The organism is Mesoflavibacter sp. SCSIO 43206, from assembly GCF_019904215.1.
Taxonomy (GTDB): domain Bacteria; phylum Bacteroidota; class Bacteroidia; order Flavobacteriales; family Flavobacteriaceae; genus Mesoflavibacter; species Mesoflavibacter zeaxanthinifaciens.
The window spans coordinates 2,317,672-2,433,014 of sequence record NZ_CP063201.1 but is presented as its reverse complement, the minus strand read 5'-3'; the positions used below and the strand labels follow the sequence as shown (position 1 = coordinate 2,433,014).

112 protein-coding genes (2 of these 112 only partly in view) are annotated in these 115,343 nt (G+C 31.6%); 34 read left to right on the top strand and 78 right to left on the bottom strand.

Going from position 1 to position 115,343, the window contains the following annotated elements; genetic code table 11:
- Positions 1 to 958 carry the 5' portion of a sodium:alanine symporter family protein gene (locus INR78_RS11200; protein WP_223076576.1) on the bottom strand. Its footprint begins 413 nt before the window's first position, so only the first 958 of its 1,371 coding nucleotides appear in the window; it begins with the start codon at positions 956 to 958; the stop codon falls past the left edge of the window.
- Between the two features lie 52 nt (positions 959 to 1,010).
- Here INR78_RS11200 and INR78_RS11195 point away from each other — a divergent pair, with 52 nt between their 5' ends.
- Positions 1,011 to 2,129, top strand: coding sequence for a heparan-alpha-glucosaminide N-acetyltransferase domain-containing protein (locus INR78_RS11195; RefSeq protein ID WP_255593068.1), 1,119 nt, complete (start codon positions 1,011 to 1,013; stop codon positions 2,127 to 2,129).
- A 128-nt stretch (positions 2,130 to 2,257) separates the two neighbouring features.
- Positions 2,258 to 2,674, top strand: a complete 417-nt coding sequence (locus INR78_RS11190) for an META domain-containing protein (protein WP_223076575.1) — start codon at positions 2,258 to 2,260, stop codon at positions 2,672 to 2,674.
- Positions 2,675 to 2,893: 219 nt separating this feature from the next.
- Here INR78_RS11190 and INR78_RS11185 read toward each other — a convergent pair whose 3' ends face one another.
- Both INR78_RS11185 and INR78_RS11180 read right to left on the bottom strand, forming a co-directional pair.
- Entirely contained in the window at positions 2,894 to 3,844 is a 951-nt protein-coding gene (locus tag INR78_RS11185) for a phosphoribosylaminoimidazolesuccinocarboxamide synthase (RefSeq protein ID WP_223076574.1), read from the bottom strand.
- A 205-nt stretch (positions 3,845 to 4,049) separates the two neighbouring features.
- A complete protein-coding gene (locus INR78_RS11180) occupies positions 4,050 to 5,003 on the bottom strand; it encodes a PhoH family protein (protein WP_223076573.1) in 954 nt (317 codons plus the stop codon).
- A 118-nt stretch (positions 5,004 to 5,121) separates the two neighbouring features.
- Between INR78_RS11180 and INR78_RS11175 the strand changes: the two genes are divergently transcribed.
- From INR78_RS11175 to INR78_RS11145, 7 genes are all read left to right on the top strand, one after another.
- A complete protein-coding gene (locus tag INR78_RS11175) occupies positions 5,122 to 5,955 on the top strand; it encodes an S-adenosyl-l-methionine hydroxide adenosyltransferase family protein (protein ID WP_223076572.1) in 834 nt (277 codons plus the stop codon).
- Between the two features lie 10 nt (positions 5,956 to 5,965).
- Positions 5,966 to 6,262 carry a putative quinol monooxygenase gene (locus tag INR78_RS11170; RefSeq protein WP_223076571.1) on the top strand — a complete coding sequence of 99 codons (297 nt, stop codon included), beginning with the start codon at positions 5,966 to 5,968 and terminating at the stop codon, positions 6,260 to 6,262.
- Positions 6,263 to 6,363: 101 nt separating this feature from the next.
- A complete protein-coding gene (gene gldF, locus INR78_RS11165; RefSeq protein ID WP_223076570.1) occupies positions 6,364 to 7,083 on the top strand; it encodes a gliding motility-associated ABC transporter permease subunit GldF in 720 nt (239 codons plus the stop codon).
- Entirely contained in the window at positions 7,080 to 7,565 is a 486-nt protein-coding gene (locus tag INR78_RS11160) for a hypothetical protein (protein ID WP_223076569.1), read from the top strand. Before gldF ends, INR78_RS11160 begins: the two co-directional genes overlap by 4 nt.
- Positions 7,558 to 9,234, top strand: coding sequence for a gliding motility-associated ABC transporter substrate-binding protein GldG (gldG, locus tag INR78_RS11155; RefSeq protein ID WP_223076568.1), 1,677 nt, complete (start codon positions 7,558 to 7,560; stop codon positions 9,232 to 9,234). The genes INR78_RS11160 and gldG overlap by 8 nt, the downstream gene beginning before the upstream one ends.
- Before the next feature lie 87 nt (positions 9,235 to 9,321).
- Positions 9,322 to 10,440, top strand: coding sequence for a DNA polymerase III subunit beta (dnaN, locus tag INR78_RS11150; RefSeq protein ID WP_027879870.1), 1,119 nt, complete (start codon positions 9,322 to 9,324; stop codon positions 10,438 to 10,440).
- Between the two features lie 147 nt (positions 10,441 to 10,587).
- Positions 10,588 to 10,950 (top strand): hypothetical protein, encoded by a 363-nt coding sequence (locus INR78_RS11145; protein ID WP_223076567.1) that lies wholly within the window; start codon positions 10,588 to 10,590, stop codon positions 10,948 to 10,950.
- Between the two features lie 67 nt (positions 10,951 to 11,017).
- Here INR78_RS11145 and INR78_RS11140 read toward each other — a convergent pair whose 3' ends face one another.
- The 13 genes from INR78_RS11140 to INR78_RS11080 form a co-directional block, all read right to left on the bottom strand.
- On the bottom strand, positions 11,018 to 11,563 hold the full coding sequence (locus tag INR78_RS11140) for a hypothetical protein (RefSeq protein ID WP_223076566.1): 546 nt from the start codon (positions 11,561 to 11,563) through the stop codon (positions 11,018 to 11,020).
- A gap of 8 nt (positions 11,564 to 11,571) precedes the next feature.
- Positions 11,572 to 14,343, bottom strand: a complete 2,772-nt coding sequence (locus INR78_RS11135) for a T9SS type A sorting domain-containing protein (protein WP_223076565.1) — start codon at positions 14,341 to 14,343, stop codon at positions 11,572 to 11,574.
- A gap of 185 nt (positions 14,344 to 14,528) precedes the next feature.
- Positions 14,529 to 15,746 (bottom strand): hypothetical protein, encoded by a 1,218-nt coding sequence (locus tag INR78_RS11130; RefSeq protein ID WP_223076564.1) that lies wholly within the window; start codon positions 15,744 to 15,746, stop codon positions 14,529 to 14,531.
- Positions 15,747 to 15,859: 113 nt separating this feature from the next.
- A complete protein-coding gene (locus INR78_RS11125; RefSeq protein WP_191072777.1) occupies positions 15,860 to 16,612 on the bottom strand; it encodes a LytTR family DNA-binding domain-containing protein in 753 nt (250 codons plus the stop codon).
- Positions 16,613 to 16,615: 3 nt separating this feature from the next.
- Positions 16,616 to 19,528: a histidine kinase gene (locus tag INR78_RS11120; protein ID WP_255593067.1), complete on the bottom strand. Its 2,913-nt coding sequence runs from the start codon at positions 19,526 to 19,528 to the stop codon at positions 16,616 to 16,618.
- A 135-nt stretch (positions 19,529 to 19,663) separates the two neighbouring features.
- A complete protein-coding gene (locus INR78_RS11115; RefSeq protein WP_027879863.1) occupies positions 19,664 to 20,002 on the bottom strand; it encodes a DUF4870 domain-containing protein in 339 nt (112 codons plus the stop codon).
- A gap of 86 nt (positions 20,003 to 20,088) precedes the next feature.
- Positions 20,089 to 20,505 (bottom strand): DUF6691 family protein, encoded by a 417-nt coding sequence (locus tag INR78_RS11110; protein WP_223076563.1) that lies wholly within the window; start codon positions 20,503 to 20,505, stop codon positions 20,089 to 20,091.
- Between the two features lie 4 nt (positions 20,506 to 20,509).
- The gene (locus INR78_RS11105) at positions 20,510 to 21,064 is read right to left on the bottom strand and encodes a YeeE/YedE family protein (protein WP_106678481.1); all 555 of its coding nucleotides are present in this window, start codon (positions 21,062 to 21,064) and stop codon (positions 20,510 to 20,512) included.
- A gap of 78 nt (positions 21,065 to 21,142) precedes the next feature.
- Positions 21,143 to 21,331, bottom strand: a complete 189-nt coding sequence (locus INR78_RS11100) for a DUF2892 domain-containing protein (RefSeq protein WP_027879860.1) — start codon at positions 21,329 to 21,331, stop codon at positions 21,143 to 21,145.
- Positions 21,332 to 21,350: 19 nt separating this feature from the next.
- Positions 21,351 to 21,656 carry a hypothetical protein gene (locus INR78_RS11095; protein ID WP_027879859.1) on the bottom strand — a complete coding sequence of 102 codons (306 nt, stop codon included), beginning with the start codon at positions 21,654 to 21,656 and terminating at the stop codon, positions 21,351 to 21,353.
- Between the two features lie 83 nt (positions 21,657 to 21,739).
- Positions 21,740 to 24,934 (bottom strand): efflux RND transporter permease subunit, encoded by a 3,195-nt coding sequence (locus INR78_RS11090; protein ID WP_223076562.1) that lies wholly within the window; start codon positions 24,932 to 24,934, stop codon positions 21,740 to 21,742.
- A gap of 225 nt (positions 24,935 to 25,159) precedes the next feature.
- Entirely contained in the window at positions 25,160 to 26,236 is a 1,077-nt protein-coding gene (locus INR78_RS11085) for an efflux RND transporter periplasmic adaptor subunit (RefSeq protein WP_223076561.1), read from the bottom strand.
- Positions 26,237 to 26,313: 77 nt separating this feature from the next.
- Positions 26,314 to 27,624, bottom strand: coding sequence for a TolC family protein (locus INR78_RS11080; RefSeq protein WP_223076560.1), 1,311 nt, complete (start codon positions 27,622 to 27,624; stop codon positions 26,314 to 26,316).
- Between the two features lie 188 nt (positions 27,625 to 27,812).
- Here INR78_RS11080 and INR78_RS11075 point away from each other — a divergent pair, with 188 nt between their 5' ends.
- A complete protein-coding gene (locus INR78_RS11075; RefSeq protein ID WP_223076559.1) occupies positions 27,813 to 28,130 on the top strand; it encodes a hypothetical protein in 318 nt (105 codons plus the stop codon).
- A gap of 85 nt (positions 28,131 to 28,215) precedes the next feature.
- The gene (locus tag INR78_RS11070) at positions 28,216 to 30,306 is read left to right on the top strand and encodes a TonB-dependent receptor domain-containing protein (RefSeq protein WP_223076558.1); all 2,091 of its coding nucleotides are present in this window, start codon (positions 28,216 to 28,218) and stop codon (positions 30,304 to 30,306) included.
- A gap of 191 nt (positions 30,307 to 30,497) precedes the next feature.
- Here the strand turns inward: INR78_RS11070 and INR78_RS11065 are convergent, their stop codons facing one another.
- The 24 genes from INR78_RS11065 to INR78_RS10950 form a co-directional block, all read right to left on the bottom strand.
- Positions 30,498 to 30,635 carry a hypothetical protein gene (locus tag INR78_RS11065; RefSeq protein ID WP_223076557.1) on the bottom strand — a complete coding sequence of 46 codons (138 nt, stop codon included), beginning with the start codon at positions 30,633 to 30,635 and terminating at the stop codon, positions 30,498 to 30,500.
- Positions 30,636 to 30,711: 76 nt separating this feature from the next.
- Entirely contained in the window at positions 30,712 to 32,169 is a 1,458-nt protein-coding gene (locus tag INR78_RS11060; RefSeq protein WP_223076556.1) for an NAD(P)/FAD-dependent oxidoreductase, read from the bottom strand.
- Between the two features lie 117 nt (positions 32,170 to 32,286).
- Positions 32,287 to 33,408 carry an ABC transporter permease gene (locus INR78_RS11055; RefSeq protein ID WP_223076555.1) on the bottom strand — a complete coding sequence of 374 codons (1,122 nt, stop codon included), beginning with the start codon at positions 33,406 to 33,408 and terminating at the stop codon, positions 32,287 to 32,289.
- Positions 33,408 to 34,514 carry an ABC transporter permease gene (locus INR78_RS11050; protein WP_027879851.1) on the bottom strand — a complete coding sequence of 369 codons (1,107 nt, stop codon included), beginning with the start codon at positions 34,512 to 34,514 and terminating at the stop codon, positions 33,408 to 33,410. The genes INR78_RS11055 and INR78_RS11050 overlap by 1 nt, the downstream gene beginning before the upstream one ends.
- A 47-nt stretch (positions 34,515 to 34,561) precedes the next feature.
- Positions 34,562 to 34,948: a GxxExxY protein gene (locus INR78_RS11045; protein ID WP_036227234.1), complete on the bottom strand. Its 387-nt coding sequence runs from the start codon at positions 34,946 to 34,948 to the stop codon at positions 34,562 to 34,564.
- 97 nt (positions 34,949 to 35,045) lie between these two features.
- Positions 35,046 to 35,774, bottom strand: a complete 729-nt coding sequence (locus INR78_RS11040; RefSeq protein WP_106678499.1) for an ABC transporter ATP-binding protein — start codon at positions 35,772 to 35,774, stop codon at positions 35,046 to 35,048.
- Between the two features lie 46 nt (positions 35,775 to 35,820).
- Positions 35,821 to 36,723, bottom strand: a complete 903-nt coding sequence (locus INR78_RS11035) for an ABC transporter ATP-binding protein (protein ID WP_223076554.1) — start codon at positions 36,721 to 36,723, stop codon at positions 35,821 to 35,823.
- On the bottom strand, positions 36,724 to 37,617 hold the full coding sequence (locus INR78_RS11030; protein WP_223076553.1) for an HlyD family secretion protein: 894 nt from the start codon (positions 37,615 to 37,617) through the stop codon (positions 36,724 to 36,726).
- A gap of 10 nt (positions 37,618 to 37,627) precedes the next feature.
- Positions 37,628 to 38,878, bottom strand: a complete 1,251-nt coding sequence (locus tag INR78_RS11025) for a TolC family protein (RefSeq protein WP_223076552.1) — start codon at positions 38,876 to 38,878, stop codon at positions 37,628 to 37,630.
- Between the two features lies 1 nt (position 38,879).
- Entirely contained in the window at positions 38,880 to 39,491 is a 612-nt protein-coding gene (locus INR78_RS11020) for a TetR/AcrR family transcriptional regulator (RefSeq protein WP_027879845.1), read from the bottom strand.
- Between the two features lie 87 nt (positions 39,492 to 39,578).
- Positions 39,579 to 40,616: a cytochrome d ubiquinol oxidase subunit II gene (gene cydB / locus INR78_RS11015; RefSeq protein ID WP_223076551.1), complete on the bottom strand. Its 1,038-nt coding sequence runs from the start codon at positions 40,614 to 40,616 to the stop codon at positions 39,579 to 39,581.
- 9 nt (positions 40,617 to 40,625) lie between these two features.
- On the bottom strand, positions 40,626 to 41,981 hold the full coding sequence (locus INR78_RS11010; RefSeq protein WP_223076550.1) for a cytochrome ubiquinol oxidase subunit I: 1,356 nt from the start codon (positions 41,979 to 41,981) through the stop codon (positions 40,626 to 40,628).
- A gap of 148 nt (positions 41,982 to 42,129) precedes the next feature.
- Entirely contained in the window at positions 42,130 to 43,467 is a 1,338-nt protein-coding gene (locus INR78_RS11005; RefSeq protein WP_223076549.1) for a rhodanese-like domain-containing protein, read from the bottom strand.
- A gap of 83 nt (positions 43,468 to 43,550) precedes the next feature.
- The gene (locus INR78_RS11000) at positions 43,551 to 44,213 is read right to left on the bottom strand and encodes a peroxiredoxin (protein WP_106678511.1); all 663 of its coding nucleotides are present in this window, start codon (positions 44,211 to 44,213) and stop codon (positions 43,551 to 43,553) included.
- A 160-nt stretch (positions 44,214 to 44,373) separates the two neighbouring features.
- Positions 44,374 to 44,517 carry a hypothetical protein gene (locus INR78_RS10995; protein WP_169558270.1) on the bottom strand — a complete coding sequence of 48 codons (144 nt, stop codon included), beginning with the start codon at positions 44,515 to 44,517 and terminating at the stop codon, positions 44,374 to 44,376.
- 139 nt (positions 44,518 to 44,656) lie between these two features.
- On the bottom strand, positions 44,657 to 45,919 hold the full coding sequence (locus INR78_RS10990; RefSeq protein WP_223076548.1) for an FAD/NAD(P)-binding oxidoreductase: 1,263 nt from the start codon (positions 45,917 to 45,919) through the stop codon (positions 44,657 to 44,659).
- A gap of 141 nt (positions 45,920 to 46,060) precedes the next feature.
- Entirely contained in the window at positions 46,061 to 46,663 is a 603-nt protein-coding gene (locus INR78_RS10985) for a methyltransferase domain-containing protein (protein ID WP_027879839.1), read from the bottom strand.
- Complete coding sequence (gene trxA, locus INR78_RS10980) at positions 46,663 to 46,959, bottom strand: thioredoxin (protein WP_106678517.1); 297 nt, start codon at positions 46,957 to 46,959, stop codon at positions 46,663 to 46,665. Before trxA ends, INR78_RS10985 begins: the two co-directional genes overlap by 1 nt.
- A gap of 11 nt (positions 46,960 to 46,970) precedes the next feature.
- Positions 46,971 to 47,987, bottom strand: a complete 1,017-nt coding sequence (locus INR78_RS10975; RefSeq protein ID WP_223076547.1) for a DUF3365 domain-containing protein — start codon at positions 47,985 to 47,987, stop codon at positions 46,971 to 46,973.
- A gap of 2 nt (positions 47,988 to 47,989) precedes the next feature.
- On the bottom strand, positions 47,990 to 48,259 hold the full coding sequence (locus tag INR78_RS10970; RefSeq protein ID WP_223076546.1) for a heavy-metal-associated domain-containing protein: 270 nt from the start codon (positions 48,257 to 48,259) through the stop codon (positions 47,990 to 47,992).
- 8 nt (positions 48,260 to 48,267) lie between these two features.
- The gene (locus INR78_RS10965; protein WP_255593066.1) at positions 48,268 to 48,627 is read right to left on the bottom strand and encodes a rhodanese-like domain-containing protein; all 360 of its coding nucleotides are present in this window, start codon (positions 48,625 to 48,627) and stop codon (positions 48,268 to 48,270) included.
- Positions 48,628 to 48,747: 120 nt separating this feature from the next.
- Complete coding sequence (locus INR78_RS10960; protein ID WP_106678529.1) at positions 48,748 to 50,163, bottom strand: rhodanese-like domain-containing protein; 1,416 nt, start codon at positions 50,161 to 50,163, stop codon at positions 48,748 to 48,750.
- Between the two features lie 98 nt (positions 50,164 to 50,261).
- Positions 50,262 to 51,056, bottom strand: coding sequence for a sulfite exporter TauE/SafE family protein (locus INR78_RS10955; RefSeq protein WP_106678531.1), 795 nt, complete (start codon positions 51,054 to 51,056; stop codon positions 50,262 to 50,264).
- Between the two features lie 65 nt (positions 51,057 to 51,121).
- Positions 51,122 to 51,754, bottom strand: a complete 633-nt coding sequence (locus tag INR78_RS10950) for a Crp/Fnr family transcriptional regulator (protein ID WP_223076545.1) — start codon at positions 51,752 to 51,754, stop codon at positions 51,122 to 51,124.
- 78 nt (positions 51,755 to 51,832) lie between these two features.
- Between INR78_RS10950 and INR78_RS10945 the strand changes: the two genes are divergently transcribed.
- The 6 genes from INR78_RS10945 to INR78_RS10920 all read left to right on the top strand — a co-directional run bounded on the left by INR78_RS10945 (position 51,833) and on the right by INR78_RS10920 (position 57,070).
- Positions 51,833 to 52,489, top strand: coding sequence for an HAD family phosphatase (locus INR78_RS10945; protein WP_027879831.1), 657 nt, complete (start codon positions 51,833 to 51,835; stop codon positions 52,487 to 52,489).
- Positions 52,490 to 52,562: 73 nt separating this feature from the next.
- Positions 52,563 to 53,927: an oxygen-independent coproporphyrinogen III oxidase gene (gene hemN / locus INR78_RS10940; RefSeq protein WP_223076544.1), complete on the top strand. Its 1,365-nt coding sequence runs from the start codon at positions 52,563 to 52,565 to the stop codon at positions 53,925 to 53,927.
- Between the two features lie 88 nt (positions 53,928 to 54,015).
- On the top strand, positions 54,016 to 54,852 hold the full coding sequence (locus tag INR78_RS10935; RefSeq protein ID WP_223076543.1) for a universal stress protein: 837 nt from the start codon (positions 54,016 to 54,018) through the stop codon (positions 54,850 to 54,852).
- Positions 54,853 to 54,971: 119 nt separating this feature from the next.
- Positions 54,972 to 55,814 (top strand): universal stress protein, encoded by an 843-nt coding sequence (locus tag INR78_RS10930; protein ID WP_223076542.1) that lies wholly within the window; start codon positions 54,972 to 54,974, stop codon positions 55,812 to 55,814.
- Between the two features lie 83 nt (positions 55,815 to 55,897).
- A complete protein-coding gene (locus INR78_RS10925) occupies positions 55,898 to 56,335 on the top strand; it encodes a hypothetical protein (protein WP_223076541.1) in 438 nt (145 codons plus the stop codon).
- A gap of 3 nt (positions 56,336 to 56,338) precedes the next feature.
- Positions 56,339 to 57,070 (top strand): sulfite exporter TauE/SafE family protein, encoded by a 732-nt coding sequence (locus tag INR78_RS10920; RefSeq protein ID WP_223076540.1) that lies wholly within the window; start codon positions 56,339 to 56,341, stop codon positions 57,068 to 57,070.
- Here the strand turns inward: INR78_RS10920 and INR78_RS10915 are convergent.
- The 9 genes from INR78_RS10915 to INR78_RS10875 form a co-directional block, all read right to left on the bottom strand.
- Positions 57,067 to 57,897 carry a universal stress protein gene (locus INR78_RS10915; RefSeq protein ID WP_223076539.1) on the bottom strand — a complete coding sequence of 277 codons (831 nt, stop codon included), beginning with the start codon at positions 57,895 to 57,897 and terminating at the stop codon, positions 57,067 to 57,069. The genes INR78_RS10920 and INR78_RS10915 overlap by 4 nt on opposite strands.
- A 65-nt stretch (positions 57,898 to 57,962) precedes the next feature.
- Positions 57,963 to 58,664: a sulfite exporter TauE/SafE family protein gene (locus INR78_RS10910; protein ID WP_223076538.1), complete on the bottom strand. Its 702-nt coding sequence runs from the start codon at positions 58,662 to 58,664 to the stop codon at positions 57,963 to 57,965.
- 1 nt (position 58,665) lies between these two features.
- Entirely contained in the window at positions 58,666 to 59,112 is a 447-nt protein-coding gene (locus INR78_RS10905; protein ID WP_223076537.1) for a FixH family protein, read from the bottom strand.
- Positions 59,113 to 59,259: 147 nt separating this feature from the next.
- A complete protein-coding gene (ccoG, locus tag INR78_RS10900; protein ID WP_223076536.1) occupies positions 59,260 to 60,681 on the bottom strand; it encodes a cytochrome c oxidase accessory protein CcoG in 1,422 nt (473 codons plus the stop codon).
- 12 nt (positions 60,682 to 60,693) lie between these two features.
- Entirely contained in the window at positions 60,694 to 61,662 is a 969-nt protein-coding gene (locus INR78_RS10895) for a cbb3-type cytochrome c oxidase N-terminal domain-containing protein (protein WP_223076535.1), read from the bottom strand.
- Positions 61,659 to 61,850, bottom strand: a complete 192-nt coding sequence (locus tag INR78_RS10890; protein WP_027879818.1) for a cytochrome c oxidase subunit IV — start codon at positions 61,848 to 61,850, stop codon at positions 61,659 to 61,661. The genes INR78_RS10895 and INR78_RS10890 overlap by 4 nt, the downstream gene beginning before the upstream one ends.
- A gap of 6 nt (positions 61,851 to 61,856) precedes the next feature.
- Complete coding sequence (gene ccoN, locus INR78_RS10885; protein ID WP_223076534.1) at positions 61,857 to 64,046, bottom strand: cytochrome-c oxidase, cbb3-type subunit I; 2,190 nt, start codon at positions 64,044 to 64,046, stop codon at positions 61,857 to 61,859.
- A gap of 11 nt (positions 64,047 to 64,057) precedes the next feature.
- Complete coding sequence (gene ccoS, locus INR78_RS10880; RefSeq protein WP_223076533.1) at positions 64,058 to 64,240, bottom strand: cbb3-type cytochrome oxidase assembly protein CcoS; 183 nt, start codon at positions 64,238 to 64,240, stop codon at positions 64,058 to 64,060.
- Between the two features lie 73 nt (positions 64,241 to 64,313).
- Positions 64,314 to 66,686 (bottom strand): heavy metal translocating P-type ATPase metal-binding domain-containing protein, encoded by a 2,373-nt coding sequence (locus INR78_RS10875; RefSeq protein WP_223076532.1) that lies wholly within the window; start codon positions 66,684 to 66,686, stop codon positions 64,314 to 64,316.
- A 171-nt stretch (positions 66,687 to 66,857) separates the two neighbouring features.
- On the opposite strand from INR78_RS10875, the gene INR78_RS10870 reads away from it, so the two are divergent.
- A complete protein-coding gene (locus INR78_RS10870; protein WP_370632455.1) occupies positions 66,858 to 67,466 on the top strand; it encodes a Crp/Fnr family transcriptional regulator in 609 nt (202 codons plus the stop codon).
- A gap of 87 nt (positions 67,467 to 67,553) precedes the next feature.
- On the opposite strand, the gene INR78_RS10865 is transcribed toward INR78_RS10870, so the two are convergent.
- From INR78_RS10865 to mnmE, 10 genes are all read right to left on the bottom strand, one after another.
- A complete protein-coding gene (locus tag INR78_RS10865; protein ID WP_255593150.1) occupies positions 67,554 to 68,048 on the bottom strand; it encodes a family 16 glycosylhydrolase in 495 nt (164 codons plus the stop codon).
- A 200-nt stretch (positions 68,049 to 68,248) separates the two neighbouring features.
- Positions 68,249 to 69,079 carry a hypothetical protein gene (locus INR78_RS10860; RefSeq protein WP_223076531.1) on the bottom strand — a complete coding sequence of 277 codons (831 nt, stop codon included), beginning with the start codon at positions 69,077 to 69,079 and terminating at the stop codon, positions 68,249 to 68,251.
- A 183-nt stretch (positions 69,080 to 69,262) separates the two neighbouring features.
- Positions 69,263 to 69,628 (bottom strand): hypothetical protein, encoded by a 366-nt coding sequence (locus INR78_RS10855; protein ID WP_223076530.1) that lies wholly within the window; start codon positions 69,626 to 69,628, stop codon positions 69,263 to 69,265.
- Positions 69,629 to 69,690: 62 nt separating this feature from the next.
- Positions 69,691 to 70,086, bottom strand: coding sequence for a hypothetical protein (locus INR78_RS10850; protein WP_106678569.1), 396 nt, complete (start codon positions 70,084 to 70,086; stop codon positions 69,691 to 69,693).
- Between the two features lie 12 nt (positions 70,087 to 70,098).
- Positions 70,099 to 70,518 (bottom strand): GreA/GreB family elongation factor, encoded by a 420-nt coding sequence (locus tag INR78_RS10845; RefSeq protein WP_223076529.1) that lies wholly within the window; start codon positions 70,516 to 70,518, stop codon positions 70,099 to 70,101.
- Positions 70,519 to 70,541: 23 nt separating this feature from the next.
- The gene (locus tag INR78_RS10840; protein ID WP_106678573.1) at positions 70,542 to 71,846 is read right to left on the bottom strand and encodes a Glu/Leu/Phe/Val dehydrogenase; all 1,305 of its coding nucleotides are present in this window, start codon (positions 71,844 to 71,846) and stop codon (positions 70,542 to 70,544) included.
- A gap of 724 nt (positions 71,847 to 72,570) precedes the next feature.
- Positions 72,571 to 73,902: a sigma-54 dependent transcriptional regulator gene (locus INR78_RS10835; RefSeq protein ID WP_106678575.1), complete on the bottom strand. Its 1,332-nt coding sequence runs from the start codon at positions 73,900 to 73,902 to the stop codon at positions 72,571 to 72,573.
- Between the two features lie 8 nt (positions 73,903 to 73,910).
- Complete coding sequence (locus tag INR78_RS10830; RefSeq protein WP_223076528.1) at positions 73,911 to 75,002, bottom strand: sensor histidine kinase; 1,092 nt, start codon at positions 75,000 to 75,002, stop codon at positions 73,911 to 73,913.
- A 227-nt stretch (positions 75,003 to 75,229) separates the two neighbouring features.
- Positions 75,230 to 75,589 (bottom strand): helix-turn-helix domain-containing protein, encoded by a 360-nt coding sequence (locus INR78_RS10825; protein ID WP_106678578.1) that lies wholly within the window; start codon positions 75,587 to 75,589, stop codon positions 75,230 to 75,232.
- Positions 75,590 to 75,818: 229 nt separating this feature from the next.
- Positions 75,819 to 77,225: a tRNA uridine-5-carboxymethylaminomethyl(34) synthesis GTPase MnmE gene (gene mnmE, locus INR78_RS10820; RefSeq protein WP_106678580.1), complete on the bottom strand. Its 1,407-nt coding sequence runs from the start codon at positions 77,223 to 77,225 to the stop codon at positions 75,819 to 75,821.
- Between the two features lie 64 nt (positions 77,226 to 77,289).
- Between mnmE and INR78_RS10815 the strand changes: the two genes are divergently transcribed.
- Entirely contained in the window at positions 77,290 to 77,802 is a 513-nt protein-coding gene (locus tag INR78_RS10815; protein WP_106678582.1) for a peroxiredoxin, read from the top strand.
- A gap of 61 nt (positions 77,803 to 77,863) precedes the next feature.
- Here INR78_RS10815 and INR78_RS10810 read toward each other — a convergent pair whose 3' ends face one another.
- Positions 77,864 to 78,514, bottom strand: a complete 651-nt coding sequence (locus INR78_RS10810) for a rhomboid family intramembrane serine protease (protein WP_027879777.1) — start codon at positions 78,512 to 78,514, stop codon at positions 77,864 to 77,866.
- A gap of 62 nt (positions 78,515 to 78,576) precedes the next feature.
- On the opposite strand from INR78_RS10810, the gene INR78_RS10805 reads away from it, so the two are divergent.
- On the top strand, positions 78,577 to 79,467 hold the full coding sequence (locus tag INR78_RS10805; RefSeq protein WP_223076527.1) for a lysophospholipid acyltransferase family protein: 891 nt from the start codon (positions 78,577 to 78,579) through the stop codon (positions 79,465 to 79,467).
- Between the two features lie 69 nt (positions 79,468 to 79,536).
- Here the strand turns inward: INR78_RS10805 and INR78_RS10800 are convergent, their stop codons facing one another.
- The 3 genes from INR78_RS10800 to uvrA form a co-directional block, all read right to left on the bottom strand.
- Positions 79,537 to 80,226, bottom strand: coding sequence for a TIGR00730 family Rossman fold protein (locus INR78_RS10800; RefSeq protein ID WP_027879775.1), 690 nt, complete (start codon positions 80,224 to 80,226; stop codon positions 79,537 to 79,539).
- Between the two features lie 142 nt (positions 80,227 to 80,368).
- Positions 80,369 to 80,536, bottom strand: a complete 168-nt coding sequence (locus INR78_RS10795; RefSeq protein WP_223076526.1) for a lmo0937 family membrane protein — start codon at positions 80,534 to 80,536, stop codon at positions 80,369 to 80,371.
- An 88-nt stretch (positions 80,537 to 80,624) separates the two neighbouring features.
- A complete protein-coding gene (gene uvrA / locus INR78_RS10790; RefSeq protein WP_223076525.1) occupies positions 80,625 to 83,459 on the bottom strand; it encodes an excinuclease ABC subunit UvrA in 2,835 nt (944 codons plus the stop codon).
- A gap of 153 nt (positions 83,460 to 83,612) precedes the next feature.
- On the opposite strand from uvrA, the gene INR78_RS10785 reads away from it, so the two are divergent.
- Positions 83,613 to 84,137, top strand: coding sequence for a hypothetical protein (locus INR78_RS10785; RefSeq protein ID WP_223076524.1), 525 nt, complete (start codon positions 83,613 to 83,615; stop codon positions 84,135 to 84,137).
- A 97-nt stretch (positions 84,138 to 84,234) separates the two neighbouring features.
- Here INR78_RS10785 and INR78_RS10780 read toward each other — a convergent pair whose 3' ends face one another.
- The 3 genes from INR78_RS10780 to INR78_RS10770 form a co-directional block, all read right to left on the bottom strand.
- Positions 84,235 to 84,963, bottom strand: coding sequence for a hypothetical protein (locus tag INR78_RS10780; protein WP_223076523.1), 729 nt, complete (start codon positions 84,961 to 84,963; stop codon positions 84,235 to 84,237).
- 170 nt (positions 84,964 to 85,133) lie between these two features.
- The gene (gene ggt, locus INR78_RS10775) at positions 85,134 to 86,822 is read right to left on the bottom strand and encodes a gamma-glutamyltransferase (protein WP_223076522.1); all 1,689 of its coding nucleotides are present in this window, start codon (positions 86,820 to 86,822) and stop codon (positions 85,134 to 85,136) included.
- Positions 86,819 to 87,418, bottom strand: coding sequence for an ACP phosphodiesterase (locus INR78_RS10770; protein WP_223076521.1), 600 nt, complete (start codon positions 87,416 to 87,418; stop codon positions 86,819 to 86,821). The genes ggt and INR78_RS10770 overlap by 4 nt, the downstream gene beginning before the upstream one ends.
- Positions 87,419 to 87,458: 40 nt before the next feature.
- On the opposite strand from INR78_RS10770, the gene INR78_RS10765 reads away from it, so the two are divergent.
- The 6 genes from INR78_RS10765 to INR78_RS10740 all read left to right on the top strand — a co-directional run bounded on the left by INR78_RS10765 (position 87,459) and on the right by INR78_RS10740 (position 97,884).
- Positions 87,459 to 88,529: an acyltransferase gene (locus INR78_RS10765; protein ID WP_223076520.1), complete on the top strand. Its 1,071-nt coding sequence runs from the start codon at positions 87,459 to 87,461 to the stop codon at positions 88,527 to 88,529.
- Entirely contained in the window at positions 88,526 to 89,914 is a 1,389-nt protein-coding gene (gene glmM, locus INR78_RS10760) for a phosphoglucosamine mutase (protein WP_223076519.1), read from the top strand. Before INR78_RS10765 ends, glmM begins: the two co-directional genes overlap by 4 nt.
- A 27-nt stretch (positions 89,915 to 89,941) precedes the next feature.
- A complete protein-coding gene (locus tag INR78_RS10755; protein ID WP_223076518.1) occupies positions 89,942 to 91,441 on the top strand; it encodes an aminotransferase class V-fold PLP-dependent enzyme in 1,500 nt (499 codons plus the stop codon).
- Between the two features lie 10 nt (positions 91,442 to 91,451).
- Positions 91,452 to 92,288 (top strand): hypothetical protein, encoded by an 837-nt coding sequence (locus INR78_RS10750; RefSeq protein WP_223076517.1) that lies wholly within the window; start codon positions 91,452 to 91,454, stop codon positions 92,286 to 92,288.
- A gap of 231 nt (positions 92,289 to 92,519) precedes the next feature.
- On the top strand, positions 92,520 to 95,285 hold the full coding sequence (locus INR78_RS10745; RefSeq protein ID WP_255593065.1) for a metalloprotease: 2,766 nt from the start codon (positions 92,520 to 92,522) through the stop codon (positions 95,283 to 95,285).
- Between the two features lie 187 nt (positions 95,286 to 95,472).
- Entirely contained in the window at positions 95,473 to 97,884 is a 2,412-nt protein-coding gene (locus tag INR78_RS10740; protein ID WP_223076515.1) for a thiamine pyrophosphate-dependent enzyme, read from the top strand.
- Positions 97,885 to 97,955: 71 nt separating this feature from the next.
- Here INR78_RS10740 and INR78_RS10735 read toward each other — a convergent pair whose 3' ends face one another.
- Positions 97,956 to 98,786 carry an alpha/beta fold hydrolase gene (locus tag INR78_RS10735; RefSeq protein ID WP_223076514.1) on the bottom strand — a complete coding sequence of 277 codons (831 nt, stop codon included), beginning with the start codon at positions 98,784 to 98,786 and terminating at the stop codon, positions 97,956 to 97,958.
- Positions 98,787 to 98,933: 147 nt separating this feature from the next.
- On the opposite strand from INR78_RS10735, the gene INR78_RS10730 reads away from it, so the two are divergent.
- Positions 98,934 to 99,200, top strand: a complete 267-nt coding sequence (locus INR78_RS10730; RefSeq protein ID WP_223076513.1) for a DUF202 domain-containing protein — start codon at positions 98,934 to 98,936, stop codon at positions 99,198 to 99,200.
- Entirely contained in the window at positions 99,201 to 99,674 is a 474-nt protein-coding gene (locus tag INR78_RS10725) for a hypothetical protein (RefSeq protein ID WP_223076512.1), read from the top strand.
- Between the two features lies 1 nt (position 99,675).
- Here the strand turns inward: INR78_RS10725 and INR78_RS10720 are convergent, their stop codons facing one another.
- From INR78_RS10720 to INR78_RS10705, 4 genes are all read right to left on the bottom strand, one after another.
- Positions 99,676 to 100,131 carry a DUF305 domain-containing protein gene (locus tag INR78_RS10720; protein WP_223076511.1) on the bottom strand — a complete coding sequence of 152 codons (456 nt, stop codon included), beginning with the start codon at positions 100,129 to 100,131 and terminating at the stop codon, positions 99,676 to 99,678.
- An 84-nt stretch (positions 100,132 to 100,215) separates the two neighbouring features.
- A complete protein-coding gene (locus INR78_RS10715; protein WP_223076510.1) occupies positions 100,216 to 101,649 on the bottom strand; it encodes an amidohydrolase family protein in 1,434 nt (477 codons plus the stop codon).
- A 151-nt stretch (positions 101,650 to 101,800) separates the two neighbouring features.
- Positions 101,801 to 102,688, bottom strand: coding sequence for a 4,5-DOPA dioxygenase extradiol (gene ygiD, locus INR78_RS10710; protein ID WP_223076509.1), 888 nt, complete (start codon positions 102,686 to 102,688; stop codon positions 101,801 to 101,803).
- Positions 102,689 to 102,690: 2 nt separating this feature from the next.
- Positions 102,691 to 103,557, bottom strand: a complete 867-nt coding sequence (locus tag INR78_RS10705) for an SDR family oxidoreductase (protein WP_223076508.1) — start codon at positions 103,555 to 103,557, stop codon at positions 102,691 to 102,693.
- A 118-nt stretch (positions 103,558 to 103,675) separates the two neighbouring features.
- Between INR78_RS10705 and INR78_RS10700 the strand changes: the two genes are divergently transcribed.
- Positions 103,676 to 104,038, top strand: a complete 363-nt coding sequence (locus INR78_RS10700; RefSeq protein WP_223076507.1) for a helix-turn-helix domain-containing protein — start codon at positions 103,676 to 103,678, stop codon at positions 104,036 to 104,038.
- 48 nt (positions 104,039 to 104,086) lie between these two features.
- Here the strand turns inward: INR78_RS10700 and INR78_RS10695 are convergent, their stop codons facing one another.
- The 3 genes from INR78_RS10695 to holA form a co-directional block, all read right to left on the bottom strand.
- A complete protein-coding gene (locus INR78_RS10695) occupies positions 104,087 to 104,647 on the bottom strand; it encodes a type 1 glutamine amidotransferase domain-containing protein (RefSeq protein WP_223076506.1) in 561 nt (186 codons plus the stop codon).
- Between the two features lie 163 nt (positions 104,648 to 104,810).
- Positions 104,811 to 105,173, bottom strand: a complete 363-nt coding sequence (locus INR78_RS10690; protein ID WP_223076505.1) for a cupin domain-containing protein — start codon at positions 105,171 to 105,173, stop codon at positions 104,811 to 104,813.
- Positions 105,173 to 106,177, bottom strand: coding sequence for a DNA polymerase III subunit delta (gene holA / locus INR78_RS10685; protein ID WP_223076504.1), 1,005 nt, complete (start codon positions 106,175 to 106,177; stop codon positions 105,173 to 105,175). Before holA ends, INR78_RS10690 begins: the two co-directional genes overlap by 1 nt.
- A gap of 96 nt (positions 106,178 to 106,273) precedes the next feature.
- Here holA and INR78_RS10680 point away from each other — a divergent pair, with 96 nt between their 5' ends.
- The 3 genes from INR78_RS10680 to INR78_RS10670 all read left to right on the top strand — a co-directional run bounded on the left by INR78_RS10680 (position 106,274) and on the right by INR78_RS10670 (position 108,719).
- The gene (locus INR78_RS10680; RefSeq protein WP_223076503.1) at positions 106,274 to 106,723 is read left to right on the top strand and encodes a type I restriction enzyme HsdR N-terminal domain-containing protein; all 450 of its coding nucleotides are present in this window, start codon (positions 106,274 to 106,276) and stop codon (positions 106,721 to 106,723) included.
- Positions 106,724 to 106,770: 47 nt separating this feature from the next.
- Entirely contained in the window at positions 106,771 to 107,760 is a 990-nt protein-coding gene (locus tag INR78_RS10675) for a glycosyltransferase family 2 protein (RefSeq protein ID WP_223078063.1), read from the top strand.
- A gap of 95 nt (positions 107,761 to 107,855) precedes the next feature.
- Complete coding sequence (locus tag INR78_RS10670) at positions 107,856 to 108,719, top strand: OmpA family protein (protein ID WP_223076502.1); 864 nt, start codon at positions 107,856 to 107,858, stop codon at positions 108,717 to 108,719.
- A 61-nt stretch (positions 108,720 to 108,780) separates the two neighbouring features.
- Here the strand turns inward: INR78_RS10670 and INR78_RS10665 are convergent, their stop codons facing one another.
- From INR78_RS10665 to INR78_RS10650, 4 genes are all read right to left on the bottom strand, one after another.
- On the bottom strand, positions 108,781 to 109,125 hold the full coding sequence (locus INR78_RS10665) for a VOC family protein (RefSeq protein WP_223076501.1): 345 nt from the start codon (positions 109,123 to 109,125) through the stop codon (positions 108,781 to 108,783).
- Position 109,126: 1 nt separating this feature from the next.
- Complete coding sequence (locus INR78_RS10660; RefSeq protein ID WP_106678629.1) at positions 109,127 to 109,747, bottom strand: L-threonylcarbamoyladenylate synthase; 621 nt, start codon at positions 109,745 to 109,747, stop codon at positions 109,127 to 109,129.
- A 102-nt stretch (positions 109,748 to 109,849) separates the two neighbouring features.
- Entirely contained in the window at positions 109,850 to 112,189 is a 2,340-nt protein-coding gene (locus INR78_RS10655; RefSeq protein WP_223076500.1) for an ATP-dependent helicase, read from the bottom strand.
- A gap of 75 nt (positions 112,190 to 112,264) precedes the next feature.
- Positions 112,265 to 113,815, bottom strand: a complete 1,551-nt coding sequence (locus INR78_RS10650; protein WP_223076499.1) for a hypothetical protein — start codon at positions 113,813 to 113,815, stop codon at positions 112,265 to 112,267.
- 113 nt (positions 113,816 to 113,928) lie between these two features.
- Here INR78_RS10650 and INR78_RS10645 point away from each other — a divergent pair, with 113 nt between their 5' ends.
- Positions 113,929 to 115,343, top strand: the 5' portion of a protein-coding gene (locus tag INR78_RS10645) for an FMN-binding glutamate synthase family protein (RefSeq protein ID WP_223076498.1). 139 nt of this gene lie beyond the right edge of the window; only the first 1,415 of its 1,554 coding nucleotides appear in the window; its start codon is at positions 113,929 to 113,931; the stop codon falls past the right edge of the window.

Here is a 115,343-nt window from a genome sequence, read left to right as displayed (position 1 = left end):
TATCAATTGCAGGTCCCATCATGGCAACTAAACCTTCACGAACAGGTTGATTGGTTTTAGCAGCACCATGAGCTAATGGCGCTGTACCAATACCAGCTTCGTTACTAAATGCGCCTCGTCTTATTCCTAAAATAATTAATGTACCAACAACACCTCCAAATAACGCATCTTCTTTAATAAAACTTGCTGTAAAAGCATCTGTAAATATAAGCTTGAGGTAATAAGGAACACTTTCTATATTAACAATTAATATAAAGAATACTAACACAAAATATAGTATGACCATACTAGGTACTAATTTTGAAGTGACTTTACTAATTCTATTTAGACCACCTAAAATAACCACAGATGTAATTGCTACTAAAACTAAACCGATGATTAAATTTGAAGTAAAATTAACTTCAAATCCGTTAGGTATCAGTACAATATCGTTAATAGCTTGGGTTAATTGATTGACGTTAAAAACGGGTAACGCACCAATTAATCCGCAAAGACTAAAAAAAACAGCTAAAGGTTTCCAAGATTTACCCAAACCTTCAACAATAAAATACATTGGTCCGCCTTGTGTTTTTCCTTCACTATCTTTTCCTCTAAACATGATAGCCAAACTTGAAGTAAAAAACTTTGTAGACATACCAATAATGGCACTAATCCACATCCAAAACACAGCTCCTGGTCCACCAACCGCAATAGCAACAGCTACACCTGCAATATTACCCATACCAATGGTAGAAGACAACGCGGTAGTTAAGGCTTGAAAATGAGTAATATCACCTTCATCTAACTCGTTATCATACTTTCCTTTTAGTACATCTATTGCGTGTTTAAAATATCTAAAAGGTAAAAACCTGGATAGAATTAAAAGGTATAATCCGCCACCTGTTAATAGAATCAATAAAGGAAATCCCCATACTGCAGAAGAAAACGCTTCTACCCAAGTATTAATCTGTTTATACATACTAACTGTTTTGAAAAAGTAAATATAGTATATATTTGTAACCTAATAACTAATGACCATTTTGAAACCAACCCGTCTTTTTTTCTTAGATGCTGTACGTGCATTTGCTATTTTGATGATGCTACAAGGTCATTTTATTGATACGCTTTTAAACCCAGTTTACAGAGATAAAACCAATATAGCATATACTATTTGGGAATATTTTAGAGGCATTACAGCACCAACTTTTTTTACCATAACGGGTTTAGTATTTGTTTTTTTGCTGTTGCGTGCAAAAGCTAAAAATGAAGATAAATACCGTATAAAAAAAGGCTTTAACAGAGGTTTATTATTGATTGGTATTGGATATGCGTTACGGTTTTCGTTTTTAAGCTTATTTAAAGGCGAAATTAATATGTACTTTATTGTTATTGATGTCTTACAATGTATTGGTCTGTCTTTAATTTTAATTATTGGTCTTTACCTGATTACCTTAAAAAACGAAACTGTTTTTGCACTTTTAATGTTAATTATTGGTAATATCATTTTTGTAACCGAACCATTGTACCGTACGCTACACATTGAAGGTGTTCCTAAATTTTTAGCTAACTATTTAACCAAAGAAAACGGTTCTGTATTTACTATGATACCGTGGTTTGGTTATGTTTGTTTTGGCGCTTTTATAGCTGTTTTGTTTCATAAATTTGGTCACAAATACCGCTATAAACAATTTAAAATTACTGGGTTTTTAGTCGTTGGCTTTATATTACTTTTTTGGTCATCGCCTTTTTTAACCTTTATAACTCAAATTACAGGTATACAGTTGTTTGACGATAGCGCTAACTACAATTACTTATATACTAGATTAGGTAATGTATTGATTATTTTTGGGCTATTTTACACCTTTGAGCGGTATTTAAAACAAGCCATCATCACTAAAATCGGACAAAAAACCTTGTCTATTTACGTTATTCATTTTATTATCATTTATGGTAGTTTTACCGGTATAGGTTTAAAGCATTTTTTTTATAAATCACTAACACCAACACAAGCTATTATTGGTGCTATTTTATTTATGGTTGTGGTGTGTTTTATTTCTTTTCATTATGCCAAAACCAACAAGTTTATTTATAATTGGATGCGTAAAGGGTATAAGCGTTTAACAAAACAATTTAATCAAACAAACTTATAGACATTATTAATGTTAAATAAAATTAAACATCAATAAGGTTTAGTATTGCTTAAGGTAACTTTGCACAACAAAATAGCTTAAATTTTTAGTCAACATAAAAGTGCACTTAGCATTTTAAAAGCATAATCATGAAAACCACATATTATCTATTAACTACTATTATCCTACTCGCTATTACATCATGCGCGACCACAAAAAACTCAAAATTGTACGGTCACAGTTGGCAATTAGAGTATATCTCTGGTACTAAAATAGCTTTTGAAGGTTTATACCCAAATAAAAAACCACAGATATCATTTAATAAAGAAAAACACAAAGTACAAGGCAATAACAGTTGTAATGGTTACTCTGCCAACTACACCATTAAAGACAGCTCTATTTACTTTAGCGAACCAGGACCAAGCACTATGATGTATTGCGGCGAAGGTGAACAAGCTTTTTTAAAAATGATGGAAAAAGTAAACCGCTTTAGTTTTGATGACAATGGAAAACTTAATTTAATGCTAGACAATGTAACTATGCTACGTTTTAAAAAAGTTAAGTAACAATACACCACTACTCTATTAAAGCCTGTTTTTCAGGCTTTTTTTATTGTTAAAAATTAAAATGAAGCGTCATTTGACTTTGTCAAAATTTTCTGCTAACTTCGTTTAACAGTCGATAACGCGAATTGGAAACTCGCTTTATCTTTTCATTAAACGAAACTCCACAAAAAAGCTCACAAAACGTGAGCTTTTTTTTATTGATATATTTTATTTAAAAATCTAGGCGTTTAAATAATCTAACACATTAGCTTCTATCCTACTTTCTATGTTAGAGACGTCTGCTTTTACAAAAGTTTCGCCCATAATGTTCTCGTATAACTCTATGTAACGGTCAGATACGGTTTGGATGTAATCGTCACTCATTTCTGGTACGGTTTGTCCTTCTAACCCTTGAAAATTATTAGCAATTAACCATTGGCGTACAAACTCTTTAGACAGTTGTTTTTGGGCTTCGTTATTATCTTGACGCTCTTGGTAACCATCGGCATAAAAATAACGTGAAGAGTCTGGCGTGTGTATCTCATCTATCAAGACTATCTTACCGTCTTTGGTTTTTCCAAATTCGTATTTAGTATCTACTAAAATTAATCCGCGTTTTGAAGCAATTTCAGTTCCTCTAGCAAATAATTTGCGTGTGTAATCTTCTAAAACATTGTAATCTGCTTCGCTAACAATACCACGTTTTAAAATATCTTCGCGCGAGATGTCTTCGTCATGATCACCCATTTCTGCTTTGGTTGCTGGTGTAATGATAGGTACTGGAAATTTATCATTCTCCTTCATGCCTTCTGGCATAGCTACGCCGCAAAGTATGCGTTTACCAGCTTTATATTCGCGTGCAGCGTGACCCGATAGATAACCACGTATTACCATTTCTACTTTAAAAGGCTCGCATAAATGACCAACAGCAACATTTGGATCTGGTGTTGCTGTTAACCAATTTGGGACTAAATCTTCGGTTGCTTTCATCATACTTGTTGCAATTTGATTTAGTATTTGACCTTTGTAAGGAATACCTTTTGGCATAACAACGTCAAAAGCACTTAGCCTGTCTGTTGCAATCATGACTAATTTGTCGTCGTTAATATTGTAAACTTCTCTTACTTTTCCTTTGTATACACTTTTTTGACCAGGAAAATTAAAGTTAGATTTTATAATGGTGTTACTCATTTTGATTTACGAATTACGATTCTGGGTTTATGGATTGTATTATTTTGACACGAATTTCACTAATTGTCACAAACTATAAATGTCTATTTATAACTGACAAACACTGAAATTTCAATAGAAAAGCGCAAAGTTATTTTATTTTTTTGATTTCTTTTTAATAATTATCACAAACTGCCAACAGATAACTGCTAACGCTAACAAATGCCTACTCTCTATTTTCAATATTCTTGTAAGCTTCTATAATCTTTTTCACTAATCGGTGTCTAATAACGTCTTTATCATCTAAAAAGACCATACCAACGCCTTCTACATTTTTAAGAATTAATAATGCTTCTTTTAATCCAGAAATAGTACGACGTGGTAAATCTATTTGTCCAGGATCACCTGTTAATAAAAACTTAGCGTTTTTACCCATACGGGTTAAAAACATTTTCATTTGTGCGTGTGTTGTATTTTGACCTTCGTCTAAAATAACAAATGCATGATCCAATGTACGACCACGCATAAAGGCTAATGGTGCTATTTGGATTATGCCTGTTTCTATGTAATTAGCTAATTTTTCAGCAGGAATCATATCGCGTAGCGCATCATATAATGGTTGCATATACGGATCTAATTTCTCTTTTAAATCGCCTGGTAAAAAACCTAGATTTTCTCCTGCTTCTACCGCTGGTCTTGTTAAAATGATACGCTTAACTTCTTTATTTTTTAAAGCTTGCACCGCTAAAGCAACACCAGTATATGTTTTACCTGTTCCTGCAGGACCAATAGCAAAAACCATATCATTTTTACGCATTAACTCTACCATACGACGTTGGTTAGCTGTTTGCGCTTTGATAATTTTACCATTTGCGCCGTGTACTATGGTTTCTCCGCTATGTTCTGATGTTGTATAGTCTTCTTTACTTTGGCTAGTCAATACACGTTCTATAATATTTTCATCTAACTTATTGTACTTACCAAAATGTTCAAATAACATATTTAAACGCCTATCAAACTCTTCTAGTAGATCTTCATCACCGTAAGCTTTAATTTTATTTCCTCTTGCTACAATTTTAAGTTTTGGGAAATATTTTTTTAATGTAGTAATGTGTTCGTTTCCAGTTCCAAAAAAATCTTTTGGAGAAATCTCTTCAAGTTCAATAATTATTTCGTTCAAAAGCGTTTAAATTTTAAATTAATCTGTACAATTTTATTAGTTTTGTTGGCATAAATGCTACTAAACAAACTTACGCAATTTTTGCGTGTTGTATATTAAAAAAATATCAACAAAATTAATGGCTATCATCACTTTAACAACCGATTTTGGAGAGAAAGATCACTTTGCTGGCGCAATTAAAGGCGCTATTTATACTGAGTTACCAGATGTTAGAATTGTTGATATCTCTCATTCTGTATCTCCTTTTAATATCTCTGAAGCTGCTTACATTATTCAAAACGCGTACAGTAGTTTTCCTAAAGGGACCATTCATGTTATAGGAATTGACTCTGAATTAAACCCAGAAAACAAACATATTGCTGTAGAGCTTGACGATCATTTTTTTATTTGTGCCAATAACGGAATTATGAGCATGATTGCCAATGTTATTTCTCCTAAAAAAATTGTTGAAATAAATATACACGATAAAATAGAAACTAGTTTTCCGGTTTTAGATGTGTTTGTAAAAGTAGCGTGCCATATTGCACGAGGAGGAACTCTAGAAGTTATAGGTAAAGCTATTAATAACATTAAACCAATAAAAAATTTAGTGCCTTATGTTAATGACGAAAAAACACAGATAATAGGCAGCATAATCTATATAGACAATTACGGTAATGTCGTTACTAATATTAGAAAATCGTTTTTTGAACAATTACAAAAAGGTAGAACTTTTGAAATTTCTGCAAGAAGCCATAAATTTAAAACTATACATAACAAATATAGTGATATAGTAAATTTTGAAATCCCTGAAGCTCAGCGTCACGATGAAGGACGAGGTCTTGTTGTCTTTAATAGCTCAAACTTTTTAGAAATTGCAATTTACAAAAGCAACACAAATACTGTTGGTGGCGCAAGCACGTTAATGGGACTAGGATTAAGAGACACTGTAACTATTAACTTTAAAAAATAATTGCAAAAAAATGTTTGTTAGAATTGTAAAATTGAGTTTTGCTGAAGAAAATATAAACGTTTTTAAAGCTAATTTTGAAACAGTAAAACATAAAATCAGAGCTTTTGAAGGTTGCCAGTTGCTAGAATTATATCAAGATAAACACAATAGTAATATCTTTTTTACGTATAGTTATTGGAATACAGAAGAAGATTTAGAACAATATCGAAATTCTGAATTATTTAAAGGTGTTTGGGCAAAAACAAAACCTTTGTTTAACGCAAAACCTGAAGCTTGGAGTGTAGATAAGATTGCTTTATTACACTAACTGTTTTCTTTGGTTGATAAATAGAGTTTTAATAATAAAACTTTTAACTTTACACCTTAAAGTATTGTATAATTAAATCTTTAAACACTTAACATTAATAAATGCTAGCCATTCTAAAAAAAGAAATTAACTCGTTTTTTGCCTCACCAATAGGCTATTTAGTTATAGCTATTTTCCTATTACTTAACGGACTATTTTTATGGTTATTTAAAGGCGAATTTAACATCTTAGATAATGGTTTTGCAGATCTATCTTCGTTCTTTTTACTTTCTCCTTGGATATTAATTTTCTTGATTCCTGCGGTTACCATGCGTAGCTTTAGTGACGAGAAAAAACAAGGTACTTTAGAGTTGTTATTAACCAAACCTATTAGCACATTACAGCTTGTTTTAGGTAAATATTTTGGTGCCTTTTTATTAATTATCATAGCACTAATACCAACTCTACTTTACGTATATACAGTTTATCAATTAGGTAACCCAGAAGGTAATTTAGATGTTGGTAGCACTTTAGGCTCTTATTTTGGATTGTTATTTTTAGTTGCTGCATATACTGCTATTGGTGTATTTGCATCTACCCTTTCAGACAATCAAATTGTAGCTTTTATAATTGCTGTATTTTCATGTTTTTTCTTTTATATAGGTTTTGAAGGTATTGCAGATTTTACATCAAGTAATTTTATTGATAATTTAGGCATGTCTGCACATTTTAAAAGCATGAGTCGTGGTGTTTTAGATACTAGAGATATTATATACTTTTTAAGTATTACTGCATTGTTTGTCTTTTTTACAACACAAATAATAAATCGCCAAAAAGCATGATAATTACCGTTCCTTTAGTTATATCGTTTATTGTAACTTTTGTTTTGGTTTGGCTATTTGTAAAAACCATCGGAAATAAAAAGTGGCTAAGTTTTTTAATAGCTATAGTTATTACACCTTTTGCCTATTTTTACTTGCTATATCCAATGGTTAATATATTTAGTAGTTATCATCACGAAAAATATTTTAATGCTGAGGATTGGGAAGAATATCCTGCTCAACGCTTTGAGATGATGAGCGATATTTTAAACGATACTACTTTTATAGGAGAAACCAAAGCCGAAATTAAATCTAAATTAGGAAAAGCAGAATGGTACGGTTGGGACGATTCTATTAAAGCAAACTCTAAAGATAAATGGAACTATAATTTAGGTTTTAAACCTGGTGCGTTTACTAAAGATCAAGAATGCTTAGAATTTGTATTTAAAAACGATACTTTACAATCTATAAGAAACTATCAACTTGAGAAAAAATTTGAATAAGTCACTTAAACATATCATCATAGTTATTGTAGCTATTATTGCTGTAAACTTTATTAGTACTAAGGTTTACAAGCGTTTCGATTTAACTACAGATCAGCGTTATACACTAAATGAAGCAACTTTAGATATTATAAAAAAAGCTGAAACTCCTATTGTAATTGATGTCTTTTTAGAAGGTGAAGATTTTCCGTCAGAATTTAGACGTTTACAAAGTGAAACCAAGCAATTGCTAGAAGAGTTTAGAGCTTACAACGACAATATTTCATTTAAGTTTATAAATCCTACCGAAGACGAAGACACTCGTGATCAAGCCATCAAACAACTTAATGCTCGTGGTTTAACACCAATGCAGTTAAATGTTCAAGAAAACGGTAAACAAAGTCAAGAGGTTATTTTTCCTTGGGCATTAGCTAGTTATGATGAGGTAACAGTAAAAATTCCGTTAGTAAAAAATAAAATTGGCGAAACGCAACAGCAATTAGTTACCAATTCCGTACAGCATTTAGAATACGCATTTGCAGATGGTATTAGTAAATTGGTCAATCCTAAACGTCGTAAAATAGCAGTTTTAAAAGGTAATAACGAAATGGATAATCTAAACATTGCAGATTATGTTAAAACACTTCGTGATTACTATTTTATAGCGCCTTTTACTTTAGATAGCGTTAGCAATAATCCAGAAAAAACATTAAAGAGTTTACAAGATTTCGATTTAATTATTGCTGCAAAACCAACCGAAGCCTTTACAGAAGAAGAAAAATTTGTATTGGATCAATATACTATGAATGGTGGAAAAAGTCTTTGGCTAATAGACCAAGTTGCTATGGATAAAGATAGTTTATATAACGATTTTGGTAAAAATGTAGCTTTAGCTAGAGACTTAAATTTAACCGATTTTTTCTTTAAGTACGGCGTTAGGATTAATCCTGTATTAGTTAGCTCTATGTACTCTGCGCCTATCGTATTATTATCTGGTGAAGGTAGCAATACTAGAGCAGAACGTTTCCCTTGGACGTATTCGCCATTAGCACAAGGTATTAGTACGCATCCTGTGGTAAACAACTTAAACTACATAAAGTTTGATTTTGCTAGTCCAATAGACACCTTAAAAAACAACTTAAAGACCGTTAAAAAGACAGTTTTGCTACAAAGCGCACCACTTTCAAAATTAGAAGGTACACCGCGTGAGATTAGTCTAGATGAAGTTAATAATCAACAAGATCCTGCATCATTTAATAAAGGCTCTCAAAATCTAGCCGTATTATTAGAAGGTAAATTTACTTCGGTATATAATAATCGTGTAAAACCTTTCGATTTAAAAGATGTAAAAAACGAAAGTGTGCCAACTAAAATGATTGTAATTTCTGATGGTGATGTAATTAAAAATGAAATTGACAGAAATGGACCTAAAGAATTAGGATACGATTCTAAATTAAATCAGTTTTTTGGTAATAAAGAATTTTTAGTAAACGCTGCTAATTATCTGCTTGACGATAACGGACTTATAAACATTCGATCAAAAGAAATAGCAGTTGCGTTTTTAAATTCAGAAAAAATCACAGAAGAAAAAACCAAATGGCAACTCTTAAACATCTTATTACCATTGGTGTTGTTAGGGATTTTTGGTTTTAGTTTTAACTACTTCCGCAAGAAAAAATACGCCAAATAAGTGTTAATAAGTTTGTTTCCTAATTAAACACATTAACAATATATTTGTAATACAACAATTAACCGAATTTAACGAATATATAAATAGATGAAATTTATTGTATCAAGTACCTATTTACTAAAGCAATTACAGGTTTTAGGTGGTGTAATAAACAACTCCAATACACTTCCAATTTTAGATAATTTCTTATTTGAATTACAGCAATCAAAACTAACCGTTTCTGCAAGTGATTTAGAAACAACCATGTCTGCTGTATTAGACGTAGAAAGTGATAACGAAGGAAGCGTTGCTATCCCTGCGCGTTTATTATTAGATACTTTAAAAACTTTCCCTGAGCAACCTTTAACGTTTGTTGTAGAAGAAAACAACACTGTTGAAATTAGCTCTAACCATGGTAAATATGCATTAGCTTACGCAGACGGAAACGAATTCCCTAAAGCAGTTAGCCTAGAAGATCCTAGCTCTACTGCAATGCCGGCTCATGTATTAGCTACTGCAATAAACAAAACTATTTTTGCTGCTGGTAATGACGATTTACGTCCAGTAATGAGTGGTGTATTTTTTCAATTCTCTACAGAAGGATTAACCTTTGTAGCTACAGATGCTCATAAACTTGTAAAATATTCAAGAGAAGATGTTAAAGCGTCTCAAGTAGCCGAGTTTATTATGCCTAAAAAACCTTTAAACTTATTAAAAGGAATTTTAGGAGCTAATGAAGATGAAGTAACTATTGAGTACAATGACTCTAATGCTAAATTCACTTTTGAAAATACCGTATTAATCTGTCGTTTAATTGATGGTAAATATCCAAACTACGAAGCAGTTATACCAAAAGAAAATCCTAACAAATTAACTATAGACCGCACACAGTTTTTAAACTCTGTACGTCGTGTTAGTATTTTCTCTAACAAAACAACACACCAAATAAGACTTAAAATTGCTGGTGCCGAACTTAATATTTCTGCAGAAGATATAGATTATTCTAACAAAGCAGAAGAACGTTTAACTTGTGATTACCAAGGAGATGATATGCAAATTGGGTTTAACTCACGTTTCTTAACAGAAATGCTAAACAATTTAAGTTCTGCAGACGTTCAATTAGAATTAAGTATGCCTAACAGAGCTGGTATTTTAACACCAGTAGACGATCTTGAAGAAGGCGAATTTGTAACCATGTTAGTAATGCCGGTAATGCTAAATAGCTAAACCCAACTACATAAATTTAAAAAAAAGCCGCAACTTAAATGTTGTGGCTTTTTTTATTTAAAATCGTTTGATATTTTTTACTTTTGAAATAGTGAAAGGCTTCCCTAATTACCAAAGTGTTTTACTAAGCAATTAATCCAAGAACAAATGATGTATTTTAATAGACTATTATTAGTTTTATTATGTTTTACTTTATGGTCATGCAGTAATGATGATGATAATACAACTACCGACAATAATATTTTGATTGGCAAATGGTTAAGAAGTGATTACGATAGCACTTATGAGCATAGTATACATTTTGAAGACAACGATTTTGGCTACACAGCAGATAAACATACAACAGCAGAAGGTATTGTATCTACAGCAATTAGTTTTGATTGGTCTGTTTCTAACAACAAAATTACTTTAATTTTTGATAGCCATACAATTATTTCTAATTACTCCTTTACAGAAAATGGTAACCTAATAATTAATGATTTATCAACATTAGAGTTTATTAAACAATAAAATTTTATAAAATAAAAAAACGCAACCTATAAAGGTTGCGTTTTATATTTAACTTGAAGGTTAAATATTAATCATAGTAAAGATAATCTCCCTTATAAGTTCCGTTAACTATTACACCATCATTTCTTGTAAACTGAAAACTAATTTCAATTTGATCTGTAGTGTATACTTCTAATGTTAAACTGCCTGCAGATGCGTTTAAATTAGTATTAGAATTATTACTATCTAATAATGTATCACCATCTTCTAGTTCTCCATTAATAATCTGAGCGTTTTCTTCAAATTGAAAGTTTGACATATCAGAAAAACTATATGTTTGTTCTGCTAATGGACTTTGATTAATGCGTATACCAAATATATTAACATTATCAAGTTGAGTCCCATTATTTATGGCATCTAAAAGTTCAGTTTCTGTCTTATTAATAAAACTTACATATGTATTATCGCCTACCGAAGGCTCTACGAAAACGCTATTAACAACATAAGTTTCATTATTTAAAGTAATAACATTTGTATTTTGAGGTTGTTCTGTGTTGTTATCGTCGTCTGAAGAACAATTTAATACAGTTAAAGCAAGACAAAATAAAATTACAAGTTTGTTTAATTTTTTCATTTTAAAAATTATTGTTTTAAGATTTTTATTGTTTGATTTGATTGGTTAGTGTTTATGTTTAAAAAGTACATTCCTGTTGGTAAATTAGAAATATTAATTTGAGATTGATTAGCAATATCAAGTACTTTTTGACCATTTACATTAAAAACTCTTACGTTTTTAATAGTTTGATTTGTTTTAATATTTACAACGTCTGTTGCTGGATTTGGATATAACTTTACTGTGTTTTCATCTAAAGAAATATCATCAACACTTAATGTAGAATTGTACTCGTAAGCTCCTAAATCTATCGTAGTGTTAAATATTCTATCATTACCTGATAAATCTAAATCGCCAAATAAAGCTATATCGTAGTAAGTGTTATCTCCTTGATCAACAATATAATTTGAAGCTGATGTTGGTTTGTATTCGGCATCTAAATTTAAGTTATCAGTCGTTGGATCTAAAAGTGTGATATTTGAATTATCAAAAGTTCCAGAAGTTACACCGCTACCGACCATAGCAATAGTATTATATACCCTAACTGTTTGGATATCTCCTTCAGCAGTTTTACTGTTTTCAATATCTACTGTACTTAATTGACCTCCATTATATTTGTTTTGCCAAAAAAGACTGTTTCTAAATTCAAAAACTCCCCAACCACTTCCACTACTAACATTAATAACTTGTTGAGTAGATGCATGGTTATTAACATTATCTATAATAGACACATTAGTTAATGAGCTTTTAAATAGTCTGCCATCATTATTTAAAGTTCCTCTTCTAAACCAAATTGCTCCCCAATCTGCGTTATAAGTATTATTAGCAACTAACACATTAGACCAATTGGATTCTAAAGTACTTGAGTTAGTATCGTTATGTTGTAGTAGTATAAGACCATTATTAGTTTGGTTATCTGTAATGGCAACATTATTGATTGATACAGTACCTGAAAAAGTTCTCCAATCAAATAAAATACTGTTACTATAATTATTATTAATTAATGTGTTAGATAATTCAAAATTTGAAACATTAGTGGTTACTTTTACAATTGGGCTACCTGATGTTGTATAAAAGTTACTTAAAACAAAACCATCAATAATTACATTATTAGCTGCTAAATTGAACAAACTTGATGAATTATCTGATTTATTTTGCGTAAAATCACCAGAAATATCATCATCTAATATATCACCAGAAATTATAGTTGCATTACTTGTATTTACAATAGATAAATCTCTATCTGTTTCAGAAGTTTCTGTTCCGTTAAAACCACCATAAATCTCTATTTCTGAATTAATACTAATTTCGCCAGATGTTAATTTATAAGTCCCTGATTTTACAAATATTTTAGATCCACTACCTAAACTAGGTATATTAGCGTCATCTAAAGAAGTATAAGCATTAGTCCAACTTGTACCATCATTAGCTCCAGTAGCATTTGCATCAACGTATATAACTGTTGGTGGTTCTGGTAATGATAATGGCGCTATATTACCTGGTCCTGTTAGCATAGCTGTATCTGTATATTGAATGGCTCCTAACCCTATCGATGAATCTGCATTTCTTCTAGGGTTCATATAACAATCGGTCGTAGGATTAAAACTGCTATAATAACCATAGTTATGAGTTGCTTCTCCATTATCTCTATAAGCGGAAACAGGTATAAAATCTCCAGAAAAAATATCAACAAAAGGACTCTCTGATAACGTGTAATTAGTTAGTAAATTAGCCGAACCTATTACAGGTGTAAACTCTGATGCATTAGCATAACCAGTTGAAATAGTTGAGGAACTTGTATCTTGAGTTCCTATGTAGTCAGATGTTCCATAATTACTGAAATATAAATTATTACCCCAAAACCCTATTGTTTCTGCTGAACCTACTGTCTCAAAACGTATTGGACTAGCTACATCAGATGTTACATTGCTACCTTCTTCATTTAAAGTTAAGGTGTTATTTTGAAAATACACATTTAATCTTGTTGAACCACCTGTTGCACTTATAAAACGTGCCACACTACCTGAAGCATTAGCAGTTTCTACTTTGTTACCTATAAACATATTATTAGCAATAAAAATATCATGCTCAAGATTTATATAATTTGTGATACGATATTCAAATGCATATCCTGAATTAGATACATTTTCATCTAGTATACTATTAAATAACTCAAAAGGATAATCATTTACAGTTTCATTAGACCAAATATCCATTGCTGGTCTTGTTGAAGCATAATTTCTTGAAAACCTACAATTTTGCACTGTAATTTTTCTTTGCACTTCATTTGAAGATGATGGATGGCTATACAATGCACTACCACCATAAGCATTAACAAAATGCAATCGGTCTAGAGTAATTTCTTGAGTTTTACTTGCTGAATTAGGCTCTACTTTAAGAATAATTGGTGCATTATCTGTTTTATTTGCAGATGTTGCACTAGGTAATTCATTAGTATCATCTAGCGCTAAATCTCCTGTTAAATATACAGGATGTGCCCAAGGATCCGTGCTACGTTGCGAAAGAGACGTTTCAGTACCCACAAAACCGCCATAAATACTAACTCCGTACTGGTTTAGCATTGGTGTGTTTTTATTAACAGGCATGTAAGTTCCTTCTGCTATCCAAATTTGAGCACCTGTTATGGTTTGGATTCCTAAAGCACTATGAAGACTTGTGTAAGCATTTGCCCAACTGCTTCCGTTATTTGCACCTGTTGCATCAACATCGACATAAATTATGGTTTGTGCTTGCGTAAAACCAAACACTAAAAAGGTTAATAAGAGTAATTGTTTTTTCATTGTAGTTGAGATTAATATTCAACAACAAAATAACTTCACTTTTAAAGGTTTTCAATGTGCTTTTTTCTGAATAGCTCTAATTTCTTTCTGAATGATTTATGAAGATTATTCTTACACTAAATATTATAAAAAAAGCCTGCTTAAATAAGCAGACTTTAAAAATTTTGGTTAATAGCGTATATTAATTATTCGCAATTCATTTTTTGTCCGTATGGCATTTGTCCGTGAATAACACCACCAAATTGTGAACTGCCATAACCACTACCATTGTGCTGTTGCTTGATTAAAAAACCTTGTAAATAGCAGTCGTTATTTTTATTTTTTTCTGTGAATGCGCCTTTAATCCAACGGTATAAAATACGACCTGTGTATTTGTTTTTTACAATACTCCAATCGTTAGATTCTATGTTTAATTTTAGAAGTTTTGCACCATCTTTTGCAATAGTTTTAGACACATTTTCTTTAGCAAAACTCACTAATGATGTATTACCATTCATGCTACCTGCTTTTGGCATTTTTATAGCATCCATGGTTGATTTTGCAGCTGCATCATAATTAGCTTTTAACGTGGCTTCAAACTCTTTTACAATTGGCTTCGCTTTTTCTAACCACTCTAAATGAAATTGTTGTTCGCCTTTACCAATCACATTTAGAATGGTAATATCATCTTGAATCATGTACGATGGTACGTTAAATGCGTGTCCACCTTGGTGCGATGCTGCATAAATAACAAAAACATCGTCTGCAATTAGCATACCTCTTACTAAAATTGGCATACCTGTACCAAGCTCTAAAGTTTGCGATCGGTCTGCACCTACTTTGGTTGTAAACATTCCTGAAACCAACTCGTAACCAATATATCCTTCTGGTGACATAGCTACTAGTTCTGGTGTGGTTAAAAAGCGTAACCATGCATAATCTGGATCTTGTGCAGGTAATAAATCTACATTATCACCCATGTCTGTCATTTGACGTCTTATTTTTACACGATCTACACCAACTGCGCTCATGCCCTTTGTCATTGCAAATGGATATGACATGTATAAAAACTCATCACTTACTGAATTTGTAGATTTAGGCTTATTAGCTTCTGCTTCTTGTTGCTTTTTCTCAAGATATTTTTGATAATATAAATCTTGCTTTGCTTGGTCGTTAGGATATTTTTTGGCTAATTCTGCTTTAAATTCTTCGTCGGTATATTCGGTTTTTGATGAAGTTTCAGTTGAAGAACTGCCAACCATTCCTGAAGCGTTTTCAGATTTTGAAGACGAATTGCTACTTTCTTTTTTATCTAACTTCTTCTCTACTGCTGCTTTGGCTTTCTTTTTAAGCATTTTACCAAATTGCGCATGAGAGACGTTGTAGCATAATGCCAAAACGAATAATAGAACTATTTTTTTCATAAGAATTGTGTTTAGTGGACTTCAAAATAAAGCACTTAAGCACTATTCTTAATTTGGTTTTTTCTGAAAATGATGATTTTTTTTCTGAAGGAATTCTAAAAAATCTAAAGTAATCACATAAACGTTTCCTTGATTACTTCAAGAAACTGATCACGTTTAGATTTTGAAATCGGGATGCGTTTTTGATTGTTCATTAGCAAATAATCGCCATCATCTTTAACCAATTCATCAACATATTTTAAGTTGATTAAATACGACCTATGACATTTAAAAAACATCGCATTGCGTTCAAGTTGCTCAACAAAATGCTTTAACGGCTTGCAAATGGTTTTTTGTTTGCCATCAATAAGTTGAACGTTTGTGTACATGCCATCGGCTTCAAAATACACGATATCATTATGCGATGCGAACATGATTCCTTTAGGAATTTCTAAAGCAATTTTATCCATTGAGAGTTGCTTTAACGAGTCTCGTAACTTGTTAAGCTGGTCGTTTAAATTGTTGGCTTTTATCGCTTCTTCGGCTTTTGCAACTGCTTCTTTTAACTCGGTTGTATCAACTGGTTTTAACAAATAATCTACTGCTGATAATTTGAAAGCTTCAATCGCATATTGATTGTACGCCGTCACAAAAATGATTTTAAAATCAATCTGATTTGGAAAGTATTCTAAAATGTCTAATCCAGACTGATTAGGCATTTCGATATCTAAAAAAACAACATCTGGTTTACTGGTTTTAATCAAATCTACACCAGATGCTAAATCTTGCGCTTCTTCAATGCTAGTAATACTTGCGCAATGTTCAGTTAGCAAGTTTGATAGTAAATGTCTGGCGCGTTTTTCGTCGTCTATAATTATCGCTTTCATATCTTAATGTATTGGCATCGTGATGACCACTTTTGTACCTGCAGCAACATCGTTTTCATCATACAAATCGTTGGTAGTTATAGCTATATCACGTTTTAATTTGTTTTTATAAAGATGCACACGTTCTTCGTTAGCTTTTGTGGCAAAGGGTTTGTGCTGTTGGTTTGGTCGTTTTAATTTTTCGGATTGTGCTCGACCAATTCCGTTATCTTCAACCGTAATTTCTAATTTATTTTGCTGAATAATTTTAGCTTCAATTTGTAGTTTTCGATCGTTTAATTTGTGTAGTAATCCGTGTTTTAAAGCATTTTCAACGTACGGTTGAATGAATAATGACGGTACTTTTATCTGTTTTGTCTTCAATTGATTATCGACAGAAATAGTATATTCCAATTCATCTTCAAAACGCACTTTTTCTAATTCTAAATACAATTTTAACGCGTTTAATTCTTCCTCTAAAGTAATTTCGTTTTGCTGACTGTAGTCTAAATACATACGGATTAATCGGCTAAACTTCACTAAATACGAGCTTGCCAATTCCTTTTCATTAGAAATAATATAATCTTGAATTGAATTTAAAGCATTAAAAATGAAATGCGGATTCATTTGCGAGCGCAGATTTTCTAACCTTAAATTCGTGATTTTTTTATCGATTAAAATTTTGTCAACTTCAGCAATACGTTGTGCTTCTTTTTGTTGTAATCGCCATCTAAAATACAGCCAAATTAATCCAAAAACGGATGCCAAAATCAAACCATAAAACCAATAGGTTTCCCAGAATGGTTTAGCAATTACAAAGGTTATTGGTGTAGCAAAAACAGCTTGTTTTGCACTTAAATTTTGGGCTTTTAATTCAAAAGTATACGTGCCGCTAGACAAACTATTAAAAGTAACAAATTGTGTGTTTAGCGGTATGTTTTGCCAACTTGTATCTATTTGTTTAACGCGGTATTGGTAGCTTACGTGTTGGTTAGATTGAAATCCGTTTGAGTTAAACGACATATCAATTTTATTTAAATTATATGGTAGTTTGTAGTTAGTTGCAACTAATGTGTCGCGGTCGTTAATTTTTACAGCTTCTACCCTAACCTTGGCTGTTTTAAAAGCTTTGAACAATGCGTCTGATTTTGGTAGCGCATAAAATGCTTTAGGCAAGCTTACAATAATTTGATTTTGAAGTATTAAAAAATCGTTAACCGCTGTATTTAAACCATCTTGCGCACTTAACGATTTAAGCTGATGTGTTTTTGTATGATATTGAAATAATCCAGCATCGGTTGAAATCCATAACACTAAACCATCAGCATGAATAGCGTTAATTTGAAGGTTTTCTGGAAGCTTAATTTCTGAAGGTTTTAGCGTATTGTTTTCGTATTTCAATAATCCATTGTGCTGAGTTGCAACCCAAACTGTTCCGTTGGTTTTAGTTAATGTATTAACCAGTAAACTTTTAGAATTGAATAAGATTTCTTCTGCATTAAATGTTTTCGTATTGTATTTATAAAGTCCGTCGATGTACGATACAAACAAGTGATTATTAGAAACTACCGAAGATTTTACACGACTTTCTTTTAAAATTTGCTGTTCTGGATTATTAAACGGGTTTTTATATACAATACCTTGGCGGTAATTACCATAAAACAAGGTATTATCATCAATTTTTGAAAAGGTTTTAGCAACTGAAAATCGGTTATTTACATCTAAAATTTTGTCATTTTTAAGATTAACTACAAACGATTCTGAAGCATTAATACTAACTATTAGTTGTTCGCTTTGCGCATCAAAAAAAAGTTTCCCGATAATTTTTTTGCCTGGTAATTGCAGTGTTTTTGTGAGCTGATTTTGATTGTAAAACAGTAATTTACCGTCATTGGTTCCTAAAACAAATTGATTGTTTTGTAACGCTACAGACGCTGTGATTTTATATTTAATATTGGATAAATCAACACGACGAATATTTAAGTTAGGTGATACAAACACACCATTATCTAAAGTTGTAAACCAGTAGTTTTTATTAAAATCTAATTGAACATCGCTAATAGATTCTGTTTTAAAAAGTTGTTCTTTAAGCGTGAAAATTTCATTTTCAAAACCATAAATAAACACTCCAGAACTAGTTAAAAACCAATAGTTGTTTTCAATATTTAAAACATTGTAAATGGTTTCATTTTTTAATCTAGCAGGCGTTACTACTTTTGTTGATGTGTTTTTTATTTTATCTATTTTATAAATGATGTTTCCATTAGAACTTTTGTGTGTGAAAAAAACAGTGTTTTTAAAGGCAAAAATTCTTGGTGATTGTATACGATTACTACTTGTAATTTCAAGTATTTTTGTTTTTGTATTGTTATCGAATTTGTATAATCGATGACGCTCTAAATCGCTTTCAAGATTAATTATGAATGTGTAGTTATTGTTACCATCCTTAGCATTGGTAATACACATACCTTTAAACACTTCGGTAACTTGTTTGGTACTTTTATCAATGTCAAAAATGCCAATAACGGTAAATAAACGTATGCTGTTTTCTAATATTTCAAAATTTGCTAATTGTCCATTTACTAATTTACTAGCGTCATAAAATAGTTTTAAACTGTCGCTTTCAACATAAAATAATTGCCCGTAAATATTGTTGCACCAAAGTTGATTTTTAGCATCAAATTTTAATTGAAAAAGAGAATTTCCTCTTTGTTGAGGATGACTAAAGCGTTTGTAGTTTTTTCCGTTGTAACGGTATAATCCTTTGTTTGCAGCAAGCCAAATGTAGTTTTGGTTGTCTTCTGCAATATCATAAAACTCAACATCTGGAAGATTTGAGACTTTAGACATATGTTGTATTACTGGATTTTGAGCATTAGCAACGCTTCCCAAACCAATAATAAAAACAAATAGTATGTATCTAAATATTAATTGCATAGCTTATAATTAGCAAACTTAATATTTAATTAGCTAATCAAGCTTTGTTTTTTCTGTAAGCAGTCGTTTTTTTTCTAAACAAAAAACGCAACCTTGGTTATGGTTGCGTTTTTAACTTTATCTAAAACTAACTAACTAACTAATAAAATTAAAAGATAAAGGATATTTTGGAGTTTCTCCGTGACTAGCTTTGATCGCATTTATCACAGGAAAAATAATAGATATTAAACCTAAAACTATAAAACCTAAGATACCTAGACCTAATAGTAAAATTAAGGGAATACATATTATAAAATACACTAATAAACTTAGTTGAAAATTAACTATATTTTTACCATGTTGGTCTAACTCATAAACTCTATCTCTTTGAGTTAACCAAATAATTAAAGGTAGTAACAAACTACCAAATCCTATTACTAAAGTAATTAACTGACTTAAATGTGTTAATACTATTAATTGTTTATTCTCTTGCATGATAATACTTTTTTGATTGATACTTATATGACGCACATTTATCAAAAAAGTTACAAAATTTTAAGAACTTATTAATTAAATTATTGTTAATGAGGAAGTTTACCTTTTAAAACTCCATAAATAAACGTTCCTATAATTGCAGATCCAATAACTATTAATATTGGTAAAAAACCAGCTCCTACTAATGTAAACATTGGTCCAGGACATGCTCCTACTAAAGCCCAACCTAATCCAAATATAATACCGCCAAACAGATAACGATATATTGATTTTTCTTTATCAGGAATCACTATTGGATTACCATCAATAGACTTGATTTTTTTTCTTTTTATAAGTTGGATAAAGATAATTCCAAAAAATAATGCTGTACCAATTATACCATACATATGAAAAGATTCAAATCGAAACATTTCATATATTCTAAACCATGATGCTGCTTCAGATTTGTACATAATTATTCCAAAAAAGAAACCGACTACTAAATAGATGAATACTTTTTTCATTGTACTAAAAAATTAAAGGAAATAATAAATGTACCATAATTAATCCTCCAATAAAGAATCCTATTACAGCTAATAATGAAGGTCTTTGAAGGTTACTTAAGCCTGTTATAGCATGACCTGAAGTACATCCGCCTGCATAACGTGTACCAAAACCTATAAGCAATCCGCCAACAATTAAAATAATAATTGTTTTTGGCTCTTGTAAGGCTTCTGCAGAAAACAATTCTTTGGGTAAATAACCATTATCTTCAGAAAAACCTATTTGTTGTAAACCTTCTTTTGTAGCGTTACTAATTTGTGGCATCGTCCCATCAGTCATAAAATTCTTAGCTACAAATCCTCCTAAAATTGCTCCTAAAACAACTAATAGGTTCCAGCTTTGTTCTCTCCAATTAAAATTGAATAATTGACTAAACTTACCGCCACCACATATAGCGCAAAAGGTTCGTAAATTAGAAGACATACCAAAAGTTTTTCCCATTATTAAAAGAAAAAACATAATTAGTGCTATTAAAAAACCTGAGAGCAACCAAGACCATGGTTGTAAAAAAAATTCCATAAATCAATTTTGTGCAAAAGTACACGCTATAATTAATTTATGGAAATTAATGCCTATTTTTAATAAATAGAACTATTGTTAGTTTTTAATTTTGAATACTTTAGTTAAAATATCTTCCATCAAACACCATTTAGTGATTGCAGACTGAAATAAATTAGCGCCTACAAACACTGTAAACCACAACCAATTTTGATTAACGTACATACCTAATAATACGCTTATTATAACAAAAATTCCTGCTATTGCTCTTATATACCTGTTTAACATAACTATTATTTATTTGAATTTAAATTGCTCTTTCTATGGGTACAACAATCGCTTTAATAGGATTGTTGGTTTCTAAATTGCTATTGAACTCCTTTATTAAATCAAAAAGGATATCAATAAACATGTCTTCAGTAAATGAGAAAAACATTGTAGACTCATTACTTGCATTTTCTGCTCCAAACCAATTGGTAGACATAATTAAAGCATGATTGTTTTTATAGCCATCTATATCAGATTCGCTAAAATTTTCAATACCTGCTTTTTTAAAGAGTTTAATTACATCCTTATGAAACTCTTCTACTGCGGTTACTAATACTAATTTCATATCTTTCAACTTTACTGGCCAAATGAGCACAACTAAGATTTTTTTTGAACTCTCATGACACTCAATCGTGCTCGGCCAGCTTTTTATTTATGGTTTTTACGTTCTATCATATAATACACTAAAGGCACAACTAATAAGGTTAATACAGTCGAAACGATAGTTCCGCCCATTAACGAAATAGCTAATCCTTGAAAGATCGGGTCAAATAGGATAACAAATGCACCTATGACAACTGTTCCTGCTGTTAATAAAATTGGTGTTGTACGCACTGCTCCTGCTTCTATTGCAGCTTGTTTTAATGGCACGCCTTCTTCTAATCTTAAATTGATAAAGTCGATGAGTAATACCGAATTACGCACCATAATTCCCGCTAACGCAATCATACCTATAAATGATGTTGCGGTGAAAAATGCGCCCATTAACCAGTGACCTAAAATAATTCCAATCATCGATAATGGTATGGCAACCATCATTACTATTGGTGCTTTAAAGTTTTGGAACCAACCTACAATTAAGATGTAGATTAAAGCAATTGCACCTAAAAAAGCTATTCCTAAATCTCTAAATACTTCCAAGGTAATTTGCCATTCTCCATCCCATTTTACGGTGTAATCATCTTCAAATTCTGGCTGTCCTAAATACATTTCATTGATCTCATAGCCTTGTGGTAACGGAATTGCTTTTAATTTCTCTTCCATTCCTAAAATTGCATATGCAGGACTTTCCAATTCGCCAGCCATATCTGCTAACACATACACCACGCGTTTTTGATTTTTACGGTAAATGCTTTTTGCACTTGTAGTTTCAGAAATATCAACCAAATCAACTATCGGAACTAAGTTACCTTGTTGCGATTTCACTTTTAATTGCGAAATATCTTGAATGGTTGATTTTTCCTTTTCATCTAAAGCTAATACCAAACCGATTTGATTTACTGCATCTTCATCATATAACACCGTTAAAGGTCTGTTCGATAATGCCATATTCATCGTATAAGCAATCTGTTTTGGTGCTACACCGTAAAGCATTGCTTTTTCTTTGTCTATAGTGAATTGAAATTCTTTTTGATCAGCTTCTACCATCCAATCGACGTCAACAACATCTTCAGTATTATTCAAAATATTTTGAACTTCGTTAGCAATCTCCATTTGTTTATCATAATCAGGACCGTAAATTTCAGCCACTAAAGTTGATAATACTGGTGGACCTGGTGGAACTTCAACAACCTTAACATTCGCATTATATTTTGAAGCTATCTTTTGAATGTCAGGACGCAATAATTTTGCAATATCGTGAGATTGCGCACTACGTTCTCCTTTATCAATTAAATTCACTTGAATATCTGCCATATTACTTCCACCACGTAAATCGTAGTGACGTACTAAACCGTTAAAAGTAATTGGCGCAGAAGTCCCAATATAATTTTGGTAGTTAACCACTTCTGGTCGCGTTGATAAATATTGCGAAATTTCTTGAGCCACAACTGCTGTACGCTCTAAGGTTGTTCCTTCTGGCATATCGATAACTACCTGAAATTCATTTTTGTTATCAAACGGTAACATTTTAACAACTACCGAATTAGTGAAGAACATCACCATTGTTCCCATTAACAAGATGAAAGTCAACCCTAAAAACAACCAACGTTTAGAAGAACTTTCAATTAACGGACGTTCAAATTTTTCGTAGAACTTGTAAATTAATGTATCTTCTAAAGGTTTTTTAGGCTTCTCCTCTGCTCCCTTTTTATCTTTTTCACGCAAGAAAATATATCCTAAATATGGTGTAATGGTTAAGGCTACAAATAATGATAAAATCATCGCAATAGACGCTCCAATCGGCATTGGTGCCATATATGGTCCCATTAATCCAGACACAAATGCCATAGGCAATACCGATGCAATTACAGTGAATGTTGCCAAAATAGTTGGGTTACCTACTTCGTTAATGGCATATAAAGCTGCTTGTTTAAACGGTAAGCGTTTCATTTTAAAATGCCTATGCATATTTTCGGCAATGATAATGGAATCGTCTACCACAATACCTGTTACAAATACTAGTGCGAATAAGGTAATTCGGTTAAGTGTATAATCCAGCATATAGTAGCTTAACAGCGTTAATGCGAATGTAATTGGCACCGATAAAAACACGACCAATCCACCACGCCAACCCATAGCCAACATCACTACAAATGTTACCGCAATGATAGAACCTATAAGGTGTAATAGTAATTCTGATACTTTGTGAGACGCCGTTTCACCATAGTTTCTAGTGATTTCTACGTGTACATCATCAGGAATTAACGTCTTACGTAAATGCTCTACTTTATCAATGATGACATCTGCAATTTTCATCGCGTCTGCTCCTTTTCGCTTTGCTACAGAAATAGTTACTGCTGGATATTCTGATTTGTAATCGCTTGCTTTTTCGCTCGCTTGACCAAAACCAAGACTAACATAATTTTGTGGCACTTCTGGACCATCAACAATTTTTGCAACTTGTTTTAAATATATGGGCTGATTTTGTTGCACGCCAACAACTAAATTTTCTACATCAGTTACCGACTCTAAAAATTTGCCTGTGTTTACCACAAATTCAGTATCATTTTTATCAAACGTTCCGCTATTTAATTGTGCGTTGTTGGCTTTAATCATTTCAGAAACCGATAAAAAGTCTAAGCCAGCACTAGCTAATTTGTCCTTATCTAAAACGACACGTATTTGACGTTCTCTTCCGCCTATTTTATGTGTGATAGCAACGTCATTTACTTTTTTAATTTCGGCTTCTAATTCTTGAGCCATTTGCCCTAATTGGAAGTCGTCATAGTTTTCACTCCACAACGTTAACCCTAACATGGGCACATCATCAATAGCACGTGTTTTTACTAACGGAAACGTTACGCCTTCCGGCATTTCATCCATATGTTTATTGATTTCGTTGTATAATTTCACAAAAGAACGCTCGATATCTTCACCAACATAAAACTGAACGATGACCATTCCTTGTTCTTTCATAGACGTAGAATACACATATTCTACACCTTTTATATTCGAAATTAATTGCTCTAAAGGCTTGATCACTCTAGATTCAACCTCGGTTGGACTTGCACCGGGATAACCTACAAAAATATCTGCCATAGGCACATCAATTTGTGGCTCTTCTTCACGAGGAATTAAAAACGAGCTGTACACACCAATGACCATAAAAACAATCATTAAAAGCACTGTAAGCTTCGATGTCATAAAGACTTTGGCAATTTTTCCTGCTAAACCTTCTTTCATTTTGATTTCTTATTTTTTGGGCGTTTTAACGGGCTATTCGCTATATCTTTTTACTTGTTCTCGATACAAATTTGCTTCATTTCGACTGCGCTCAATGTGACACAAATTCACTCGAACTGACGTAAAAAGGATGCCGCTTCTATCCCTAACGCGACTTTGAACTGTTAATTCAATCTTGTTATTAATTTAAAATTCAGTACTATTTACTGCCTACTGCAAACTGAATTACTGCTTACTTATTTTCGCTCCGTTATACAACTTTCCTTCAGCCGAAACGATATAACTTTCATTGGCGTTTAAACCAGATAAAACTTCTACTTCATTTCCAAATGTTCTACCTAAACGTAACCAACGCAAAATAGCCGTATTACTTTGGCTTACCGTATAAACGCCGCTTAATTGACCGTTGTTTACAATAGCTTCTTTTGGTATTAAAACCATTGAAGTTTCAGCTTTTCTTTCTACAGGAAATTGCACCGTTGTGAACATTCCTGATAGAATTTTTGCATCGGTTTTATCTAATGTTATTTTCACTAAATATTGTCCGCCAGTTTGTGCTGCAGATGTACTTACTTCGGTTACTTTTCCAGAAATAGTTTGGTTAATAGATTTTACATTTACACTTACTTTTGTATCTTTTTTTATGTCTGAAATTTCGGTTTCTGGTACCATTGCAACCACTTCAAAATCGCCTGGAGCTTCTATTGAAATTAAAGGCTGACCTGGATTTGCCATATCTCCTTTCTTCACATTTTTGTTTGTAATAACACCGCTAAAAGGTGCAGTAATGTTGGTATAAGCAAATTGTGCGTTAATTTCATTTTTCATTTGCTTTGCAGCTTCAAGACCTGCTTTTGCCATCTCGTAATTGGCTGTCATATCATCCATTTCTTTTTGAGAGGCACTGTTTTTTGCAAAAAGTGCTTGAAAACGCTCGTAGTCTTTTTTAGCATTGTTAAATGCTGCTGTAGCTTTTGTAATATTTGCATTTACTTGCGCTTTTTGCGCTTGTAAATCGGCATTATTAATGGCTACCAACAATTGTCCTTTGCTTACTTTATCGCCAACATTTACAGGTACGGTATTGACGTAACCCATCATTCTTGTGCTTAAATTGGCACTATTTTCGGCTTGGATTTTTCCGCTTACCGCTAAAAATGGACTGTCATTATTGTCGTTAACCTGTGCTACTTTTACAGGAATAGCTGGCGAGTTATCTTCAACTGTTTTTTTGTCTTCGTTACCGCAACTTGCTAGTAATATTGCGGTTGAAAGTGATAAGATGGTATATAGTTTTTTCATTTTTATTTAAGTTTTATATTTAGGTCTCGACTGCGCTCGACCTGACAAACTTTGTCTCCTCGAGCGCAGTCGAGAGGTTATTCTTTAGTTAAAAAATTAACGTACGCTAAAGCGTAATTGTATTCAAAAATGGTTTGGTAATATTCTAATTGTTTTTGTGCGTATTGAGTTTCTGCCATCAATAAATCTGATGTTTTTTCTAAACCTTCTTTAAAACGATTGGTACGAATACGAAGTGATTCTTCCGATTGATCTAAAGCTAATTTTGAAAGGTTTAATTTATTTTCGGCATCAATAAGCATTCGTTTGGCTTTATTTAATTCTAACTTACTTTTTGATACATATTGATTGTATTCAAGCTTAGATTTTTCAAACTCAGCTCTACTTTTTTGAGCTTTTCCAAAACGCTTTGACCCTTGAAAAATATCCCAACTTAATTGCGCACCAACTATGTATCCGTTGGCATCTGCTTGAAAGATTTTATCATCATACATTTCGTAACTTCCAAAAGCGTTTAAACGTGGTAAAAACGCCATTTTATCTGCTTTACTCATTGCTTCATAAGCTTTACTTGCTAACTGCATTGCTTTGATATCGCTACGATTTTCAGTAAACGTTTTTAACTCAATTGTACGCACATAAGGTGTTAATGTATCGCTTGGTTTGTAGGTTATAAATGTGTCGTCATTCATTAAAAATGATAAATAATTAGACGCATTTTGCACGTTGCTTTTAGCTTGTTGTAATTGGTTTTTTACTTCGGTAACACGCACTTCTACATTAAGTACATCGGCACGTTGTAAATACCCTTGCTCGTAACTATTATCTGCTAATTTTTTATTTGCATTTGCGGCTTCTAATGCTTTTTCTAAAACATCAACAGCTTTATATGCTAATTGTAATTGCATGTAGGCTTTATCAACTTCAAAAGCAATATAATCTTCTGTACGCTTTGTCTTTAGTGACATCGCTTCCATTTTAGATTTGGCTGCTTTACGCTGAAATATACCATCTACATTAATTAGTGGTTGTTGTACTTCTAGCTTGGTTGCGAAGTTTTGCGTCGTTTCTGGATCGTTTAACAATGCTGGATTAAAATCATTACTTGTTAAAATTTCTTGATTTAATTTAGAACCAAAAGCCATTAAAGGATTTGTAGTAGAAATACCCGTGTAACTAGCTGTAATGTTTGGCAAGAAAATAGCATTGGTCTGTCTATAATCTGCTTTAGCTTGGTTAAATTCTTCTTCAGAAATTTTTATGGATGCATTGTTTTCTGAAACTTGAGTCAAAACTTCACTTTTACTTATTGGTTTTACCTCTTGCGCTTGAGTTAAGGAAGACCAGATAAATACTGATAGGATTGATAAGTTAATTATGTGTTTCATTTTTCAATTTTTACTGATACAAATGTACGTTTAGAAAACACCTATGTCAGTAACATATGTTACCTAGAAAAAAATGAAATTTGTGACAAAAGTCACTTTTAAATCCTTCTTTTTACACTAAATTTGCATCTGTGAAAAAATGGATTTTCTTTTTTGCGGTTAGTTTAAGCGCTCTTATTATATTTAATATGCTAAGAGTCTCTTTTACTTTTATATACTACGAATTAGATCCTATTGGCTTTATTGAAGAACTTTGCGAGAATAAAGACAAACCAGAATTACAATGTAACGGAAAGTGTCATTTAAAAAAAGTAGCTCAAACGACTGGTGACGAAAATGAGCCTGTTAAAATTGTAAATTTTGAAGAGTTACTTCTATTTAAACAAGACATTACAGATTATAAATTACAAGCAAACTTTTATAGTTTAAAAAAGGGAAACTTTACTTACCTTAACCTTTATAACTTTAGTTATAAATCTTCCTGTTTTCATCCTCCACAAGTTTAAGTCTACATACCATTATTTTAATTTTAATGCTGCCTTTCAGTATTAAAATCACTGACTTATTACAAATTTTCAAATAAAATAAAAGATGAAAACATTTTGTAGTGCATTACTTTGTACGCTAATTACAACCGTATCTATTGCTCAAACAAACCCTAAAGTACAAGATACAACTACACAAAAAGTAACAACTTTAGACGAAGTTATTGTAACCGGAAATTTAAAAACAGACCCGATACATACTATTGTTACTAATAATTATGATGAAACTATTGTTCAACCTAAAAACGTAGCCGATTTATTTAATGATATTAACGGTTTTTCGGTCATTAAAAGAGGAAATTATGCTATAGACCCTAGTTTTAGAGCTAGCCAATACGAACAGTTAAACGTGCAATATGATGGCGGAACTAAAGCAATGCACGCTTGCCCAAACCGTATGGATCCTATAACAACACATGTTATTCCTGAAGAAATTTCTAAAATTGAAATTATTAAAGGCCCATACACCGTACGTTACGGTGCAACATTTGGCGGTATTGTAAACTTAGTCACTCAAAAACCAAATTATTTAGATAAAGGCTTTCATGGTAAAGCTTCTGCGGGATATGAAACCAACGGAAACTCGATGGTAAACATGCTTCAATTACAATATATTGAAGACAAATATGACATTGTAGGTAATGTTGGTTATAGAGATTTTGGAAGCTATGAAGACGGAAATGGTGTCGAAATTCCATCGTCTTTTAGAAGCACAGATTATGGTGTAAAGTTAGGCTATAATTTTACAGATAATCAACGTTTACAAGCACATTGGCGTCAATCTTTTGGTCGTGATGTACAACACGCTGCTTTGATGATGGATACCGAATATGATGATAGTAGTATCCTGTCTCTAGATTATAAAATTTCTGATTTAGGTGAAACTGTTAAAAGCTTTTCCGCGAAAGCGTATTACAGCTACGTAGATCATTTAATGACAAATTTTGACAGACCTTCATTTGTACGTATGACGGCAGAATCTTCTGTTGAATCTACAACCATTGGCGGAAAATTAGAATTAAACTGGCAACCAGCAAAAAACCTGACTGTTTTTAGTGGTTTGGACGCTATGACCATTGCTAGAGATGGCGGAAGAACCAGAACAATGAAGCTAAACATGATGGGCATGCCACTTGCTATGCCAATGGTGTTTAATGACAAGGTTTGGCAAGATTCTTACATTAATGATTATGGTGTATTTACAGAAGCAAAATGGGCAATTAACCCAACTACAGTATTAACTGCTGGTATGCGTTATGACCTAGTAAAAAGTGATATACAAGATCCAGAAGACGACTTTGCTGCGCGTTACGATTTAGAAGAAAAAACAGATAATAATGTAAGCGGAACAGTCTCTATCAAGCGATTAGTTACAAATAATTTTACGTTAGAAGCTGCTTATGGTCGTGGAGTACGAAGTGCTAATATGATAGAGCGTTATATTAATCATTTTACTGTTGGTCAAGATCCTTATGAATATTTAGGAAACCCAAATTTAAAACCAGAAGTTAACAATCAATTTGAAGTTGGTTTTAAAGGAAAAAACAGTAAAAACAACTTTAATTACGCAGCTAGTTTTTACTATTCTAAATTCGAGAATTATATCGTAGCGGTTGTTGATCCAACAATTACACGCAAATATATGCCAACTACAATGCCACAAGAAGTAAAAGTATTTAGAAATTTAGATAACGCTTATAAAACTGGTTTTGAAGCTATGGCACAAGTGATCTTTTTAAATGATTTTTATTTTAAAACTGAATTGGCTTACGTGTATGCAAAAAATAATGATTTAGGTGAATCTTTACCACTTACGCCACCATTAAACAGTACATTTTCTTTAGGTTTAGACCGTGAAAAATATTGGGCAAAAGTGCAATATAATGTAACTAGCAAACAAGAAAACATCGCCGAAAGCTTTGGAGAAACGACAACAGCTGGTTATGAAACTTTAGATGTAAAATTAGGTATAAAACCACTTAAAAACTTAACATTAGGTGTTGCAGCATTAAATATTTTTGATGAAGCCTATAATAACCATTTAAACTTTAGTTTTACTAATCAAGCTGATTTTGGAAGAACGCCAATTACAGAACCAGGACGTAACTTTTCTGCTTTTGTACAGTATCAATTTTAATAAAAACTCATCAGTTTATTTATTAAAAGTTCTCGATACAATTTTTTAGTTCTGCTTCGACTACGCTCAGCAAATACTAAAAAATCACTCGAACTGACGCAAATTTTGATTATTAAATCACATAGAAAAAGGGCATTTTAAAAATGCCCTTTTTCAATTAAAAAACCAACCAAAAATCACTGATAACCACATCAGCTTACTTTTCTTGTGCCGCCATGTCCGCCAGCGACAACAATCATTATTTTTATACTTAAATAGATGAATTTAAAAAATTGAAGTATTGGATTCATCATTTTAAAACGCTGATATTTTGATATTCTTTGTGTCATGATTATGCTATTTGTTTATTCGTTTATTTGGTGATTTGATTTGTACCTCTAAATCAACTATTTTTAGATTTGATTCCTATTCAGGAATCAACCACCAAAATGGTTTCATTTTTGCTTTGTAAATAAAGGCATAGTGTAAGGCTAGTTTTAACCAGTGTCCTGCTAAACCTATTTCTCCAAAGGTTTTTCCTAGTTTTCTACCTTGTGTTTTTGGGTATTTTTCATAATCTGGCACAATTGGGTATGTGGTAATACTTACACCACTTCCTTGAGTCATACCATAACCAGCAGAAGCTATACATGCTGCTCCCATATTTCCCATTGATCCTTTATGGTGTAAAGATTCTTTACCGGATTTTATACTATCAATAATGTTATCTGCTACTAATTTTGCTGTAATACCTGATGGCATACCTGTTCTTGGTGGAGCAGGAAATATATCAGTTCCATTTTTACTTTTTCTAGGTTTAGAAATTGTATGTGGCGGCGCAAATGCAATACCTGGTGCAAAGATGTTTTTATAACTTGGGTTTTGATAGGTTTCTGGCCAATCTTGCACACTCCATTGCTCATAAGGTTTTGGTGTATAATCAGCATCTACAATCATAAAGCCTTTAAATAGCTTGTCTGTAATGTCGTTATCATTTTTATCGTAAGCTTTAAAACCGTGACCTGAAAATGCTGGAATTAACATCGCAAAATCATAAGTTTCGGTTTTGTATTCGCCATCTAAATTTTCATAGTGCGCTATGCCATCTTCAATTTTATTTACGCCTGCTCCTGTAATCCATTTTATATCTCGATCTTCAAAAATCATTTCTATCATCTCATTAGACTTCATCGTCATGCTTCCGTAACTCATTAACATACCGTCCATACCAAAATCTCCTAATAGAAATTCATTAGATATCCAAGTAATTTCAGCCATATCACGTACTTTATGTCTACGTAACTCTTGTTCTACATTCAAAATATATTCAAATGCAGCACCTTGACACGTCGATTTGGCGTGACCAGTACCTATTAAAATTTTGGCTTTTTTTCCGTTTTTCATTTGCTGAATCACTTCATTTAAACCATGCCAAGCATGATCTGCATGCGTATAAGTACAAACGGAATAGGTTTTATTTTCACCTGGAATCAAGCCTTCTGTTGCTTCAAAATTTAGCTTTGGTCCTGTTGCATTTATCAAGTAATCGTAAGTAACTTTTTCTCGAGTTCCTTTCTTTTCACCTGCAACATATTCGGCTAAAACATAAGGTTTCTGCTCTGTTTTATCTCCTTCTGGATGAAAGGTTACCGCTTTGGCTTGCTTATACCCAATGCCTTTCTTTTTGTATAATGGCGCTAATGGAAATAAGATTTTTTTGGATTTCATTCTACCAATTCCGACCCAAATATTGGACGGAATCCATTGGTAATTACTATTAGGAGAGACTACCACAACTTCGTGGTCTTTAGACAGCTTTCGTCTTAAATGCGACGCAGCTACGTGACCAGAAATTCCTGCTCCTAAAATGACAATTTTAGACATTTTGATTCAGATTATGAGTTAGTTACGATTAAAAAGTGAAGTGTATACTTTTTTAATCCTTCTGTAAAGGTAACTTTAAGCTAAAGTTTATACAGTTACTTTTGTTACATAAGATTTTTAATTTGTTTTCCTGTAACTCCAAACTGCCAATCCATTCATTATAAAGGCATATAACGCTGTTTTGATTAGTTGTGGTAAAATGTCATTTATGTTAGAGCCTTTTAGCATGACCATGCGCATTACTTCTACAAAGTATTTAATTGGGTTAAACTCCGTTATGGTTTGTGCCCATTTTGGCATACTTTCTATTGGTGTAAATAAACCACTAATTAATATAAATATAACCGTAAAAAACCAAGCAATAAACATGGCTTGTTGTTGTGTTTCGGTGAAATTTGAAATGAATAATCCAATACCTAATACTACAAAAATATAAATGGAAGTGTATAAATACATGAGTGGCAAACTACCAATCATTGGCACATTAAATATAACTTTTGCCAAGATTAAACCAATGGTTAACAAACCCATTCCTATAACCCAAAACGGAAAGAGTTTTCCGATAATAAACTGGCTTTTTTTAATTGGCGTCACGTTTATTTGCTCTAAAGTACCGATTTCTTTTTCGCGAACAATATTCATTCCAGACAGGAATAATGTAATCATAGTGACTAGTAAAACCAATATTCCAGGAACCATAAAGGTTTTATAATTTAGTGTTTCGTTATACCAAAATAAAGGAATAGTTTCAATATTTACGGGCTGAATTTGCTGGTCTGAAACCTGCATCAAATCCACTTTTAAATTTTGATTAAAACGTTGCACAATCTGTGAAACATATACATTTTCTACTCCAGCTGCAGCACCATCAATTGCGTTAATAGTAACACCTAAAGCATTGTGTTTTTCGTTTTGTAAATCGCGTTCAAAATAATTCGGAATTTCCAAAAGCACATCCACTTCTCCTTTTAGCATGGCAGCACTTGCCAATGCTTCTGAAGGAAAATCGGTTAATACGTTAAAATAAGTTGAGGCGTTAAATTTTTCTACTAAGGCTCTGGAGGTTGATGTATGGTCGTTATCGATATAACCGAATTTGATATTCTTAACTTCAAAAGTGGCAGCATTAGATAAAATGACGAGTTGTAATATTGGTAAAACAAAAATGATAGGAAGCATGCCTTTATTTCTAAAGATTTGCTTGAATTCCTTTTGTATGATGTATAGAATTGTTTTCATTACTCGAGTCTGATTTTATATTTCTTCACACTTAAACCGATGAAAAAGATGGTCATAGCAACTAAAATCAATGTTTCTTTCCATATAAATTGAATGCCAACACCTTTCAGCATAATGCCTTTTATAATGATGATAAACCATTTTGCAGGAATGATATTACTAATGATTTGCAATGGTAATGGCATGCTTGATATTGGAAAAATAAAGCCAGAAAGCAAAATAACAGGAAGCATTAATCCCATCAAGGAAATCATCATTGCTGTTTGTTGGGTTGCCGAAATGGTTGAGATTAATATACCCAAAGCCAAAGCACTAATGATAAACAATATACTTTCTAAAGCTAATAAAAACAAGCTTCCTTGTACTGGCATTTTGAAAATAAAAATGCTCAACAATACAATAACTACTGCATTGATTATGGACAGAAAAATATAAGGAAACACCTTTCCGACAATAACTTGGAATGGTTTTAATGGAGACACCAAAAGTATTTCCATAGTGCCTAATTCCTTCTCTCTTGTTATAGAAATAGAAGTCATCATTGCAGAAACTAACATCAAAATGATGGTCATAACTCCAGGAACAAACATATACACGCTTTTTAATGCGGGATTGTAAACCATTCTTGTTTGTGGAACTGTTTGATAGGTGATTGTGATTTCTTTGTTCAATTCTTTTTGATATTGAATAAGAATGGCGTTTACATAATTACTTATGGTATTTGCTGTATTTGGGTCTGTAGCATCTGTAATTATTTGAATTGTTGCTTTGTGTTCTTTGATTAGATTTTTGCTGAAATCTTTTTCGATATTTAAAACTGCTTTTACTTTTCCTTTTTTGAAAACGGTTTCAATGTCAGATTCTTTTTCAATAAATTGATTGATACTGAAATATTTTGAAGCTGAAATTTTATTGATAATTTCTTCTGTTGTTACATCTTTAGAATGGTCTAAAATGGCGATATCTACATTATTTATTTCGTTAGTAATAGCGAAACCAAACAACATAATTTGTGCTATTGGCATTCCAAAGAGTATAAACAATGAACGTCTATCTCTAAAGATGTGGTAGAATTCTTTTTTTATGAAGCCTATGAATCTTTTCATAATATATTCCCGCGGATTACGCTGATTACCGCAGATTTTTTTTGTTTTTATAGTCCGTTTACTTTTCTGTAAATGCCTTTTGTGATGTCATCGACATTAAAATTCACTAAAATGCCTAACTTCAGTTCTGAAATTTTTAAATAAGTTAGAACTTGTTTATGATGAACTTTTGCTAAAGTTTCTACTGATTTGATTTCGATTATTACCTTATTATTTATTAATAAATCTAATCTGTAACCAATTTCTAATTCAATATCATCATAAAAAATTGGTAATGCTACTTGTCTTTTTACAGATAATCCTTGTTTTTCTAATTCATACATTAAAACGGTTTCATATACAGATTCTAATAAACCAGGACCTAATTCATTAAAGACTTTAAAAATCGCTCCTCTGATGATAAAGGATAATTCATTTTCTGTTTTTTGTTCCATAATTATTTTATTTTTATCTACCGCTGATTTCGCAAATAAGCGCAGATTTTTTAAATCTATTTTCTGCGTAAATCTGTGAAATCTGCGGGAAACATTTTCATCCTCTTGCTAGTTTTAAAAACACATCATTCATATTATCTACTTCAAACTGCGCTTTTAATTGTTTTGGAGTATCTAAAGCTTCTATTTTACCATTAACCATAATGGAAACTCGGTCGCAATATTCTGCTTCATCCATATAATGTGTGGTAACAAAAACCGTTGTACCTTGGTTGGCTGCTTTGTAAATCATTTCCCAAAACTGACGTCTGGTAATCGGATCAACGCCTCCTGTTGGTTCATCTAAAAACACAATTTTAGGGTCGTGAATCATGGATACAGAGAATGATAGTTTTTGTTTCCAGCCTAAGGGCAATGCGCCAACGAGTTTGTTTGCTACTTTTTCTAATCCTAATTCCTCAATTAAAATTGCCGATTTTTCTTTGATTCGTTTTCTGGATAATCCATAAATACCTCCAAAAAAAGTAATATTTTCTTTCACTGTTAAATCGTCGTACAAGGCAAATTTCTGACTCATATAACCAATGCTTTTCTTGATGTCTTCAGCATGTGTAAACACATCGAAACCAGCTACATTTGCTTTTCCAGAGGTAGGATTGGAAATTCCTATCAGCATTTTCATAGCTGTGGTTTTTCCTGCTCCATTTGCGCCTAAGAAACCAAATATTTCGCCTTTTTTAACTTCAAAAGTTATAGCATTTACAGCAGTAAAATCTCCAAACATTTTGGTTAAGCCTTCTACTTGTATGACGTTGTTATTCTTCATTTTTTTTAAGCCCTCACAGGTTTTAAAAACCTGTGAGGGCTATTTTTTATTTTGCTAATTCCATAAAGGTATCCTCAATGGTTGCTACTGTTTTATCAATGTTTATGTTTGATAAATTTTTAGATTCTAAATACACTTTTAAATCTTCAGGATTAAAATCTGTTCTATTATCTGTATAATGCACAAATTCGCCAAAAGGGTACACACTATGATTGTGTTTATAAGCATTTAAACTATTAATAAGTTGGTACATATTATTTGCGCTCACGTTATAAATTGGTTTTGGGTAATGTTTTACAATCGCTTCTGGTGTATCTATTTCTAAAATTTTTCCATCTTGAATCAAGGCAATTCTATCACACAAAGCGGCTTCATCCATATAAGGTGTGGATACCAAAATGGTGATGTTTTTTTGTTGTAAACGTTTTAGCATGTCCCAAAACTCTTTTCTAGAAACTGGATCAACTCCTGTAGTTGGCTCATCTAAAAACAACACTTTGGGTTTATGGATTAAAGCACAACATAAAGCGAGTTTTTGCTTCATTCCTCCAGAAAGTTTACCAGCTCTACGAGCTTTAAAAGGTTCTATTTGCACGTAGATATCTTTGATTAACTCGTAATTTTCTTCAATGGTTGTACCGAAGATGGTAGCGAAAAATTCTAAGTTTTCTTCGACAGTTAAATCTTGATATAGCGCAAATTTTCCAGGCATGTAACCAACGCTATTTCTAATGTTTTTATAGTCTGAAACTACATTAAAACCTGCAACTGTTGCTGTACCTTCGTTTGCAATTAGCAATGTTGTTAAAATTCTGAATAGCGTAGTTTTTCCTGCGCCATCAGGACCAATTAAACCAAAAAGTTCACCTGCTTTAACATCAAAAGAAATGTCTTGTAAGGCTTTTACGTTTTTGTATGATTTTGATATGTTAGTAATATGAATGCTCATTTATTCTTTAGTTAACCACATTTCAGCAGGCATGCCTATTTTTAAGCTTCCATCGTTTTTTACATCTACTTTTACAGCATAAACTAATGCAACGCGTTCTTCTTTAGTTTGAATAATTTTTGGTGTAAATTCTGCTTCCGAAGCAATCCAACTAATTTTACCCTTATAAGATTTCATTGTATCTGAATCATCAATTTTAACCGTTACTTCTTGTCCGATTTTTATATTGGCTAATTGTGTTTCGCTGATGTAAACGCGTAGTTGCATGGTGTTTAAATCGGCAATTTTATACAATGGTTTTCCAAAAGCAGTAATCTCGTTTGGTTCTGCGTATTTGGTTAAAACGGTTCCGTTTGCTGGATTTATAATTTTACTTTTTTGAATTTGGTCTTCTATTTGTTTTAACTGCACGTCAATAGATTTTAGCTCGTTTACCACAGGTGCGTTTTGGATTTCAACACCTCTAATTTGTTGCTTAATAACATCTATTTCTCCGGTAACATCATCTAATTGTTTTTGTGTTCCTGCGTTGTCTTTTATTAAATTTTCTACTCGTGTTTTATTGGTGTTTGCTGTTTTTAATTTTGAATTCAACACAGCAATTTGAGATAAAACACCTTTAGATTTTGAACTAATTACAGCTTTAGACACTTCCAACTGTTCACGTTTTAGCGTTAACGGAATTGTATCGATATATCCCAAAAAGGTTTCTTTTTGAACAATATCACCTTCATTTACGTCAAATTGCATCAATTTTCCGTTATTTTCGGCAGAAATGGTTATTTCTGTAGCTTCAAAATTTCCGTAACCATCTGCTTTTCCGTTATCATCTCCACAAGACAATAAACTGATTGCTATGATGCTAAATCCTATTATGTATTTGTAGTTTTTCATCTGACTTATTTTATTGACCTTTAATAACATTATAATTAGCTTTTGCGAGTTGTAACTGAATTTTATGTTTTACCAACGTATTTTCATCTTCATATAAATTGGTGAATTCTGTAATGTATGCTGAAGATGTAATCACACCATTTTTGAGTTGTGAATCTGTTGACTTGAGAACCTCTTTTCTTAAGTTGATGATTTCTAGATCTGATGCAATAAATTCTTCAATTTTATCAATTTCTTTTTGTTGTTGATTTAGTTGAATGTTTGTATTTAGTTTAAAAATTTCGGTTTCATTTTCCACAATATCTTTATTGATTGCTAAAGATTCACGTTGTTTTTTATTAGAATTCCAATCGAATACATTCCAGTTCAATTTTACACCAACTGTATAAAAAGGTTGAAACGAATTATCCAACATATTCAATCCAGGATTACCATAACCACCTGATGCAAAACCTAGTAATTTAGGTGCGTTTTGCTTGGATAATACATTTTCTGAAGTTGTAATTTCTTCTTTTTTAAGTTGAAATAATTCCAATTCTGGTCTAGCTAATTCGGTTTGTAAACCGGTTTCTACAAGTGGATTTTGAAATACTACAGAATCATTTAATGGTTTACTTATTAAACTAGAAAGCGTTGCAATAAGACTTGCTTTATTACTTACTAGCTCTTTAAATTGTTGGCTTAATTTTAATAATTCGGCTTCCAAAACTTTATCGGACGATGGTAAAATAACACCATACTTTATTCCAGATTGTACTTCTTTCAGTTTAACTTCTAATTGTTCTTTTTTGGCGTTTAGTAACAACTCTGATTCTTGTACTAATAAAATTGAAAAATACAATTGATTGATTTGCTGTTTTAATTGATACAAACTGACTTCAACCTGCTTTTGTTTGGTTTTAAGTTGTGCCGATTTTAAATCTAATGTTGCATCAGTTGCACCTCCATTATAAATAAGTTGATTAACAGATAATGTAGCACGATATTGATCTTTGTTTAAAGGTTCTATACCAGCATTTGGAATAGGAATTTCAATCACATCAGACTGATATGTTGCTTGTGCATCTAAACTTAATTGTGGTAATTTTGATGTAGAAACCACTTCTTTATCCAATTTGTTTTGTGCATCTAATAGTTGCGTCTGTTTTGCTAAAGGATAATTCTCTATCACTAATTGGTAACATTGCTCTAAGGTGATGCTTTGCTGTGCAACACTTGGTAGCGTGATTAAGATTGCGAAAATGACTATTAACTGTTTCATTTTATGTCGTCTTTATGGAATTAATAATAAAATTGGCAACTTCTGTTTTACGATCTTCCATTAGTAATTTATAATTTTTATCATCTGAATTTGTAAATGCCATGATTAAAGGTTTTGCCACAAAAGGGAAAATATTCAGAGCCATTATATTTATAAATAATTGTTCTGCACTAATTGGTTTTATAAGTCCTTTAGCAACGTCTTCATTTACTTGTTTTTTGAATTTTTCAATATTTGGAAAACCTTTGTCTTTTAATTTTAAAATAAAATCTTGATTTCTATTCAATTCTTGAATGATAAAATTTGGCAAATATGGATGCTTTACAATGAATGATATATAGTTAGAAGTAAAGTTTTTAATCTTGTCTTCAATAGAAGAATCATCATTTAAAATGGCGTTTAATTGAGGTGCCAATAATGAAAACGCATTGTTAAAAACCGCTTCAAACAATAGTTGTTTACTTCTATAATAATAATGAAGCATGGCTTTGTTAATTCCAGCTTTATCTGCTATTTCTTGCATTCGTGCGCCATCCATTCCTTTGGATTGAAATACGCTTTTGGCAGCTTCAAGTATCTGTTCTTCGGTATTTTCGTCTTTTGTTTTTTTCATTTTAACTATATGGTTTAACCAAGTGGTTAACAAATGTACAAAAAATAATCAAACACAACTCTGTTTGATTATTTTTAATCTATTTATTTAATAACTTGTATCATCTAACTTTACTTTTCCATTAAACGTTTTGTATAAAAACAAGAAATAAAATGCTAAAAGTGGCGCACCAATTAGTACAATAGTAAGCATGATCCCTAATGATTTTTGTGATGATGCTGCATTGTAAATAGTTACACTATATTCTGGATTTATAGTTGAAGGCAACAACACTGGATACAATTGAAAAGCTACTAACATTAATAAAAATGCCATGATTAATGACGAAAATACTAATGCATAAAAGTATTTCTTTTTAGATACTAATCTTGGCACATTGGCTACTGCTAAAAATGCTAAAATTGGTAATGCGAAAAATATAGGTTGTTCTTTAAATTTATCGGTTACACCGTGAAGATACGTTAACGTGTAAAAAGATGTAACTGCAAAACTGACAATGAAGAACACCATTCCTCTTTTTAGTAAAAAAGATAATCTATCATGTAGTTTTCCTTCTGTTTTTAAAAGAAGAAAAATAGCTCCTTGTGTCATAAAAATGGATAATGTTGTAAACCCAACCATTAATGAATATGGATTTAAAAACGAAAAGAAAATGCCACCTTTATAAACAAAGTTTTCGTGTAATTCAAAACCTTGCAATACGTTTCCTAAAACAACGCCAAGTAAAAAAGCAATTAATGTGTTTGACGTAAAGTAAATGATGTCCCAAGTTTTTCGCCACCATTTCATTTCTTCAGCACTTCTAAACTTTATAGCTGCAGAGCGTAACACCAATAACATTAAAAACAGCATAAACGGAATATACATTGCCGATAACATAGTTGCGTACATTACAGGGAAACCTGCAAACAATGCACCGCCACCAATAATTAACCATACTTGGTTAGCATCCCAAAGAGGACCAATTGCATTTATGGCTATACGCCTACTTATATCTTTTTTTAAAAATAAATGCCATGCGCCAGCACCATAATCAAAACCTTCTAAAATAGCATAACCAGAAAACAAAAGTCCTACTACTAAATACCATAATGTTGGATAATCTATACCTAAAAATGTTTCCATAACTTTCAATTACGTGTACTTTAAAAATTCATTTGGATTTTCAGATTCATCATAAGGACCATGCTTTATCTTCTTGTTTAATGAGTATAAAAACAGTAAAAATAAGATGGCATAAACCACAAAAAACAAAATTAATGAGAATAGAATTTGATTAGCAGATACCTCTTGAGAAAACGCTTGGCTTGTTTTTAAATGACCATAAACAACCCAAGGTTGTCGTCCCATTTCGGCAGCAAACCAACCAGCTTGATTGGCTATTTGAGGCAGTAATACCGAAAATGCAAATATTTTAAGTAACCACTTTTTATCAAACAACTTACCACGCCACCATAAATAACTAGCATATAATGTTAACCCAATAAAAAACATACCTATAGAAATCATGATATGATAAAATTGAAAAACAGCGTTGACTTGCGTAGGAATTTCATCTTCAGGAAACGCATTTAAACCTGCAATAGGTTTGTTAAAATCTTGATGCACTAAAAATGATAATCCGCCAGGAATACCAATACCTGTAACCGTTTTTGAAGCTTGATCAACCCAACCAAACAAATATAAATCGGCAGCAGCAGATTGCTCGTAATGACCTTCCATAGCAGCTAATTTTGCAGGTTGATTTATTGCAACACCATCTGCAGAACTATGACCTGACACTAATTGTGTTAACGAAATTATTGTAGCTACAGATAATGCTATTTTAAAAGCTTTTTTAGAAACTTCTACATACCTTCCTTTTAATAAATAGTAAGCATGAACACTTAAAATCATAAATGCACCAGCTAAAAATGCGCCTTGCCAAACGTGAATTATACGATCTACACTAGATGGATTAAAAACCATTGCCCAAAAATCGGTTACTTCTGCTCTAGCATTTAATCCTTCGCCTACAATATGATAACCTGCTGGTGTTTGCTGCCAACTGTTGGCTACAACAATCCAAACTGCCGAAAACATTGATCCTAAAAACACGCCTATTGTTGATATAAAGTGAACTTTAGGCGATACACGATTCCATCCAAAAATTAAGATGCCTAAAAAGGTACTTTCTAGTCCAAAAGCAAATAATCCTTCTGCAGCTAAAGCACTTCCAAAAATATCACCAACATATTTGGAATATACAGACCAGTTGGTACCAAATTCAAACTCCATTATGATTCCGGTTGCTACACCAATACCGAAGGTTATGGCGAAAATCTTTAACCAAAAACGAGTTAAAATTTCGTATTCTTTTTTACCTGTTTTAAGATATAAACCTTCAAAAATAACCATGATTAATCCGATACCAATGCTTAATGGCGGATAGATATAATGAAAAGCAACAGTGAAGGCAAATTGAATTCGGGCTAAGATTTCTACATCCATAATTGTAAGTTTCTAACAAAAATACGACACAGATTATTGGTTGAATGTAATAAATATTACATATTAAAAACTTTAACATTTAGCATAAAAAAAACCAGTTGCAATGATTAAAATACAACTGGCTTTTTACTTTATTTATGAAGTTTGACTATTTAAATTGTGACACAGCTTCACTTAAATCGTAAACCTTTGCATTATTTTTTAAGTTGGAAATAATACTACTTCCTGCTGCACTACGGTAACCACCAGCACAATGTACAACTATTGGTTTTTCAGTTGGAATTTGATTTTCTGAATCTCTTAATTCATTCAAAGGAATTGATATAGCGTTTTCAAAAAACTTACCTTCTTCTACTTCACTTTTATTTCTTATGTCAATAATTGTGTATTGATTTGGATTATTTTTAAAGTCTGATAAATCTATTTTTTCTGTACTTTCAAAAGATGAATCATCTAAAGTAAGAATGCCTTGCAACTGATCTTCATAACCAATTTTGGCTATACGATGTAGTATTTCATCTTTATCTTCAACTGAATTTAAAACCACATAAAATGCTTCTTCTGGTTTGACGATAGATCCTAACCAAGTTTCAAACTTATCATTTTCGGTTTTTGCCATAATATTTATACTACCTTTTAGATGATTTTTTTTGAAATCAGCTTCATTTCTAACATCAATAATTAAGGCGTTGTCTTCAAAACTATCTGCTTTAAATTGAAAGTTTGCTTCTGAAATTGACTTTTCATAATCTTTTGCGCCCACTTTATTTATATCTACGTTATATCCAAAATATGAAGGAATAAATGGTTGATCTTTTAAAATATGATTGACAAAATCGTCTTCAGATAAATTTTTAAACGCCCAATTTTCTTCACGTTCTCGACCTAAAGTACTTGATGCATCTTTACTCATATTTTTACCGCAAAGCGAACCTGCGCCGTGTGCTGGATAAACAATGGTATTGTCTGGTAAATCGTTAAATTTTGTTTGCATGGTTTGATACATACTTTTGGCTAATTCTTCGCGTTTAGCTTTCATATTTCCAGCTTTTTCACGTAAATCTGGACGACCAACATCGCCTATAAATAACGTATCGCCAGAAAACATCGCATAATCTGCGTTATTTTTTGCAATAATTGTGATACTATCTGGTGAGTGACCAGGTGTGTTTATTGCAGAAAACTGAACGCTTCCTAGGTTAAAAACATCGCCATCATCAAAAGTTTTGTGAGGATAATTAGCATCAACTAATTTACTTACAAAAATGGTTGCGCCAGTTTCTTTATGAATTTGAAAATGACTACTTACAAAATCTGCATGCGGATGCGTCTCAAAAACCGCAACGATTTTTGCATTTTCTTTTTCGGCTAACTTATAGTAAGGTTTTGGATCTCTGGAAGGATCTACAATTGCCATTTTACTATCGCTAATTATTGCATAAGAATAATGTGCTAATGGCTTGTCTTCAAATTGAGTAATATTCATTTTATTTAGTTTTGGTTTAGATGAAAATAAGATAAAAAAAATCGGTCTTAACTTGATGAAAAGACCGATATTTTAAGAGTATTTTATAGGTTTTTCTTTGCTAAATACCAGTCTACTTTTTCAAGAGAATCGTCGTTGATTCTTTCATTTAACTCGTCTAAAGTTTTTGGTGGTCCAACAATTACTTTATCTCCTTTTTTCCAATCTAAAGGCATCGCTACTTTGTATTTATCCGACGTTTGAAGTGCTTCTAAAGCTCTTAAAATTTCGTCCATATTACGACCAACATTTAATGGGTAATACATTACAAGACGTATTTTTTTACTTGGATCTATAAAGAAAACTGCACGCACTGCTGCTGTTTCACTTTCGTTAGGTTGTAGCATTCCGTAAAGCTTAGATACTTTCATATCTATATCTGCGATAATAGGAAAATCGAAATATACACCTGTATTTTCTCTTACGTTTTGTACCCAACCTAAATGTGCGTGTATACTATCTATACTTAAGCCAATAAGCTCTGTGTTAAGTGCATCAAATTCTGGTTTTCTTATTGCAAATCCGCTCATTTCTGTTGTACAAACTGGTGTAAAATCTGCTGGATGAGAAAACATTACTACCCATTTATCTTTTGCAAAATCAGAAAATTTAATTTTTCCTTTAGTAGTTACTGCTTCAAAATCTGGTGCTTGATCACCAATTCTTGGCATAGTATTTACTTGGTTTATTTCATTGTTTGTTTCCATAATTACTATATGTTTTAAATATTAAATTTCTATGACATAAAATTAAAACAATAGATTTAATCTATTTGAAACATTTGTTACATAAGATTGAAATTTAACAATAGTTTAAAAAAAAAGAGTGCAATTACTTGCACTCTTTAACCAAATTTAAATAAAAAAGCTACTCTTTAGTATCATCCTTTTTACTTTCTCCACTCATAAACTTTATAGCAAAACCTATAAGGGTTAAACAAACAATACCAAAAATAACAATCATTATTACACCGTTACTCCAGCTATAAAGAGATATATTTTGAGATACCATAATTGATTAGTTTAGTCTTTAATTATTACAATGTAAAGGTATAACTGATTTACATAATGAAATATGACATTTGTCATTAAAACTAAAAAAGCATCTGAAATTATCAGATGCTTTACGCTATTAATTAAGATGATGATATTTACACTTCTTTTCCCTTCATCATTTTGTTCCAATATAAATATGGTAATCCATATTTTTTTAACATCCAAAGTCGCCAATGCTCTTTTTCGCTATTAAAAACAAGCATTTGTTTAAGTTTTGGATCTGGAATAAAGTTATTATCGTAATCAAACTCGGCTAAAATCATTTTACCATATCCGGTTACTAATGGACAAGATGAATAACCGTTGTATGATTTATTTCCTTTTTTGCTATGTGCTATTAATTGTAAAATGTTATCTGTAACTACAGGTACTTGCTTACGTATCGCAGCTCCTGTTTTTGCTGTAGGTAACGCAGCAACATCACCTAAACCAAAAATATTAGCGTATGTATTATGTTGCAAAGTGTGTTTATCTACATCTAACCAACCAGCTTCATTAACTAACGGAGATTCTTTAACAAATTTTGGTGCTGTTTGTGGTGGCGCAATGTGAAGCATATCAAAAGGCATTTCTATAATTGACTCGCCAGACATGATTTCTCTTAATTCGTTATCTTCATTTATCACACATTTATTTTCTCCAGTTCCAACACCTTTAAAGGTTACAATTTGGTTTTCGCCATCAATTTTAATTGGCGCGTAAAATGGTTTAAAATGAATACCATATCTACTAATTACTTGCATTAGGCTTTCTCTAATTTCTTTCACACCAAAAATTACAGAACCAGGTGTTGCAAAAACAACATTAGTTTTATTTTTCAATCCATTTTTCTTGAAATAATCTGCTGCTAAATAGGCTATTTTTTGAGGTGCTCCACCGCATTTAATTGGTGTTGTTGGCTGTGTGAACACAGCATTACCTCCTTTAAAATTCTTAATTACATCCCAAGTATGTTTTGGGTCTGTATAATTGCTACAAACTACACCTTTTCCTAAAGATTCTGTTAGACCTTCAATTAAGGATGTATCCATAACTAAACCAGGAGATACGATTAAAAAATCATACGTTATTGCTCCGTTTTCTTTAGTTTCAACGGTGTTTTCTTCTGGTTTAAACACTGTAGCGTAATCTTTTATCCAATCTGCGCCATTTGGCATAACAGATGACATAGGACGTTTTGTTTTATCAAAATCATATGTGCCTGCTCCAACTAATGTCCAAGCTGGTTGATAATAATGCCAATCTGCTGGCTCGATTACACCTATATCTAACGATTTATTTTTGGATAGTAAATTGGCTGCAGTCATGATTCCTCCTGTTCCGCCACCAATTACTAGAATTTGATAGTGAGATTTCATTATTATTTTTATTTAGTGAGTTTGTTAGTTTTCAATCTTGATAAAAATAATAGTGTTTTAAGACAAAAATTGTAACTTTTGTTACACAACAAACAAAACAATAGCTTTTTAATAATATTAAGCGCAGTTTTTTATCAAAAACTAAAAAAATATAGTTTCTTTTTCTATTTTATCTATTCTAAAAAATAATTCTCTACCAGCTCTTGGTTGTATTGAGTTGTGAGCATTTTCCATAATGGTAATTTTAAAATACGGTTTGAAGTAATTAATGTACTCTTCTTTACAACCTCCAAATGGTGGTTTATCCGTATTTAATGGTGCATCAAATAATAATCCTACAACTTTACCTTTTGGGTTTAGCAAGTCATAAGCTTTTGCTGCATAGGCTGCTCTTAAATTAGGATTTATTGCACAGAAAAAAGTTTGTTCTACAATAAGATCAAAAGTTGTATCTATATCGAAAAAGTTTTTTTGTATTAAGTGGTTTTTTGGGAAGTTAGGCACTCTTTTTGAAAAATTTTCTAAAGCAGTTTTAGATACATCTACAACATAAACATTTGTAAAACCTTGATTGTGTAAATATTCAGCTTCATAACTATTACCGCCGCCAGGTATTAAAATCTTTAAGTTTTTGTCTTCTAACTGATCAAAATAAGCTTTTAATGGTGGTGAAACTTGTCCTAAGTCCCAACCTATATCATCAATTTTATAACGCGTATCCCAATATTTTTCAGATAAATCCATCAATCTAAATTAGTGATAATGTTAATAATTTCATTTTTTTGAAGCACTCCAGATTGGCGCCAAACTTGTTTTCCGTTTTTAAAAATCATAAGTGTAGGTACGCCTCTAACCTGATATTTTGCGGCTAATGCTTGATTTTTATCTACATCAATTTTTATAATAGAAATACGCTCTTTTAAATTGTCTTTTACTTCTTTTAAAATAGGACTCATCATTTTACATGGTCCGCACCATTCTGCAAAAAAATCTATCAAAACAGGTTTGTCTTGATTTATAATATCTGAAAACTTACTCATACCTAAATGTTTTAATTATCAAAACTAATACTCCAAATACCTCTAACTTGGTCTGTTATATAACCTGTAGCTTGGTCTTCTGGATATAACAAAGTTAACTTTTTTATTATTTCAGGTTTAATATTTTCGTTAGGTTTACCATGACACTGTAAACACATACTATTTGTAACGATTGGATAATACACGTGTACTTGATCTGTATCTTCTTTTACAATTGGACTAATCTCTTCTTGATTTGCCAACTGTTTTTTAAAGGTATTGATATAATCAAGCTCTATTGCGTTTGCTTTATTATTAGGATTTCTTGGTTTATCTGAAACTCTTTTAATATTAGCATTGTGTACAACACTCATACTATCTGTTAACGGATAAGCTTGCTCATTACAAAATGCTAACGCTTCTAAAGTTCCTTTTTTTTGAATGGTTCCCATCAAGTTTTTTCCTAAAACTGCTTTTGTAGTTAATGCATATTTTAAACCACGTTCGTCGTAAGGCAAATCTTCAAAATTAACCTCTGCTTGTTGTTTGTGCATGCCTTGTCCCATTCCTTTACCTTTTCCGTTACCCATGCCTTGACCTTTATGTTTACCTTGTTCTTCTTTAAAATGATCTTCAAACCATTCTGGTTGCTCAATATCAAAATCAAACATATATTCTGCAATTTGCTTAATATCTTCTTCTGGGAAAGATTGTTTTGGCATAACACCAAAGCGTTTTACAGCACCATAGAGTTTTGTATTTTCTTTAGTTGGGTTTTTTATAAAAGTATTTATTTCTGCGACAAATTTTTCTTTTGATGTATCTTCATTTATGTAATGCCTTTTAATTGCAATCATTGGAGGCGCAATCCTATCGTCATGACTAGCAGTTGGACTATGACAAACGTAGCAATGTTTTTCCATTAGCTTTTTACCAGGATGATTGTTAGCTTGTAATTGTACATCTAACGCAGAGTGTTGTTTCTTTTCTGAATCTTTACAGCTAAAAAAAGTGATTGCTAAAACTGAAATTATAAGTAACTGTTTCATGATTATTTTGATAATTTACCAGTCGCGCAACTGACGAAAGATTTAGCTTTAGATACTAATCCGTTTTCGTCTTCTATTGATGGATAACCTAAACTTTTTAGTTTTTGTTTAACCTCTATTGCATCTTCTGAGTGTGATACATTAAAAGTGACTTTACTTTCTTCTACATCTACTAGAATATTTGAAATTGTTTCAATTTCTGATAATTTAGTCGAAATGGTGTTTGCACAACCACCACATTTTAGGTTTTGAACTATTATTGATGTTTTCATATTTGTTTTTATTTATAATTTAAAATTCCGCCTTGCAAATCGTAGATTTCTTTAAAACCTCTTTCTGCTAATTTGTTAGCGGTTTGTCTGCTTCTATTTCCGCTTTTACAATAAATGTAAACTGGTTTTTCTTTGTCTAATTTGTCAAATTCTACATTAAATTTGCCCGAAAAAAAGTCTATATTTTTAGCGCCTTCAATGTGTCCTGCTTCAAATTCAGCAGGTGTACGTACATCTATTAATTGCACGTCTTTATCTTGGATTTCGGCTTTAAATTCTTCTGGAGATAATACTTTTATTGGTTTATCTTGTACTGAATTATTTCCGAATAAAAATGAAAATATTGACATAATGAGTATGTATTTCATCTATAAAAATTTCTATAAAATTACGTCAATTTGTTACTATTGTTGGTAACCTTTGTTACAAAAAAAAGTGTGTGCTACAGATTTGTAACACACACTTTTAACTAACTAAAAAACTTAAAACTACTTTAATGTTGATGGACAAACATAGTCTGTTACTGGTATATCTGTTTTTTTGATAGCACCGTAACCGCCACCAACATCTATTAAGTTGTGGATGCCTCTACTTTTTAAAATAGAAGCTGCTATTACAGATCTATATCCTCCTGCACAATGCACATAAAATGTTTTGTTATCTGGAAATTCTTGTAAATAATTATTTATGTAATCCAATGGTGTACTTTTTGCTCCGTCAACGTGTTCGGCAGTAAACTCTCCATTTTTTCGTACATCAAATACAACGTCTTTATTATCTTCAAAACGGTTAGCGAATTCTTCTGCTGAAATTGAAGTTATAGTATCATACTCTTTACCAGAATTTTTCCAAGATTGAAAACTACCATCTAAATAACCTATTACGTTATCAAAACCAACGCGAGATAAACGTGTTACCACTTCTTCTTCTCTTCCTTCTGGAGCCACTAAGAGTATTGGCTGACTTACGTCTACAATTAAAGCACCAACCCAAGGAGCAAATCCACCATCTATACCAATAAAGATTGAACGTGGTATGTGACCTTTTACAAATTCTGATTGATGACGTACATCTAAAATAATAGCTTCAGTCTCATTTGCTGCTGCTTCAAAAGCTTCTGGTGATAACGGTTTATTAGATTTAGTGATAACGTTATCAAAACTTTCGTAACCTGTAATATTCATCATTACATTTTGAGGAAAATATCCTGGTGGCTCTGATAAACCGTCAAGAACTTCTTCTATAAATTCTTCTTTGGTCATATCTGCTCTTAAAGCATAGTTGACCTTTTTTTGATTTCCTAAAGTATCTGTAGTTTCTTTACTCATGTTTTTACCACATGCCGATCCTGCACCGTGATTTGGATACACTATTAAATCGTCACTTAATGGCATAATTTTGTTACGTAAAGAATCGTATAGATATCCTGCTAATTTTTCTTGAGTTAAATCTTCTACCACTTTTTGCGCCAAATCTGGACGACCTACATCACCAATAAATAATGTATCGCCTGTAACAATACCGTGTTCTTTACCGTTTTCATCTATTAAAAGATATGTGGTACTTTCCATTGTATGACCTGGTGTATGAATAACTTTTATCTTGTAGTTACCAACTTCAAAGATTTGTCCGTCTTCTGCTACTATTGCTTCGTAATTTGGTTTTGCTGTTGGTCCAAATACAATGCTAGCTCCTGTTTTTTCTTTTAAATCTAAGTGACCAGAAACAAAATCTGCGTGAAAATGCGTTTCAAAAACATACTTGATTTTTGCATCGTCTAATTTTGCTCTATTAATATATGGCTGAACTTCGCGAAGCGGATCTATTATTGCTACTTCTCCATTGTTTTCTATGTAATACGCTGCGTGAGCTAAACAACCAGTATAAATTTGTTCTACTTTCATGTTATTTTATGTTCTAATTCAATTTTAAAAATTGATTATTAATGGGTTATAAAATTAATTGATTTGTAATTATATAGATGTAACAAAAGTTACAATTATCATTTAGTTAACTCTTTGAAGATTATATATATCCCCATAACGAGTACAAACCATCCAAATCCTTTTTTAAGTTTTGCGCCTTCAATAAATTTTGAAAGATATGTGCCGATAAATATACCAATAATAGAGATGGATGTAAAACTTAATAAAAACAACCAATCTATTTCTATATTTTGAACATCTCCTATAAATCCTATTAACGAGTTAATAGCTATGATTAATAACGAAGTTGCTACAGCATTTTTTATAGACATTCTAGCAAAAAACATTAGTGTTGGAATGATTAAAAATCCGCCACCAGCACCAACTAATCCTGTTAAGACACCTATAAATGCCGCTTGAAAAAAGAAAACCACAAAATTAAGGCTTACATCTTCTTCTATAACTTCTTTTTTACTTTTTAACATAGATATTGAAGCTAAAAGCATTAATACTGCAAATAGTAACATTATTGCAATATCTTTTGTGATTATAAAATTGTTTATTTTATAAAATTGTTCTGGTATTGCTGGTACTAAATACTTACGTGTTAAAAATACTGCTGTAAATGCAGGAAGAGCAAAAACAATTGCTGTTTTAAAGTCTACTAATTTTTTTTGAATGTTTTTTAAAGCTCCAACTAAAGCAGAACTACCAACCACAAATAAAGAATATGCTGTAGCTGTAATTGGATTGATCCCTAAAAGATAGACTAGTATAGGAACTGTAAGTATTGATCCGCCACCACCAATTAAGCCTAAAACAAGACCTATTAGTAATGCGCCTATGTATCCAAGTATATATTGTATTTCCATAGTTAAGAGTTAGTACTCAAAACTAATAATGATTAGCTTGTTTTTTTGTAACATTTGTTACAGGTTTATAAGTCAAGTACTTTAATATTATTTCTGTGTAGCTCTATACGACCATTTATTTCTAGAGCTTTAAGTAGTCTTGATATTACAACCCTTGATGTATGCAAGTCTGAAGCTATTTCTTGATGTGTAACATGTATCACATCGTTATGATTTACCATTGCTTTATCTTTAAGGTACTTAAATAGTCTTTCGTCCATTTTTAAAAAAGCAATAGTATCTATAGCTTCTAAAAGCTCGGTCATTCTGTTTTGATAGCTTTGTAACACAAAATTACGCCATGACTTATACTTGCCAAGCCACTCTTCCATTTTTTGAACTGGCACCATTATTAACCTTGCATCTGTTTCGGCTATTGCTCTTATTTCACTTTTAGAATCTCCTAAACAACAGGATAATGTCATTGCACAAGTATCACCTTGTTCTATAAAGTAAAGAATAAGCTCATCTCCTTCTTTATCTTCTCTTAAAATCTTAATAGCTCCGCTAATTAATAGTGGCATAGATTTTATGTAGTCTCCTATTTCTATCAATTTAAGTCCTTCTGGAATATCTCTATAAGTACCAACATTGTTTATTTCTTGAAGTAATTCATCTTCAAATAAATAGCCATAATACTGCTTAAGCTCTTCTATCATTTTAGAATAATTTTTCTACGTAAAGTTATGTATTTTAAGTAATATTAAGTTTAAGTTTGCTAAAATTTAATCTTGTTTATGTTAAAAGCTGTGTTATTTGATATGGATGGTGTAATTGTAGATACAGAACCTTTACACAATAAAGCCTATCACAAAATGTTTGAAGACTATAAAATTGATGTAACTAAAAATTTATACGAAAGTTTTACTGGTCAATCTACAAGAAATGTTTGTACCAAACTTGTTAATCATTTTAATTTAAAAGCTAATCCTAAAGATTTAGAATTGTGCAAGCGTAGTCACTTTAATGGTTTATTTGAAACAGACGAAAGTTTACAGCTTTTAGATGGTGTACTTGATATTATTGTAGATTATTTTAATAATGGTTTAACTTTAGTTTTAGCTTCTTCAGCTTCAAATAGTACAATTAACAAGGTGTTTACAAGGTTTGAATTAGACCAGTATTTTAAAGCAAAAATTAGTGGTGCTACTTTAAAAGCATCAAAACCACATCCAGAAATTTTTGAAAAAGCAGCTCAATTAGCTGGTTTTAAACAAGAACACTGTATTGTTATAGAAGACTCTACAAACGGTATAAAAGCAGCAAAATCTGCAGGTAGTTATTGTATTGGATACGACAGTTTACACTCAAAAAATCAAGATTATAGTCAAGCAGATTTAGTAATTTCTTCTTTTAAACAAATACCTTATCAAAAAGTTAAAACACTTATTTAATTTATAGTGTTATGACCAATGTCATGTTTTAAATAGTTTTTGCACACTAATTTTGAATTATAAAAAATTAGTTATGTGCTTTTCTTTAGTTAACAAATACAATGTAGCCGGACCTAGATATACAAGTTATCCAACGGTACCATATTGGAATACAGAAACGTTTTCTTCTAACAAATGGAAAGAAAGCCTTATAAAAGCTTTTAATGAAAGTAATCAAGAAGAAGGTATAAGTCTTTATATCCATCTCCCTTTTTGCGAAAGTTTATGTACTTTTTGTGGTTGTAACAAACGTATAACTAAACGCCATGAAGTTGAAACTCCTTATATTGAAGCTGTTTTAAAAGAATGGAATTTATATTGCGAGTTGTTTGATGACAAACCAATTATCAAAGAGCTTCACTTAGGTGGCGGAACACCAACATTTTTTTCGACAGAAAATTTAACACTTCTAATTAATGGTCTTAAAGCTAAAGCAGAACTTGCTAATGAATATGAATTTAGCTTTGAAGGTCATCCAAATAATACCACAAAAGAACATTTACAAACCTTATATAATTTAGGGTTTAGACGTGTTAGTTTTGGTGTACAAGACTACAACCCAATAGTACAAAAGGCAATACACCGCATTCAACCTTTTGAAAACGTAAAACGTGTTACAGAACAAGCTAGAGAAATTGGTTACACCTCTATTGGACATGATATAATTTTTGGTTTACCTTTTCAAACAGAAGCACATGTAGAAGCAACAATAAAAAAAACAAAAGCGTTACAACCAGACCGTATTGCTTTTTACAGCTATGCCCATGTCCCATGGATAAAAGGTAATGGACAACGTGGTTTTAAAGACAGTGATTTGCCAAAAGCAAACAGTAAACAAAACCAATATCAATTAGGTAAAAAACTACTAGCAGATGCAGGTTATTACGATATAGGCATGGATCATTTTGCACTAAAAACAGACAGTTTGTATAAAGCTAGTAAAAACGAAACCATGCATCGTAACTTTATGGGCTACACAGCATCAAAAACTAAAGTTATGATTGGTTTAGGTGTATCTTCTATAAGTGATAGCTGGTATGCTTTTGCACAAAATGTTAAAAATATTGAAGACTATTATCAACTTATAAACGATAATATAATACCTGTATTTAGAGGTCATATTTTAACTACAGAAGACCTAATAATAAGACAACATATTTTAAATTTAATGTGTCATTTTAAAACAAGTTGGATGTCAAATGGTTTGTATTTTGAAGAAATACCAGAAATACTAATCAAATTACAAGAAATGCAACAAGATGGATTAGTAAACATAAAACTAAATCAAATTTTTGTTACAGAAAAAGGCAAACCATTTATAAGAAACATATGTATGGCTTTTGATTTGTTACTACAAAGAAACAAACCAGAAACACAACTTTTTTCTATGACAATTTAAGCATGTTAATTAAAGCTTAAATCATAAAAAAAACCTTTAAAACCTTAAAAAATTAATAACTTTATATAACTCTTAAAATCAACAAAAAATGAAAAAAATAATTGTACCAGTAGATTTCTCAGATCATTCTAATTACGCTTTAGAAGCTGCATCAATATTAGCAAAAAAATATAATGCAGAAATCTTAGCATTGCACATGTTAGAAATCTCTGAAACTATATTAACTAAAGGAGAAACAGCTTTACAAGACGAAACTGTTTTCTTTATAAAACTAGCAGAAAAAAAGTTTAATGAATTTTTAGAGCAAGACTTTTTAGAAGGTATTAACGTAACACCAATAGTTAAACATTTTAAAGTATTTAGCGAAGTAAATGATGTTGCTAAAGAGCAAAATGCAGATATGATTGTTATGGGATCTCATGGTAGTAGTGGCTTAAAAGAAATATTTGTTGGATCCAACACAGAAAAAGTAGTTAGACATGCAGATATACCTGTACTTGTAATAAAAAACAAACCGACTACGTTAAGTTTTGATAATGTAGTGTTTGCTTCAGATTTTACAGAAAAAAGTGTTACACCTTATTTAAATGCTACTAAGTTATTTAAAACTTTAGGTTCTAAATTACACTTGCTATATGTAAATACACCTGGGGACAACTTTAACAGCTCTCAAGAAATAGAACAAACCGTAGCAGACTTTTTAACTAAAGCAGATGGCGACTTAAGTCAATTAGATAACGTAAAATATGTATCAGATTACACCGTAGAAAAAGGTGTTTTAAACTTTGCTAATGTATCTGGCGCAGATGCTATTGCTATAGCTACACATGGTCGTACAGGGTTTACACATTTCTTATCTGGAAGTATTTCAGAAGATATTGCTAACCACGCGTCTTTACCTGTTATAACTTTTAAAATCAAGTAATAAAACTTAAAATATACTAAAAAGCCAGCAAAAATGCTGGCTTTTTTATTTCCTAACAGTTGTCATGTTTTATTATGAAAATTTAAAATAACTTTAAGTAAATCAAAAAACTTAAAACTATGAAACACATTTTAATTCCTGTAGATTTTTCAGATAACTCTTGGGCTGGATTAGTATACGCTGTCAAACTATATAGAGATGACTTATGTACTTTTCATCTTTTACATACAGAAGTTTTAGATCCAGAAATACTTTCTACATTAAATGAAGTCTACATAGAAAACATAATGAAATTGGGCAACGACCAACTAAATCAATTTAAAGAACAAATTAAAAGTAGTGATCCTAATACTAATCATGAGTTTAAAACTATTATAAAATTTCAGCCTTTAACAAATGCAATAGAAGAAGTTACAAAAAAACTCTCTGTTGACTTAGTCATAATGAGTACTAAAGGGATAAACAGTATATTAAATAGTTTGTTTGGTACTAATAGTGTTAATGTTGTAAAAACACATTTATCTTGCCCAGTTATAATTTTACCAGAAGATTATGACTATAACCCTATAAAACAAATTGCTTTTTCAACAGATTTAAACCGTTTTTACACTACAGAAGAGTTAACTATATTAAACGATCTAGCTTACGACAATAACGCTGTTTTAAGGATCATGCATATAGAAACTAATAAACCATTATCAAGCATACAAGATTATAATTTATCGGTACTTAAGTCAAGTTTACAAGGCTTTAAAACACATTATCATAGTGTACCAAACTTTGATAAAAAAACCGAAGTAATAAATACTTTTATTAAAGATTTAGAGATCGATTTATTAGTAATGGTTAATTACAAACACAGCATTTTTGAGAAAATATTAAATGAGCCTGTGATTAAAAACATTGGTTTTAACCCACAAATACCATTTTTAGTTATTCCTAATAACAATACAGCTAGCTAAACCCACATGATAATTATCATAGTTAATGTAAGTATATAGTACTAACTTAAAGGTATAATTACTAACCCTTAAACATTAAAACAATGAAAACTAACAAAGGAAAATTAGTAGAATGGTTTAGCGCAGAGCGCATGCACGAAATGTCAAAAAATTGGCTATCAGATCTTAATTTTATTAAAGATGAACAATTATTTTTAGAAGAATTAATTACAAATTATACCAAAAAAATTATAAGCAACAATGACTTAGAGCGTGCTCAAACCGCAACAACAGCCTTATACAGAACCAAACGTGGTAGTGAAAAACTAATTAATAACTTGATTAAACATGAACAAGAACTTGAGATTATTGTAAACGGTATTGATGAGCTTGAAGAAGAAAACAAATACAAAAAAGAACACAGAGAGTTTACCTCTAAAATAAGTGAGTTTTTTCATGATTACAAAGCTGTAAAATTTGAAATTTTTAGCTTAATTAAAGATTTAATGAAAACAGATAAAAACCAGCATTTAATTAAATAGTTTATGCTTTCTAAATATTTTGGTGTATTTCTATTACTTGTTTTACTTGCAGAAATTTTAGGCACGGTTGGTGGTTTTGGCTCGTCAGTATTTTTTGTACCAATTGCTAACTTCTTTTTAGATTTTCAAACTGTTTTGGGGCTTACAGCCTTGTTTCATTTATCTAGTAACGTAGTAAAAATAGCATTTTTCAAAAAAGGAATTGACAAACAAGTTATCCTTTACTTAGGTATACCAGCTGTTATTTTTGTAATTATCGGTGCTTACGTAAGTCAGTTTTTTAACACTAAATTACTTACCTATTTTTTAGGCGGATTTTTAATTGTACTTAGTCTTATCTTTTTAATTTTTAAAGAATTAATCATAAAAGCATCCAATAAAAACGCCATTCTAGGAGGCATTTTATCTGGTTTTAGCGCAGGTTTATTAGGTACAGGCGGAGCAATAAGAGGCATAACTCTTTCTGCCTTTAAAATGAATAAAGAAAAATTTATTGCTACGTCTGCTATTATAGATTTAGGTGTAGATTTAAGTAGAAGTGTTGTGTATTACAACAATGGTTACATACAAAAAGATATTTTATACCTCATCCCTATCCTATTAGTAATTAGCGTTATCGGGACTTATATTGGTAAAAAAATCCTAAACAAAATATCTCAAGATCAATTTAGAAATTTTGTACTAATACTAATCTTAATTATCGGTATCTCTAGCTTTGTAAGTCTTTGGTTTTAATCGTGAAGAATAAACAAAGGTACTTTTGCTACTTTACTATGTTTTGTAATTGGTGATCCTTTAAAAAGTCTTTCAAAAAAAGTAGTTTGCTGTATAATAAACACCTCAAAATCTATAGTATTTGTTTGCACATAAGTATCTACAACATAGTGTAATGGCACATTAGTAATATTGAAATAGCTATAGTTTTCTTCAGAAAAGTTTGAATTTAAAACCTCAACATCTGCCTCTTTAAAGCTATCATTTTCAGTTTCTATAACTCTAAGAACATGAAATTTAGTCTCTTTATTATGTAAAAGACTAGAAATTAAGCTTAATCGCGTTTTGTTTATATAATCTTTTTCATCTAAAGGAATTAAAACTTCGTTAGGTGTTTCAAATTTAAAATCCTTTGGAATAACAAGCGTTGGACATTCAACTTTTCTAATTACATTAAGTGTATGACTACCAAAAACAACCTCATCTGCACCAGTCACACCGTTAGTTCCCATAACGATTAGATCTATGTTTTGAAGTTCAATTAATTGATTGATTGCATCTGTAAACACATCGTAATCTACATGAGAGTTTATAGTATGCTTATCGTTTTTATATGACGTTTTTAAACTGTTTACAAGGTCTTCTAAATCTTCTTGTGGCGACTTTACGATACTTGCATATAAATTATCTGTGCTACTAGTCATCAAATCTGCAGACGTAAATGCAGACGCTTTATGCACGTAAACTAAATGAAACGTTGTTTCATTATTTTCAAACAACTGCATAACATAATGAATAGCGTTTTTTGAAGTTTCAGAAAAATCGGTAAGTAACAGAATGTTTTTCATATAAAATAGATTGGTTTTGAGATTTCAATTCAGAATGAAATTAAAAAAATAAAGATAAGAAGAAATTATTGACAATTAATAGCGCCTTCTACCATTTCTACAACAGGAGCTGGAGAAATATAAGGAATACCAAGACCTAAACCTCTTAAAATAAATAGCGCACCAATTACCACAACAAAAACAGGTATTGCCTTTTGGATGCGTTGTTTGGCTTGTGTATTTAAAAATTTACCTAAATAAATAGCGCTGGTCATTAAGGGTATTGTGCCTAATCCAAAAAAGAACATATATAAACTACCTTGCCAAGCTGTGCCAGTTGCAATAGCGCCAAAAACAGCCATATAAACTAATCCGCAAGGTAAAAATCCGTTTAAAAAACCAATCGTTAAAAAAGTATCTGCTGTTTTCTTTTTTAAAGCTTCACCCATTTGTTTTTTTACAAAAGCTACCGCTTTGTAAATAGGTTTTACTACAAAGTTTTGTCCTATTTTTTTATAAGGGAACACAACAACAACTATCATTGACACACCAATAATTATAGATAGTTTTTGCTGTAAACCAAAAATATATAAGCTTTTACCAATTAGCCCAAAAATTAACCCAATAATACTATAAGCTAGTAAACGACCAATATGGTAAGCTGTAATTTGAGATATTTTTTTAAAAGAATTACTTCTATCAACAGGCAACATAAAGGCAATAGGACCGCACATTCCTACGCAGTGAAAGCTTCCTAATAAACCAAATATGATAGCCGTAAGTAGCATTTTAATATAAAATTTCTTCTTTATAAAGGTAGTTGTTACCTTTGTAACTCCAATCTATTTTAATGTTCCAACGACCATCTAACAAACGTTTGTCAGGTATGAGCAAATTGTGGTTAGACAGAGAAATTGTGGTTTCAAAGTCCAATTGTTTATTAGATGGTCTATATAGGAACACTTTACCTGAAATATTACTTGGCTCTAAATTTTCAGGAAAACTGATTAGCATGCCATTTTCTGTTTTTTGCCACTTTAAGTTAGCAGACAGTGTTTTGGCATTTTTTTCTTTATCTATATCGTTTTGATATTTTAATTCTTGTTTATAGTAATCTTCTGTAACTAAATCATGATCTAACTTCTTGTCAGTATTCATATTGATAACAAAGTACATTATAAAGCTAATAAAGCCAATAAATGCAATTACAATTCCGGTTCCCCAATTAAGTTTCATATCTCTAAAATGTTTATGGCATTACCTTACGCAAGCTTCAGGTCAGGCTTTCGGTAGTCGCGCTTTACAAGGCGCTCCAACAATACCTCAATCCTTAATGCAAGGTGTACTTGCCATTATTTTTTTTATTCTTTCAATGTTTATATTTTAGAAACTTCTAGGACCTAAAAAGTTAACCTTAGTTGTTTCTATTAATTTGTCTTTGCTATAAATTTCAATAGTTAATTCGGTCTTATCACCTTTTAATAAACTTTGGTCTAGCTCTATAAATAAAGTTCCTTCTTCTAAACCTTGTTTAGGCACTGTTACAGTATTTTCTGTAGATACTAGTTTTACTGTACCTTTATAATCTTTTAATTTAAAGCTAACGTCTTCAACTGGTTCTGTTGTTTTATTTACCAATTTATAGGTAAATACGTTACTTATTATATTGTTTTCTTTATGCTCGTATAATTGTCCTGGCAACCTTAATACACGTGCTTCAAGTTCGTTTCTTAATTGAAGCATTGCTATTAAAACACCTATTAAAACTGTTAAAACTACAATGTACCCTTTTAGTCTAGCTGTAAGCTTAAATGGCTCTTTGTCTTCAATATTAGCTTCGCTTGCATACCTAATAAGTCCTGTTGGTAAGCCAACTTTTTCCATTATGGTATCACACTCGTCAATACATGCTGTACAGTTAACACATTCTAATTGTGTCCCATTACGTATATCTATTCCTGTTGGACAAACGTGTACGCATTGTAAACAGTCAATACAATCTCCATATCCTAGAGCTTCTCTATCTTCATTTTTACGCCATTTTTTGCGTCCATTTTCGCCTTCTCCACGTTTATGGTCGTAAGCTACAACAATAGATTTAGTATCTAAAAGCACACCTTGTAAACGACCGTAAGGACAAGCAATGATACATACCTGCTCTCTAAACCAAGAAAAAACAAAGTAGAAAATACCTGTAAATATTAGTAACGGAATTAATGTACCTAAATGCTCAAACGGACCGTCTTTTATATATCCTAAAAGCTTATCACTACCAATTAAATAAGCTAAAAAGATATTGGCAATTAAAAATGAAATAATTATAAAAATAGTGTGTTTAAGAACTCTTTTTCTTATTTTTTCACTAGTCCATCCAGATTTTTTAAGTCTTAATTGTTTCCCTCTATCACCATCAATCCAATATTCTATACGTCTAAAAACCATTTCCATAAAAATGGTTTGCGGACAAATCCAACCGCAAAAAATACGACCAAAAGCTACAGTAAATAGAGTAATAAAAATTACACCTATAATCATTGAGATTACAAACAGGTGAAAATCTTGAGGCCAAAACGGAAAGCCGAAAATATTAAAACGACGCTCCAAAACATTGAACATTAAAAACTGATTACCATTTATTTTAATAAACGGTGCTGCAAATAAAAAGGCTAGCAAAAAGTAACTTACGTACTTTCTGTAATCATAAAACTTACCGCTTGGTTTTTTTGGAAAAATCCAAGCGCGTTTTCCTTCTTCGTTTATTGTTGCAATCGAGTCTCTAAAACTCTCGTTGTCTGGAGCTTCCATTTTAACTTATTATTAATCGTTATTTTCTGCTGGAGTAGATTTTTCTACTTCAATAACTTCTGTTTCTATAACTTCTTCTGGTACTTCTACATTATCAACTCCTTCTGGTTTCCAAATATCTCCTTCTGGTTCTTTTGGATTTGCTGGTGTTGTACCTTCTAAAGACAATACATAACTAGCTACTTGCGCCATTTCTATTGGTTTTAGATCGTTTTTCCAAGAAATCATTCCTTTTCCAGATCGTCCACCTTCTGAAATGGTATGGAATACATTTTTAATTCCACCTCCTAAAATCCAGTAGTTATCTGTTAGGTTTGGACCAATTCCTCCTCCACCATCTGCCATATGACAAGCTACACAGTTAGCATTAAAGATAGATTGACCTGCTTTTAAATCGGCAGCATCTGTTAATAACGTTACAGTATTAACATCGACTAAATTTTTAGCTGTTTTCTTATACTCTTCTATTTCAATTTTAGCTTGTGCATATTCTTTTTCTAATTCTTCTGCTGCAAAATCTGCTGTTCCAATAACATGAAATCTTACTAAGTAAACTACTGCAAATACAATTGAAATATAGAATGACCATACCCACCATGGTGGTAAGTTATTATCTAACTCTTTAATACCATCGTAATTGTGGTCTAGGATAATTTCATGTTCTTCCTCAATTGGTTTTTGTTTACCTTTTAATTTATCGTAAATGTTGTTTAAGGCTTTAAATTGAGGCGTTTTTGTTTTACTAGCTAAGTAACGTTCTTTACCAGCTTCATCTAAACTTTGGAAAAGCACGTTTTCTATAGAACCTACTATTCCTTCTATTGCTATAAGTACTAATAAAATTAAAAGTAAGAACAGCATGATAACAGGATACTTTAAAAAAGCTGGCTCGTCTCCTGAATCCACGAAATACTCGATTAATCCGAATATTGTGAAGAATATTACAGGAACTCTTACATATGATGGGAATAAATTTCTCATGATTCTGATTCGTTTTGGTTGTCTAATTCTAGTGGTATATTACTTACTTTAGAGATGTAGTCTTTTTTGGCGGTGATTACCCACCAAAAAAGAACTACAAAAAATCCAAAGAATATAAGAAGTGATAATATTGGGTATATCTCTACACCTGCTATTGTCTCTAAATGATTTTTTACAAATTTCAACATGACGTATTAGTTTTGAGCTGTTGTTTCTTCTGTTTGTTCTACTTTAATATCTGTACCCAAACGTTGCAAGTATGCTATTAAAGCAACAATCTCTCTGTTTTTCATTTCTACAAAGTCTGCACCAGCATTTTTCTTACTTGCTTCGTAAGCAGAAGCAAAATCTGGATCGCTGTAAAGGTTTTTCTCTATTTGAGTACCTTGTTCAGTCATTTGAGCTTGAGCATTTGCAATATCTTCTTCCGTGTAAGGCACACCTAAAGATACCATTGCACGCATTTTAGCTTCGGTTTGAGATTTATCAAGCTCGTTATCAATTAACCATTTATAGGCTGGCATGATTGACCCTGATGATGTACTTTGTGGATCATACATATGGTTGAAGTGCCAGTTATCATTATACTTTCCTCCTAATCTATGTAAATCTGGACCTGTACGCTTACTTCCCCAAAGAAATGGGTGATCGTAAACAAATTCTCCTGCTTTACTGTACTCTCCGTAACGCTCAACTTCACTTCTAAATGGACGTACCATTTGAGAGTGGCAACCTACACAACCTTCACGTATATAAATATCTCTACCTTCTAACTCTAACGGTGTATAAGGCTCTACACTACTAATAGTTGGAACATTAGATTTTACCATTATTGTCGGTACAATTTGAATAATACCTCCAATTAAAATTGCGATAGTAGCATAGATAGTTAATCTAATTGGTTTACGCTCTAACCAAGTGTGCCAACCTTCTCCAGCTACACGTTTTTTAGATACACGTTGCAATGCTGCTGCTTCAGCAAGTTCGTCTTCAACTTTACTACCTTTAGCAATTGTAACAACAATGTTGTATACTAAGATTAACATTCCTGTAAGGTATAACGTACCTCCTATGGCACGCATCCAGTACATTGGGATAATTTCTGAAACAGTTTCTAAGAAGTTACCATACACTAACGTACCATCTGGATTAAATTGTTTCCACATACTAGCTTGAGTAAATCCAGCAACATACATTGGTAACGCATACATTATAATACCTAAGGTACCAATCCAGAAATGTAAATTAGCTAATCCTACCGAATGTAATTTAGTTTTAAATAACTTTGGTACTAAATAGTAAATCATACCAAAGGTTAAGAAGCCATTCCATGCTAAAGCACCAACGTGGACGTGAGCAATAATCCAATCTGTAAAGTGAGCAATTGCATTTACATTTTTAAGAGAAAGCATTGGTCCTTCAAATGTAGCCATACCGTAACCCGTAATTGCAACTACCATAAATTTAAGCACTGGATCTACACGAACTTTATCCCAAGCACCACGAAGTGTTAATAATCCATTAATCATTCCTCCCCAAGAAGGCATTAATAACATTACAGAGAAGGTTGTTCCTAAACTTTGAGCCCATTCTGGTAAAGCGGTATATAATAAATGGTGTGGACCAGCCCATATATAAATAAATATTAAAGACCAGAAATGTATAATTGATAATCTATAAGAATATACAGGTCTATTGGCTGCTTTTGGTACAAAGTAGTACATTAAACCTAAAAATGGTGTTGTTAAGAAAAATGCTACCGCATTATGACCATACCACCATTGTACCAATGCATCTTGTACACCTGCATAAACGGAGTAACTCTTAAATGCACTAACAGGTAATTCTAAACTATTAAATATATGTAATACTGCAACAGTAACAAACGTTGCTATGTAAAACCAAATTGCAACGTATAAGTGACGTTGACGACGTTTTAACATAGTACCAATTAAATTAACTCCAAATGCAACCCATATAAGTGCTATTGCAATATCAAAAGGCCATTCTAACTCGGCATATTCTTTTGATGTTGTAAAGCCTAATGGTAGCGTTATTGCTGCTCCTACAATAATTAATTGCCAGCCCCAAAAGTTAATATTGCTTAACAAGTCGCTAAACATTCTGGCTTTTAATAATCTTTGCGTAGAGTAATAAACACCTGCAAAAATTGCGTTACCCACAAATGCGAAGATAACGGCATTGGTATGTAATGGTCTTAAACGACCAAAACTTAACCATGAAATCCCATCTGTCATATTTGGGAATAAAAACATGAAAGCTAAAATTAGTCCTACTAGCATACCAACTACTCCCCAGAGCATTGTTGCATAGAGAAACTTTTTAACAATCTTGTTATCGTAATAAAATTGTTGCATTTCCATAATAATTGTGATTAGTCTTTGTTGTTTTTAGTTATTGTTTTTTTTGTTTTTATAAGTTCGTCTTCAAAAAGCATTCTTACAGATGGTGTATAACCATCGTCAAATTGTCCGTTTCTTACAGCCATAATAAAGGCTACAAAGAAAATTACAGCAACAATAATGCTTACCGTTAATAATATATATATAACACTCATACCTAATTAGAAGTTATGTTTCAAAATTACTTTAGAAGTCTTGTTTAAAAGATGATATTTATCATGTTTAAAATTATTTTAGTTTTCGGCCAATCCAATTTGTAGCTATTGTAGTGAAAATCACAATACTTATAGAACTTAAAGGCATCAATATTGCCGCAATTACTGGCGCTAATTGTCCTGTAACAGCAAAATATAATCCTATAACATTGTAAAAGAATGACAGCAAAAAGCTCCATTTTATAATTTTTAGTGCACTTTTTGAAGCCTTGATATAACTATACAAGTGATTAAACTTAGAAGCATCCAAAATAGCATCGCAAGCTGGAGAAAACACATTTATATTTTCTGAAATTACTACACCAACATCACTTTGTGCTAATGCTCCTGCATCATTTAGTCCGTCACCAACCATAAGTACTTTTGCGCCTTCAGTTTGATGGTATTTTATATATTCTAATTTATCGTCTGGTTTTTGATTAAAAAGTAACTTAGTTTTTGATGGCAGTAGTTTTTTAAGATTTTCCATTTCACCTTCATTATCCCCAGAAAGTATCGCTAAGTCGTAATCTTTCTTTAGCTTATTAAATAGTTTAGACAATCCTTTACGATAGCTATTATAAAAGGTAAATTTTCCTTTATAAATACTATTAGAACTTACGTGAACAGCTGTATTTAAAACTTCTGTTTCTGTTTGATAACCTACAAATTTTGCAGATCCTATTTTTATATTTTTGGAAGCATGAGAAGCTTCTATACCTTGTCCTAAATGTTCTTTATAAGTATCTAAAGTAATAATATTATGTTCGTCTAAAATATCATAAAGACTTCTACTTAAAGGATGATTAGATCCTCTTAAGGTGTTTTTTAATAAAGTTTCTTCTTCTGTGGTAAGTGGCAAACCTTCATATTTTGCTTCACTTTTTTTGTTTGAAGTAATGGTTCCTGTTTTATCAAAAATTATCGTGTTTATGTGCGATAATTGTTCTATTACAGAAGCATTTTTTAAATAGAACTTTTTCTTACCAAAAATACGCAACAAGTTTCCGAAAGTAAATGGAGCCGATAATGCTATAGCACATGGGCAAGCAATGATTAAAACTGCTGTAAACACATTCATCGCTTTAGAAGAGTCTACATAAAGCCAATATGCAGTTGCTATAAAAGCTATACTTAAGATAATGATTGTAAAACGCTTACTTATAGCGTTTGTTAGCGTTGTAAAACCATCTTCTTTATTTTTATTAAACACATCGTTACTCCATAATTGTGTTAAATAACTTTGCTCTACAGACTTTATAGCCTCCATTTCTATAACACCAGATGTTTGTTTTCCGCCTGCAAATAATTTATCTCCAGATGCTTTTTTAACTGGTTCAGATTCGCCAGTTACAAAGCTGTAATCAATTTTTGCTCTTCCGTTAATTAAAATTCCGTCTACGGGAATTAACTCTTGATTTCTTATTAATAATCGGTCTCCTTTTTCTATATCATAGACTTGAACTGGCACTTCTTCGTTATTAATAATTTTTGTAACTGCAATTGGGAAGTACGATTTGTAATCACGCTCAAAAGATAAAAATGAATAGGTTTTTTGCTGAAAGAATTTACCAAGTAATAAGAAAAATATCAACCCTGTTAAGCTGTCAAAAAATCCTGATCCGTAGTTGAAAATAATTTCTATTGTACTTCTTAAAAATAGAACAATTGCACCTAAAGCAATTGGTATATCAATATTTAAAATTCTGGTTTTAATAGCTTTATACGCCGAAATAAAATAATCTTGTGCAGCATAAAACACTACAGGTAACGAATACGCAAACATTAACCATCTAAAGAGATGTTTGTATTTTTCTAGCCAATACTCATCTACCTCAAAATACTCCGGAAAAGACAAAAACATGACATTACCAAATGCAAAACCAGCAACGCCAAGCTTGTATATTAAGCTTCGGTTAACATTTTCTTTTCCTGTTTTATAATCGTCTAAACTAATGTACGGCTCATAACCTACAGAGCTAAGAAGCAAGACTAGTTCTTTTAAGCTAAACGTTTCTGTATTATAAGTTGCTCGTACGGTCTTTTTACCGAAGTTTACTTGAGATTGCGAAATAGCAGGATTTAATTTGTTTAAATTCTCTAAAATCCAAATACAAGAACTACAATGAATATGCGGAATGTAAAGCGTAACAATTTGTGTTTTGCTATCGTCAAACTCTACTAATTTTTCTATAATTTTTTCTTGTGAAAGAAAATCATATTTACCTTCTATCTCTTTAGGAACAGCTCCTGGAGAAGCTTGAAGGTCATAGTAACATGTTAAATCGCTTTCCGAAAGGATTTCGTAAACCGTTTTACAACCATTACAACAAAACACTTTTTCATCTTTTGTTATTTTGGTATCTGTACATGTATCACCACAATGATAACATACTTTTGCATCCATAATTTGCTCTTTTATACCTGTAACAAAGATTACACTAAAGCTGAAGATATTTTATGATATTTGTCATATTATGTATAATTTTGAAACATTAGTCTTTTAGGTATGAGCAAATGTGAACAATGTATTGTTAGGCAATTTAATAGTTTAAAGGCCTTAACAAAAGAAGAGTTAATGCGTGTTTCTGCATGTAAAACAACTCAAATCGTTAAAAAAGGAGATAACATTTTTGAAGAAGGTGATTCTTTAAATGGTATTTACTGTATAAGAGATGGAGTGTGTAAATTAACTAAATTAAGCGAAAATGGTAAAGATCAAGTTGTAAAACTTGCACTTAAAGGCGGAATGATTGGTCAACGCTCTTTAATTAGTGGAGAACCATCTAACCTTACTGCAACTGCTGTAAATGATATGCAAGTTTGCTTTGTTCCTAAAAGTGAAATTATCCAAGATTTACAAAAGAATCCTGATTTTTCTATGGACGTATTAAAAAATATGGCCAAAGATTTAAAAAACTCTGATGATCAGCTTGTTGATATGGCACAAAAAACGGTTAAGCAACGTCTTGCTAATACGCTTGTTTACATTCATCAAAAATTTGGGAGTGATGAAAATGGTTTTTTAGCACTAACCCTATCTAGAGAAGATTATGCAAGTATTGTTGGTACTGCTACAGAAAGTGCTATTAGAATCTTATCTCAATTTAAAAAACAAGGATTAATTAGTACAAAAGGAAAGCAAATAAAAATTGAAGACGAAGCAGGTTTACTAAGAGTTGAGTAAACTTTATCATATTTTAATAAAAAAAGGTGCAACAATTAATTGTAGCATCTTTTTTGGTTTTAGTTAGTTACTTAGTTAGATGTTTAGTTATTGATATACTTTTACGTAATCTATTATAAACTCTTGAGGAAAAATTGAATCGTCCACATCAGGACCTCCAAAATAACCACCTATTGCCATATTTAAAATAATAAAAAATGGTTTATTAAAAGGATAGTTCTTTTTATCTTTTTCTTCTGGTGAGAAGGTATATACCAACTGATCATCTATATAAAACTTAATAGCATCTTTACTCCAATTGGTTTTATACACATGAAAACCTTCTTCAATATCTCCTATAGTCTCTACATTAGTGTTTACTGATTGACCAAAACTTGATGGTGTGTGTAATGTAGTATGAATCTCATGAGGTGTTTTACCTACATATTCCATAATATCTATTTCACCACAAGCAGGCCAACCAACTTCTTCAATATCTGATCCTAGCATCCAAATTGCAGGCCAAGTTCCGCCAACAGTTGGTAATTTTGCTCTTACTTCCACTCTTTCGTAGGTAAATTCGTATAAGTTTTCTGATTTAATTCTTGCAGATATGCTTTATGGAACAAAATGGAACAACTGACGAACATCTTATCACCTGCCTACCTCAATTTTTATTAGTAACTTAATTAAAAATTGGTGCTGGAATTAACCAGGATAATAAGGCAATGATACCTAATCCTATTAAAATTAATATTAATATGATAAAAAATTTCCTGTTACTCATATGATAAAATTATTATTTATTGATGGATTGTCAGAACAGTATTTGTCCTTAATTTGCCAATCGTGGAAATAACATTGGATTTATAAAAACCAATTTTTCTCAACAAATCGGGTTTTTTATCGATAATACAAATTATGTGGTCGTTATGAGATGCTGCATATTCTTTCAAGCCATATCCAGATTGTATGAACTCTATATTTGATTCTTTCTCCAAAAGTTGTTTTAGGTAAGTGCTTAAGGATTCCAAATTACTAGCTACTTGAGCTGTCAAGTTTTTCTGTTCCTCTAAAACTAGAATTTCAATATCAAGTTTGGTGTTTTTGAAGGTCTTGATGAATCTATCAATTTCTAAAGTGTTAATTCCCAGTTTGAAATCTGAAGAAATTGTGATACAAAGCCCTTTACATATAGAAGTGTTGGGTGGAGCGATTAAGACAGGACAGGTTCTTACTTTTTCTAAAATCATTCCAGTATTCTTACCCACTGTTTTATTTGAGTTACCGGATACTATTACTAAATCTATACCGATTTTTTCAACATTAGTTTTAATGCTTTCGATAAGACCAGAATTTTCGGAAATGGCATAAAAGCTATGTTTGTCATTATCGGAATCTAATGTGCTATGTTCAACCAAAGCACCCAATTGTCTCAATGATTCCTCTTTGGGCTCATCAAAAAAGGCATCATCAGCTGGAAGTAATTCAATAGCATTTAAGCCTGAAACATCATAAGAATACGTATTTAAAAAATAAAATTCGCAGTATTCCTCTTTAAGAAGTTCTGTAACGTAATTAATGGCTACATTACTATTACGAGAAAAATTAGTTGGGATTAATATCTTTTTCATTTTGTTCTTATTAAAAGTGAATATCCAGTTTACTGCTGTTGAAATTCTTAAAGGGTAACCGTGAAAGTAGTTACTTTCACGGTTGCTTATATACAAAAAAATGAGGTGTTTTGCTATTAATCAAATTTTAAACTATGTTCCATTTTTAAATTTTTCAGTACTTATTTTATTATTTCATATCCATTATTTGCGCTGATATCTGCTTATTATGGTATAGAATTGATTTCTAAAACTGTTGCAATCCGTTACAAGTTTCAAATAGTTAGCTCTTCTTTGCTCATGTATTTTTAGCCGATTCAAATCATATTTAACTTTTCCGTACTCATATTCAGTTTTAAGCTCTTGTTCATATTTACATAAATTTGCCATAATTAGGACGTTGTTCCTTCTAATTGCTAAAATTGTATTTGAAACAGACGTATTTTTAATGAGTTTTTTTTCGATTTGTGACATCTGTTCTAATTCACTATTGAAGGCTTCTATAGCCGCCATCCACGTGTGTAATTCATTTAAATCTTTTTTTATACAAAGACGTCTATGTTCATCCATCTTGTGTGATATAATACTGCTCACATGCTTATGTTTATTTAGTCAACACCAACGAGTTTAATTTACCCATGGATTTTATTGAAAAAATCATCCTTGAGACGTCTGTATTTATCCAAATGGTATAGATAACTTCTTCGGTAGCTTTCATGTTCTGTGATATACACCATATCACAAGCCGTATCTTCACACTCTGCAATGTTTGTTCTTGAATTGGAGTATTTAATTAGCGCATTTAACAAGGTTTGATTTTCATTTTGTTTCTTTTCAAAACGTTTTACAACCGTACTATCCTCCAATTTTGTGTTGAAGCCTTGATTACAGATTGTAATAAGATTGATAAGCTCTTTTTCTATATACTTAAGATGGCTCATCCAGTTTTCCAATTCCTTTGTACTGATTTTATGTGTTAGATCTACATCGGAGTCGTGCTTAAATAGACTATTATTAAAACCTGCCATACTCTTGTTTTTTTAAATTGTTATGTTGATATTATTGAATGTCTTTTCTTGTTGGACTTCAATAATTTTTATTTCATGTTGCCCCATAGGAAACTCCCAGGTTACTATATCTCCCTTTGAGTAGCCAATAAGTGCTGCTCCCATAGGAGTGAGAATAGATATTTTATTGTTCTTAACATCCTTATCCGTTGGTGCAACTATTTGAATTGTTTTCTCTATTCCATTATTAAAAATTATTGTCACTTTACTGTTGAATCTAATTACATCTAGTGGCATTTCGCCATTATCAACAATTTGGGCTGTTTTCAATTCATCCAATAATTTCTGATGAGACTTTAGAGTTTGAAAATCTTCAGCATAACCTGAAATGTTAAGTATCCTTTTTAAATAGACGTACTCTTTTTTTTCCATTATTAAACTTCCATATTTCATGTCCTCATGTTTTAAATTTTTATTTATGGGAATATCCCTCTTTGCACATAAGCTTTTTCAATACGTTCAATAGCAATACAATATGCAGCAGTTCTCATGTCTATGCCTTCACGTTTTGCATACTCATAGACTTTATCAAAAGACTCTTTAAGTTTTTTGTGTAGTTTTGCCATGACCTCATCTAATTGCCATAATTCGCCATTACGATTTTGTAGCCATTCAAAATAGCTTCCTACAACACCACCTGAATTGCACAAAATATCTGGTATAATAGTAATCCCTTTTTCTAATAGGATTTTTTCTCCTTCAACATTAGTAGGGCCATTTGCCCCTTCTGCAATGAGAGTAGCCTTTATTACAGGCGCGTTATCTTTTGTAATTTGATTACCAAGTGCCGCAGGAATGCATATATCGCATTCTGTAGCAAAAAACTTTTCATTGTCAAGATGGAATGCTTCTGGATAACCAACGACACTACCTTTATTTGTTTTTGAATAGCTTAATAGATTTTCGACATTAATACCTTCTGCATTTCGTATACTACCAAAAGCATCTTGAACTGCTACCATTTTTGCACCATCCTTTTCTAAAAAATGTGCAGCCCAATAACCCACGTTACCAAACCCTTGAACAATAAATCTTTTATCTATTAAACTTTCGTTGTTTTTTTCTGCCCAAAATTTAATTGATAAATAGACTCCATATCCAGTTGCTCTATCGCGCCCTTCAAGCCCACCACTTCCTGCTGGTTTTCCGGTAACTACATGTTGGTTTGCGGTACGTTCAGCTGGTGGTCTTGTACTCATGTAGGTATCTGCCATCCACGCCATTGTTTGACTGTTTGTGTTAACATCTGGAGCTGGTATGTCATGTTCTGGACCAATATTGTCTGCCAAAGCAAAGGTGAAGCGTCTGGTAATACGCTCTAATTCTCCTTGAGAATATTTTGAAGGGTCTAATTTTATTCCACCTTTTCCACCACCATAAGGCAATCCAGCCAATGAGGTTTTCCAGGTCATCCACATAGCCAATGCTCTTGCAGCATCTATATCTACAGTTGGATGGTAACGTAAACCACCTTTGTATGGTCCTAATGCATTATTGTGCTGTACTCTATAGCCTGTAAAAATCTCCACTTCACCATTATCCATCTTTACTGGGAAGTTTACAATAATCTCATTATTGGTAATGCTTAAGATTTTTTTAATGTTTGGATGAAGTTTAATATGGTTTGCAGCACTTTCAAACTGCTCCATAACATTATCCATCATACCCCTTACGGGTATTTTTTTAGATTTCTTATTTATTTCTTTTGTTAATGTTTCCATTTCTAATATTTAATTAGCGATTACGTTATTTTAGTGAATCTTTTATATTTGAAAATTTAAAAGGGCTGATCCTTATAGTTTCAAAGCTTAATTTGTTATTGTTCGTCCTTTGTGATGACATTGCTCTAAAAAGGGATTTAAAATTCATTTTATCCTGTATTTATATGTTTATACTGTTTTTGTTTATTATAATTTCTTTAATTGGCATAAAAATTTATTTGAAATACCTTTCTGAAATAGACCGCTCATGATATTTAATCCATTATGTATTTATGCCTTGCATAATTACGATTGGGCTTTTTGTCTATTGCTTTCTGACCATTAACTGTTGTTATTAGGGTATTAAAAATCATAACTTTTTGTTTTATTAGTTAAACAAACAATGACTTGCGTTCTTGGAATGTTTCGACTTCTGTGATAACTTCATCGGGCAGCGACTCATCATATTCACTACAAGACCAAACCTTGTCTTTTTGCGCTGTTAAAACACAAGTGTTTACATGTGAACAGCTTGTGCAAATACTAAAGTGATTCATATTGAAAAAAATTATTATTAATTACATATACCCATTGGCAATGCGTGTGCCAAAACAAGAACTCTAAATGAAGAAACTTCGAAAAACCCTTTATTTAAAAGGGTTTTTAGCATGGTTAGTAGTAAATTTAAAATTGGAATAACTGGGGTATAATTACCCGGTTGAGGAAAAAAGTATCAAACCTAATCTTATTGGTCTGCAAGTTTTTGCCGAATGGTCTTTCGGTCTATTTGAAGAATTTCTGCTGCTTTTGATTTATTATTATCAGTAGCTTTCAGTACTTTTTGAATGTATTTTTTTTCCATTACTCGTAATGGAACGAGTTCATCGGAAGGGAAGTTTAAGTTATACTTTAAGTGTTCGGGTAAATGCTGGACTTCAATAACTTTATCGCACATAATAACTGCACGCTGAATAATATTTTCAAGTTCTCTAACATTACCAGGCCATTCGTAACGTTCTAAAATTGTCAGAGCTTCCGGAGTGATTTTTACAAATCTATCTTTATACTCCACTCCATATTTAAATAGGAATTTGTCCACTAATAATTGGATGTCCTCTTTGCGTTCACATAGTGGAGCAATTTCGATTTCAACGACAGTTAAACGGTAAAACAAATCTTCCCTAAAAGTTTGTTTTTTTATCATCTCCCTCAAATCGCTGTTTGTAGCTGCAATGATACGCACGTCTATTTTTTCTGCTTTTGTGGAACCAACTCGCACTACTTCTTTTTCCTGCAGGACACGAAGCAATCTTGATTGAACAGGCAATGATGCATTACCTATCTCATCCAAAAAAATAGTGCCACCATCAGCTGCTTGGAAAAACCCTTCTCTATTGGTTTCGGCTCCCGTAAAAGCTCCCTTTAAATAGCCGAACAGTTCCGCTTCCAACAAATTTTCTGGAATAGCACCACAATTAACTGCGACAAATGGGGCTCTTGAGAATTTGCCCTGATAGTGGATAGCTCGGGCTACCAATTCTTTACCTGTACCACTTTCGCCTTTGATAAAAATAGTTGCCTTATTATCTTTTATACGCTCAATAACTTGGATTACGTCATTTATTTTTTCTGAATTCCCGATGATATCTCCGTAGGCTTTGGTATTTACTTCCTTGTGGCTATCTTCTTTCGTTGGTGCTTTTTGTGAAGCGACCATAGATTTATCAATTGCAGTCTTTAACTCATCCTTTGTAAATGGTTTGGTTAAATAATCTACCACTCCGGATTTAATAGCTGCCAAGGAATCTTGAATGGACGGATAGCCTGTGACGACGAGTTTTGGTAATTTTGGATAATGTTCTGACACAAATTTTATGAGTTCGAAACCATCCACTTCGGGCATTTTTAAATCTGTAATCAATAAATCAATTTGTGTGTCCCTTAAAATGGAGACCGCTTCTTTAACCGATATGGCTTTAAAAACGTGATAATGCCAAGACTGTAAATGGCGCTGCAACAATTCTAGAATGTTTACATCGTCATCCACAATAAGTATGTTTTCCTTGCGTAGTTGCATCTATGAGATTAATCTTTTGGAAGTGTCACCGTAAAGATAGCACCTTTTTTATTATTATTTTGAGCTGTGATGGTTCCTTTATGAGAAGCGACAATACCATGAACGACGCTCAACCCAAGTCCTGAACCTTCTCCTATGGGTTTTGTTGTGAAAAAGGGTTCAAATACTTTATCCATATCCTTTATATCAAAACCTTTTCCTTCATCAGAAATTTTAAGAATGATGTGTTTTTTATTTTGACTTGTCTCAATAGTAACCACTCCATTTTGCTGAGAAAAGTAAATAGCATTCATCAGTAGATTGAACATAATTTGTGTCATTTGTACGGTATCAGCACGCAACATCAAATTTTCATCTTCAATTTTAACGATATATTTTACTTTACTTTTACGAAATGTTGGTTCCAGTAATTTTATTGATTCTTTAATAATACTTACTAGATTAATATGCTTCATTTCCTGTGGCATTGTGCAAGTAAAGAACATCAGTTTTTTAACAACCTCTCTTGAAAATATGGCATTTGTAATGATTTTATCGAGGTCATTAAGAGCTTGTTCATCTTTTTTCAATCTTGATTGTAAAAGCTCCGCAAAACCGAGGATATTGGCTAATGGTGTGTTGAGTTCGTGAGCGATACCTGCTGTAAGTTCACCTAAAGTGGCAAGGCGGTCTGCACGCTCCATCTGACGTTTCATGGAAAGCTCGTTATTTTTAATGTCGATACGCTCCAAAAGATTGCCAATTTTTAAGGCGACATTGTCCAGCAATAATGTTTCTTCTTCTAGAAATTTGTCTGCTTTTAAAGCTGAAGCGTTAAAGGATGCGATGATACGCCCTTTGGGATCATTAAAAATTAAAATGGAACTGACGATTGTTGGATTGGCTGTATTTAATGGTTCGGTGTTTATATTTATAGATGGTGTTTCTATGGAAATCTCTGTCTTGTCGGGATATTGAAAGGCTTTTTTTAAACTGTAAGCAATTGCTTTTATGGTTTGTTCCAGCTGGTCATAATCGGCATTTACAATAATAGATGTCACTTCATAGAGACAGGTTAATTCTTTAATACGCTCTTTTAATTGTTGTTCTGACTTACTCATGTGACGAAACATTTTTATTTCACTTTAAAATAAGCTTAATTTTTAACATCTACCCAATATTTTACAAAAACCACAATTTATTTTTTGCTTCTTGTTTAATGTCGTTTTGGAACCTTGGTACTAATTGCGCCACCATTTCGGGATATTTGATGATTATTGGGACATTTTGAGGTTTTAATGATTTCCAATACAGTCTGCTGAACTGGAATACTTACCTTTTAAATAATTTAAAATTTTGAAAGTAGTCTATCTATCTCAGATCTCTTAATACGAATAAGTCTTTTAGAAAGGTTTACAGCTCTAAGTTCTCCTATTTCAATTAGTCTATAGGTTGACCTTTCAGAAATATTAAGTAAAGTAGCTGTTTCTTTTACTGTTAAAAAATCTTTTACTTGAATAATTTCTAATGGCTCAAGTTTAACTTTTAAGGTTTCTTCATTTGATTTTCTAATCTTATCATTTTTCTTTCTTTTCTTATAAGCTATTTTTGCACATTTATCTCCACAAAAACGAGTTACAGTTGTCTTAGCTACAAAAGTCTTATTACAATTTTCACAAATTCTACTAACTCTAATATTTGAACTCATTCAATTCTATTTTGCTTCTATTTACATATATAAATAGACATAAATTAAAATAAGATTAATTAGTCGCCATAATTTCTCCTACAATTCAAATATAAATCAAAAAAACACAATCAGGTACAAAAGAAACTAAAAAATTATAAATTTTTATAAAAACAAAAAATACAAAAAAAACTCTTTTAATTGATTTTCAGTGATTTTAATTTAAAATACTTTAGTGTGTTTTATATGATTATTTACCGATACAGAAGTTAGCAAAAATATTACCCAAAAGATCATCACTAGTAATCTCACCTGTAATCTCTCCAAAATGATATAATGCTTGTCTAATATCTATTGCCATTAAATCTCCAGAAAGTCCTGTTTCTAAACCGTATTTTACTTTTTGGATTTCTTCAAAAGCTTTTAATAAAGCATCATAATGACGTGTGTTTGTGACAATAGTTTCGTTATTATTTAATGCGCCTGTATTAACAAAACCAATTAATTTGTCTTTTAAATCTTCTACACCTTCGTTATTTTTTGCCGAAATCATTAATGCTTCAATGTGTTGAATTGTATTTAAAGATTGTGACACTTCTTCTTTTTCTTCCTCTGATAATTGATCTACTTTATTGGCTATAATTAACATTGGTTTAAGCGGGAACTTGTTTTTAATCTTTTCTACTTCTACAATCAAACGTTCGCTTTGTGTTTTAAACTCGTTAGCAGAAAATAAAAAGACAACAACTTGTGCTTGGTCTATTTTCTCAAAAGTTTTTTTAATCCCAATATTTTCAACAACGTCTTTTGTATCTCTAATTCCTGCAGTATCTATAAACCTAAAACCGATACCGTTAATTACCAATTCATCTTCAATGGTATCTCTGGTTGTTCCTGCAATATCACTTACTATGGCACGTTCTTCGTTTAAAAGCGCATTAAGCAATGTAGATTTACCAACATTTGGCTCTCCGACAATTGCTACTGGTATTCCGTTTTTAATCACATTTCCTACGGCAAAACTGTCTATTAAGCGTTTTAAAACGAAAGAAATACGATCTACCAAATCTTTAAATTGTGTACGATCTGCAAACTCTACATCTTCTTCTGCAAAGTCTAATTCAAGTTCTATTAGAGAAGCAAAATTTAACAATTCTTCACGTAGCTTAGCTATTTCAGAAGAAAATCCGCCACGCATTTGCTGCATGGCAATTTGATGTGATGCTTCATTATCACTTGCAATTAAATCGGCTACAGCTTCGGCTTGGCTTAAATCTAGCTTTCCATTTAAAAAAGCACGTAAAGTAAATTCGCCAGGATTTGCCATTCGGCAACCTTTTCTTAAAAATAGCTGAATAATTTCTTGTTGAATATATACCGAACCATGACACGATACCTCAACTACATCTTCTCCTGTATAAGAATTTGGGTTTTTAAAAACCGATACTAAAACCTGATCTATCACACGGTTTTCGTCAATAATATGTCCCAAATGTATGGTATGCGTCTTTTGGTCGCTAAGCGACTTTTGGCTTTTTACAGACTTAAAATTATCTGCTGCTATCTTTATAGCGTCTTTACCCGATAATCTAATTATGGCAACTGCGCCAGCGCCAGAAGCGGTTGCTAAAGCTACTATGGTATCGTTGTATATCATAGTGCAAAAATATGCATATTTTATTCAACTTTTATAGTTTATATTTGTTGCAAACTTATTTGTAATGAAAAACACTTTAATATTATTTATTTCGGTTTTAGCATTGTTTTCTTGTAAAGAAGAAAAAAAGGAAATTACTGTTTTTGGGACTAACATTGGTGACTACGCACCAACTTTTACTGCGCCAACTCCTGATGGGGCTACTTTAAATATTAACGATATTGACGCCAAAGTCACTATTTTAGATTTTTGGGCTAGTTGGTGTGGACCATGCAGAAAAGAAAACCCAAACGTAGTTAGAATGTATAACCAATATCACGACAAAGGATTAGAAATTGTCGGAATTTCTTTAGATAAAGCACAGCAAAAAGACCGATGGTTAAAAGCTATCGAGCAAGATAAACTAACTTGGAAACATGTATCTAACCTACAAGGTTGGCAAGAGCCAATAGCACAAACCTATGGTGTAAGATCAATACCTGCTACTTACATTTTGGATAAAGACGGTAAGATTGTTGCAAAAAATCTACGTGGTAAAGCTTTAGAAGATAAAGTTGCTGAGTTATTAGCGAATTAAAATTTTTATTTCACTTTCGTGGAAAATCAAGAACTTCGATAAAACATCGGAGTTTTTTTATTTAGATTTTGCCTAACTTTTTCATTACAAACAATAAAATGATTGGTAATGCTAAAACAACAACCATTGTTAAATTAATTTGAAACAAGTACGGAACAAAAACTAAAGTAGTTACATAACCACCTATTGCGCCTCCAAAATGCGCATCATGCCCAATATTACCAATACGTTTTTTCATTCCGTAGATAGAATATAATAAATATCCAATACCAAAAACATAACCAGGAATTGGAACAGGAATAAAAAAGAAAAACAAACTCATATCTGGATTAAGCAGTATTGCAGCGTATAAAATACCTGTAACTGCTCCACTTGCTCCTACTGCACTGTAATGGTATTCATCTTTATGAAAATATAGCGACAATAATCCACCAGCAACTAAGCTAACTACGTAAATAATTATAAATTTAAGTGACCCAACATATGCAATTACATTGTTAGCAAAAAAATACAGCGTAATCATGTTAAATAACAAATGCTGTGTATTTACATGCAAAAAGCCAGAACTAAACAATCTAAATTGTTCGCCTCTTTTTATGGCACCAACATTAAATTTATACTTATCAAAAAAACCATAATCTTCAAATCCTTTGTAAGAAATTATGACGTTTGCAGCGATTATAATTATTGTAACAATTGCTAAATTACCCATTTCAATATTTAAGTTTCATTCAAATATACTATATATTTGCCAAGCTAAACTAAGAACGCACCATGCAATTTATTGCCTACATATTAATCTACCCTTTTTTGTGGTTAATCTCTATCTTACCTTTTAGATTACTTTATGCTTTTTCTGATGGATTGTACATTTTAATCTACCGTATTATTGGTTATAGAAAAAAAACCGTAAAGGAAAATTTAAGACTTGTTTTCCCTGAAAAATCTGAAGCTGAAATAAAAACCATAACAAAAAAATTCTATCATCATCTATGTGATATGGTTGTTGAAGCTATAAAATCTATGACTATTTCTGAAAAAGAAATGAAAAAACGCTTTAGGTTTAAAAATATAGAAGAGCTTAAAAAACACGAAAAAGAAGGTAGAAGTATTGTTATGATGACTGCGCATTATGCCAGTTGGGAATGGATTTTTATATTACAAACCTATATTAACTACACAGGTTATGCTATATACAAACGATTAAACAATAAGTATTTTGATCGTTTAGTAAAACGTATTAGAGCACGTTATAACTCTTATTTAATTACTACTAAAGAAACCTTTGAAGTTTTACAAAAAGCAAAGAATAAAGGCGAATTAACTATTAATGGCTTTGCTGCAGACCAAAGTCCTAAACCAGATAAAGCTTACCATTGGTTAAATTTTATGGGAATTAAAGTTCCTGTTTATACTGGTGCCGAATTAATGGCAAAACGCCTTGATATGACTGTAGTATTTTTTGCTGTTAAGCGTGTAAAAAGAGGTTATTATGAAACCACAATTACTACACTTGCAGAAAACCCTCATGATTTTAAAGATTATGAAATCACTGATCGTTTCTTTGAATTAGTAGAACAACAAATTTACGAAGCACCAGAATACTACCTATGGACTCATAAACGATGGAAACACAGAGATAAGGTACCAAAAGAGTTTATGTAAAACAAAAAATTTCAGAAAATAACATCATTGTATCTTCTGAAATTTCTTTTTTAAAACCTTTTTGTTTGTTTAGAAGTTTGGACTTAAACCATATTCTTCGTAAAATTTATCTAGTATTTCTACCACTTCATCTGCTGTATCTACTAAATGAATTAAGTCGATATCTCCAGGACTAATATTTTTAAAACTATCTAAAAGTGTTGTTTTAACCCAATCCATTAATCCTTCCCAAAATTCGGTACCAACTAATATAATCGGAAATTTTTCTATTTTGTTAGTTTGGATTAAAGTAATTGCTTCAAATAACTCGTCTAACGTTCCAAATCCTCCTGGCATAACTACAAAACCTTGAGAGTATTTTACAAACATTACTTTTCTTACAAAAAAGTAATCAAAATCTAAGCTTTTATCTGAGTCTATATAAGGATTATCATGTTGTTCAAAAGGTAATTCTATATTTAATCCTACAGATGTTCCGCCAGCTAAATGAGCTCCTTTGTTACCTGCTTCCATAATACCTGGTCCTCCACCAGTAATTACACCATAACCGGCATTAACGATTTTTGAAGCTACTTCTTCTGCTAATTTATAGTATTTATGATCTGGTTTTGTACGAGCAGATCCAAATATAGATACACTTGGTCCTATTGCACTCATTTTTTCAAATCCGTTAACAAACTCGCCCATGATTTTAAAAATCGCCCAAGAGTCGTTTGTTTTCTTTTCATTCCAACCTTTAGGATGTTGTTCTTTTCTCATATTTTAGTTTTAAAAAATTCAAACAAATTTAATAGATTTGAAAGGATTTAGCTGTTCTATTCACATTTTTTAAACAAAAAAAGACTAACATAATTGTTAGTCTTTATATAATATTCTATAAATGAATATATTATATTAAATTTTATAATGGTTTTTTTCCTGAAATAATGTTATAAAGTACTGCTATTACTGCAATTACTAATAGAACATGAATTAAACTTCCGGTTCCCATTCCTGAAACAATTCCGAAAAATCCAAGAACCCACATGATGATACAAATTACGGCTACTAGCCAAAGAATACTTCTCATAATATATTGGTTTTTAATGGTTAATGTTATTTAAAGTTACATATCTAAATCACCAATATATGTTAACAAAATCGTAATTAGCTAATTATTAAGAGTTTAATTCTTTCTTTAAAAAACGTGCTGTATGACTCTTTTTATGTTTTGCAACTTCTTCTGGTGTGCCTTCAGCAACCACTTGTCCGCCACCTTTACCGCCTTCATAACCTATATCAATTATGTAATCTACTGTTTTAATAACATCTAAATTATGCTCTATAATTAACACTGTATTACCTTTATTTGCTAATTTATTTAACACTTGCATTAACACTCTTATATCTTCAAAATGAAGTCCTGTTGTTGGCTCATCTAAAATGTAAAAAGTATTACCTGTATCACGTTTACTAAGCTCAGTTGCTAATTTTATACGTTGCGCTTCTCCACCAGAAAGCGTTGTACTTTGCTGTCCTAAAGTGATGTAACCTAATCCAACATCTTTTATGGTCTTAAGTTTTTTATGAATTTTAGGAATGTTTTCAAAAAAGTCTACCGCTTCATTAATGGTCATATCTAATACATCACTAATGCTTTTTCCTTTGTATCTTATTTCTAAAGTTTCGCGATTAAAGCGTTTACCTTGACACGTTTCACATTCTACATAAACATCTGGTAAAAAGTTCATTTCTATTACACGTAATCCGCCACCTTTACAGGTTTCACAACGTCCGCCAGCGACATTAAAACTAAATCTGCCTGGTTTATAACCACGTATCATCGCTTCTGGTATTTTGGCAAAAAGACTACGTATTTCGTCAAAAGTTTTGGTATAGGTTGCAGGATTACTTCGTGGTGTACGACCAATTGGCGATTGGTTAATATCAATCACTTTATCAATATGTTCTAAACCTTTTATGCTTTTGTAAGGCATTGGTTTTTTAACACCATTAAAATAATGCGCGTTTAAAATTGGATACAACGTTTCATTAATTAACGTCGATTTTCCGCTTCCTGAAACACCTGTAACACCTATCATTTTTCCTAATGGAAACTTTACAGAAACATTCTTTAAGTTATTACCTGTACAGCCTTTAAGCTCTAAAAACTTACCGTTACCTTCACGACGCTTTTTTGGGATTTCTATTTCCATTTTACCATTAAGGTATTGCGCTGTAATGGTGTTACCTTTTAATAACGCTTTTGGCGTACCTTCACTTATAATTTCTCCTCCATGTTTTCCTGCTCGTGGACCAATATCTATAACATGGTCGGCACGTTCTATCATATCTTTATCGTGCTCTACAACTATTACCGAATTACCAATATCACGTAAAGACACCAAACTGTTAATTAGCTTTTCATTATCGCGTTGATGTAAGCCAATACTAGGTTCGTCTAAAATATATAACACGCCAACTAACTGCGATCCTATTTGTGTTGCTAACCTTATACGTTGTGCTTCTCCACCAGATAAGGATTTTGAACTTCGGTTTAATGATAAATAATCTAATCCTACATCTAATAAAAATTGAATTCTGGCACGAATTTCCTTAATAATTTCTTCTGCAATTTTTAGTTGCGTTTTGCTTAAATGCTGTTCTAAATCACCAAACCAAGCAGAAAGCTCACTAATATCCATATTAGCTAGTTCGGCTATATTTTTTTCATTCACTTTAAAATAAAGCGACTCTTTACGCAATCTACTACCTTCACATTCTGGACATTCAATTTTGTCCATATATTCTTTTGCCCAACGTTTTAATGATGTTGATTCTGCAGTATTGTATTGGTTTTCAATAAAATTAGCGACACCTTCAAAATCTATTTTATAATCTCTGGTAATACCTAATGTCTTACTTTCCACAGAAAACTTCTCATTTCCGCCATACAAAATCACTTGTTTTGCTTCGTCTGGAATAGACTTGTAAGGATCTGTTAATTTAAAATTATAGCGTTGTGCAATAGTTTCTAACTGTTTAAAAATCCAGCTCTTTTTTTCTGGTCCATGTGGCGCTAATGCTCCAGATTTTATGGATAATGAATCATCCGGAATTATTTTTTTCTCGTTAACTTGATAAAAGGTTCCAATACCGTTACATTTTGGACAAGCACCTTTTGGCGAGTTAAAAGAAAAGTTGTTAGGTTCTGGATTTGGATAAGAAATCCCAGAACTTGGACACATCAAATTTCGGCTAAAATAACGTGCTTCTTGCGTATCTTGATCAATCACCATTAACACGTCATCACCATGATACATTGCTGTATTAATTGTCTCGGTTAAACGCTTATCGTTATCAACATTTTCATCTATCTTAAGGCGATCTATAACTATTTCTATATCGTGTGTTTTGTAACGATCTAGTTTCATGCCTTTAACCAAATCTCTAATTTCGCCATCTGTTCTCACCTTTACAAAACCTTGTTTTGCAATTTGCTCAAACAACTCGCGATAATGTCCTTTTCTAGATCTAATTACCGGCGCTAACACGTTAATGCGCTTACCTTTGTAACTTTCGGTAATTAATTTTTTGATTTGCTCATCACTGTAACTCACCATTTTTTCGCCTGTATTGTAACTGTAAGCGTCGCTACCTCTTGCAAATAATAATCGTAAAAAGTCGTAAATCTCGGTAATAGTACCAACGGTAGATCGTGGCGATTTGCTGGTTGTTTTTTGTTCTATAGCAATTACAGGCGACAAACCATCAATTTTATCTACATCTGGTCGTTCTAATCCGCCTAAAAATTGTCTAGCGTACGCCGAAAATGTTTCGATGTAACGACGTTGTCCTTCGGCATAAATGGTATCAAACGCTAAAGACGATTTTCCGCTTCCTGACAAACCAGTGATTACAACTAGTTTTTCTCGTGGAATGGTAACGTCTATATTTTTTAAGTTATGTGCTCTTGCGCCTTTAACTTCAATGTTTTCTTCAAAATTTGTCATAGCAATTTTTAGCAAATATCTGTGAATTGGCAAAGTTGCAAAGATACGGTTTTTATCACTCTTTTTGAAGTGCAATTAGTTATCATTTTCTTAATGAAGTCTTTGTGATTTTTTATATTTTCGTTGTCACGGAAATTAAAAAAACAGATACTAATGAAACTTTTAGGAATAGGATCAAGAATTAATCATACATCATACGGAAAAGGCGTTGTTACCAATGTAGATAGCCAACAATATTGGGTAACATTTATTGAAAACGGTTTAGAAACCATACCACTAGATGATGATTTTGAAACTATTGAAGCTGCCGAAAATGAGGTAGATACAGTTAGCTTTTTTGATATTGAAAGTAGCTTGGTAAGTATCTTAAAAAAATACAGTGATGTTTCTGAAGTTGTGCATATTGGCGACAAATGGAAAGGCGGCATTATGGAACTAAAACCAGCAGACCAAAACCTAAAAAGTAAAGAAATAAAAATTGAAGACTTTTTTCATAAAATAACGATGGTTCGTGATCGTTTGCGCGTTATGGAACAAAAAATAAATTCTAGCAATCTTGAAGAACAAGAAAAAATAGATTTACAGCAATATATTACTCGTATTTATGGTAGTTTAACAACGTTTAACGTCTTATTTAAACTGAAAGAACAACAGTTTGTTGGGCAGAAAAAGAAATAGTTAGCAGTTAGCAAAACTAAAATTATGCCTTTAAACTTTGCTTTTCTTAGTGGTTTTTCACTAATCATCTTAATGATAATTTATGAAATTCGTGTCTTTATTCTGACCTCGAAGTTTTAATACCATCCAACTCCAAACCTAAAAACATAAATTTATGAAAGGTTGGTAATTGCGCATTAGTTTCGGTAGTTTTCCAGTCGCTCCATGTTGCTTCTAAACCGCCAATTGGCAAGATATCTACCCACATTTGAAAGCTTTTAGGTTTATAATTATCGTCTAAATGCCATAAATAAGAATCGCCTGGTGTACTTCCGCCTTTTGTGTAAGTAACTAGCAGTCCTTCTTCTCCGTCTTCATTTTTGGCAATGCTGCGTTTTGTGCCAGCATCAAAAACTTTGTAAGGCGCTACTAACCAAAACGTATCGTTATTAAAATAATCTATTGCTTTTTGTATGTATTTGTCTTTTTCTACTCCATCATAGGCTTGATCTTGCACAAATACTTTGGAGTTGCTTTTGTCATTTAAATCTAATTCTACTTTAAAATGACTCCAAAACACATTACAAGTATTTTCTAATTTGTTCCATTGGTACTTGTGTCTTTGTTTAAAAGTAAACTCTATATAATCGGTGTTTTTATAAGCCTCGTAATCTAAAGCCTCTAACATTTTATTAGCTAAAATATCCGCTTTTTCTGTTGGGTTTATTTGAGGTAAATCTTCTGCATATTTAAAGTATACAAACCCGAAAAACAATAATGATGGTAGAGTAAAAAAGATAATTACTCCTAAAATTATTTTAAATATTTTCTTTGCTTTTATTGCCATAATATTGAGATTTTCAAAAAATTATTATTCGAAATTAAAATTGTTCTCGATACAATTTTCTGTTCTATTTCAATGCACTTATGCTCACTTCGACTACGCTCAGTGACCAACTTTTAATTACCATCTTTTAGTCGTTAAAAAAAATCACTCGAACTGACGTATTTGATATTTTAAAATCCAACTGCGGTATCGTCTCCTCTTGGATCTGCGCCACCTTCTAATTGCCCGTTTTCTTTTACTAAAATAGCATCTACTTTACCAATTACAGGTGTACGATTTGTATTTATAATATATCCTTTTTCTTCTAATGTATTAGTCAACTCTTCATTAAAAGCGTTTGGCTCTACTCTAATTTCGTCAGGTAACCATTGATGATGAAATCTAGGCGCTTCTACCGCTTCTTGCATACTCATGTCAAACTCATGCACATTAATTATAGCTTGCATCACGCTAGTGATAATGGTAGATCCGCCAGGTGTACCAACAACCATATATAATTTTCCGTCTTTTTCTACAATAGTTGGCGTCATAGAACTTAGCATACGTTTTTCAGGTAAGATACTGTTTGCTTCTGCTCCAATTAATCCGTACACATTTGGTTCGCCTGGTTTACTGGAAAAATCATCCATTTCGTTATTAAAAAAGAAACCTAAGCCTTCTGAATACAATTTAGACCCATAACCAGAGTTTAATGTTGTGGTTACCGCAACTGCATTACCAAATTGATCGACAATAGAATAATGTGTTGTTTCATCACTTTCAACAACCTGAACATCACCATGATTTATTTTAGATGAAGACGTTGCTGACTCAAAGCTAAAATCTTTCATCCTATTAGACGCGTAACTTTCGCTAATTAATTGGTTTTGCGGAATGTTTACAAAATCAGGATCGCCTAAATAAAAACTTCTATCGGCATACGCACGTCTTTCAGCTTCTGTAATTACTTGAATGGATTTAAGTGAGTTATGCCCAAATTCATCTAAATTATAAGGTTCAATTTGTTTCATAATTTGCGCTAAACAAATTCCACCACTTGATGGCGGCGACATTGAAATAATCTTTAAATCATCATAAGTAAATGTAATTGGATCTCGCCATTTGGCTTCATACTTTGCAAGATCTTCTTTAGTGATAATTCCGCCATTTCTTTGGATGAAATTAGCGATAGAATCTGCAATTTCACCTTTATAAAAGGCATCACGACCATCTATCATAATTTTAACCAATGTTTTTGCCATTTGTTTGTTTTTAATCGTATCACCAGCTTTCCATTGTTTAGCAAACAGAATGGTATCTTTATTAACTTCAAGAAAATCTTTTCGTTTTTCATCTAAAACAGCTTGTTGCTTTTTAGTGACCACAAAACCACCATTAGCCAAATCTATCACAGGTTGCATAATGGTTTGAATAGGCAAACTTCCAAACTTGTCGTGTACTGCAAATAATCCAGCAATAGTACCTGGCACGCCAACAGCCAATCCGCCTTTTGTACTTAAATTTGGGATGACATTACCCAAACTATCCAAATACATTTGTTTTGTAGCTGCAAGTGGCGCTTTTTCGCGATAATCTAACGCGCCAATAGTTCCGTTTTCAAGTCGGTAAACCATAAATCCGCCACCACCAATATTTCCAGCATAGGGATAACAAACCGCCAAAGCTAAATCGGTTGCTACCATAGCATCAAAAGCGTTTCCGCCTTTTTTTAGAATCTCTACTCCTATTTTTGAAGCTTCAGCTCTTGCTGAAACTATCATGGCTTTATCTGCAATTACACCTTCTTTTGTTAGTTTTTTGTCTTCTTTACAATTGAAAAATGAAAGGAAAATAATTATTAAAAGTAACCTATGTTTCATGATAATTCTTGGTTGATTTGGATTAGTTTTTCTTTTGAAAATGCGATTAGCTCATCAAAAAAAGAGGTGAATTCGGCTTCAAATTCGTCATAAAATAAATCAAGTTCTTTTGTGGCTAAATTCATTTGTGATCGATTTTTGGTGCGCTTATTCATTCCGTCTAATACTTTTGCTATGCCTTCTTTTGTCGCATAACTTAATAGCCAATTTCCTGAAATTAAATGCGGCATCATTTTTAGGATGCGTTGTGGTAAAATTTCGATATTATCGGTTAAAATTTGATAGAAATTTTCGGCATAATCTTCTAATGGCACATCAGAATATTTTGACCAGTTTTTGGCTAAAAAATGATCATATAAAATGTCTACAATGATGCCAGAATAATGTCCGTAATTTTCATGAAGCCTTTTGGTGCTTTGCCTAACTGTTGGATGCGCATCTGTAAAGGTATCAATTTGACGGTGTAATAATATACCTTTTTGAACTTCTATCGGGTATGTTTTATACTTTTTACCGCGTATTCCATCGGCTATAAAGTTACCAATTGTGACCATTTTGTTGTTTCCAGAAAGGTAAATATGCGCTAAGTAGTTCATTCAATAAATATATGTATTTTTAGCCTTTTAATTAAGAGATTTGAACAGATTACCAAACTTAGATGTTTTACGATTTATATTAGCCAGTTTAGTGATAATTTTTCACTTACCGCAATTATGTCGTAATCAAGGTCTTCCCTATTTTTTAGACGCACCAATTTTTAATCGCGGTGTTGAAGCTGTCTACATGTTTTTTGTTTTAAGTGGTTTTTTAATTATTAAAATAATTTATAACGATAAGTTACGGGACCGATTTTCGATTAGAAAATTTTATATAAGACGTATTTTAAGGATCTTTCCTTTATACTATCTTATTCTAATTTTCGGTTTTGTGTTTTATTGGCAAATATTACCTGTTATAGGTATTCCTTTTGAAAATAATTACAACCTAAGCAATGCGGTTTTATTAGGGACATTTTTTTTACCAAACGTGATGTCAAAACTATATATGCCTGGTGGAATTCTTGAAGTGTTATGGTCTATTGGTATTGAAGAACAGTTTTACATTTTCGTTGCGCCTTTACTTTTTATCATCAATAAACATCGAATATTACAAACGCTTTTAATATTAACAACGGTTTATTTTATAGTATTTCATCTTGAATTTTTTAATGTCTTACAGGAGTACATCATGGTATTTTTCTTCTTATTTTTTGGTGGAATTGTCGCCATACTTGAAGACAAAAAACAGTTAGAATTTTTAAAGAAAAGCGTGATTTTTCCTGTTTTAATAACCGTTTTAACAATCTTGTATTTTACAACGTCTTTATTTGAGTTTGAATCTGTTTTTCTTTTCAACTTAGTAACAATGTTACTTTTTGGAAGTTTTATTCATACCATTGCACACAATAATAAAAGTATAGAAATTAGAAACCGAATGCTAAATTATTTTGGACAGATTTCTTACGGAATTTACATGTTTCACGTTATCGCTTTAAACATAATCGTCTTTCTATTTTTAAAAGTAGAATGGTTAAAAACATTTAATGATAACATGACCATTATTTTAATTAATATTTTGACCTTTGCACTAACCATTTTTATGGCGCATTTGTCTTACAGATATTTTGAGACTTATTTTTTAAAACTGAAAAACAAATTTAGAGAATGACACTTATAAAATCTATATCAGGAATTAGAGGAACCATTGGCGGTAACGTTGGAGACAACTTAACACCAATTGATGCTGTAAAATTTGCTTCGGCTTACGGTACGTGGTTAAAACAACAACGCGATAAAACAGATTATAAAGTCGTAGTTGGTCGCGATGCACGTTTGTCTGGTGATATGATCCAGAATTTAGTGATGAATACACTAGTAGGTTTAGGTATTAACGTAGTTGATTTAGGGTTATCTACAACACCAACTGTAGAACTTGCCGTACCAATGGAACACGCAGATGGCGGCATTATTTTAACTGCAAGTCATAACCCAAAACAATGGAACGCTCTAAAGTTGCTTAATGCTAAAGGTGAATTTTTAAATGGTAAAGAAGGTCAAAAAATATTAGAAATTGCCGAGTCTGATAACATGACGTTTGCAGAAGTTGATGATTTAGGTAAAATCACTAAAAACGACGCTTACTTTGATTTGCATGTTGAGGAAGTTTTAGCATTAGATTTAGTGAATAAAAAAGCAATTGAAGACGCTAATTTTAAGGTTGTTGTTGATGGTGTAAATAGTACTGGCGGTATTGCTATTCCTTTACTTTTAGAACATTTAGGTGTAGAAACTGTTAAATTATATTGTGATCCAACAGGTCATTTTCCTCATAACCCAGAACCTTTAAAAGAACATTTAGGCGATTTAAGTGATGCTGTAAAAAAACATAATGCAGACTTTGGTATTGTTGTAGATCCAGACGTAGATCGTTTAGCTTTTATGGATGAAAACGGAAATATGTTTGGTGAAGAATATACGCTTGTTGCTTGTGCCGACTGGGTTTTAAGTCAAACACCTGGAAATACTGTAAGCAACATGAGCTCGACTAGAGCCTTAAGAGATGTTACCGAAAAGCATGGCGGAACTTATGAAGCTTCTGCTGTTGGAGAAGTAAATGTGGTTGAATTAATGAAGAAAAACAACGCCGTTATTGGTGGCGAAGGTAATGGCGGAATTATCTATCCAGCTTCTCATTACGGTCGTGATGCTTTAGTTGGAGTAGCTTTATTTTTAAGTCTTTTAGCTGATAAAAAAATGAGTGTTAGCGAACTTAGAAAAACTTACACTAGCTACTTTATGAGTAAGAAAAAGATAGAATTAACGCCTACTTTAGATGTTGATGCTATTTTAAAAGCAATGGAAGATAAATACAGTAATGAAAATTTAACCACTATTGATGGTGTAAAAATTGACTTTGCTGAAAGTTGGGCTCATCTAAGAAAAAGTAACACAGAACCCATTATTAGAATATATACCGAAGCTAAATCTCAAGAAGCAGCAGATACTTTAGCAGAAAAAATCATTTCAGAAATTAAAGAAATTGCTAATATTTAGTATATTATAGCTTAAAATTTTCAGGTTATGTACACAACAAACGCTAAAAGAACCGAAACTTCTAAACTAGAAACTTATTTCTCTCAGTTTAGAAAACATATTATAGGAATAGACCAAGAATTTGAATCACCTTACGGAACACAAAAAATGGTTTATACAGATTGGACAGCTTCTGGTAGATTGTACAGACCAATAGAAGAAAAGATAATCAACCATTTTGGTCCTTTCGTAGCTAATACACATACGGAAACTACTGTGTCTGGTACTGCTATGACTAATGCTTATCATAAAGCAAGACAAATCATTAAGGGACATGTAAACAGTAATAAAGATGATGTTTTAATTGTTGCTGGAAATGGTATGACAAGCGTTGTCAATAAGTTTCAACGTATTTTAGGACTAAAAGTCCCTGAAAATTTAAGCAAATACACTAAAATACCAAACGAGATAAGACCTGTTGTGTTTGTTACACATATGGAGCATCACTCTAACCAAACTTCATGGTTAGAAACTATGGCAAAAGTAGAAGTTATTCCTGCAGGAGAAGACGGTTTATTCTGCATGAAAAACCTTGAAATCTTACTTGAACAATACAAAGACTGTCCATTAAAAATCGCTTCTGTAACTGCCGCATCTAACGTTACTGGTTTAAAAACACCTTATCACCAAATTGCTAAAACAATGCATCAACATGGTGGTGTTTGTTTTGTAGATTTTGCGTGTGCTGCACCTTATGTAGATATTAATATGCATCCAGAAGATGAAGACGCTTATTTAGACGCTGTATTTTTCTCTCCTCATAAATTCTTAGGCGGACCTGGAACATCTGGTGTTTTGGTTTTCAATAAAAAATTATACAAAAATATGATTCCCGATTGTCCTGGTGGCGGTACCGTAAGCTGGACAAATCCTTGGGGAGAACACAAATATATTGATAGTATCGAAGACCGTGAAGATGGCGGTACACCAGGTTTTTTACAAACTATTAAAACGGCTTTAGCTATAAAGCTAAAAGACCAAATGGGCGTAAAAAATATTTTAGATAGAGAACACGAAATGTCACATCATATCTTTAAAAGCTTAAAAAACATTGAAAATTTACATGTTTTAGCTGCAGAGCATGAAGATAGATTAGGAGTGTTTTCATTCTATATTGAAGATTTACACTTCAATTTAGGTGTAAAATTATTAAATGATAAATTTGGAATACAAACACGTGGCGGATGCAGTTGTGCTGGTACTTACGGACATTACTTATTACACGTAGACAAAGAAAAATCTCATTCTTTAACTTGTGAAATTACAGCTGGTGACTTATCTCAAAAACCAGGTTGGATACGTATGTCTATTCACCCAACAACCACTTGTGCTGAAGTAGATTATGTATGCGAAAGCATAGAAGCTTTAGCCAAAAACCACAAAGAATGGGCTAAAGACTATGAATACAACAAAGCTAATAACGAGTTTATCCATAAAACATACATACCAAAGCAAACAACTAAAGTTAAAGATTGGTTTGAATTGTAATGTTTTTAAAATGAAGTCTTTTTATGTGTTAATCACTACTTTTGTTTTATTTACTTCTTGTGCTAAAAAAACACTTTTATCTGAATATAAGGAGGAAATATCCGCACTAAAAACTGATCAGGACATAGAAGACTATTGGAAAGATCTTTTAGACCAAGATCAGAACGCATTATATAAAGATAATTACATAGCAAAACAACACGATTCTCTAACCATTACGCACATGATTAAGTCTGCGTTAATGATTGAAATTCATGGCTTAGAACACTATCTTCCTAATAATAGTGTTGTAGAAATGCACCATATTCATAATTATTTTGGACCTTCACAAATTGCTTATTGGCCAATTATAAAAACTTGCGCTAATGCAAGAGGTAATCAAAAATTAATTCAATATCCAGCTTATCAGTTAGAAGGTATTTCTTTAACATTTTATAACTACTCTGTTTATGGCGAAAGCAATAAACATCAATCATTACTTGAAAAACTAAATAAGATAAATAGCAACACAGTAAGTAAAGACTTATATGAAGCTTTTTTATATCAACTTAAACTTCAAAAGCTAAAAGAAATTGAAGTTATAGGCAAATGGCACCTTCAATCTTTTAAAACAGAAAAAGAAGATGGTTATTTTGAATTTGTAAAAATGAACGATGATAATTTGTATTATAGAAAACATAAAAGAATTCAAAAATTAAAGCTTGTAAAGACTTCTAACAACATTAAATATTACAGAGTTGAAAAAGAACCTTTTGGTTGGCAATTTGTTTTAGACCATAATGGCCAATTATCATTAAATGATGAAACCAATAGTGTATTAATTTCGTATTCTATATACAAGGACTAGAGAAAATCTCTAAAACAAACATTTTCAATCAATTAAAACAATATTGATTTTCTTTCGTTATAATTTTTAAAAAAAATTGTTGTTCACTGTACATTTTTAAATTTGAAAACATTATTTTCAAGAAAAAAGTATTGCTATAACTTTTAAAAGCTATTAAAAAGAAAATTGAAATTTAAATACACTCTCATCATAATTTGCCTGTTTTCCATTTCGGCGCTAAGCCAAAATAAAATGGACATTAATGCTGTGTTTGACACAAACAATCACAGTATTGCAATCACTCAAAACATTACTTATTATAATAATTCTAACAAGGTTTTAGATACTATTTATCTTAACGATTGGAGTCATAGTTATTCTTCCAAAACATCTCCCTTAGCCGAGCGTTTTGCAGACGAGTTTAAAACCGTTTTTCATTTTGCTAAAAACGAAGATAGAGGTTACACTGCCATAACAAGCATAAGCCAAGATATTAATGCCTTATTTTTTGACCGTTTAGATAAGAAACATATAGATGTTATTAAAGTTGCTTTAAAAGAGCCGTTACAACCTAAAAGCAGTTATAATTTAACTTTAAACTACATTGTACAAATACCAAACAATAAATTTACACGCTATGGTGTAACAGATGATGGTCAATATAATTTACGCTTTTGGTATATTACTCCTGCTATTTTTGATGGTAAATGGCATTATTACAGCAATAAAGATTTAGACGATTTATACTTACCAAAATCTGATGTTAATCTAACAGTAACCTACCCAAAATCCTTTACTCCTATATCTGAATTAAACACCTTAAAAAATACAACAAGAGGAGACAATGTTACTACTGTTTTGCAAGGAAAAGATGTTTTAACGACCAAGTTTTCTTTAGTTAAAAACAATGATTACAAAACTGTAGAAACAGACTTTTTTAACATCAAATCTAATATTGATACTGAAGATTTAGACCCTGCTGAAGTCGCTATTGTTACAGATAGAGTAACTCAATTTATTAATAAAAACTTGGGTGAGTATCCTCATGATAAAATGTTATTAACCTGGATAGATTATAAAAAAGATCCAATTTACGGTCTTAACTTATTACCAGATTTTATAAGACCGTTTGACGATACATTTCAGTACGAACTAAAAATCTTAAAAACAGCACTAAGAAGCTATTTAGAAAACACATTGCTAATCAACCCAAGAAAGGATCAATGGATTTTGGATGGCATTCAGATTTACTATTTAATGAAATATGTAGAAGAAAACTATCCAAATCAAAAAATACTTGGTAAGCTAGCTAATATTTGGGGAGTTCGCGCATTTCATGCATCAGATTTAGAATTTAATGACCAATATCCATTTTTATACATGCACATGGCACGTACCAATCTAGATCAACCACTAGATATGCCTAAAGACAGCTTACTTAAGTTTAATAAAAACATATCTAATAAATATAAAGCTGCTGTTGGACTTAATTATTTAAATGATTATGTAGGAGATAAAACCATTGAAAATAGTATTTCTGAATTTGTTAAAACCAGAAAAATGAAACCAATTTCTGCTTTAGATTTTGAGAATTTCATTAGAAATAAGACTAGCAAAAATTTAGATTGGTTTTTTGAAGATTATGTCTCTACAAGTAAAAAAATAGATTATCGTATAAAAAGAGTTAAAAAAACTGAAGACTCTTTAGAAATTACAATAAAAAACATTCGTGACAACACAATGCCAATTGCCTTGTTTAAACTAAAAAATGATACGGTAATTTCTAAACAATGGATTGAAGGTTTTAAAGGCACAAAAAAAATAAAAGTAGAAAAAACTGAAGCTGATCAATTAGCTTTAAACTATGATAATGTTGCGCCAGAATTTAATCAACGTAATAATTTTAAAAAACTTGATGGTTTTTTCTTAACCAATAAACCATTACAGTTTAGACTATTTAAAGATATAGAAGACCCAAATTATAGCCAAGTCTTTTTTATGCCAGAGTTTGAGTATAATTTTTATGATGGTCTTTCACCTGGATTAAAACTTTATAACAAAACCTTATTAAGCAAAAGACTTAATTACAAAATAAGCCCAAAGTTTGGTATAAAAAGTAAACAATTAGTCGGTAGTGCATCTGTATCGTATTCTGCAAGACCAGAAAACTCTAATAATTTTAGAACACGTTATGGTATATCTGGTAATTACTACAATTATGCACCAAATTTATCATATACAAGCTTTACTCCTTATATAGATTTTATATTTAGAGACCATAAAAACTTAAGAGATAATAAAAGAGAATATCTAAATTTTAGATATGTTAATATTGACCGAGAAGTTGATCCAACAGGCGAATTTGAAACCGATGGAGAGCCTAAATATGGTGTTTTTAATGCTAGATATAGTATTAACGATAGAAATTTAAAAGAAACAAAATACTTCAACATAGACTTACAACTCTCTAAAGATTTTGGTAAAGCATCTACCACGCTAGAATTTAGAACTCTTACCGAAAAAAACAATCAATTTAATTTAAGGGTTTTCTCTGGTGTTTTCTTGTATAATCAAACCTATCAAGATTCTGACTTTTTTAGCTTTGCTTTAGACAGACCAACAGATTACCTATTTGATTATGATTATTTAGGACGTAGTGAAGAACAAGGCTTATTAAGCCAGCAGTTAATTATTGCAGAAGGTGGATTTAAATCAAAATTAGAGCAACAATTCGCCAATCAATGGATTACAACTGTAAACACAAGTGCTACAATTTGGCGTTATATAATGGCGTATGGAGATGTTGGAGTTATAAAGAGTCAAAACCTAAGCCCTAAATTTGTATACGATTCTGGTATTCGACTTAATCTTGTAGAAGATTATTTTGAAATATACCTTCCTGTTTATTCCAATTTAGGTTGGGAAATTGGTCAACCAAACTACGACCAAAAAATACGATTTATTGTCACACTTTCGCCTCAAACCTTATTAGGTTTATTTACAAGAAGATGGTATTAAAAACACCTGTTATTTGAAGTTTTTAGATATTAAAAAATCCTTAACCAAAATTGATATTTCTTTTAAATAATAAGAAATTAACAAAATTTCACTTATTTAATTTAATTTTTCGTATTATTTTAAGATAATCACACATTGCAAAAATCAGATTTAATGCCTATTTTTGCAAGTAACTTATTCCTATATTATGCAAGCAAAAACTAACACAAAAAAAGACCTTTCTTTTGAAGACTTTAAAACAGAAGTCCTTAACGATTATAAAGTAGCTGTAACCAGTAGAGAATGTAGCTTACTTGGTCGTAGAGAAGTGTTGACTGGTAAAGCAAAATTCGGGATTTTTGGTGACGGTAAAGAAGTACCTCAACTAGCATTAGCTAAAGCTTTTAAAAATGGCGATTTTAGATCTGGATACTATCGTGACCAAACGTTTATGATGGCTATCGGAGAGCTAAACATAGAACAATTTTTTGCTGGTTTGTATGCTAATACAGATCTTAAAGAAGAGCCTATGAGTGCTGGTAGACAAATGGGCGGACATTTTACCACACATAGCTTAGATGAAAACGGAAACTGGAAAGATCTAACTAAACAAAAAAACTCAAGCTCAGATATCTCTCCTACTGCAGGACAAATGCCAAGACTATTAGGATTAGCACAAGCTTCTAAAATATATAGAAATGTAGACGGTATAGATGCTGCAAAATTTTCTAATAAAGGTAACGAAGTTGCTTGGGGAACCATTGGTAATGCAAGTACAAGTGAAGGTTTGTTTTTTGAAACCATTAATGCTGCAGGAGTTTTACAAGTACCAATGGTAATTAGTGTTTGGGATGATGAATACGGAATTTCTGTTCATGCAAAACATCAAACTACAAAAGAAAATATATCTGAAATTTTAAAAGGATTTCAACGCGATAAAGACAATGAAGGTTATGAAATTTTACGCGTAAAAGGTTGGGATTACGTTAACCTAATCGAAACATATGAAATGGCAGGAAAAATTGCAAGAGAAGAGCACGTTCCTGTCCTTATCCATGTGCTAGAATTAACGCAACCTCAAGGTCACTCGACTTCAGGCTCTCATGAACGTTACAAATCTCAAGACCGTTTGTCTTGGGAAAGAGAACATGATTGCAACGTAAAAATGCGTGAATGGATGATTGCGCATAACATTGCTACAGAAGATGAGCTTGAAACCCTTGAAAAAAATATAAAAAAGCAAGTAAGAGATGGTAAAAAAGCTGCTTGGACAAGCTACTTAAAACCAATTCTTGAAGAAAAAACAGAAGTCATTTCATTATTAACACAATTAGCAACAACTAGTTCTAATAAAGTTTTTATTGAAAAACTTGCTAACGAGCTTAAAGACATAAAAGAACCTAACCGTAAAGACGTCATTTCTTCAGCTAGAAAAGCTTTACGTTATGTAATATCTGAAGAAAGCGAAGCTAAAAACCAATTACTAAATTGGGTAGAGAATTACTTTGCCAAAATACAACCTAAATACAGCTCAGACCTTTTAAACGAAACAGAAACAGCTGCAATTCACGTTAAGGAAGTAAAACCAACTTACGATGATAATCCTGAGCAAGTAGATGGTCGTGTAGTAATACGTGATAATTTTGATGCTATTTTTAATAAATATCCTGAAACATTAATTTTTGGTGAAGATTCTGGTAATATTGGTGATGTAAACCAAGGTTTAGAAGGGTTACAAGAAAAATATGGCGAATTACGCGTAGCAGACGCTGGTATTAGAGAAGCAACAATTGTAGGGCAAGGTATTGGTATGGCTATGCGAGGCTTACGTCCTATTGCAGAAATTCAATATCTGGACTACATAATGTATGCGCTACAAATTATTAGTGACGATTTAGCTACAGTAAGATACCGAACAAAATCTACACAAAAAGCACCTTTGATTGTACGTACTCGTGGACATAGATTAGAAGGTATTTGGCATTCTGGATCACAAATGGGTGGTATTTTAAATCTTGTAAGAGGCGTACATGTTTTAGTACCAAGAAATATGACTAAAGCAGCTGGTTTTTATAACACGTTATTAGAAAGTGATGAACCAGCAATAATTGTAGAATGTCTTAATGGATATCGTTTAAAAGAACCTATGCCAAATAATATAGGTGAATTTAAAACGCCTTTAGGTGTTGTAGAAACTATAAAAGAAGGAACTGATATTACACTAGTTTCTTACGGCTCTACACTTAGAATAGTTGAGCAAGCAGCTAAAGAATTATTAGAAGTTGGTATAGATGCAGAAATTATTGATGTACAATCTTTATTGCCTTTTGACTTAAATCAAGATATCGTAAAAAGTGTAGCAAAAACAAATCGCCTAATGGTCATTGATGAAGATATGCCAGGCGGAGCATCTGCATACATTTTAGATCAAATTATAAATAAACAAGGCGCTTTTAAATACTTAGATAGCGTACCAAAAACATTAGCAGCAAAACCTCATAGACCAGCTTATGGTACAGATGGCGATTATTTTTCAAAACCATCTGTTGAAGATGTTTTTGAAGCTATTTATGATGTAATGCATGAGTCTAATCCTACTAATTTTCCTAAATTAAGGTAGGTAATTTTAAGTTTTAATTAAAAAAAGCGCATCTTTATTAGATGCGCTTTTTGTTTTAATATATACTAAGTTTATTCTTCTAAAAATTTAATTAAAAGATTATTCAATTCTTCTTTGTGCGTTATGTTTAATCCATGAGGAGCGTCTTTTATAATATGAAACTTATTATTAGCAATTCCTTCTGCAGCTTGTTTTGCAGAAGTTTCTATCGGTACAGTATTATCTGCATCTCCATGAATGATTAATGTTGGTACATCTACATTTTTTAATTCGTCTCTAAAGTCAGTATGCATCCATGCTTTGGCTGCTTCAATTGTACCACGTGGCGATGCATGAGACGCTACTATAAAGTCATAGTCTAATTGTGCTTGACTAATTTTATCTTTATTTTCTTCATAATTATAAAATCCTTTAGAGAATTCTTTTAAAAAACCTACACGGTCATTTTCTAAAGCGTCTTTGATTCCTAATAAATCTTTTTCTGGGACACCAGAAGGATTATCATCTTTTTGTTTTACTAAAGGAATTATACTACTAATTAATGCGGCTTTAGCAATTTTATCAGTTCCGTAATCAGTACAATATCTAACCACTTCTCCTCCTCCCATAGAAAAACCAACAATAATCGCGTCTTCTAATTCTAATTGTGTAATAATTTCATTTAAATCGCTAGCTAACGATGAATAGTCATAACCATTCCATGGGAAAGAACTAATTCCAAATCCACGTCTATCATAAGATATACAACGGTAACCTGCTTCAACAATTTTCCAAACTTGATGTTCCCAAGATTTTCTGCTAAGTGGCCAACCATGAATTAAAATAACTGGTTGTCCTTCGCCATAATCTTCATAAAAAATATCTACAATTTCTTCTGTATTTTCATTTGTAATAAAAGGCATAATTAAAATTTTAATTGGTTTACTTAAAGTTAAGTTTTTAAAGGCTTTTTGATGTTAAACTAGTGATAAACTATTCTTTTAATATGTTAAAGCTTAAGAAAAAGAGTAATAATTATTTAATACCTTTAACCTAAATTATATTTAACAATGAACATTACTAAAAACGATCTAACCACAAGAGATTGGCTTGCTATAGAACGTACTAAATTAGCAAACGAAAGAACTTTTTTAGCCTATTTTAGAACTTTTCTTGTTATTTTAGGTACAGGTGTTACGATTATTAAACTAGATGTATTTGCAGACATTAGAACATATGGTGTTTTACTAATTTGTATTGCTCCAGTAATTTTATTAATTGGGATTTTTAGACTCTTTAGAGTTAAAAACACCATTAGAAAACACTATAAATTATAGATGAAATCTGCTACCGTTGCGAACATACGTAAAGAATTAAAACATAAATCTAACGATGAACTTGCCGAGCTTTGTTTACGTTTATCTAGATTTAAAAAAGAAAATAAAGAACTACTTACCTACTTACTTTTTGAAGCCGATTACGAAGCTGGTTATATTGAAACTATAAAAACTGAAATTGATGAACAGTTTGACCAAATTAACACCAGTAGCTTTTTTTATATAAAGAAAAGCGTTAGAAAAATTTTACGTAATACTAAAAAATACATCAGGTATTCGCTTAACAAAGAAACTGAAATCGAACTCCTTATATATTTCTGTCAAAAATTAAATGCTATGACACCTTCTATATCCAGAAACACAACATTAACCAATCTTTACGACAGAAATATTATAGCAATTAAAAAGAAAGTAAAAAATCTACACGAAGATTTGCAGTATGATTATAATTTAAAGTTAGAAGACTTAGAATAAATCACTCTTTCTCTTCCAATCGTTTAATCATTGCTTTCATTTGTTTTATTTCTTTCTCTTGAGCTTTTATAATTTCTTCTGCTAATTTTTTTACTTCAGGATCTTTTAAATCGGCATTATTACTTGTAAGAATTGCAATCGAATGATGAGGAATCATAGCTTTCATCCACTTAACGTCATTTACAGGTATCTGATTTCTTACCATAAAAGTAGATACTGCCATTAGAAACAAACTACCTAAAACTATTATTATATTTTTAGATTTATTTTTATACATATGTTGCATGAATAAAAACATAATTATAGACATTCCTCCAACACCTATTAATGTCATATACATTCTTGTCCAACTAAAAAATACGTGATCAAGTTGATAGGTATTAAAGTACATAGTAATGTACATTGAAATTGCAGAACAGATAAGCATTAATAAAAATTTGGTGTACTTAGATTTCATATTTAATAGGTTTTTTTTGTTTCCTATTAAATTAATGCTTTTAAATTAATTATCATTTTTTATGTTAAAGGCTGTTAAATTAATTTACATTCCAAATAACAAATTTTCTGCGTAACGTAAACCCGTAGCTATTAAATTACTTCGGTTTATTGCTTTTTGGTTAAAGTTGTTAAGTTGTTCTCTATCTAATTTTCTTCCTCTTATAAAGACAAAACTTGGTTTTTGTAGCGTTGACAAATCTGATAATGGATTATCTTTAGTAAGTATAAAGTTTGCTGTTTTACCAACTTCAATACTTCCTAAATTATTCATTATTTTGTGTGTTTTTGAAGCATTTATTGTAGCGGTTTTTAACACTTCGTAATTTGATAATCCTGCCTCTTTATAAAATGCTAATTCCTTGTGTAATGAAAAGCCTGGTAAAGTGACGCCAATTCCAGCATCGGTACCACAAATAATTACGCCACCAGCATCATTAAGTTCTTTTATAATTTTTAAATGAAAATCATGTTGATTCTTGATAGTGGTTTTTATATTTTCATCTCTTAATTTAGTGTTTTGCCATCTATCGAATTGTGCTTTACTATCTACTTCTTTCAGCAAAGGATTCATGTAAGCTAGTCCTTCTGAAGATAAAATTTGATCATCAATAATCATTTGATAAATGTTATTGTAAACGGTTAATGTTGGACAAAAGTGCGTGTTTTTATGATTTGAAAAATTACTAATAACCGCTTTTAACTTTACCGTGTCTAAAGTATATTCTAAAGGTTGTTGTACAATATCTTCTGCATGTTCAATAGATTTAATCTGCGGATTAAAATGATAACTGTATGGCACTTTTTGTGATGGATGAGCCACAATATCCATATCCGATGCTTGTGTTTGTTCTAAAACTGCATCAAAAATATCTTCAGGTAACCCATAGTAAGTTTTTATAAAATCATACCCTTTTTCTTTGTATCGTTTTATATTTTCTTTGGCTTGCTCTGGCGATATCAAGTTTAAGTTATCGTCACCAATAAATTCTGGTCCTGTTAATTTTGGTCCCGTTGTATAAAAGTTAGGTGCTAATATTTCGTCATTATTTATTAACTCTTTAAATCTTAGATGCATTGGCATTCCCCAAACATTTCTAACAGAAGTTACTCCGTTAGAAAGATACAGTCCAAGTTCATATTTATCCCAGACATGAACGTGCATATCTATTAAACCTGGCGACAAATACTTTTGTTGTCCATCAAAAACTTCTATATTTTCAACTTCTATATGATCTGCTATTTGTTGGATTACACCTTCTTTTACATATACCATTTTATTAGTCAAAACAGTATCTATGTGCATTGGGATAATGTTTACGTTCTTTATTATGTAAGAGTTGTTTTTTGCTGTTGGATTGTTATTTACTTTTAAATAACTTGTATTATTATTATCTACAACTACAACAATTAAAAGTGCTAGAACTAATAGTAAGATTAAGGATAAAAAAACCTTAAAGATTTTTTTTAGAATTTTCATGAAGATGATTTTTTTGATGATTGATTATTAGCGATTTAAAACTATAAATGAAGTTTTAAAGTGTAAATATAGTTATTATCTTCAATTGAATTGAAATAAAAAAAGCAAGCTGTTATAACTTGCTTTTTAATACTAAAAATTAAAATTAAATCTATCCAAATTTAACACTGGTCATAGATAAAGATCCTCCTGAATACTGATCGTTAAATAGCAGTTTTTCATCTTTATTGTCTGACATAGCCAATACATAAATTAATGGTAAATAATGTTCTGGTGTTGGTATAGCTAGATTAAATGCTTGCGCTTGATTTTTAAAATCTATTAACTGTTTATGGTTACTACTTAAAATCCATTCTTTCATTTTTGTATTAGCTTCTATTGCCCAATCATAACCATAATTATCGTTTATTTTTGACCATTCTAATCGTCTTAAATTATGCACCATATTACCGCTACCTACAATTAAAACTCCTTTATCTCTTAATCGGTTTAACTGTTGTGCTAAATCAAAATGCTGTTGTCCGTTTAGTGTGTAATCTAAACTTAACTGTATAACAGGCACATCTGCTTTAGGAAACATATGTTTTACTACGGTCCAAGCACCATGATCTAATCCCCATTGATGGTCTAAATGTACTGTATCTTCAGGTTGTACTATGGTAGAAATTTCCTTAGCCAATTCTGGATGTCCTGGAGCAGGATATTGTACTTCATAAAGCGCTTTAGGAAAACCTCCAAAGTCATGAATGGTCTTTGGAAACTCCATTGCAGTCACTTTTGTTCCTTTTGTTTCCCAATGTGCCGAAATAACAACAATTGCGTTTGGTTTTTCTAATAATTCACCTTGTTTTTTAAACCCTTGAACAAATTGATTGTCTTCAATTCCGTTCATAGGAGAACCGTGTCCTAAAAAAAAGACAGGCATTCTTTTTGTAGATTTAAACGTACTAGATAATTTTTCTAAAGAATTTAAAGAGGTTACCATAGGTATTGCTGCGCTTGTTAAGCCTAAATTTATTATAAAATCTTTACGATTCATAGTTAACTATAAACCTCTATTAAATATTGTTTTACGGTTTTAGGTTTTCTTCCTAAAAATTGCTCTAAAGTATTATTTTCTAATTGTAATTCTCCTTTAGCTTGTGCTACAGAAAAAGATGTTAACATACCTATATACTCATCTGACACATTATTTTCTTTTAAAATAGTTTGATAAGTATCTGGTTTTGGAGATGTATAATTTACAGTTTCACCTTTAATACTTGATAATTGATTTGCAACATCTTGATACGTTAAAGCTTCATTATTCACTAACGGATAAGTTTGATTTTCATGTCCGCTTGTAGTTAATACGTGTGCTGCAGCTTCTGCTAACTCGGCTCTTAATACTGAGTTTGATTTACCATCTTCTGCAGGTAATAAAATACCATCATTTAAAACATTTTCACCTAAAAACATTGGTAAAATATCTAAGTATAAACCGTTTTGTAAAATAGTGTAGTCTATACCACTGTCTTTTATCCATTGTTCTGTTTTTTGATGCGTGTCTTGTAAAAAACCAATTGCAGAATCTTTAGCATCTACATTTCTTATAAAAGAAGTGTAAGCAATAAAATCTACTCCTGCTTCTTTTGCCGCATTAACAACATTTTTATGTTGTGCTTCTCTAGTACCAATTTCGCTACCAGATACAAACAATAATTTATCAACGTCTTTAAAAGCTTCGACTAAACTACTATAATCATTATAATCTCCTATTTTAATCTTTACGCCTTTTTCTTTTAAAATATGAGTTTTTTCTTCAGATCTAACTAAAGCTGAAATATTTGAAGGCTCTACACCTTTTTCTAATAAAGAGTTTATTGCGTGTGTACCATATTCTCCGGTTGCTCCTGTAACTAATATCATTTTTTTGTGTTTTTAATTATTATTTGAAACAAAATTAATACTTTTGCTATACAAAGTATACCTAATACCAATAAAATAGCAGTATACTTAAGTATAGTTGGATTTTAAATAACTAAAAATGAGTGAAGTAAAAGATATCTCAACAATTAAAGCTTGCCCGAAACAATTTGTTTTAGCGATTAATGATACTTTAAATGTATTAAGCGGAAAATGGAAATTACCAATAATTGCTTCTTTACTTTACGGAAAATCAAGATTTAAAGACATACAAGAAAACATTGAAAAAATCACACCAAGAATGTTATCTAAAGAATTAAAAGATCTCGAATTGAATGGCGTTGTAAAACGTACTGTGTACGACTCTACTCCTATTTTAATCGAATATTCTTTAACCAAATCTGGAGAAGCTATTTTAGAAGTTTTAGACGCTATGGTTGATTGGGGAATTGATCACAGAAAAAATACATTAAATCCAAAATAAAAAAAGCAAGCTTAATAAGCTTGCTTTTACTATCAATCAATCTAAAATCTATGCAGTTTGCATTTGGTGTTTACCTTCGTAAACTTCTTCAATTAATTTTTTATTAAATGCTGGTAAGTCATTAGGATTTCTACTAGTTACTAATCCTTCATCTACTACTACTTCGCTATCTTCCCATTTTGCTCCTGCATTTACTAAATCTCTTTTTATTGAATTAAAAGATGTAATTTTTCTTCCTTGTAAAACATCTGCTTCTGCTAATAACCATGGTGCATGACAAATAGCTCCTATTGGTTTTTTATTTGCAAAAAATGATTTTACAAATCTTATGGCATCTTCGTTACGTCTTAAAACATCTGGATTAATTACTCCTCCTGGTAACATTAGCGCATCATAATTTTCTTGAGATGCTTCATCTATGGTTTTATCTACTTCATATTCATTACTCCAATTTCCATCTTGCCATCCTTTAATTTTTCCTAAATTTTCTGAAACAATATGTACATCTGCACCAGCTTCTTTTAAAGCATTCATTGGTTCTTTCAACTCGCTTTCTTCAAATCCATTGGTTGCTAAAATCGCAACTTTCTTTCTATCTAAATTTTCCATTTTTGATTGTTTTTTTGTGATTAATAATTCTTTTTCGGTATCTAAATTACTAAAAATGAATACTAAACAAGAAAAATCAAAATTGGTTTAACCGGACTTTAATACTTAATGTTAAAGAATATGTTTATTGTGTTAAAAACAGAGTGAAATGTTAAAGACTTTATTACTTAGGTTCTATAATTAAATAGACAGAAGTACTATCTCCTACATTTAATACCTCGTGCTGTGTTACTTTGGTTTTACTCCAAGTTGTTCCTGTAGGCACTTTAATAGTTTTTGTCCCCGAAGTATCTGTAATTTTAAAAGTGCTTCCTTTTAAGGTATAACCAAAATGTGGATTGTGATAATGTTTTTGATGCCCAACACCTGGTGGAAAGGTACACTTTAATATGCGTTGCTCTTTAGTATCTTGCAACACTTCGCACACTTTTTTACCATTCCATCCAGCTTCTAAAGGATCTGGAAGAGTTTGTGTTGTTTTACAAGAAAACAAAGAAATTATTAATATAAAAGTAAAGTATTTCATTAATTTAAAATCTTAACTAATAATTCCTTTAGTAAATCTCCTTGCGGTACAGCATTACTATTTACACCTTTACTTTTAACATCAAACTCTCTAAGTAAAGCAACTACTTCACTTACTTTTCGCATTGGGAAGTTTCTTGCTGCATCCAAATATTCGTTTACAAAATAAGGGTTAACCCGTAATGCACTTGCCACACTACGCGGATTTCTATCTTTCATTCCGTGTAATTGTAGTAACTGAGAAAAGAAATTAAAGAGCAAAGCAACCGTAACAACCATTGGATTATCCTTTGGGTTATCTGCAAAGTATTGTACAATTTTAAATGCTTTCTTACTATCTCTTGCGCCTATTGCTTTTCTAAGCTCAAAATTATTGTAATCCTTACTAATCCCAATATTTTCTTCGATATGCTCTGGTGTAATTTGTGTATTTTTAGGTAAAACTATTTGAAGTTTTTCAAGTTCGTTATTAATTTTTCCTAAATCTGTCCCCAAAAACTCTACCAATAATTGAGAAGCTTTGGGTGTTATTGCATAACCTCTTGGTGATAAAACACGTTTAATCCAATCTGGTACTTGATTATCATATAGCTTTTTACTTTCAAAAACAACACCAGATTTTTTTATTGCCTTATACACTGCTTTACGTTTATCTACAGTTTTATATTTATAACAAAGCACTAAAACTGTTGACGGTTGAGGGTTTTTAGCATAATCATCCAACTTATCAAACGTACGCGATAAATCTTGAGCCTCTTTTACAATAACCACTTGGCGCTCTGCCATCATAGGAAAACGCTTTGCATTACTTACAATATCTTCTACTGCTACATCACGACCGTACAAAATCATCTGGTTAAAACCACGTTCTTCTTCTGCAAGAACAGTTTGTTCTATAAATTCTGAAATTTTATCAATATAATAAGGTTCTTCACCCATTAGAAGATAAATGGGTTTGATATTTCCGTTTTTTATATCTGTTACCAGTTGTTTGACGTCGTCCACAAGCTTAAAATTGCAAGTTTAAAATTCCAAAAACATGACATGGAATTTGCTTTTTTATTATTGTACCTTAACTTTGAAATAAATTAAAAAGCGTTAATGCTAGACCTCAATTTTCCAAAGTTTTCGTTTCGTTTCAAAAATAGCGAAAATAAAGTATCTATCTTTGATGTGATACGTAAAAAATTTATCGTTTTACAACCTGAAGAATGGGTAAGACAGCATTGTATTCATTATTTAATTGAAGTTAAAAATTACCCGATTTCTTTAATTAATGTTGAAAAAGAACTGAAAGTAAACGACTTAAAAAAGCGTTACGACATTGTTGTTTTTAACACCGACGGAAGCATTAAGTTAATTATTGAATGTAAAGCGCCTAAAATTAAGATTAGCCAAGATACTTTTGATCAAATTGCGCGTTATAACTTAACGCTAAATGCAGACTATTTAATGGTAACCAATGGTATAAATCATTATTATTGCAAAATGGATTTTGAGGCTGAACACTATCAGTTTTTAAGAGATATTCCAGAATATAGTCAGCAGTAAAAAGTACGCAGTTGGCAGTATTAGAAAACAAATAAACACATCAACAAATATTGAACATAGCAGTTGTCATATTAAATTGGAACGGAAAAGCACTTTTAAAGCAGTTTTTGCCTTCTGTTATTGATTATTCTAAAGACGCCACAATTTATGTAGCAGATAATGCATCTACAGATAATTCTGTTGCTTTTGTAAAAGATCAGTTTCCTAATGTAAAAATCATAGAAAACAAAATTAATGGAGGATACGCCAAAGGTTATAATGATGCTTTACAATTTGTAGACGAAGATATTTTCTGTCTTCTTAACAGCGACATTGAAGTCACACCAAATTGGCTTGACCCAATACTTGACACTTTTAATACTGAAACAGAAACAGCAATCATTCAGCCAAAAATTTTAGATTATAAAGACAAAACTAAATTTGAATATGCTGGCGCTGCTGGTGGTTTTATTGATAAATACGGCTATCCCTTTTGTAGAGGTCGTATTTTTGATACCATAGAAACAGATACTAATCAATATCCAAACTCAAACATATTTTGGGCTTCAGGAGCATGTTTTTTTATAAGAAAACAAGTGTTTAATCAACTAAATGGTTTTGATGAAAGCTTTTTTGCCCATCAAGAAGAAATTGATTTATGTTGGCGTGCATTTAATTTAAACTACAAAGCAAAATACGTTTCAGAAAGTACCGTATTTCATGTTGGTGGCGCTACTTTAAATGCCACTAATCCCCAAAAAACATACTTAAATTTTAGAAACAGTTTGTTTAATGTCACCAAAAATGCTTCTGGCTATTTATTTAGTTTAATTTTTACTCGATTAGTTTTAGATGGTATTGCAGGAATTCAGTTTTTATTTCAACTTAAAATCAAGCATTTTTTTGCAATTTTAAAAGCTCATTTTTCATTTTATTTCAACTTAAAAAAGCTTTTAAAACAGCGTAAAAATTTACCACAACAAAAAGGCTATTTTTCTGTCAAGTCTATTGTTTATAGCTACTTCATAAAAAAGAAAACAAATTTTTCAAAACTTTAAATCTTTTAGCAAAAGTTTTGTTAAAGCTTATTTTAACATTTTAAATATTTATACTTTTGGTGTGTATAAATTTAATTTTATTCAATCCATAAATTATGAAGAAACTAATATTATTTAGTGCAAGTGCACTACTGTTACTAAGTTCATGTGTATCTAAAAAAGAATACGCAGCTTTAGAAGCTAAACATAAAGAAACACAAGATTTATTAAACACTGCTACAGTAAAATTAAACTCATGCTTAGCAGATAAAGCTGCAGAGTTAGCAAGAGTTAAAGAGTTACAAGATCGTTTAGCCGATATGAAAGCTAATAACGAAGCTTTAATACAAAGCACTAAAGACATGACTGTTTTAACAACAAAAGGTGCAGAAAACTTAGAAAAATCTTTAGAAAGCTTAAAAGAAAAGGATTTAAAAATCTCTAGACTACAAGACGCGTTAACTAAAAAGGACAGTGTTACTTTAGCTCTAGTTACAAGTTTAAAGAAAGAAGTTGGACTTAATGATGAAGACATTGAAATTAATGTAGAAAAAAGCGTAGTATTTATCTCATTATCAGATAAATTATTATTTAAAAGCGGAAGCTACAACATTACTGAACGCGCAAAAGAAATCTTAGGTAAAGTAGCAACAGTAATTAATGGTAAACCTAACTTTGAAGCTATGGTAGAAGGACATACAGACAATGTACCATACAGAAAAGGCGTATTGTTAGATAACTGGGACTTAAGTGTAAAACGTAGTACCTCTATCGTAAGAGCTTTACAAGAATTAGGAGTTAAGCCAGAACAATTAATTGCTGCTGGACGTGGTGATCATTTACCTTTAGTACCAAATGATACTGCTGAAAACAGAGCGACTAACAGAAGAACAAAGATTTACATCTTACCAAAAATCGATCAGTTTTATAAAATGATTGAAGAAGAAATGAAGACATTATCTGAAGAAGAAGGTAATTAATCATTTTCTTATAAAATATATTGAAAGCTCAACTTTAAGTTGGGCTTTTTTTATGGAATTATTATTCACTCCAAATAGCTAGCTCATTACCCGAAGGATCTAAAAATTGAAAGCGCTTTCCGCCGGGAAAAGAAAATATATCTACAGAAATTGTCGCGCCTAATTGAATTAGTTTTGATTTAATACCTTCTAAATCGTTATGATACAAGACCACTAATGTACCATTGATAATTGGTTGATTAGTTTTTTCAAATCCGCCTTGCAAGCCACTATTTTCAAAAGCGATGTAAGTGTCTCCATAATCTGTAAATTGCCAACTAAAAGCGTTGCTATAAAAGGTTTTTGTAGCTTCTAAATCTGTAGATTTAAACTCGACGTAATTAATATGATTGTTTGTTGGTTTCATATTAAAAGATTTCTAAACTTCCTTTTCCTTCTCTAACAATTAAAGGTTCATCTTGAGATAAATCAACAACTGTAGATGCTTGATTATCTCCGTAACCACCATCAATAACTAAATCTACAAGATTGTCCCATTTTTCTAGAATTAATTCTGGATCTGTGGTGTATTCTATAATTTCATCTTCATCTCTAATAGACGTTGAGACAATAGGGTTACCTAAAAGTTTTACAATTTCTAAAGCAATATTGTTATTAGGCACACGTATACCAACTTCTTTTTTCTTTTTAAACGCAGCTGGTAAGGTTTTAGAACCTGGTAAAATAAATGTGTATGGTCCTGGTAAAGCGCGTTTTAAAATTTTAAAGGTTTTAGTATCTATTTGCTTAACATAATCTGATAGATTACTTAAATCGTGACAAATAAATGAGAAGTTTGCTTTATCCAATTTTACGCCTTTTATACGTGCGATTTTTTCTAGTGCTTTTGTATTTGTAATATCACATCCTAAACCGTAAACAGTATCTGTTGGATATATTATTAAACCACCTTTTTTTAATACCTCTACTACTTGCTTAATCGCTTTTGGGTTTGGGTTTTCTTCGTATATTCTAATAATATTTGCCATTTGTTTTATTATTAAATTAAAACTTCTCGATACATTTTGATCGTGCCTCAAAAAACACTCGAAGAGACGTTACTCTTCAAACTTTTAAACTTTGAACTAAAGTTACCCTATTACATCTAATTTTGCAAAACGTAACAACAGCTTTTTAACGCCTGCAACTTCAAATTTAATTTCTGCTTTGGTATCGGTTCCTTTTCCTTCTATTTTTAAGACTTCTCCTTTTCCAAATCGCATATGACTTACAATATTACCAACAGCTAAATTACCATCAAACAAGTTAGTACTTGGCACATCGTTTTTACCTAAAGCATCTACTTTTTTAAGGTTTTTAGGTGTTGATGGTGTAAATTTTTCTGGCGCTTTCTTTTCTTTCTTTTTAAACTTAGGTTGGATTGGCTTTTTAAACCTAACCTTATTTGGTTCTACATCTCCAAAAATATCGGCAGATAACATTGGATTGATTCGTCTTTCTTCTTTTGGAGTAATATTTTCTATAAACTGATCGTCTATTTCTTCTATAAATCTACTTGGTTCTGAGTCTACTAATTTTCCCCAACGGTAACGAGATAAAGCATACGTTAAATAGGCTTGTTTTTCGGCTCTAGTTAAAGCTACGTAAAACAGTCTTCGCTCCTCTTCCAACTCGCTACGCGTATTCATACTCATAGCACTTGGAAATAAATCTTCTTCTAAACCAACTACAAATACATTATTAAATTCTAGACCTTTTGCAAGGTGAATGGTCATTAACGCTACTACATCATCATCTCCTTTTTCATTATCTAAATCTGTAGCTAATGCAACATCTTCTAAAAACTCGGCTAAATCACCTTTGGCATCTGCTAATTCTTGCTGTCCTTCAACAAAATCTTTAACACCGTTTAGCAATTCTTCAACGTTTTCTAGTCTTGTTACACCTTCTGGAGTTCCGTCTTTATTAAACTCGCGCATCAAACCACTAGATTTTACAACGTGTTCTGCAAGTTCAAAAGCGGTAGCAGTTTGATTCATCACTTGATAACTTTCAATTAAAGTCACAAAATCACGAAGTTTATTTTTGGTGCCGTTATTTATATTTACTTGAACCGTATCTATTTCTTTTAAAATTTCCCAAATGGTTTTACCTAATCCGTTGGCTGCAACTACTAAACGATCTATCGTAGTTTGACCAATACCTCTTCCTGGATAATTGATAATTCGTTTTAAAGCTTCTTCATCTGAAGGATTTAAAATCAAACGTAAATAAGATAATACGTCTTTAATTTCTTTACGTTGATAGAAACTTAAACCGCCATAAATTCTGTACGGAATATTTCGTTTACGTAACGCGTCTTCCATTGCTCTAGACTGTGCATTGGTACGGTATAAAATGGCAAAATCGCTATTGTTAAGTTGTTGATTCATTTTGGTTTCCCAAATGGTGCTTGCTACATAACGACCTTCGTCACCATCGGTTAAACTTCGATGCACTTTTACTTTTGGTCCTTCTTCATTAGCTGTCCAAACTACTTTATCCAACTTAGTTTGGTTATGATCAATCACTGAATTTGCTGCGCCAACAATATTTTTTGTAGAACGATAATTTTGTTCTAATCGGTACAATTTCACATTATCATAATCGCGCTGAAAATTAAGAATGTTATTAATATTTGCACCACGAAAGGCATAAATACTTTGCGCATCATCACCAACTACACATATATTTTGAAAACGATCTGCCAACGCACGAACGATTAGATACTGACTATGGTTTGTATCCTGATACTCGTCTACCAAAATGTATCTAAATTTATCTTGGTATTTTGCTAAAACGGTTGGAAAACGTGTTAAAAGCTCGTTGGTGCGTAGTAATAAATCATCAAAATCCATTGCGCCAGCTTTAAAACAACGATCTACATATGCTTTATAAATATTACCCATTTGTGGTCGCCTTGCCATAGCATCTGCTTCCATCAATTCTGGATTATTAAAGTAAGCTTTTACAGTAATTAAACTGTTTTTGTAAGATGAAATCCTGCTGTAAACTTGTTTAGTTTTATACAGATCTTTATCTAAATTCATCTCTTTGATAATCGATCCTAAAAGTTTTTGAGAATCTTGCGTATCGTAAATTGTAAAATTACTCGGAAAACCTAAATGATGACCTTCTACTCTTAAAATACGTGCAAAAACTGAGTGAAATGTACCCATCCAAAGGTTTTTAGCTTCACTTTCGCCAACAATTTGAGCAATACGCTCTTTCATTTCGCGTGCAGCTTTATTGGTAAATGTTAATGCTAAAATACTAAAGGAATCTACGCCTTTATGCATTAAGTAAGCTATACGATACGTTAATACTCTTGTTTTACCAGAACCTGCACCAGCAATAATAATCATTGGTCCACCTACTTGTATTGTTGGTTCTAATTGCGCGTCGTTAAGTTGAGAAAGATACTTTTCCAAGGGTAAAAATTTTTGTTGTAAAAATAACCATACCACTTGGTTTTACTAAAGGTTTTTATCAATAATTATAAACAATTACAGCATAGCTTCTTTAAGTCCTGCTCTTATATTAATCCATATAAAATTAAAAACCGATTTATGTTTAACACGTTGTATATTTTTAGCTGTTGCTTTTCTAAAATTATCTGATTGATCATTACTGTTATTTGATACAAATAGATTTATTAAACCTGACAAAAACTTATTTTTTTCTTCGCCATTTTCTTTTAAAACAATTATATCAAAATTTTCATATTTAGTTTTTAAATCAATATTTGAAACATCAGAGTTTCCATTTATTGTAAAGTAAGTTTTCTGTAGTTGACCATCTAATCTTATATTTAAATTAGGCTCCATAAATTGGTTTAGTTGACTTGCATTTAAAACTCCTATATCTGCTTTAAAAACAAATTGATCTAATTGGTTATTAACGTCAAAATCCCAACTAACTTTTAAATTGGAATTATCCATAAATTTAGAGGTAACATCAATTTTTGTAGTACCCAAATTAGTAAAAGCATTGCCTAAATGACTAATGTTTGCATTTAGATTAGTAAATTTTATTTGACCAGCAGGCTTATCTTGTTTTACCTTCTCTTCATAAGTGATAAAAGCATTTTTAATTTGCACATTTTTTACTTTTAAATCGAAATTTAAATCTCTTAATTGTTTACTGTACATAGGTTTTACAGACAAATCATCTGCTACTAACTTATCTCTATAAATGTTGAAATTTGGCTGCTTTATAACTACATTCTCTGTTGTAAAACTAAAAATACTATCGTTTTTAAAGTTTGTTGCAAAGTCATTAACTTCAATCTCTTCAACATTTAAATCATAGTAATCACGTTCTACTTTTAAGTGTTTAGAAAGTTCTTGCTTTTCATATTTTGTTTTGATTTTTAAATCGGTAAACGTTGCGTTATTTTTATGGACTTCAATTTTATTTACAGTCAAGTTTTCAAAATCGTTTAAAACATAAAATGTTTGATTAGCCGAAAAGTTAAAACTTTCAAACTTTAAAGGTATTTTAGTCTTTAAAGTTTCTTCGTTAAACCTAATTTTTGAGGTAGATAGATTTAACTGTTCTGATTTAAAAAGTACATCTTCTGTATTAAAATCAAAAATTTCAACATTTGCATTTTCTACAGAAAAAGTTTCAATATAAATAGGTGTTTTAACCTGATTTTTTATTTGAGTATTAAAATCTTCAGAAGATACTTGTTTGTTATAAAAGTGAGTGATTTTTGAAGATTTTACGTTTATATTTTCAATATCAATTGTATTATTTTTCCAATAATTCCAATAACTAAAATCTTCAATAGATAGTGTTTTAAATTCTAACTGCGTGTTTATTTTTTCGGTAGTTTTACCTTTTATCGTAAGTAAAGCTTCTTTAATCTTAAAATCGCCATTTAATAAGTCTAAATCTATCGATTTATATTGCAATTCAATGTGTTCTGGTAGATTAGACAGAGAGTTTTCAATTTTATTAAGAATACTGTTTTTAGCAATAAAATAACCAACAATCAATACGATTATTGATAAAATTGCGATAAATCCGGTTTTTTTGGTTTTTGTGGTCATGTACTAAAGATAATATTTAGAATGTGTAACCTTTCAATTTTATAATTATATTAACTTAACAGAAATGTTAGCATTGTAATTTTACTATTTTTGAAAAAACAACTTATAAATTCATGGATACACTATTAAGTTTTTTATCTAACATCTCTTGGTGGATGTGGATTATCATTGCACTTGCTTTAATCGCTGTACGCGATATTATTCAACGTAAACATACTATAAGTCATAACTTTCCTGTTGTTGGTCATATTAGGTATATGCTAGAAAGTATTGGTCCAGAATTAAGACAGTATCTTGTTGCTAATAACCGCGAAGAGCTACCATTTAATCGTATAGAACGTGGTTGGGTTTATGCATCTTCTAAAAATGAAAATAATTACGAAGGTTTTGGTACCGATAGAGATATTTATGCGCATCAGCATATTTTTATAAATAATGCAATGCTTCCTTATAAATTAGAAGACAATCATCCAAATAAAAAAGACAACCATTTTTTACCATGTGCAAAGGTTATGGGGCAATACAACAATCGTAAACGTCCATACCGACCAGCATCTGTAATTAACGTATCTGCAATGAGTTTTGGCTCTTTATCTGCAAAAGCAATAGAATCTTTAAATAAAGGTGTAAAAATAGCTGATGCATATCATAACACTGGCGAAGGTGGATTGTCACCATATCATAAACATGGTGGCGATGTTGTATTTCATTTTGGCACAGGATATTTTGGTGTTAGAGATGATGATGGTAATTTTTCTATGGAAAAACTTAAAAAACTAGTCCAAGATAATCCGTTTATAAGAGCAATAGAAGTAAAACTATCACAAGGAGCAAAACCAGGAAAAGGTGGTGTTTTACCTGGAAGTAAAATCACTAAAGAAATATCTGAAATTAGACACGTGCCAATGGGTAAAGATGTATTATCACCACCAAATCATTCGGCTTTTAATACCATTCCAGAATTAGTTGAATTTGTAGAAGCAATTGCACAAGAAACTGGCTTACCTGTTGGTATAAAAGCTGCTATTGGTAAACTTGGACAATGGAAAGAACTTGCAGATTATATGAAAGCCAACAATAAAGGTCCAGATTTTATTACAGTTGATGGTGGCGAAGGTGGTACTGGTGCTGCACCACCAAGTTTTGCAGATCATGTATCTTTACCATGGGTTTATGCTTTTGGTGATTTATACAAATTATTTAAAGACAAAGGATTAACAGAGCGTATTGTTTTTATTGGTAGTGGCAAATTAGGGTTTCCTGCTAAAGCAGCTATGGCATTCGCCATGGGCGCAGACTGTATTAATGTAGCGCGTGAAGCTATGATGAGTATTGGCTGTATACAAGCACAAGTTTGTCATACTAATCGTTGTCCTGCAGGTGTTGCAACACAAAACAAATGGCTACAACGTGGTATTGATGTGCCTTTAAAAAGTGAACGTTTAGCACAATATTTTAACACCTTTAAAAAAGAATTTTTAGAAATTACTCATGCTGCAGGATACGAACATCCTTGTCAATTTAAAAT

What these genes read in the sequence shown, in the direction of transcription:
- INR78_RS11195 (WP_255593068.1), top strand. Translation starts at nt 1,011, where the DNA reads ATGACCATTTTGAAACCAACCCGTCTTTTTTTCTTAGATGCTGTACGT.
- INR78_RS11190 (WP_223076575.1), top strand. Translation starts at nt 2,258, where the DNA reads ATGAAAACCACATATTATCTATTAACTACTATTATCCTACTCGCTATT.
- INR78_RS11185 (WP_223076574.1), bottom strand. Translation starts at nt 3,844, where the DNA reads ATGAGTAACACCATTATAAAATCTAACTTTAATTTTCCTGGTCAAAAA.
- INR78_RS11175 (WP_223076572.1), top strand. Translation starts at nt 5,122, where the DNA reads ATGGCTATCATCACTTTAACAACCGATTTTGGAGAGAAAGATCACTTT.
- INR78_RS11170 (WP_223076571.1), top strand. Translation starts at nt 5,966, where the DNA reads ATGTTTGTTAGAATTGTAAAATTGAGTTTTGCTGAAGAAAATATAAAC.
- gldF (WP_223076570.1), top strand. Translation starts at nt 6,364, where the DNA reads ATGCTAGCCATTCTAAAAAAAGAAATTAACTCGTTTTTTGCCTCACCA.
- INR78_RS11160 (WP_223076569.1), top strand. Translation starts at nt 7,080, where the DNA reads ATGATAATTACCGTTCCTTTAGTTATATCGTTTATTGTAACTTTTGTT.
- dnaN (WP_027879870.1), top strand. Translation starts at nt 9,322, where the DNA reads ATGAAATTTATTGTATCAAGTACCTATTTACTAAAGCAATTACAGGTT.
- INR78_RS11145 (WP_223076567.1), top strand. Translation starts at nt 10,588, where the DNA reads ATGATGTATTTTAATAGACTATTATTAGTTTTATTATGTTTTACTTTA.
- INR78_RS11140 (WP_223076566.1), bottom strand. Translation starts at nt 11,563, where the DNA reads ATGAAAAAATTAAACAAACTTGTAATTTTATTTTGTCTTGCTTTAACT.
- INR78_RS11135 (WP_223076565.1), bottom strand. Translation starts at nt 14,343, where the DNA reads ATGAAAAAACAATTACTCTTATTAACCTTTTTAGTGTTTGGTTTTACG.
- INR78_RS11130 (WP_223076564.1), bottom strand. Translation starts at nt 15,746, where the DNA reads ATGAAAAAAATAGTTCTATTATTCGTTTTGGCATTATGCTACAACGTC.
- INR78_RS11125 (WP_191072777.1), bottom strand. Translation starts at nt 16,612, where the DNA reads ATGAAAGCGATAATTATAGACGACGAAAAACGCGCCAGACATTTACTA.
- INR78_RS11120 (WP_255593067.1), bottom strand. Translation starts at nt 19,528, where the DNA reads ATGCAATTAATATTTAGATACATACTATTTGTTTTTATTATTGGTTTG.
- INR78_RS11115 (WP_027879863.1), bottom strand. Translation starts at nt 20,002, where the DNA reads ATGCAAGAGAATAAACAATTAATAGTATTAACACATTTAAGTCAGTTA.
- INR78_RS11110 (WP_223076563.1), bottom strand. Translation starts at nt 20,505, where the DNA reads ATGAAAAAAGTATTCATCTATTTAGTAGTCGGTTTCTTTTTTGGAATA.
- INR78_RS11105 (WP_106678481.1), bottom strand. Translation starts at nt 21,064, where the DNA reads ATGGAATTTTTTTTACAACCATGGTCTTGGTTGCTCTCAGGTTTTTTA.
- INR78_RS11100 (WP_027879860.1), bottom strand. Translation starts at nt 21,331, where the DNA reads ATGTTAAACAGGTATATAAGAGCAATAGCAGGAATTTTTGTTATAATA.
- INR78_RS11095 (WP_027879859.1), bottom strand. Translation starts at nt 21,656, where the DNA reads ATGAAATTAGTATTAGTAACCGCAGTAGAAGAGTTTCATAAGGATGTA.
- INR78_RS11090 (WP_223076562.1), bottom strand. Translation starts at nt 24,934, where the DNA reads ATGAAAGAAGGTTTAGCAGGAAAAATTGCCAAAGTCTTTATGACATCG.
- INR78_RS11085 (WP_223076561.1), bottom strand. Translation starts at nt 26,236, where the DNA reads ATGAAAAAACTATATACCATCTTATCACTTTCAACCGCAATATTACTA.
- INR78_RS11080 (WP_223076560.1), bottom strand. Translation starts at nt 27,624, where the DNA reads ATGAAACACATAATTAACTTATCAATCCTATCAGTATTTATCTGGTCT.
- INR78_RS11075 (WP_223076559.1), top strand. Translation starts at nt 27,813, where the DNA reads ATGCTAAGAGTCTCTTTTACTTTTATATACTACGAATTAGATCCTATT.
- INR78_RS11070 (WP_223076558.1), top strand. Translation starts at nt 28,216, where the DNA reads ATGAAAACATTTTGTAGTGCATTACTTTGTACGCTAATTACAACCGTA.
- INR78_RS11065 (WP_223076557.1), bottom strand. Translation starts at nt 30,635, where the DNA reads ATGACACAAAGAATATCAAAATATCAGCGTTTTAAAATGATGAATCCA.
- INR78_RS11060 (WP_223076556.1), bottom strand. Translation starts at nt 32,169, where the DNA reads ATGTCTAAAATTGTCATTTTAGGAGCAGGAATTTCTGGTCACGTAGCT.
- INR78_RS11055 (WP_223076555.1), bottom strand. Translation starts at nt 33,408, where the DNA reads ATGAAAACAATTCTATACATCATACAAAAGGAATTCAAGCAAATCTTT.
- INR78_RS11050 (WP_027879851.1), bottom strand. Translation starts at nt 34,514, where the DNA reads ATGAAAAGATTCATAGGCTTCATAAAAAAAGAATTCTACCACATCTTT.
- INR78_RS11045 (WP_036227234.1), bottom strand. Translation starts at nt 34,948, where the DNA reads ATGGAACAAAAAACAGAAAATGAATTATCCTTTATCATCAGAGGAGCG.
- INR78_RS11040 (WP_106678499.1), bottom strand. Translation starts at nt 35,774, where the DNA reads ATGAAGAATAACAACGTCATACAAGTAGAAGGCTTAACCAAAATGTTT.
- INR78_RS11035 (WP_223076554.1), bottom strand. Translation starts at nt 36,723, where the DNA reads ATGAGCATTCATATTACTAACATATCAAAATCATACAAAAACGTAAAA.
- INR78_RS11030 (WP_223076553.1), bottom strand. Translation starts at nt 37,617, where the DNA reads ATGAAAAACTACAAATACATAATAGGATTTAGCATCATAGCAATCAGT.
- INR78_RS11025 (WP_223076552.1), bottom strand. Translation starts at nt 38,878, where the DNA reads ATGAAACAGTTAATAGTCATTTTCGCAATCTTAATCACGCTACCAAGT.
- INR78_RS11020 (WP_027879845.1), bottom strand. Translation starts at nt 39,491, where the DNA reads ATGAAAAAAACAAAAGACGAAAATACCGAAGAACAGATACTTGAAGCT.
- cydB (WP_223076551.1), bottom strand. Translation starts at nt 40,616, where the DNA reads ATGGAAACATTTTTAGGTATAGATTATCCAACATTATGGTATTTAGTA.
- INR78_RS11010 (WP_223076550.1), bottom strand. Translation starts at nt 41,981, where the DNA reads ATGGATGTAGAAATCTTAGCCCGAATTCAATTTGCCTTCACTGTTGCT.
- INR78_RS11005 (WP_223076549.1), bottom strand. Translation starts at nt 43,467, where the DNA reads ATGAATATTACTCAATTTGAAGACAAGCCATTAGCACATTATTCTTAT.
- INR78_RS11000 (WP_106678511.1), bottom strand. Translation starts at nt 44,213, where the DNA reads ATGGAAACAAACAATGAAATAAACCAAGTAAATACTATGCCAAGAATT.
- INR78_RS10995 (WP_169558270.1), bottom strand. Translation starts at nt 44,517, where the DNA reads ATGGTATCTCAAAATATATCTCTTTATAGCTGGAGTAACGGTGTAATA.
- INR78_RS10990 (WP_223076548.1), bottom strand. Translation starts at nt 45,919, where the DNA reads ATGAAATCTCACTATCAAATTCTAGTAATTGGTGGCGGAACAGGAGGA.
- INR78_RS10985 (WP_027879839.1), bottom strand. Translation starts at nt 46,663, where the DNA reads ATGGATTTATCTGAAAAATATTGGGATACGCGTTATAAAATTGATGAT.
- trxA (WP_106678517.1), bottom strand. Translation starts at nt 46,959, where the DNA reads ATGAGTAAGTTTTCAGATATTATAAATCAAGACAAACCTGTTTTGATA.
- INR78_RS10975 (WP_223076547.1), bottom strand. Translation starts at nt 47,987, where the DNA reads ATGAAACAGTTACTTATAATTTCAGTTTTAGCAATCACTTTTTTTAGC.
- INR78_RS10970 (WP_223076546.1), bottom strand. Translation starts at nt 48,259, where the DNA reads ATGAAAACATCAATAATAGTTCAAAACCTAAAATGTGGTGGTTGTGCA.
- INR78_RS10965 (WP_255593066.1), bottom strand. Translation starts at nt 48,627, where the DNA reads ATGAAATACATACTCATTATGTCAATATTTTCATTTTTATTCGGAAAT.
- INR78_RS10960 (WP_106678529.1), bottom strand. Translation starts at nt 50,163, where the DNA reads ATGAAAGTAGAACAAATTTATACTGGTTGTTTAGCTCACGCAGCGTAT.
- INR78_RS10955 (WP_106678531.1), bottom strand. Translation starts at nt 51,056, where the DNA reads ATGGAAATACAATATATACTTGGATACATAGGCGCATTACTAATAGGT.
- INR78_RS10950 (WP_223076545.1), bottom strand. Translation starts at nt 51,754, where the DNA reads ATGATAGAAGAGCTTAAGCAGTATTATGGCTATTTATTTGAAGATGAA.
- INR78_RS10945 (WP_027879831.1), top strand. Translation starts at nt 51,833, where the DNA reads ATGTTAAAAGCTGTGTTATTTGATATGGATGGTGTAATTGTAGATACA.
- hemN (WP_223076544.1), top strand. Translation starts at nt 52,563, where the DNA reads ATGTGCTTTTCTTTAGTTAACAAATACAATGTAGCCGGACCTAGATAT.
- INR78_RS10935 (WP_223076543.1), top strand. Translation starts at nt 54,016, where the DNA reads ATGAAAAAAATAATTGTACCAGTAGATTTCTCAGATCATTCTAATTAC.
- INR78_RS10930 (WP_223076542.1), top strand. Translation starts at nt 54,972, where the DNA reads ATGAAACACATTTTAATTCCTGTAGATTTTTCAGATAACTCTTGGGCT.
- INR78_RS10925 (WP_223076541.1), top strand. Translation starts at nt 55,898, where the DNA reads ATGAAAACTAACAAAGGAAAATTAGTAGAATGGTTTAGCGCAGAGCGC.
- INR78_RS10920 (WP_223076540.1), top strand. Translation starts at nt 56,339, where the DNA reads ATGCTTTCTAAATATTTTGGTGTATTTCTATTACTTGTTTTACTTGCA.
- INR78_RS10915 (WP_223076539.1), bottom strand. Translation starts at nt 57,897, where the DNA reads ATGAAAAACATTCTGTTACTTACCGATTTTTCTGAAACTTCAAAAAAC.
- INR78_RS10910 (WP_223076538.1), bottom strand. Translation starts at nt 58,664, where the DNA reads ATGCTACTTACGGCTATCATATTTGGTTTATTAGGAAGCTTTCACTGC.
- INR78_RS10905 (WP_223076537.1), bottom strand. Translation starts at nt 59,112, where the DNA reads ATGAAACTTAATTGGGGAACCGGAATTGTAATTGCATTTATTGGCTTT.
- ccoG (WP_223076536.1), bottom strand. Translation starts at nt 60,681, where the DNA reads ATGGAAGCTCCAGACAACGAGAGTTTTAGAGACTCGATTGCAACAATA.
- INR78_RS10895 (WP_223076535.1), bottom strand. Translation starts at nt 61,662, where the DNA reads ATGAGAAATTTATTCCCATCATATGTAAGAGTTCCTGTAATATTCTTC.
- INR78_RS10890 (WP_027879818.1), bottom strand. Translation starts at nt 61,850, where the DNA reads ATGTTGAAATTTGTAAAAAATCATTTAGAGACAATAGCAGGTGTAGAG.
- ccoN (WP_223076534.1), bottom strand. Translation starts at nt 64,046, where the DNA reads ATGGAAATGCAACAATTTTATTACGATAACAAGATTGTTAAAAAGTTT.
- ccoS (WP_223076533.1), bottom strand. Translation starts at nt 64,240, where the DNA reads ATGAGTGTTATATATATATTATTAACGGTAAGCATTATTGTTGCTGTA.
- INR78_RS10875 (WP_223076532.1), bottom strand. Translation starts at nt 66,686, where the DNA reads ATGGATGCAAAAGTATGTTATCATTGTGGTGATACATGTACAGATACC.
- INR78_RS10870 (WP_370632455.1), top strand. Translation starts at nt 66,858, where the DNA reads ATGCGTGTTTCTGCATGTAAAACAACTCAAATCGTTAAAAAAGGAGAT.
- INR78_RS10860 (WP_223076531.1), bottom strand. Translation starts at nt 69,079, where the DNA reads ATGAAAAAGATATTAATCCCAACTAATTTTTCTCGTAATAGTAATGTA.
- INR78_RS10855 (WP_223076530.1), bottom strand. Translation starts at nt 69,628, where the DNA reads ATGGATGAACATAGACGTCTTTGTATAAAAAAAGATTTAAATGAATTA.
- INR78_RS10850 (WP_106678569.1), bottom strand. Translation starts at nt 70,086, where the DNA reads ATGGCAGGTTTTAATAATAGTCTATTTAAGCACGACTCCGATGTAGAT.
- INR78_RS10845 (WP_223076529.1), bottom strand. Translation starts at nt 70,518, where the DNA reads ATGAAATATGGAAGTTTAATAATGGAAAAAAAAGAGTACGTCTATTTA.
- INR78_RS10840 (WP_106678573.1), bottom strand. Translation starts at nt 71,846, where the DNA reads ATGGAAACATTAACAAAAGAAATAAATAAGAAATCTAAAAAAATACCC.
- INR78_RS10835 (WP_106678575.1), bottom strand. Translation starts at nt 73,902, where the DNA reads ATGCAACTACGCAAGGAAAACATACTTATTGTGGATGACGATGTAAAC.
- INR78_RS10830 (WP_223076528.1), bottom strand. Translation starts at nt 75,002, where the DNA reads ATGAGTAAGTCAGAACAACAATTAAAAGAGCGTATTAAAGAATTAACC.
- INR78_RS10825 (WP_106678578.1), bottom strand. Translation starts at nt 75,589, where the DNA reads ATGAGTTCAAATATTAGAGTTAGTAGAATTTGTGAAAATTGTAATAAG.
- mnmE (WP_106678580.1), bottom strand. Translation starts at nt 77,225, where the DNA reads ATGATATACAACGATACCATAGTAGCTTTAGCAACCGCTTCTGGCGCT.
- INR78_RS10815 (WP_106678582.1), top strand. Translation starts at nt 77,290, where the DNA reads ATGAAAAACACTTTAATATTATTTATTTCGGTTTTAGCATTGTTTTCT.
- INR78_RS10810 (WP_027879777.1), bottom strand. Translation starts at nt 78,514, where the DNA reads ATGGGTAATTTAGCAATTGTTACAATAATTATAATCGCTGCAAACGTC.
- INR78_RS10805 (WP_223076527.1), top strand. Translation starts at nt 78,577, where the DNA reads ATGCAATTTATTGCCTACATATTAATCTACCCTTTTTTGTGGTTAATC.
- INR78_RS10800 (WP_027879775.1), bottom strand. Translation starts at nt 80,226, where the DNA reads ATGAGAAAAGAACAACATCCTAAAGGTTGGAATGAAAAGAAAACAAAC.
- INR78_RS10795 (WP_223076526.1), bottom strand. Translation starts at nt 80,536, where the DNA reads ATGAGAAGTATTCTTTGGCTAGTAGCCGTAATTTGTATCATCATGTGG.
- uvrA (WP_223076525.1), bottom strand. Translation starts at nt 83,459, where the DNA reads ATGACAAATTTTGAAGAAAACATTGAAGTTAAAGGCGCAAGAGCACAT.
- INR78_RS10785 (WP_223076524.1), top strand. Translation starts at nt 83,613, where the DNA reads ATGAAACTTTTAGGAATAGGATCAAGAATTAATCATACATCATACGGA.
- INR78_RS10780 (WP_223076523.1), bottom strand. Translation starts at nt 84,963, where the DNA reads ATGGCAATAAAAGCAAAGAAAATATTTAAAATAATTTTAGGAGTAATT.
- ggt (WP_223076522.1), bottom strand. Translation starts at nt 86,822, where the DNA reads ATGAAACATAGGTTACTTTTAATAATTATTTTCCTTTCATTTTTCAAT.
- INR78_RS10770 (WP_223076521.1), bottom strand. Translation starts at nt 87,418, where the DNA reads ATGAACTACTTAGCGCATATTTACCTTTCTGGAAACAACAAAATGGTC.
- glmM (WP_223076519.1), top strand. Translation starts at nt 88,526, where the DNA reads ATGACACTTATAAAATCTATATCAGGAATTAGAGGAACCATTGGCGGT.
- INR78_RS10755 (WP_223076518.1), top strand. Translation starts at nt 89,942, where the DNA reads ATGTACACAACAAACGCTAAAAGAACCGAAACTTCTAAACTAGAAACT.
- INR78_RS10750 (WP_223076517.1), top strand. Translation starts at nt 91,452, where the DNA reads ATGAAGTCTTTTTATGTGTTAATCACTACTTTTGTTTTATTTACTTCT.
- INR78_RS10745 (WP_255593065.1), top strand. Translation starts at nt 92,520, where the DNA reads ATGGACATTAATGCTGTGTTTGACACAAACAATCACAGTATTGCAATC.
- INR78_RS10740 (WP_223076515.1), top strand. Translation starts at nt 95,473, where the DNA reads ATGCAAGCAAAAACTAACACAAAAAAAGACCTTTCTTTTGAAGACTTT.
- INR78_RS10735 (WP_223076514.1), bottom strand. Translation starts at nt 98,786, where the DNA reads ATGCCTTTTATTACAAATGAAAATACAGAAGAAATTGTAGATATTTTT.
- INR78_RS10730 (WP_223076513.1), top strand. Translation starts at nt 98,934, where the DNA reads ATGAACATTACTAAAAACGATCTAACCACAAGAGATTGGCTTGCTATA.
- INR78_RS10725 (WP_223076512.1), top strand. Translation starts at nt 99,201, where the DNA reads ATGAAATCTGCTACCGTTGCGAACATACGTAAAGAATTAAAACATAAA.
- INR78_RS10720 (WP_223076511.1), bottom strand. Translation starts at nt 100,131, where the DNA reads ATGAAATCTAAGTACACCAAATTTTTATTAATGCTTATCTGTTCTGCA.
- INR78_RS10715 (WP_223076510.1), bottom strand. Translation starts at nt 101,649, where the DNA reads ATGAAAATTCTAAAAAAAATCTTTAAGGTTTTTTTATCCTTAATCTTA.
- ygiD (WP_223076509.1), bottom strand. Translation starts at nt 102,688, where the DNA reads ATGAATCGTAAAGATTTTATAATAAATTTAGGCTTAACAAGCGCAGCA.
- INR78_RS10705 (WP_223076508.1), bottom strand. Translation starts at nt 103,557, where the DNA reads ATGATATTAGTTACAGGAGCAACCGGAGAATATGGTACACACGCAATA.
- INR78_RS10700 (WP_223076507.1), top strand. Translation starts at nt 103,676, where the DNA reads ATGAGTGAAGTAAAAGATATCTCAACAATTAAAGCTTGCCCGAAACAA.
- INR78_RS10695 (WP_223076506.1), bottom strand. Translation starts at nt 104,647, where the DNA reads ATGGAAAATTTAGATAGAAAGAAAGTTGCGATTTTAGCAACCAATGGA.
- INR78_RS10690 (WP_223076505.1), bottom strand. Translation starts at nt 105,173, where the DNA reads ATGAAATACTTTACTTTTATATTAATAATTTCTTTGTTTTCTTGTAAA.
- INR78_RS10680 (WP_223076503.1), top strand. Translation starts at nt 106,274, where the DNA reads ATGCTAGACCTCAATTTTCCAAAGTTTTCGTTTCGTTTCAAAAATAGC.
- INR78_RS10670 (WP_223076502.1), top strand. Translation starts at nt 107,856, where the DNA reads ATGAAGAAACTAATATTATTTAGTGCAAGTGCACTACTGTTACTAAGT.
- INR78_RS10665 (WP_223076501.1), bottom strand. Translation starts at nt 109,125, where the DNA reads ATGAAACCAACAAACAATCATATTAATTACGTCGAGTTTAAATCTACA.
- INR78_RS10660 (WP_106678629.1), bottom strand. Translation starts at nt 109,747, where the DNA reads ATGGCAAATATTATTAGAATATACGAAGAAAACCCAAACCCAAAAGCG.
- INR78_RS10650 (WP_223076499.1), bottom strand. Translation starts at nt 113,815, where the DNA reads ATGACCACAAAAACCAAAAAAACCGGATTTATCGCAATTTTATCAATA.